This window comes from Bradyrhizobium sp. T-12, assembly GCF_058314695.1.
Window position 1 is genome coordinate 6,132,940 of sequence record NZ_CM177756.1, and the last position, 111,820, is coordinate 6,244,759.

A 111,820-nucleotide genomic window follows, 5' to 3' on the forward strand; every position below is an offset into this window, starting at 1 on the left:
CGTCAATCCCGGCACGCCGAAGACCTCGTTCCAGGCCGTCGCCACCGCGCAAGGACAGTCCGACGTCTCCAATATCGGCCAGGACACCGGCAAGGCGAACGCCGCCCCGACGCAAGCACCGGGCATTGCGACCGCCAACGCCGCCGCGCATCCGCAAGGCCCCAAGCCGCAAGCGGATGACGCAGCGACCGAGACGAAGCCGGGCGCCGCGGACCGCAGCCCCGACGCGATTCCGGCGGCACCGGCCGCCCAGGCCCATGCCAATGCGCAGGCCGCCTTCAATGCCACCGATGCGAACGCGCAGGCCGCTTCCGCCGTGCAGGCGCCGCTGACCAACACGACCTCGACCGCGTCCGCATCGACCGCGACACTGACCGCGACCGCGGCGACCGCCACGGCGGTGCCAATCAGCGGCGTGCCGGTCGAGATCGCAGCCGCGATCCGCTCCGGCAGGTCCCGCTTCGACATCAGCCTCGATCCGGCCGAGCTCGGCCGCATCGACGTGCGCATCCATGTCGACCGCGCCGGCAACGTCACCTCGCATCTCACGGTGGAGAAGCCGGAGACGCTGCAGATGCTGCGCCAGGACGCGCCGCAATTGCAGCGCGCGCTCGACGATGCCGGCCTCAAGACCGGCAGCAACGGGCTGTCCTTCAGCCTGCGCGACCAGAATTCATCGGGCCAGAATTCCGGCCAGAACAACGACAATGGCGGCAATGCCCGCCGGCTGATCATCAGCGAGGACGACACTGTCGCTGCCGCACCCGTCGGGCGCGGCTACGGCCGCATGTACGGGCCGAGCAGCGGCGTCGACATCAGAGTGTAAGGAGTATTCGACATGACAACCACGACTGGCGCCACCGCCCCTGCTGTCGTCTCCGGGACGACGGACCTGCCGAAATCCTCCTCGTCGAACTCCTTGAGCTCGACCACGGGATCGACGCTCGCCGGCAACTTCCAGACCTTCCTGACGCTGCTGACCACGCAACTGCAGAACCAGAACCCGCTGGATCCGCTCGACACCAACCAGTTCACCCAGCAGCTGGTGCAGTTCGCCGGCGTCGAGCAGCAGCTCAAGACCAACGATGCACTGTCCCAGCTCGTCACCCTGCAGCAGACCACGCAGGCGACCCAGGCGCTGGGCTTCGTCGGCAAGACCGCCCTGGTCGACGGTTCGACCGCGACCATGAAGAGCTCGTCGGCCACCTGGCATCTCAACGTGCCCACGGATTCTACCGTCGACATCACCGTCGCCAATGCCAGCGGCCAGACCGTGTTCACCGGCAAATATACCGCCGCCGCCGGCACCGACATCCCCTTCACCTGGAACGGCCAGGGCAATGACGGCACCCAATGGCCCGACGGCAAGTACACCATCACGGCCACGGGCAAAGACGTCGCGAACAACAATGTCGGCATCGCCGCGCAGGTGCAGGGCACCGTGTCGTCCGTCGACCTGACCCAGTCGCCGCCGCTGCTCACCATCGACGGCGCCAGCTACACGCTGAGCCAGGTCAAGAGCATCATCGCGACGAGCAGCAATTAGGCTCGGGCACGAGCCACATAGTCGGTGCCATCCCCGCCTCGTGCACAATTGCGCACCGGCGCGGAGATCCATAACCCCGGGGAGAAATTTGGCGAAGACTCGTAGTTAGGAAATTTTTCTTGTGCTGCCACGCGCGACCCATCGAGAGATCACGCGGTAGGAGTCCCCTGCTTTCGCAGGGACGACGGTTGAGAGAGCCCCTTGAGGGCCTCGTTCGTTAGTAAAGTATTTAAGAAGACCCCTCGACCGGCCCGGATGTCACCCGATCCGCCGGCCGACATGGCGTCGTTTCAGCATTTTCAACGAGAATTGTATTGAAGCCTTAGGCTTAGCGGATTTTTAAGCCGCCGGGCGTAGGGTTACGGATGTGAGTTCAGTGGTTGAGAGTTTGTGAGTACGCCATGACAGAACCCCATCGCCCGAGGGTAAAATACGTCATCGGGCCGGACGGCAGTCCGTTGACGATCGCGGACCTGCCTGCACCCGGCACCAAACGCTGGGTCATCCGCCGCAAGGCCGAAGTTGTCGCCGCTGTCCGTGGTGGACTTCTCTCGCTCGAGGAGGCCTGCAGCCGTTATACCCTGACGGTCGACGAATTCCTATCCTGGCAGTTTTCCATCGACCAGCATGGTCTGGCGGGTCTTCGAACCACCCGTATTCAGCAATATCGCCAGTAAGGCGATCCGGAAAACTGCGGCTTTTGACGAAAATCGGCCTCGCCCCGCGAGGCCGATTTTTTTTCATATTTGGTCTTTGGCGCTACTTTTGTCCGACCTCTTAACCTTCGTTAACCATATCGAAACCATCCCCTAGGCAATAATTGCCCAGTCGGCCTTTCCGGTGAAAGCGGCCGAATCTGTTGGGGCGGTTGCTTGCAAGGTCTTGCGGACTTTTTGAAGAGTATCGGAGCCGCCCGGTTCGCGGCGATGATCGCGGTCACCGCCGCGCTCATCGGCTTTTTCGCGTTCGTCATCATGCGCGTCACCACGCCGCAGATGACCACGCTGTTCACCGACCTCAGCGTCGAGGATTCCTCCGGCATCATCAAGGACCTGGAGCGCCAGGGCATCCAGTACGAGATCCGCAACGAGGGCTCCATCATCATGGTGCCCAAGGACAAGGTCACGCGGCTGCGGATGAAGCTCGCCGAGGGCGGCCTGCCCAAGGGCGGCGGCGTCGGCTACGAGGTGTTCGACAAGTCGGACGCGCTCGGCACCACCTCTTTCGTCCAGAACATCAATCACTTGCGTGCGCTGGAAGGCGAGCTCGCCCGCACCATCCGCGCCATCGACCGCATCCAGGCCGCCCGCGTCCATCTGGTGCTGCCCGAGCGTCCGCTGTTCGCCCGCGAGGCGCCGGAGCCGTCGGCCTCGATCGTCGTGCGGGTCCGCGGCTCGCTGGAAGCCCAGCAGATCCGCGCCATCCGCCACCTCGTCGCCTCCGCCGTCAACGGCCTCAAGCCGCAGCGGGTTTCGATCGTCGACGAGGCCGGCCAGCTGCTGGCCGACGGCGCGGCAGCCGATCCGGAGCAGGCGGTCGGCGACGAGCGCCGCATCTCCTTCGAGAAGCGGATGCGCAAGCAGGTCGAGGAGATCGTCTCCTCCGTGGTCGGCTCGGGCCGCGCCCGCGTGCAGCTCTCCGCCGATTTCGACTTCAACAAGGTCACCCAGACCTCGGACAAGTACGATCCCGAGGGCCGCGTGCTGCGCTCGAGCCAGACCCGAGAAGAGCAGAGCATGACCGCCGACAACAACGGCCAGGTCACCGTCAACAACGAGCTGCCCGGCAACCAGCAGAACAACGGCGTCGCGGCCAAGGACCAGAGCAAGAAGACCGAAGAGACCAACAATTACGAGATCTCTCGCACCACCAAGACCGAGGTGACCGAGGCCGGCCGGGTCAACCGCATCTCGGTCGCGGTGTTGGTCGACGGCATCTATTCCAAGAACGATAAGGGCGAGCTGGCCTATCAGGACCGCACCAAGGAGCAGCTCGACCGCATCGCCGCGCTGGTGCGCTCGGCCATCGGCTTCGACCAGAAGCGCGGCGACCAGGTCGAGGTCGTCAATCTGCGCTTTGCCGACGCGCCCTCCACCGCTCCGATCGGCGAGCCCGGCGGCCTGCTCGGCATGCTGCAGTTCACCAAGGACGACGTCATGTACTTCGTCGAGCTCGGCGTGATGATGCTGCTCGGCCTGATCGTGCTGTTCCTGGTGATCCGCCCGCTGGTCAGGCGCATCCTCGCCTCCGACGAAATGGCCGCCGCCATCTCCGGCGTCCTCGCCGGCCCCGCCGCCTCGGAAGAGGCCGCGCCCGCCTCGGGCCAGGCCCTCCTGCCGAGCGGCGCCGCCAGCGCGATCGACGTCGCCACCATCCAGGGCCAGGTCCACGCCCAGTCCGTTCATCGCGTCGGCGAGCTCGCCGAACGCAACCCCAACGAAACCGTCGCCATCGTCCGCCAATGGCTGAGCGAATCCGCAAAGTAATACGAGAAGTGAACTGACATGGCCGCCGCATTGCAAAACGCCAACAGCAACGACATCACCAGCGTGATCTCCACGCTCGGTCAGCGTGCCAACACAAGGGCAAAGGACGGCAAGCCGGCCGAACAATTGTCCGGACCGAAGCGCGCCGCGATCCTGATGCTCGCGCTCGGCGAGCAATATGGCGGCAAGATCTGGAGCCTGCTCGACGACGACGAAGTGCGCCAGCTCTCGCTGGAAATGTCGACGCTCGGCACCGTCGAGGTCGACACCGTAGAGGACATGCTGCTCGAATTCGTCTCGCGCATGTCGGCCTCCGGCGCGCTGATGGGCAATTTCGACGCCACCGAACGCCTGCTCCAGCAATATCTGCCGCCGGAGCGGGTCAACGGCATCATGGACGAGATCCGCGGCCCTGCCGGCCGCAACATGTGGGAGAAGCTCTCCAACGTGCAGGAAGAGGTCCTCGCGAACTACCTCAAGAACGAATATCCGCAAACCATCGCGGTGGTGCTGTCGAAGCTGAAGCCGGAACACGCCGCGCGCGTGCTCGGCATCTTCCCTGAGGACCTCGCGCTCGACGTCGTCAACCGCATGCTGAAGATGGAAGCGGTTCAGAAGGAGGTGATCGAGAGCGTGGAGAAGACGCTGCGCACCGAATTCATGTCCAATCTGTCCCAGACCCGCCGCCGCGACGCCCACGAGGTGATGGCTGAAATCTTCAACAATTTCGACCGCCAGACCGAAACCCGCTTCATCACCTCGCTGGAGGAGGACAACCGGGAATCGGCGGAGCGCATCAAGGCGCTGATGTTCACCTTCGACGACCTCGTCAAGCTGGATTCCGGATCGGCCCAGACCCTGATGCGCAACGTCGACAAGGACAAGCTAGGCGTCGCGCTCAAGAGCGCCAACGAGGACGTCCGCAACTTCTTCTTCGGCAACATGTCCTCGCGCGCGGCGAAGATGCTGCAGGACGACATGGCGGCGATGGGCCCGGTCCGCCTGCGCGACGTCGACGAGGCCCAGGCGCTTCTGGTCAACCTCGCCAAGGACCTCGCCGCCAAGGGCGAGATCATGCTGACCAAGAACCGCGCCGACGACGAACTGGTGTATTGATGGCCGCTCCGGCGAAATTCCTGTTCGATACCGACTTCGCGGCGCCCGAGCGGGCGACGCGCGAGAAGGCCGCGACCGCCGCCGAGATCGCCCAGAAGGTCGCGGAAGCCGAAGCGCGCGCCTATCAGGAAGGCTTTGCCGCCGGCCAGCACGAAGCCAAGGCCGAGAGCGACCGCCGGGTCGCGCTTGCCATGGAAGAGATCAATATCGCCGTCCGCGGCATCGCGGCCGGCATCGGCAACATCGAAACCAAGATGGAAACCGAGGCGGTCGACGTCGCGGTGGCGGTCGCGCGCAAGCTGTGCGCCGATCTCGTTGCCGCCGAGCCGCTCGGCGAGATCGTCGCGCTGGTCAAGGACTGCTTCTCGCATCTGGTCGCGACGCCGCACCTCGTCGTCCGCATCAACGATGCGCTCTACGACGCTGCCCGCGAGAAGATCGAGCGGCTCGCCAAGCAGAGCGGCTTCGAGGGCCGGCTGGTGATCCTGGCCGAGCCGGCGATTGCCACCGGCGACTGCCGGATCGAATGGGCTGATGGCGGCGTCGTGCTGGAGCGCGGCGCCATCGCGGCCAAGATCGACGAAATGGTTGGACGCTACATCGCGTCCCGCAGGGGGAGTTAACCCATGAGCGACACCGACGGACAGGTCCCGCTGCCCGATCTCAACGGCCCGATGCCGCCTGCCGGCACGGATGTCGGCTACAACGAGGACGAATATGCGGCGCGCGCCGCCGCCGACCTCGAGGCCGTGTTCGACGTTCCCGTGCAGGTCTCGGCCGTGCTCGGCCGTTCCAAGATGGACGTCAGCGAGCTGCTGAAGCTGGGACCCGGCACCGTGCTCGAGCTCGACCGCCGCGTCGGCGAAGCCATCGACATCTACGTCAACAACAAGCTGGTCGCCCGCGGCGAAGTCGTCCTGGTGGAGGACAAGCTCGGCGTGACCATGACCGAAATCATCAAGACCGAACGCACGTGATAACGCGCGAAGGCGCGACCAGACGGACAGGAGACTGACATGCGGCTTCTCATCGTTGGCACATTGAAGGGCCAGCTCACCACCGCCACCAAGATCGCGATGGACAACGGCGCCACCGTGACCCACGCCGAGGATCACGACCAGGCGATGCGCGTGCTGCGCGGCGGCAAGGGCGCCGACCTGCTGCTGGTCGACGTCGCCCTCGACATCCGCGATCTCGTGATGCGGCTGGAGGCCGAGCACATCCACGCCCCGATCGTCGCCTGCGGCATCACCAACGACGCCCGCGCCGCGGTTGCCGCGATCCATGCCGGCGCCAAGGAATACATCCCGCTGCCGCCCGACCCCGAGCTGATCGCCGCGGTGCTGGCCGCCGTCGCCAACGATTCCCGCGAGCTGATCTATCGCGACGAAGCCATGGCCAGGGTGATCAAGCTGGCGCAGCAGATCGCGGGCTCCGACGCCTCGGTGATGATCACCGGCGAGTCCGGTACCGGCAAGGAGGTGCTGGCCCGCTACGTCCACACCCGCTCGGCCCGCGCCAAGCGTCCCTTCATCTCGATCAACTGCGCCGCGATCCCCGAGCATCTCCTGGAATCCGAACTGTTCGGCCACGAGAAGGGCGCCTTCACCGGCGCGGTCGCGCGCCGCATCGGCAAGTTCGAGGAGGCCACCGGCGGCACGCTGCTGCTCGACGAAATCTCCGAGATGGACGTCCGCCTGCAATCGAAACTGCTGCGCGCGATCCAGGAGCGCGTGATCGACCGCGTCGGCGGCACCAAGCCCGTGCCCGTCGACATCCGCATCATCGCGACCTCGAACCGCAATCTGGCGGAAGCCGTGCGCGAGGGCACGTTCCGCGAGGACCTGCTGTTCCGGCTCAACGTCGTGAATCTGAAGATCCCGCCGCTGCGCGAGCGCCCCGCCGACATCTTGGAGCTCGCCCAGCATTTCGTGAAGAAATACGCCGAGGCCAACGGCGTGCCGCTGCGCCCGATTTCGGCGGAAGCGCGCCGCGTGCTCTCGGCCAACCGCTGGCAGGGCAACGTCCGCGAGCTCGAAAACACCATGCACCGTTCGGTTCTGATGGCGCAGGGCGACGAGATCGGCGCCGACGCCATCATCACGCCCGACGGCGACCGTCTCGACCTCGCCAAGACGCCCCCCGCCGTCGCGCACGCCACCATGGCCGCCGAGCAGGTGACGCGCGCGCTGGTCGGCCGCACTGTGGCCGACGTCGAGCGCGACCTGATCCTGGAGACGCTAAAGCACTGCCTCGGCAACCGGACCCATGCCGCCAACATCCTCGGCATCTCGATCCGCACGCTGCGCAACAAGCTCAACGAATATTCCGACGGCGGCATCCCGATCCCGCCGGCGGGCACACCCGGCGAATATCCGCGGATGCCGATGGTGGGAGCGTAAACGCCCCACGCAAGTTGAGACAACGAATGCCCGGGCTGGTCCCGGGCATTTCTGTTGTGGAGCAAGCTGCCAACCTCGTCATTGAGAGCGCTCGTCGCATAACGGGATCGCGCCACGCGACTAGGACGCCCGGGAGCAAAGTCCTATAACCCCGCCTGAGAACCACGCGAGGAACCACATGTCTGAAGCTCAAATCACGGATTGGCTGGCATCGCAGCGGCAGGCGATGGTCGATCTGCTGCGCGATGTCGTGAACATCGATTCCGGGTCCTACGACAAGGAGGGCGTCGATGCAGTCGGGGCGCGGTTCGAGCGGCATTTTGCCGAGCACGGCATTCCGTGCCGCCGCGAGGCCAACGCCACCTTCGGCGATGCGATCCATGCCGAGGTGGCAAAGCCCGGCAGCAACGAGAAGCCGGTGCTGTTGATGGGCCATCGCGACACCGTGTTCGGCAAGGGCGAGGCCGGGCGCCGGCCGTTCACCATCAGGGATGGCCGCGCCTACGGGCCTGGCGTCGCCGACATGAAGTCCGGTCTCGTCATGAACGTGTTCGTCGCAACCGCCTTCCACAAATTCGGCGGCAACCCGCATCCGATCAAGCTGCTGATCACCTCCGACGAGGAGATCGGCTCGCCCTCCTCCCGGCCCGTGATCGAGCGCGAAGGCCACTCCGCCCGCGCCGTGTTCAATTCCGAGCCGGGCCGCCCCACCGGCAACGTCGTCACCGGGCGCAAGGGCGGCATCTTCATGCATCTGGCCATCACCGGCAAAGCCGCGCATTCCGGCGCCAACTTCGCCGCCGGCGTCAGCGCGATCGGCGAGCTCGCGCACAAGATCGTGCAGATCCACGCGCTCACCGATCTCGACAAGGGCATCACGCTGAATGTCGGCCTCGTCTCGGGCGGGCAGTCCGTCAACACCACGGCGCCCTCCGCCGAGGGCCAGATCGACCTGCGCTATGTCGATCCGGCGGATCGTGCGCGGGTGATGGACGCGATCGAAAAAATCGTCGCGACGTCTTACGTGCCGGGCACCAGCGCAGCGCTGACGATCAAGGGCGAGTTCGTGCCGGTGGTGCAGAGTGCGGAGTCCAAGACGCTGTTCGAAGGCTATCAGGCGGCCGCGCGGCAGGTCGGCCTCACAACCCTACAAGGCGAGTTCTCCGGCGGCTGCGCGGATTCCGGCTTCACCGCCGCCGTGGGCACGCCGACCATCTGCGGTCTCGGCCCGGTCGGCGGCCTCGCGCACACGCCGGAGGAATATCTGGAGATCGACAGCATCGTGCCGCGCGCGCAGGCCCTGGCGCTGGCGATTTTGCGGGGGTAGCCACGGCCTCCGCCGTCATGCCCGCCCGCGTCTCACGAATAACTCGGGGCGTCCGGCTTGCGGAAGATGTGGATGGGATCGCCGGGGATGATCACGGGCTGGCCGGAGAACATCGCATAGGCATAGAGCGCGAGATAGGCAATCGCGAGCGCGCCGACGGCGTAGAAGGCGAAGGTCGCGATGCGCTTCATCGATCCGCTCCATGGCCATCCCGAACCGGGAGGCTCTGGCCGCTTCTAGAGCGATGAGGCGGAAAAGGCCAGCCTGCGCTTCCTCGGGCAGCGATCAAGCGCCGCGCCGGCCGTGCGCGGGAAAGCTGACTTCGGCGAGCCTTGCGGCGTCTTCGTCCTGGTCGACCGCCACATACTGGCCGTGCCAATAGGCCAGCGCCGCGGTACGCATCGAACTCTTGATGTCCCTGACACGGCCGATGACGATGCCGTGCGAGTGGCGCTCCATGATCTCCTCGACCTCGCAATCGAAGGCCGACAGCGCGCCGACCAGGAGCGGCACGCCCGAGACCGCCGTCACCCATTTGGCGCCTTTGAAACGATCGGCGCCCTTCAGCCCGCCCTTGCCGGCAAAGCGCTCGGCGACATCGAGCTGGTCGGCGTTGAGGATGTTCACGCCGAAGGCGCCGTGGCGCCGGATCAAGGGGAAGGACGAGGCATCGCGGTTGATGCTGACCAGCAGCGTCGGCGGCCCGACCGACAGCGAGGTCACCGAGGTCACCGTCATGCCGGTGATGTCCTTGCCCCTGCCGGCGGTAATGACGCTGACGCCGCCGGTGAGATGGCGCATGGCGCCGCGGAAATCGGCGGCCGAGACAGGGATTTCAGTCATGAGATCGCGGGGCACTACATTCATGGCATTGCTCCCCGAAGCGGGGTTCCCTGTATTTAGGTACGATCGTCCGCCGATAACAGGTCGCTCGCCGCTAACCGGCTCCGAGCCTAACGCACTTAAAACGATGGTGCGGTCAACCGCACTTGTCGAGATCTCTCAACGAAGAACAATGCGCATGCTGTCGCGCGCTCGACGACATGATCAATCGTTCAATCGGCGAGGCAAATGCAGGCAAATCTTTCCGCACGCAAATGTGAGGGCCGTTTGGTTGGGGCCGGACACAAAAGGCGAAAAACAACCCCATGCACAGTAGCCGGCGATAACGGAATCAATCACTTACGCGGCAGGCTATTCGGCCTCAGGCAATGTGGTTTGCTCCGTCGGGCAAAACAGGAGCATGATGGCATGATCGCGGAGTGGCGCCGCCGTGGCCTGCAGGTCTAATGCATCCACCGCACCGGCAGATTCTGCAGTCCGCGAAACGCCCAGCCGCCGATCCGCACTTCCTCGTCGTCGGCGATCTCGAGCATCTTTGCCCGTCCGAACAAGGTCGGCAGCGCGACGTCGGCGATCATGGCGCGGGAGGCGAAGGCGCCGGCGCAGAAATGCGGGCCAGCGCCGAACGCGACGCTCCTGGTCACGTCGCGACGCACGTCGAACTGATCGGCGCGGTCGAAATGCTTCTCGTCGCGATTGGCGGAGCCGAACATCAGGAACACGCGCTCGTCGGTTTCGAATGACACATCGCGGATGGACCACGGCTTTGCGATGCGGCGCGGCGACATGCCGATTGGCGAGATCCAGCGGGCATATTCCTCGAACGCCTGCAGCCAGGAGACTTCACCGCGCCTGACGAGGTCGAGCTGCTCGGGATGGGTCAAGAGCGCCCATATCGTGCCGGCGATCGCCTTGCGCGGCTCGTTCTGCCCGCCCGAGATCGCGAGCTTGACGTTGGCGCGCACGCTCTCCATCGGCATGCCCGAGGCGAGGAGAACGCCGAGGATGCTCTGGTCGGGATGCTTGCGCAGCACCGGCAGGATGTCGTCGATCGCAGCGTCGATACCCGACGTCGCGGCATGGCAGCGCGCCTCGACCGCGGGATCGCCGACATAGTTGGCGATGCCCTCGATCATGCCTTGCGACCAGGCGTCCATGTCCGCAAAGCCGATATTGGTGAGGCCGGTGATCGACTTCAGGCATTCGCCGGAGAACGGCAACGCAAAATCGCGCATCAAATCGACCCGGCCGGGCGCGATCGACGCGAGGATGCGGTCGGCATGGGCCTGGAACTGCGCGGTCCAATGCGCCTTCACCGTCTTCGGCGACACGGTCGGGAACATCGCGCGGCGCTCGACCTGATGCGCCTCGCCGTCCTTGCGCATCATGTTGTGGCCCATCAGGCGGTTCATCAGGCCGGCGGGCTGGTGCGAGGAGAACACGTCGATCTGCTTCTCGGAAATCGAGATATCGTCGCGGCAGGTCAGCAGCGTCGAGCCGAGCTGCGGCACGAAGGCAATCGGCGCTTCTTTCCGCATTTTCGCGAGCATGGGATAGGGATCGGCCCAGAATGCGGCGGGATCGATGTCGATGCGCGGCGCGGTGCTCAAGCTTCGCTCCCTTGCTGTACCCTGCCGAGACCTAGCGTATCCAGGCGCCGCCGTCTGTCCCCAGCGATTGGGACAGGCGCGTTGGGTGCAGCTTCTAGGCCGCAACCTGTCCGAATGCGACTTTGGCGATCGCATCGCTCAGCACGTCGGCGCCGGCGCCCGGCCGCGTGCCCTGCTCGGCGAGATGGCGACGGAAGGCCCGGGCGCCGGGCACGGCATGAAATGCGCCGACGAAATGCCGCGTGATCGCGTGCAGCCGCGTGCCGCGTGCGAGCTGCTGCTCGATATAGGGCATCACCGCCTCGAGCGCGGCCTGCATGGAGTCATGCGGGGGCGCTTCGCCAAAAACCTCGGAATCGACCGAGAGCAACCGCCACGGTTCCTGATAGGCGGCGCGGCCGAGCATCACGCCGTCGACATGGTCGAGATGCGCCTTCGCTTCCTCTATCCCGGGGATGCCGCCATTGATGATGATGGGTACGCCCGGCATCGCACGCTTGAGCCGATAGACGCGGTCGTAATCGAGCGGCGGGATGTCGCGATTTTCCTTCGGCGACAGACCGTTGAGCCAGGCCTTGCGGGCGTGCACGATCAGCGCATCGCAGCCGGCGGCGACCACCGCGCGCGCAAGCGCATCGAGCGCCACTTCGGGATCCTGGTCGTCGATCCCGATGCGGCATTTCACCGTGACGGGAACGGCAACCGCACCCTTCATCGCCTCGACGCACCTCGCCACCAGCTCCGGCTCAGCCATCAGGCACGCGCCGAAGCGGCCGTCCTTCACGCGGTCCGACGGGCAGCCGACGTTGAGATTGATCTCGTCATAGCCGAACGCCTCGCCGATCCGCGCAGCTTGCGCGAGGTCACGCGGATCCGACCCGCCGAGTTGAAGCGCGACCGGATGCTCGACCGCGTCGAACCCAAGCAGCCGCTCGCGGTCACCGTGAATGATGGCCCCGGTCGTCAACATCTCCGTATAGAGCAACGCCCGCCGCGTCAGATGGCGGTGGAACACCCGGCAATGCCGGTCAGTCCAATCCATCATGGGGGCTACGGAAAAGCGATAACTCTGCGATTTCAATGATTTACCTTATGCTCTCAATGGGATTCCCGGACGGATGCACTCCAAACGGGTCGAAATTACGCACGCTTGTACCTGTTTTGACCTCTCCGTACACCCGTCGACGGCTAGCACATTTCGCATGAAGCCTTTCGGTCCGGTCGGCAATTCGGAGCAGCGAGACCGACGACCAACCCAGGATGAGCTCGATGAGATCATCACATTACGGGCATGAAACTCACGATGCGTCCAAGACTTCGCAACAGCGTCTCGCTCCGGTCAGGTAGATCGCGAAGGCGCCCATCGCAGACATAGCGAGCGAGGTCGGAATTCGGGTCGGGCTGCTGCTCACCAGCGAGACAAAGGTCGGCATCATACTGCCCAACCGATGTTCCAGGCCGGTGACTGGATCGAAAACCCGCAGCGCGCGTTGCCGGGCAGCGGCATGCCGACAATGGGTATCACCCCGAAGGACGCGCGCGATATCGCCGCGTCTCTCTATACGCTGAAGCAGATCACATGACTCCCATCACCCGCTCTGCCACCTTTTTCCGCGCCGCGCCTCTGCTCGCCATCACTGTCGTGGTTGTCGTTATCATGGCATTGTGCCTCATCACAGGTGGCGCCTGGCTCGCGGTGCTTGGCGGCTCCCTCTATTATCTCAGCGCCGGCATCATGCTGCTGCTCACTGCCTGGCTGCTCGCGCGGCATCGCGCCGAGGCGCTCTGGGTGTTTGCCGCGCTGCTCCTTGGCACGATGGCGTGGGCGATCTGGGAAGTCGGATTCGACTTCTGGTCGCTGGCACCTCGTGGCGACGTGCTCGCGCCACTCGGCGTCTGGCTGCTGCTACCTTTCATCGCTCGCCCTCTGGCGCCCAATCTGTGGGTCGCAAGGTGGGCGCTCGGCCTCGTGCTGGTCGCAGCAATGGGCGTCCTCGTCCTCTCCCTGGCACGCGATCGCCATGATCTCGCCGGCACCGTCGCGGACCGCAGCACGACCGACGCTGTTGCCTCCCCTGAAACTGCCCCGTCCGCCGGCGGCGGCAACTGGACAGCCTACGGCGGTAGCAGTTTCGGCACACGTTATTCGTCGCTCAGCCAGATCACCACAGCCAATGCGAAGGACCTCAAGCTCGCCTGGGAATTTCGCACCGGCGATCACAAGGGACCCGATGACCCCGACGAGATCACCAACCAGGCGACCCCGCTCAAGATCGGCGACCTCCTCTACACCTGCTCGCCGCACCAGATCGTATTCGCGCTCGATGCGGCGACTGGAAAATTGCGCTGGAAATTTGACCCGCAGGTTCGGCACAACAAAGCCTTCCAGCACATGACCTGCCGCGGGGTGTCCTATCACGCAACGAAGCCCGGTGCGGTGACGGCCGATGGCGCACCGGCTCCCTCCGATTGCGCGGAGCGCATTTTCGTCCCGACGAATGACGGACGGATGTTCGCGCTGGACGCCCGGACCGGCACGCCCTGCGCCGGCTTCGGCAATCAGGGCCAGATCGACCTGAAGGAGGGAAGCGAGATCCAGACGCTCGGCTTCTACGAGGGCACCTCACCGCCTGTGGTGACCGACAAGATCCTGATCGTCGGCGGCGCCGTCATCGACAATTACTCCGACCGCGTGCCATCCGGCGTCATCCGCGGCTTCGACATCTATTCCGGGCGACTGATCTGGGCCTTTGACGCGGGCAACCCCGATCCGAACGAGATGCCGTCGGGCTCGCACCACTTCACGGCCGGCTCGCCGAATTCCTGGAGCATCTCGGCGGCCGACGAGAGTCTCGGGCTCGTTTATGTGCCGCTCGGCTCGAGCTCGCCGGATATATGGGGCGGGGGCCGTTCGCCGGAGAAGGAGCGCTACGATTCGGCGCTGGTCGCTCTCGAAATCGCCACCGGAAAGCTGCGCTGGTCGTTCCAGAACGTGCACCATGACCTCTGGGACATGGATATGCCCTCGCAACCGAGCTTGGTCGATCTGCGCTCGAATGGCGTCGTGACTCCGGCGATCTACATTCCGGCGAAGACCGGCGATATCTTCGTGCTCGACCGCCGCGACGGGCATCAGCTGGTGCCTGCGCTGGAAAAGCCTGTACCGCAGGGCGCCGCCCCCGGCGATCGGCTGGCTCCCACCCAGCCCTTCTCGGGACTAAGCTTCCGTCCGCCCGGCATGCTGACGGACGCCCAGATGTGGGGCACCACGATGTTCGACCAGCTCGCCTGCCGCATCAAGTTCAAGCGTCTGCGCTACGAAGGACCGTTCACCCCGCCTTCGGAGCAAGGCACGCTGGTCTTTCCCGGCGATTTCGGCATGTTCGAGTGGGGTGGCATCGCTGTCGATCCGACGCGCCAGATCGCCATCGCCAACCCGCAATCGATTCCGTTCATCTCGCGTCTCGTACCGCGAGGAAAAGACAATCCGGCCGCGCCGAATGCGGCGCATCCACCGGGCACCGAAGTCGGGGTGCAGCCGATGTATGGCGCTCCTTTCGGCGTCGATCTCGGCATCTTCCTGTCGCCGCTCGGCATACCTTGTCTGGCCCCACCCTGGGGCAACATCGCGGCCATCGACCTCAGGACTCACCAGGTTGCGTGGCAACACCGCATCGGCACGATCCGCGACCAGGCGCCGCTGCCGCTTCCATTCAAGCTCGGCGTTCCCATGCTGGGTGGACCGATCGTGACCGCAGGTGGCGTCATCTTCATCACGGGGACCATGGACGACTACATCAGGGCGTTCGACGTCCGCGATGGCAGGCAAGTGTGGCAGGATCGTCTTCCCGCCGGCGGCCAGTCCACGCCGATGACGTATGAGGCGGGCGGCAGGCAATATGTCGTGACCGTCGACGGCGGCCACGGCTCGTTCGGCACCAAGCTCGGCGATTACGTGCGGGCCTACGCGCTTCCCTAATTCCGTAGGCACGCCTCCAGATGCCGGCGGCGTCCAGTCCCAATTATCGGCGTGCACGGGCGATCGCGTCCCAGCCGGCCCGGTCGATCGACCTGCGACAGCACGCACAGCGAAGGGTCGTTCGAACGCTGTCACCGCCATATTACATTTGTCACGGCGCTCGATCATATGTATATTCGATCAAAAGAGCACGATCCGCCCAAACGATCGTCAGCAAGGGAGAGCGCCAAAAACCTCAGATCCCACGATGGCAATCACCGCCAACCCGCGCGGCGAGAAGCAGCGCGTTCGAAACGAGCGAGAGACCGCTGCGCGGTCGACGCACGGCGTGACACGCGACCCAAAGCAGAGGCGTCATGGTCCGAGTTGTTCAGATTTCCGATACGCATCTCAGCCCGAGCAAGCAGCACTTCGAGGCAAACTGGGCGCCCCTTGCGCGCTGGATCACGCAACAGAAGCCCGATCTCGTCATCCACACCGGCGACGTGACGGTCGATGCGGCCGACCAGGAGACCGACGCGGCATATTGCGCCGCCCAACTGGCCTCGCTCGGTGTCCCCGTCGTGGCGGTTCCGGGAAATCATGACGTCGGCGAAGTCGGCAATCCACACCAGCCGGTGAACGAGGAGCGGCTCGATCGCTTTCGCCGCCACTTCGGTGACGACCACTGGCTGCGCGATGTGGACGGCTGGCGCCTGATCGGGCTCAATTCGATGATCTTCGGCGGCGGCCCCGAGGAGGCGCGGCAGACCGAATGGCTCGAGGCCGCGATGGCCGATGCCGCGGGGCGTCGCATCGCCTGGTTCACGCATCGGCCGCTGTTCATCGAGTCACCGACCGAGGCCGACACCGGATACTGGTCGGTCAAGCCGGAGCCGCGTCGCGCCCTTCTCGATTTGCTGCAGCGCCATCGGGTCGAGATCGTGGCCAGCGGACATCTGCATCGCTGGCACGAAATTCGGCTGAACGGCACGCACTACGTCTGGGGGCCGGCGGCCGGCTTTCTGGTCGGCGAGAAACTGGCGCCGCCGATGGGCGGCGCCGCGCGGCTCGGAGCCGTGATCTACGACATCGACGGCGACAATATCGACGTGAGCATTCGCCCCGTGCCGGGCCTCACCGATTACTGGATCGACGACGTGGTGCACGAGGTGTATCCGCCGCGCGAAGCTGAGGCGTGATCCGCGATGGCCGGCCTCACATTGCGCGGCATCGGGAAGACTTTCGGCGACACGGCGGTCCTCAACGACATCGATCTCGATATTGCGGACGGCGAGTTTCTGACGCTGGTCGGTCCCTCCGGATGTGGCAAGTCCACGCTCCTGCGCATCATCGCCGGCTTGGAATCGCAGGATCGCGGCTCGGTGTCGATCGGCGGGACCTCGGTCGACCATTTGCGGCCTCACGAGCGCAGGATCGCCATGGTGTTCCAGAATTACGCGCTCTATCCCCACATGTCGGTGTTCGACAACATCGCGCTGCCGCTCACCATGACGCGCCTGAACCTGTTCGAGCGCTTGCCTGTGACGCGTCATCTGTCGCTGCGCCGCAGGCGCGTGATGGACGAGATCGCGCGTGAGGTGCGGGCCGTCGCGGAGCAGCTTCGCATCGACACCTTCTTTCATCGCCGTCCCGGACAGCTTTCGGGTGGGCAACGGCAGCGCGTCGCGCTCGGCCGCGCCATGGTGCGTCATCCGCAAGCTTTCCTGATGGATGAGCCATTGTCGAACCTCGACGCCAAGCTGCGTGTGCACATGCGCGGCGAGCTGACCGAGCTGCACGCGCGTCTCGGCGCCACGATGGTCTACGTGACACACGACCAGATCGAGGCGATGACGATGTCCGATCGGCTGGCCGTGATGGATCACGGCGACATCCTCCAACTCGGCACACCCGCCGAGGTCTATGAACGGCCCGCCACGACCGCGGTCGCGCAGTTCATCGGCAGTCCGGCGATCAATCTGTTTCCGGCCCGCGTGGGCCCCGACGGCCAGGTCGAGCTGCTCGGCCGGACGCTGCCGATCGATATTCGCAACGTGCCGGCTGCGGAACTGACGATCGGCGTGCGTCCGGAAGCGATGCGAATCGGGGGCGGTCCGTGCACCGTTCCGTGCAGGTTCCGGCGCCGAGAAAACCTCGGCTCGGAAAGCATCCTCCACTTCGACCTCGCGACCTCTCCGGAGGTGCCGGTACTCTGCCGGATCGACAATGACATGCCCGTTCCCGAAGGCGAGGTCACGCTCGCCTTCGAGGCGCGGGATTGTCACGTGTTCGACAACAAAGGCCGCCGTATCGAGGTGGAGAGCCGCAATGCGGCCGGCCGCGACGCACGCCGCGCGAGCGAGGCCCGATGAACGCGGTCGCGGCTCAAATCACCCCGCTCACCGCGGCGCCGCCAGCCAGCCGCCAGCGTTGGATCGAACGGTTCGCGGGCCTGGGCTTCGCAGCACCCGCCTTCATCCTGCTGGTCCTGACCAATCTGGCGCCGCTGGCGGCTCTCGCCTTTCTGAGCTTCACCAATTACGAGCTGGGCGCGCTCGACTTCGCGTTCGTGGGCCTCAAGAATTTCAGCACGGCGCTGCAGGATCCCGTGATCCGCCGCTCGGTGACCAATACGCTGCTCTATGTGGCGATTGTCGTGCCCGGCGGCGTCCTGATCTCGCTGCTCGTCGCAATCCTGATCCACCAGCGCAAGCGCACGCGCAGCCTCTATGAGGTCATCTATTTTCTTCCCGTCACCTCGACGCTCATCGCGATGGCCACGATGTGGCAGTTCCTGCTGCACCCGACCCTGGGACTGATCAATCAGACCCTCAAGGGACTGGGTTTCGCCGAGACGGCCTTCCTGAGCGAGCCGCGCCTCGTCATCCCGACGCTCGCCGCGATCGGCATCTGGCAGCTCGTCGGCTTCAACATGGTGCTGTTCCTTGCCGGTCTCTCGGCGATCCCTCGCGACCTCTATGAAGCCGTCGATATCGACGGCGCGAGCCATCCCATCGACCGCTTCCTGAAAGTGACCTGGCCGATGCTTGGTCCGACGACGATGTTCGTGACCGTGACGACGTTCATCACGGCGTTCAAGATCTTCGACACGGTTGCGGTGATGACGCGTGGCGGCCCCGGAGGCGCATCGGAGGTGCTGCTCTATGCCATCTATCTGGAGGGGTTTCAGTACTTTCACATGAGCTATGCGGCGACACTCACGCTCGTCTTCCTCGCGTTCACCCTGGTGTTCTCGGTGCTGCAGACCTTCATCCTCGACCGACGGGTGCACTATTGACGCGCATATCGGCCACGATCGCCCGCCCGCCTGCGCCGGTCGCGGTCCGGATGCGGCGCCTCGTGTCGCTTGCGTTCGTCCACGCGGTGCTGATCGGCGGCGCCGTCTTCATGCTACTGCCCTTCGTGTTCATGTTGACGAGCGCGATCAAGCCGCCGGGCGAGATCTTCGAGGCGACGTTCCGGCTCTGGCCGCGCCAGTTCTACGGATGGCAGAATTTCGAATCTGCCTTGAGCACGGCGCCGCTGCTGCGCTTCCTGCTCAACGGCCTCATCGTCTGCGGCGGCATCCTCGTCGTCCAGCTGCTGGTCGCGATCCCTTGCGCCTATGCGCTCGCCAAGCTGAGGTTTCCGGGACGGCCGATCCTGTTTTCGCTGGTCTTGCTCGGACTCTGCATTCCGGTCCAGGCGCCCTCGCTCCCGCTCTACATCGCATTCGCCGAGCTCGGCATCCTCAACACTTACCTCTCGATGATGATGCCGTTCTTCCTGTCGGTGTTCGCGATTTTCCTGTTCCGCCAGTTCTTCAAGTCCTATCCGGACGAGATCATCCAGGCCGCGCGGCTGGACGGCGTCGGCGAGTTCGAGATCGTGTGGCGCATCGTGGTGCCGAGCGCCTGGCCGGCCATCGCGGCGTTTTCGATCTTCTCAGTCGTGGCGCACTGGAACGACCTGTACTGGCCGCTCATCGTCGTCTCAGACACCAAGCTCGCGACGCCGCCGCTCGGCATGATGTATTTCGCCGATTCCGAGCTGGGCTCGAATTACGGGGCGCTCGCCGCCGGCGCCACCATCATCACGGCACCGCTCGTCATCGCCTTCCTGATCGCGCGGCGGCATTTCATTGCCGGCATCACGATGACCGGAATCAAATGACTTCAACCACTGCCAGGGGAGACACCGTCATGCTGCATCGCCGAGACCTCCTGAAGAGCGCCGCCGCCGTCGGGACGAGCGCACTTTCCAGCCCGTTCCTGACGCGCCCGGCGCAAGCGCAAGACGTGACGCTGGATGTGCTTTATGCCTTTCCCGCCTTCGCGAAATTCCATGAGCCGATCGCGCAGGAGTTCATGAAGCGGCAGTCGAGCATCAAGATCCAGTTCCGGGCGCCGGCGGCGAGCTATGACGAAGGTCATCAGACCATGCTGCGGCAGGCCGTCACCAACCAGCTGCCGGACGTCTACTATTCCGGTTACCACCTGCTCGCCGAGCTGGTGCGCACGCTGGTGAAACGCAACCAGATCACCGAGGTTGCTCCGATGCTGCAGAAGGAGGACGCCGCCTGGCGCAAGGCCAATTATTCCGACGGGATCCTGGCGCTCGGGGCGGTCGACGGCAAGATCTACGGCCTCGCGTTCAACGCCTCGCTGCCGATCATCTATTTCAACGCGCAGCTCGTGAAGGAAGCGGGCGGCGATCCCGACAAGATGCCCGACAACTGGACGGACATGATCGCCCTCGCCGTCAGCATCAAGAGCAAGGGGGCCGACGTCGCCGGCATCGCCTACAACATCCACGACTGGCCCGACGATTGGCTGTTCCGTTCGCTGATCCTGCAAGGTGGTGGCCAGATGCTCGATGCGTCGGAAACCGCAGCCGGATTCGGCAACGACGCCGGACTGAAGGCCCTGACCCATTGTCGGCGGTTCGTGGCCGATGCCAAGATGCCGCTGATCGATTGGGACTCCTCGCGTCAGCAGTTCATCGCCGGGAAGATCGGCATTTTCGCCGACACGCCGGCCCGGTTGCGCCAGGTCACCGACCTGATCGGCGACAAGTTCACCTTGCGCACCTGCACCTTCCCGATCGACGACAAGCAGAAGGGTGGGCTGCCCACCGGCGGCAACGCGGCGATCATCACGGCGAAGGATCCGGCGAAGCAGCAGGCCGCCTGGGAGTTCCTGAAATTCGTGAGCGGACCGGAAGCGCAGAAGATCGTGGTCGAGACGACGGGCTACATGCCGACCAATCTGCGCGCTTCAGGGCCCGAATTCCTGGCCCCGTTCTACGACAAGAACCCGAACTTCCGCACCGTGTCGCAGCAGATCGAGCGCGCGAAGCCGTGGCAGGGCTATCCAGGCGGACAATCCGTGAAGATCTGGCGTACGCAGCGCGAGATCATCCATGCCGTCATGCGCGGCGAAACGACCGCCGAGGCAGGGCTCGATCGCATGGTCAAGGAAAGCAACGCCTTGATGAAGAGTTCGTAGGCAGCGGACGATCGATTGCGGCAAGCGGCCTGGCGCTGGCCGCTACTGTTCCCTTCGGAGGCGGAATTTCTGTGTTCATCATTGCCCAGCTGAGCGATCTGCACGTCCGACCGCCCGGCAAGCTCGCTTACGGCGACGTCGATACCAACGCGATGTTTCACGGCGCCATCGACGCCGTGCTGAGGCTCGATCCGCGGCCCGATTGCGTCGTGGTCAGCGGCGACCTCACGGATGGCGGGCTCGAAGAGGAATATGAGATCGTCGCCGCCGGCCTGGCCAGGCTGCCGATGCCGGTGTTCGTCATTCCCGGCAACCACGACCGCCGCGAGCAGCTGATATCTTCACTACGCTCTCGTCACCGCTATCTTCCGTCCGACGGCTTCATCAATTTCGTCGTGGACGATTTTCCGGTCCGGCTGATCTTCCTCGACAGCGTCGAGGCCGGGAAGATCCACGGCACCTTCTGCGCGGCCCGGCAACAATGGCTGCGCGACGCGCTCGCGACCGGGCGCGGCAAGCCGACGGTCGTCGTGATTCATCATCCGCCGTTCCTGGTCGGGGCCGACGGGATGGACGATCTACGCCTCCTCGGGGCCGACGCGCTCGACGCAATCATCAAAGACCATCCCGAAATCGAACGCGTGCTGTGCGGTCACTATCACCGCTCGATCACGGCGCGCTATGCGGGAACCGTGGGCTATGTGGCGCCCAGCACGGCGCACCAGGTTGCGCTCGACCTGCGGCCCGGTCACGGCAATCGCTTCATCATGGAGCCGCCGGCATTTGCCTTGCACTGCTGGCGGCCGGACACGGGCATCAGCAGCCACCTCGTTCCGGTCGGAGACTACGGTCGCCCATTCGAGATCGCGGCCGGCCAAGATGATCCGGGAACGGACCGGGGCGGCGGCCTCCCGGCACTGCTGTGGCGCGCAGAGGCCGTCGTCGGCGAGGCGGCGGCCAGGCTGGTCGCGATGCAATCCACGCCGCTGCGCACGGAGCGCAAGGACCATCTCGACATCGTCACCGAGGCGGATCTCGCCTCCGAAGCGATCGTGGTCGCGGGCTTGAAGGCACTGACGCCGGATGCCGGCATCCTCGCCGAAGAGAGCGGCGCGAGCCCCGGGGACCATGCTGCGCGCTGGATCATCGATCCGCTCGACGGCACGATCAACTACGCGCGGGGGCTGCCGTGGTTTTCCGTGACGGTCGCCTACGAGGTCGACGGCGAGACGAAGCTTGGCCTGATCAACGCGCCCAAGATCGGACTGACGGCGCGCTATCTCGCGGGGGAAGGCGCGACCATCGACGGCTTGCCGGCACGCGTTTCCACGACACGTTCACTGTCGGATGCGGTGATCTCGGTGATCCTGACCTCGCATTTCTCGCCCGACGAGGTCCAGCGGACGACCCGCGTGATCGAACTGCTCGGCAAAGTGGTGCGCGGCGTGCGTATCGTCGTCTCCGGCGCCTTCGAGACGACGATGGTCGCCTCGGGTCGCCTGGACGGTTTTGTCTCCCTGAAAGCCGACATCGTTTCGCACGCGGCCGCGATGCCGATGGTGTGGGCCGGCGGCGGAAAGGTCACGACACTGACGGGGCGGCCGTGCCGCAACGACGATCTCGATAAAATCGCTTCAAACGGATTGATCCACGAGGAGTTGCTCGCCCTCCTGCGCCAGGCGCTGCAATGACGAGCAGGTCCGGACGACGAACCTTCGCTCATCGTCTGGCGCAAGCGACCTAGCGGCGGCCGCGCCCTGGGAACAGCTTGTCGCGGATGTAGCGCGAGGTCGGCGTCAGTCTGGCGCCGCGCGGCTTGCGCCAGACCGCCCGGTCGATCTCCTTCTTGTCGCCGACTTTGAGGCGCCCCGACACCTTCTTGGCCAGGAAGATCGCATCGCTCATCCGCCGGCCGGTCCGGCTCTTCCTCGCTTTGACTTCCTTCCAGAGTTTCAACGGCCCGAGCTTCAGCTTGGGAAGCTCCTCCTTGATCTCGCGACGAAGGCAGCTCCTGTCGCTCTCGCCTGCCCGCCTGCGGCCGCCGGGAAACATCCAGAGCCCGTCGCGCTTGCGTCTCACCATCAGCACGCGCCCTTTTCGGGCGACGACCAACTTCGACGATTTCGCCATCACGACCGGTCCTGCTTCTGTGCCTGCTCCACTGCACCAGGCTCTTGACGATGACGCTCCGTCTACGGGCAGATGATCGCCTTGATGATTCCATCGCGCCGCGCGACCTGCTGCTCGAATGCGGCGGGCGTCTGGTCGAGCGAGAAGCGATGCGTGGCCAGCGGCGCCAGCTTGATCTTCCCCGACTGCGTAAGGGCAATGGCCCGCGGATAGACCTCCGGCATGCGGCGTGAAAACTTGATCGACAGGCCCTTCCGGCGCGATTCCGCGCCGCTGAGGATGTACTGATTGTTCTCGGGGATGCCGACGAGAACCACCCGGCCACCGATACGGGCGCAACGCGCTGCATGCTCGAAGCCGTGCGAGGAGTCGGTCGCCTCGATCACCAAGTCGACGCCGCGGCCTTCGGTGGCCTCGCCGACCTCGGCGTAGCTGCGGCATGCCACGTCCGCACCGAGGTCGCAGGCCAGTGCGGTACGCTGCTCGACCGGGTCGATTGCGATGATCTTGCCGCTGCCTGCGAGCCGCGCCAGTTGCACCAGCAGTAGTCCCACCGGCCCGCAGCCGAGCACCGCCACACTTTCCAGCAGCCGCGGACGCGCCAGATCCATCGCATGGATCGCGACACCGAGCGTCTCCAGGATCGCTGCGCCGGCGGGATCGATGCTGTCGGGCACCAGATGCACGGCCGATTTGGGCACGCAGACGAATTCGGCCATGGCGCCGTTGTGAGGCGCGTAACCCAGGAACTTCACATTGGGGCAGAGATTGGTGTGCCCGCGGTGACACCATTCGCAACGGCCGCAGGGAATGGAAGGATCGACCGCCACCAGCGCGTCGGCCGAGAACCCCGCCTTGCGCGCCGAGTCCGGCGTGAGGACACCCGAGAATTCATGACCCAGGACGAACGGCCTGACTTGCGTCGGACCGGTTGTTCCGCCCTCGAGATAGGAGTGCAGATCACTGCCGCAGACGCCGACTGCCTTGACGCGGATGATGAGCTCGTCCTCCGCGAGCGGCTTCGGCTCGGGAATATCGAGGACGCGGATATCACGAATGTCCTGGAGCACCGCAGCGCGCATGTCGACGCCATCCTTCTGAGCAATTGTCTCCGGCATATTACATATGTAACAGCACGGTGACAAATGCTTTTGCAGGCCTTCCGGCGCACGTCGGCCGCGCGGGGACAGGGGTGCCCACGGCGGATGTCATAGAGGTGGCGGAAAGTACGGCTATTTCTGCTTGTCGATCAGCTTCAGCGCCGCGATGGCGGTGTTCTCGTCGGTCACCAGCACCTTGCCGATCCGGCCGCGCAGCACCGCAGCGATGATCGGCGCCTTGTTGAGCCCTCCGGCGATCAGCATCGACGTCGGCACGCGCGCCAGCTTGTCGAGCGGCATCGCAATGGCGCGGCTGTTGATGTTGTGATCGATGGGCCGGCCGGTCTTGTCGAGAAATTGCGCCAGGACGTCGCCGACGGCGCCCGCCGCCCGCAGATGCTCGGCGCGCACGTCCGGCGGCAGCCCATGCCGCATCAACAGCGAGCGCGGCGTCATGTCTCCCATGCTCAGAAGCGCAAGATCGATCTTTTCAACGCTGTTCAGCACCTCCTGATAGACCTCCTGGGCCAAAAAAGTGTCGCGCGAGCGCCGGCTACTGACGAAAATCGGTGCGGCCAGATAGCTGCACTGGGCGTGCAGCCGGTGCGCGAGCTCACCGGCGATCTCGAAGGTGTTGAGCTCGAGTCCGCGCGACAGGCCGCCCATCATGGAGACGATGGAGAGATCGGGATAGTCCGCAGGCGTGACGTAACGGATAGTCTCGCGCAGGGTCGCCCCCCATCCGATGCCGATAATGCGCGGACGCTTCTGCTCGAGCAATTTGGACAGATACGCGCCGGCCGCCATTCCGATCAGGCTGCCGACCTGCTCGGGATTCTCCGGGCTCGGGATGACGACGGCATCCTCGAGGCCGCATTCCCGGCGCAAGCGGTGCTCCAGCTCCGTGCAGCTCGCAAAGGCGGAGTTGAGGCGGATGTTGACGATGCCGGTCTGCCGCGCATCCGACAGCATGCGGTTGACGCGGGCGCGGGTCAGCCCGAGCCGCTCGCCGATCTCGGCCTGGGTCAGGTTCTCCATGTAGTAGAGCCAGGCGACCCGCAGGATGGTTTGATCAGTCACGGCGCAGCCCCCCGCAGCGGCCTCAAGGCACAATCAGATGTCGAAGCATTTGAGGCGATCTTTCGTTGGCCGTCAAATCTGCAGCATGCGGATGTCGTCATGCGGTCTTCGCGCCCGGCACACCATCCTCGACCACAAAGCTCGTCAGCCGGCGCACGGCGCTCGCGGCGTCCTTGACGTCGTCGAGCGCTTCGAATCCCACGGTGCAATGCCGGGTGTCGAGCTCGACGGTCGCATAGCCGCGCTTGTCGCCACGCGCATAGAGCAGATGCGGGTTCTCCGCCAGCGCCTTGCGGACGCTGGCTTCGCTCGGCCCGTCTGAGCTGATCGACGTGCCGACGAACTCGGTCGCAATGGTTGGGCCATCCGGGCGGGCGTCATCACGCTTGAGATCGGCGGTAAAGAAGGCGTGGCGGTCGCCGCCGATCACGATCGGATTGCGCCGGCGATGCGCCATAAGCGAATCAAGGAGCCGGCGGCGTGCATTGGGATAGCCGTCCCAGCCATCCATCCAGAAACGCGCGCCGTCGTCTGCTTCGCGCTTGTCCTGCGCCATCAAGGTCTGCTGCGCGACGATGGTCCAGCGGCCGCGACAGTCGCGCAGGCGCGCATCCAGCCATTGCTCCTGGTCCCGGCCCAACATCGTCCGCGCCTCGTCGGTGCGGCCTGCACAGTCCGCCACCCAGGTCGGCCGCCCATTTCCGACACAGGCAGATGCCGAGCGATATTGCCGGTCGTCGAGCAGGAGCACGTCGAGCATCTCGCCGAAACGGTAGTGCTCGTAGATCGTGGCGTTCGCGCCGCGCGGGCGCGCCGAAAGCGGCAGCGGCATGTGCTCGTAATAGGCCTGATAGGCGGCCGCGCGGATCTTCAGAAACTGACCGGCGTCGTGCACGGTGTAGGAGCGATCATTGGCATAGTCGTCCATCACCTCGTGATCGTCCCAGACCGAAAGCCAGGGAAAAGCGGCGTGCGCCGCCTGCAAGTCGGGATCGCTCTTGTAGAGCGCGTAGCGGTTGCGGAATTCCTCGAGCGTCGTCGGAATTCCGACGCCGTGCTGGCGGACGTGGCGAGATCCCCAGGACTTCTCGTAGATGTAGTCGCCGAGATGCACGACGAGATCGAGATCGCGCGCGGCCATGTCGCGATAGGCGGCAAAATAGCCCTGCTCGTATTGCTGGCAGGATGCGAAGGCAAAACGGAAAGGCCGCGACGACCCGGCGGGCGCGGTCCGGGTGCGTCCGACCGGGCTGAGCGCGGGACCGGCACGGAAGCGGTACCAGTAGACGCGATCCGGCAGCAAGCCCGTCGCCTCGGCATGCACGGAATGCGCAAGCTCGGCCGTTGCCCGCACGACGCCGCGGGAGACGATACGCGAGAAGGCCTCGTCCTCCGCAATCTGCCATTCGACGTCCACCGACGCGTCCCGCATGCCGCCGTCCTCGAGCGGCTGCGGCGCAAGGCGGGTCCACAGGACGACGCGATCCTCACGCGGACATCCGGAGGCAACACCGAGCGTGAAGGGATCTGCACGGAACGAGACCGGCGCTGCCCGGACAAAGCCGGCGGGCGCAGCCAAGGCGGCGCTCGCCAGCGATCCCACGAGAAAGCGGCGGCGGGCAATCATGGCCGCGCCGGCATCGTTTCGAGCCTGCGACGAATGCTCACGGCGAGATCCGGCCGATCGGTCGTGATCTGCCGCACCGGCTGGGCAAGCCAGTAAGCGATATCCTCGGGCTCGTTGGTCACCCATGCACCGAGACGCTCGGAGCCGAGCATCTCGAGGGCGAGCGGCAAGGCGAGCCCCAGCAGCGATTTTTCGACCGCGACGATGCAGCCGGGAATGGCGGCCAATTGCGCCAGCGCGGGCTCGATCCCGCCCATCATCTCCGCCGAACGACGGTCAAGCGAAACCAGCACCCGCGCTTCCGGCCATAGCCGGCGAACGGTCTCGATTACCCCCGGCACGAAGCAGGTAATGACCGCGCGCCGTTCCAGGTCGCGGCGCTTGATATGGTCGATCAGCCGCGCCTCGAGGCCCGAATAGGGATTGCCGAGCGCATCCGTCTTGATCTCGATATGCAGTTCGAGCGTGGTTTCGCTGTACACATCGAGCACCTCGTCGAGGGTCGGAATGCACTCATCGCCGGCATCACGCAGACGCGTTGCCGTCAATTGCCGCAGGCTGCGGCCGCCCACCGGTCCCGTCTCGAAGGTGGTGCGATCGAGCAGCGGATCATGGATCACGACAAGCCCGCCGTCCGTGCTCTGATGCACGTCGAACTCGACCGCGTCGACCCCTTCCCGGCACAGATTGCGGAAACCGGTCAGGCTGTTCTCCGGCCAAAGATTGCGTCCGCCGCGATGCCCGGCGATGAAAACCATGATCAATTCCTATTTGCTGCTGTCGACAAGACCCTTGATGAACCAGCGTTGCAACAGCAGAACGACCAGTACCGGCGGCAACATCGTGAGGAGCGCACCGCTCATGGCAATATTCCAGGCCGGCTCGCTGTCGGAGCGCGGGATCAGGCCCTTCAACGCGATGACCGCCGTTGCCATGTCCTTGTCGGTCGTGAACAGCAGCGGCCAGAGATACTGATTCCAGCCGAACAGGAACAGGATGATGGCGAGCGCCACCATGTTCGGGACGGACAGCGGCAGCAGGATGCTCCAGAAGAAGTGCAGCGGCGAGGCGCCGTCCAGCCGCGCCGCCTCGCACAGCTCCTCCGGGATGGTCAGGAAGAACTGGCGAAACAGGAACGTGGCAGTGGCCGAGGCGATCAGCGGCAGGATCAGCCCGGGATAGGTGTTGACCATGTTCCATTCGAGCGCGATCGCGACCTCATGCCCGCTGATCCAGGTCCAGATCTCCGCGACATGCAGGGTCTCCAGGAGCCATTGCAGCGGCAGCGCCGCATTGGCCACGGCTTCGAAGGTCGGCACGATCCGAACCTCGATCGGCAGCATCAGCGACATGAAGATGAGCCAGAATGCGAGCATTCGGTAGCGGAAGCGGAAGTAGGTGATGGCGAAGGCCGAGAGCAACGACACCGCGATCTTGCCGGCCGTGATGCCGAGCGCAACGATGATCGAATTGGCGAAGGTGCGGCTGAAATTGCCCTTGCTCCAGGCCAGCTGCAGATTGTCGAAGAACTGGCCTCCCGGCAGCCATGGCAACGGCACCTTTTGCACCTCGGCCACCGTGAGCGAGCCGGCGACGAACGCGAAATACAGGGGTACGCAGACCATCAGCGCGCCCGCGATCAGGATCGCGTGGCAGACCATGTTGAGGACCGGCGAGCGTTCGACCATGCGGCTAGACCCCGTAATTGACCTTGCGGTCGAAGTAGCGGAATTGCAGCAGCGTGCAGATCAGCGCAAAGCTCATCAAGAGAACCGATTGTGCTGCCGAAGAGCCGAGATCGAGATTGACGAAGCCGTCGACGAAGACCTTGTAGACCAGGATATTGGTCGCACCGGCCGGCCCGCCTTTCGTCACGGCATCGATGATGGCGAAGGTTTCGAAGAAGCCATAGATGAAGTTCATCACCGTGAGGAAGAAGATGGTGGGCCCGAGCATCGGCAGCGCGATCGAGACGAAGCGGCGGATCGGTCCCGCGCCGTCCACGGCGGCGGCCTCCATCAGCGAGACCGGCACCGCGAGCAATCCCACGACCAGGAAGATGTAGTCGTAGCAGATGTGCTTCCAGGACGCGGCGAGCGTCACCAGGATCAGCGCATCGGTCGGATTGAGGTTGGGGTCCCATGCGATGCCGAAACTGTGCAGCACCTGCGCGAGCGGGCCGACCGCCGGATTGAACAGGAAGGCCCACAGGATGCCGGCGATCGCGGGCGCTATGGCATAGGGCAACAGGATGATCGTGCGATAGGCCGAGCGGCCACGCACGATCCTGTCCGTGGCAAAGGCCAGCACGAGCGCGCTGCCCAATGTCAGCACGTTCTGCGCCACCGTGAACCAGAACGTCACCGCGATCGACTGGCGGTAGTCGCTGCTCGCAAGCAGCGCCTTGAAATTATCGAACCAGACGAACTGGACGTTATTGCCGAAGGGATCGCTGAGCAGGACGGATTGCATCAGCGCCCGCAGCGACGGAATGAAGAAGAAGAACAGCAGGATCAGCAATTGCGGCAGCAACAGCAGCGTCGGCAGGCCCGGACCATCGCCGAAATTGGCGCGCTTCAGTCCGGCCTCCTCGCGCCGCCGCGTCTTTCCCGACCTGCGCGAGCTGTCGGCGGCCGCCGCCGGCAGGGCCTTGGACCCGCCGCTCCCGTGCCTTCGCAGCACGGGCGCGCGCGCGTCACGCCACGGGATGGACAGGCGCAGCGTCATGGACGCTCGGTTTCCGGAGTCTTTCCGGCATTCAGCTTCTCGAACTGCCGCAGAATCTCGTTACCCCGCTTGACCGCGTCATCCATGGCCTGCTGCGGCTGCTTCTGGCCGGAGAACACAGCCTCGACCTCCTGGCGCTGGGCCAGCATCGTCTGCACGAAATTGCCGAATCGGAAGCCGCGCGAGTTCTCGTTCGGCGTGCCCCGCGAGAGCTGCAGCACCGCGATCTCCCTGGTCGGATGATCCTTGTAATAACCCCGCTCCCGCGCGAGCGCATAGGCGCGATTCGTCGCCGGAACATAACCGGTCGCGCCGTGCCACCAGACCTGGGTTTCCGGCTGGGCGACGAAATCCAGAAAAGCCGCGACGGCCTCGTAGCGCTCCGGCGTGTGACCCTTCATGACCCAGATGGCGCCGCCTCCGATGGTGCTGTTGAGAGGCGGATTGATGTCGCTTTCGTGCGGCAGGAACGTGGCGCTCCAGCTGATGGTCGCGTTGCGCTCGATGTTGCCGTGCGATGCGGTCGAATTGACGAAGGTCGAACACCGGCCCGACGTGAACAATTGCTCGGGACTGAAGCCTTGGCCCGCGATCTGCATCACGCCGTCATCGAGCCATTTCTTGAGCCGCGCGACTTGCGACACAACCTTCGTCTTGTTGTACACGAACTCGGTGCCGAGCCCGTCGAAGCCGTTCGCCAGCGTACCGTAGGGCTGATTGTTGATGGCGCTGTAGTTCTCGAGCAGGCTCCAGTAGAAATCGCCGGGCAGCACCGTGCCGCATTCGCTGATCCCCTTGGACTTGATGGCGTAGAGCTGCTTCTCCAGCTCCTGCCAGGTCTCGGCCGGCTTGTCGAAACCGGCCTTCTGGAAGTGATCCTTGTTGTACCAGAAGATCGGCGTCGACGAGTTGAAGGGCATCGCCGACATCCGCCCCTTGTAGCTCCAGAAGCTCGCCACGGGCTTGATGAAGTCCGAAAAGTCGATCTTGTAACCCTTCTGCTCCACCAGATCCTGCACGGGAACGATGGCCCCTGACAGCAGCATGGTCATGTAACCGCGCTCGGCGATCTGCACCATCTCCGGCGGCCGCTTGGCGCGATAGGCGGCGATCACCCCGTTGGTCACCTCGTCATAGTTGCCCTTGGCAACCGCGACGACCGTGTATTTGTCCTGCGACTTGTTGAACTTCTCGACCAGCTCATTGAGCCGGTCGCCGAGGACGCCGCTCATGGCGTGCCACCACTGGACCTCGACCCGCGCCTGCGCCGGACCAGCCAATGCCAACGCACCGAACAAGGCCGCAATGAATGCGACTTTCCTACTCATGGGCAGCCCTCCCTCGCCGGGCAAACAAGCCGGCCTATACATTTGTACTTCTATCATGACATATGTGTCGAGATGATGAAAGAGGGTCGGGCGCCCTCTTCTCCAGCAGGCATTGCCGGGTCAGACGCAAGCCGGGCCTGGCTAGCGGGTTCAGTTGGCAAAGCGGCTAAGAAGCGCTTCTCATTGCCCGACCGACTTTTTGCAGGGCCTCAAAGGCGGCGAAGCGCCGATAGGCCCAGCCTGCCAAACTGGCCTGGGGCCGATGGACGTCTCCCAAAACCGACATCGCCTGCATCGCCTCGCCGAGATCGGCATGATCGCCTGAGGCAACCGACCCAAGCATCGCGGAGCCGAGCAGGACGGCCTCCGGGGAGGCCGACGCAGCGACCGTCAGGCCCGTCATATCGGCGAGGATTTGCCGCACGAGACCGCTCTTTGCGGCGCCGCCGCTGACCACGATCGTGTCGACCGCAATGCCCTTGTCTTGCTGAGCGCGAACGATCTGGCGCGCCCCGCAACCGAGACCGCACAGCCCGGCCAGATAAAGCGCCAGCAGGCTCTCCAGATCCGAGCGCATATCGAGCCCAGCAATCAGCGCACGCGCGTCGGGATCCGCGAATGGCGCGCGATTGCCGAGAAACTCGGGGACGACATGAACCTCGCCGACCAACTGCGGAATCATTTCGGCACCGCCGCGGGATTCAGTTTCCGAGGCAAGCCAATCGGCAAGCGTCTGCTGCTTCCGGCTTGCGGCCTGGGCCGCTCGCGCGGAATGCGGATGCATCTGCAACAGATGCTCGATGGCGGCGCCGGCGGCCGACTGCCCGCCTTCATTGAGCCAAAGCCCGGGCACCATGGCGGAAAAATAGGGCCCCCAAACGCCGGGCACGAAGGATGGGTCCGGCGTGGTCGTCATGGTGCAGGCTGAGGTTCCGAACACATAGGCCATGCGCGTCAGCACCGTGCCGGCCGTACCGCGCGCGCCCACCGTGCCGACGCCGCCGGCATGCGCATCGATCAAGCCTGCGGCGACCGGCGTACCGATCGCGAGACCGAGATCGGCCGCGGCCTCCGCGGTCAGGCCCGCCGCCAGCCTTGTTCCGCCGGGCACGATCTCGGTGCCGATCCTGCGGAACTGTTCGTCGGCGAGCACGCCGAGGCCGACCTTGTGGAAGAATTTGTCATCCCAACGGTTCTCGTGACCGAGATAAGTCCACTTGCACGTCACGGTACAGATGGAGCGGGACAAGCTGCCTGTCGCGCGCCAGGTGAGGAAGTCCGTCAAGTCCATGAACTGCCACGCCCGGGAGAATGTCTCGGGCATGTTCTCGGCGAGCCACAACAGTTTCGGCATCTCCATCTCGGGTGAGATCGTGCCGCCGACATAATCGAGAACCTTCTCGCCGGTCTGGTTGATCCGGCGCGCCTGATCGGCGGCGCGGTGATCCATCCATACGATGACGTTGCGGGCAGGATCGCCCGACGGGCCAACCGGCAGCGGCGCGCCCCCCTCGCCAAGCACCACCAGCGAGCAGGTCGCGTCAAAGCCGATGCCGGCAATGCCATCCGCCGCGAGGCCGGCCTGTGCCACCGCGCTCCGCACGCTGCGGCAGACGGCACGCCAGATATCTTCGCTCGACTGCTCGACGACGTCGCCGGCCTCCCGCCACAGCGCGACAGGGGCGCTGTCACTCGCGATCAGTCTGCCGGAGCGGTCGAATACGCCGGCCCGTGCGCTACCGGTGCCAACATCGATGCCAAGGAAATGGCGGTGATCGGATTGTCTGGTCATGAAGACGCTACAGATCGTTGCTCTGCGGGAGAATGACGAGGTCGCGGATGGTCACGTTTCTCGGACGCGTCAGCATGAAGAGCACCGCCTCTGCGACCTCCACCGGCTGCATCAAGCCGCCGGCCGCCATTTCCTCCTCGATCTTCGCTTTGGGCCAATCCTTGATCAGCGCGGTCACGACCGGACCGGGCGCAACGGCTCCGACACGCAAACCGTGTTTGGCGACCTGCCGGCGCAGCGTGTGCACGAAAGCCTGCACGGCGTGCTTGGAGGCGGTGTAGATCGGCTCCCAGACGACGGGGACGAGACCTGCGATCGAACTGGTGACGATGATGTCGCCGCTTTTGCGTTCGACCATGTGCGGCAGGACCGCATGGATCGACCTGAACAGCGCATTGATGTTGAGATTGAGCATGCGGTCCCAGGCGTCGGGATCGCCGCCAAGCACCTCGCCGCCGACATAGGCGCCTGCATTGGCATGGAAGATGTCCAGCTGGCCTGCCTTCTCCAGCACCTGCGGCATCATGGCTGCCACGCTCGCGGGATCGGTGAGATCGATACGCAATGGAATCGCCTGATTGCCTAGCCTGGCGCAGGCGCTGCTCAGCGCCTCCTCCGCCCGATCGATCAGCACCACCCGCGCGCCCGCCCCGATCAATGCTCTGGCGCATTCCAGACCGATGCCCGACGCCGCGCCGGTGATCGCGGCAACTTTTCCTGCAAGTTCCTGGGCCAAGGCTTGTCCTTTTCTTGTTCGAGTTATTCAAGCTCGGCCATGAGAGAGACGCGAGCGCCGTGCCAGCGAATCAACGATGACCGCAATGGCAAGGACCGCGCCCGTAATCATGTACCGTAGCGACGAGGAGAGATCGAGCAGCGTGAGGCCGCTCGCGATGGACTGGATGACGATGACGCCGAGCAGTGCGGAATAGGCGCTGCCACGGCCACCGAACAGGCTCGTGCCGCCGATGACCGCAGCGGCAATCGCGTTGAGGTTCACATCCCCGGTCCCGGCCTGCTGGCTGGACGATGCCAGCCGCGCCGCGGCGAGAATGCCGCCGGCGGCGGCCAGCGTGGAGCACAGCACGAACGCGGACAGATAGACGCGCCGAACGTTGATGCCGGCACGGCGCGCCGCCTCGCGATTGCCGCCGACGGCAGACATCGAGCGGCCCCATTTGGTCCGCGTCAACGCGTAGTTCATGACCACGCACAAGCCGACGAACAGGCCGAACATCCAGGGAATGCCGCGCCCGAGATTGAGATAATAGACGGCGAATTCGAGCACGATGGTGACCAGCAGCGCTTTCAGCACCATGCGGCTAAGCGAACTGGCCGACAGCCCCGCCGCCCGCCGGCGCGCGGCCGTCCGATAGCCGGCCACGAACATGATCAGGCTCGCCAGCGCCGCCAGCACGTAGGACACGACCGGCGGCATGACGAGCATCTGCCCGAAATTGACCAGCGGCGATCCATACGGAAGGTTGATCGAACCGGAGGAGCCGAGCAGATAGAGCTGCAGGCCGAGCCACGCCAGCAGGCCAGCCAGCGTCGACACGAAGCTCGGCATCCCCAGGCGATTGAACAGAAACGCATAGAGCGCGCCGATGGCCGCGCCCAGCATCAGGGCCGTGACGATCGCAACGGCGACCGGCCAATCCTGGCCGACCCAGAGCACGCCGACGAGCGCCGATGCAAACCCGCTCACCGAGCCGACCGAGAGATCGATCTCGCCGACCATCAGGATGCAGACGATGCCCAGCGAGATCACGCCCACCGTCGAGCAATCGAACAGCAAATTGACCAGATTGTTCGGCGCGAGAAAAACCGGATTGAGACTCTCGAATGCCGTGCAAATGACGATGAGCCCGACGACCACCGGCAGCGAACCGAGGTCGCCCGACCGCACACGATCGACGAAGCCGCGGATCGTATTTCCAAGCGTGTCCGCGTGCTTGACCCGTTCGTCACTGCGGTCGAGCAGCCGCGCCGCCGAAACTTGTTGCGTGTCGTCGGTCATCGCCCAAGCTCCGGCGACTGATGGGCGCGGCGCCGGCTGGCGCGGCGCGAGACCGAGTTTTCGTCCGCACCGGTAATCGCCGTGACGAGATCCTGGTTGGAGACGTCGGGCTCGAATTCGCCGTTGTTGCGGCCGAGGCGCAGCACCACGATCCGGTCGGCGACCGCGCGGACGTCCTCCATGTTGTGGCTGATCATGATGACACCGAGGCCGCGGGCGCGAACGCGCTCGACGAGGTCGAGCACCTCGGCGGTCTGGGCGACGCCAAGCGCGGCGGTTGGCTCGTCGAGCAGGATGAGCTTCGGCTCGGTGAGCAGTGAACGCGCGATCGCAACCGTCTGGCGCTGCCCGCCGGACAGTGACGCGACGGGCTCGCGCACGCTCGGGATCCGCGCCGACAATTCGTTGAGCAAGGTCCAGGCACGAAGCTCCATGGAGACCTCGTCGAGCCGCAGCGGATTGAGCTCGCGACCGAGGAAGATATTCGCGACCACATCGAGATTCTCGCAGAGCGCCAGATCCTGGAAAACGGTTGCGATGCCGAGGCCGAGCGCGGTGGAGGGATCGGACAGGACGACATGCTCGCCGCCGAAAGCGATCGTGCCGGAGGTCGGCTGGTGCACGCCGGCAAGGATCTTCACCAGCGTGGATTTTCCTGCACCATTGTCACCCACGAGCGCCACGACCTCGCCGGCATGCACGTCGAGATCAACATTGGTCAGGGCGGACACGGCGCCGAAATGCTTGGAAATTCCGCGAAGACTCAGGACCGGCTGACGCGGTCCGCCCTGCACGTGCTCGACATCCGGGATCGCAGTCATTTGTCAGTCCGCCCTCTCGACGTTCGTCCCGGCCGCCCGAGCGGCCGGGACGAACACAGTTTACTGCGTGATGCCGAGCTTCTTGCAACCCGCGGCATATCGGCCCGTGCAGAGCTGGTCTGCCGTCTGGATCTTCTTGTCGATGATCTCCGCCTTCAGGTTCTCCTGCGTGACGACCGCCGGCACGAACAGCTTCGACGGCGCATTGAAAAGCGTGGTTTCAGCCTTGGGCGTCTCGCCGGAGAGGAATTTCACCGCCGCCTGGGCCGCCGCAGCAGCCACGATCTCGCTGGGCTTTGAGATCGTGTTGTACTGATCGCCGGCGATGACGAGCTGAAGCGCGGCAATCGTCGCATCGTTGCCCGTGACCGGCGGCACCGGATCGATGCCTGCGGCCTTGAAAGCGGCAATTGCGCCGCCGCCCGTGCCGTCATTGGCGGCCACGACGCCGAGGATCTTCTTGCCGAAGCGGGTGACCTGGCCGCTCGCCCATTGCTGCGCCTTCGGCGGCGCCCAGTCCGGCGTGTCGTATTCGGCGAGAATGGGATAGCCGCTCTTATCAAGGCCCTCATGGATACCCTTCTTGATGAGTCCCGCAGCGGCATCGGTCGGCGATCCGTTGATTTCAAGTACGCCCTCGCCCTCCTTCGCCGAGACATTGGCGGCCTTGAGATGCTTGACGAGCGATTCGGAGATGGCCTTGCCGATGGCTTGATTGTCGAAGGACACGTAGAAATCGACCTTGGCGTCGGGGACCGGCCGGTCATAGGCAATGACCTTGATGCCCTGCGATTGTGCCATCTTGACCAGCGAGGCCGCGGCGGTGGAGTCGACGGGATCGAGCACGATCACCTTGGCGCCCTGCGAGATCACCGAGTTGAACTGCTGCTGCTGCCGCGCCGCATCCGCGCTGGCGTTCTGGTAGATCACCTTGCAGCTCTCGCAGAGTTTCTTCATCTCCGCGGCGAACCCCGGATAATCGTGTTGTTCGTAACGGGTGGAGGCTTGGTCCGGCATCAGGAAGGCAACGGTGGCGTCCTTCACCTCGGCGGCCTGCGAGAGCATGGCCGTCGTGCCGAGCAGCGACAGGGCCAGAGCAAGTGTGCCCGTATATTTCGGGGAGAGGCTTTTCATTCGGACTTTCCTTTCCAGAACTGGAGTGCGTGGTTGATCCCTAACGATGAGCAATCGCTGCTTCCCTTGCCGGCGGAGACAAGTGCTGGCGCTGCGAAGCCGCGCGAAACTCCTGGACAAGCGATTCCTGTCGCGGGCTGCCATCGACATGCCCACGTTCTTCTTCCCGTTGGTCGTCCTCCTTTGCTTTTCGCCGCCTAGGCAGCGCGCGCCGTATCGCTGTTTTGCGCGAGCAATCGCCTGAAGCGCGAAGGCGGCATGCCTTTCTCGGCCAAGAACTGCCGGTTGAAATTGGAGAGATTGTTGAAGCCGACCTCGAAGCAGATGTCCGTGATGGACGCCTCCTCGTCGCTCATCAGGATCTGGCAGGCGAGATTGATGCGCAGGCGCTTGACGTATTGCACCAGTGACATGCCGGTGTGCCGGCGGAAGGAGCGCGAAAACGCGCTCTGCGACTGACCGGCGATGGCCGCGAGCTCGGCTTCACCGAAAGGCTGCGTCAGGTTCTGCCGGATGAACGCGAGCGCCTTGTTCATGCCCGCAGACATGTATCCGGACGGGTCGGGCAGATAATTCGGGCTGGAAAGCGGGCGCGAATTTCGGGCGCGGCTGAGCGTTCCCAGGATCATCAGGAACAGCTCGATCCGGCGCACGCCGTTCGCCGTCACGATCTCTTCCATCAGCGGGGCGAGCTTGTCGCTGGTCGAGCGGGTGAAGAGCGCGCCGCGGCGGGAGAATTCCAGCAGCGTGCCGAGGCCCGACAGTTCGGGCATGACCTTCATCATGTCACCGATGAACTCTTCGCTGAATTGGAGGATGCGCCCGCGCAGCGGAATCGTGCCCCCCGCCGGCAGATCGCTCACCCAATTGTGCGGCAGATTGGGACCGGTGAGCACGAGATTGCCCGGCTCGAACTCGCCAATGAAGTCGCCGACGAAATAGCGACCGCTGGTCGCCACGACCTGATGAAGCTCGTATTCGGGATGAAAATGCCAGCGGACCGTGTGGAATGGGTAGCCGTGCGACCACGCCTTGAACGACTCGCCGCGCCGTATCTGGACAACTTCCAGGTCCGGTTCCATATCCGCTCCCTTCAGGCCGGTGCGGTTTGCAATGACCGCCCCTGTTCCCTATCGGCTGAATTTGCTCAGCGCTTCCTCTCCCGGCGAGAGTAACGACCGGTACCCCCGCACGCCACCACGATTTGAAGGTGCAACTGATACTTTTTTGACAGGCGGAAGCAGACGTCGCCGACGTCGAGGGCGTGCCTCAGTTCAGGCTGCGCGTCAGCATCTGCAGCACGATCGCAAACAGCTCGCCCTGCGAGGAAATGCCGAGCCGCTGATAGGCGCGCTTGCGGTAGGTCAGCGTCGAATGCACGCTGATGCCGAGTCCCTGCGAGATCGCCTCGGAGCTGAAACCCGCGAGGATACGCCGGCAGACCTCCTGCTCGCGCGGCGTGAGAGAAGCGAGCGGCGCACGGGTCGCGAACAATGTGGCGAGAGACTGTTCGGGCGTCGCCTTCTGCTGAAAATGGCGCGCAACGCTTGCGCCGACCGCCGGTGCAATCGCCTGAAGCCGTTCGCGCTGCGCGGCGGTGAAGCGGCCCTGGGCCGCGATGCGATAGAAGTTGACGTAGAAGCAGGTGTCGCCGGCCCAGATCGCGGTGGCGCATTTGTCGACGATGCCGGAATCGTGGAAGAAGATCTTCCGGTAGCGCGCGCCATACATCCGCGGCGCGAATGCCGGCAGCATGATCGGCCCGCCGCCCTCGCCTTCGAACAGCGCGTCGCGATTGGGATCGGATTCGTGGAACTGGCCGGCATAGGCCGCGCCGAGGTCGCCGCCGATCGGGATGTTGCCGGCATCGAGCAGGCAGGACGCGGCCCCGGCGCGATCCAGCGCGAACACCATGCAATGGCCGACATCGGCGTGGCGGCGCAGCGTGTCGATGAGGACGTTCGGAAAGTCGGGGCGACCGATGGCGAGTACCGTCGGCGTGACGTCGCCGGCCGCCAGATTCGAGGCCATCCCTTCGGGCCGCATTGGTTTCCTCCGCCAGACGTTCTCTTGCGCGAGGATAGCAGTGATGGGATTTGACTAAAAGTCGGACGCGCCTACCACTTCTCGGTCCCGGCTCTGCGCGGTTGCGCTACGCGCTGCGGCGCGTCCGGGACACGTGCCCCACTGTCGGTCTCGTGCCCCGGACGCAGCGCAGCGCCATTTCGGCGGTGCGCTGCTGAGCCGGGGCCCATCGGAGGCGCACAGCCCCCTACCCCGCTGCCGCCTTCGCCGGGGCGACGTTGATGGCGAGCTTGCCGTAGCGGTCGGTGAAGGCTTCCGTATCGATCTCCTCCAGCTCGATCTCGCCGCTCATCACGCCCTGCTTCCACTCGGCTTGCGCCGGATCGTTCTGGAACTCCGGCATCACCTCGCGGCCGAACAGCTCGAGCGATTCACAGATGTGCTCGTGGCTGTTCTTGCCGGCCTGGTTGAGCAGGATGACCTGGTCGATATGCGAGGACTGGAAGCGCTTCAGCTTCTTGCGGATGGTTTCGGGCGAGCCGATCAGGCCGCCGCGCAGCGCCGCCTCCTGCGCCTCGGGATTGTCGCGCTTCCACTTGTTGTACTCGTCCCACATGTTGACGGTGTAGGGCGCGGGCCGCTGGCGGTTCTGCGAAGCGCCGTAGAAGCGCAGCGCGAACTGGAAGAAGGTGGCACCGTCCGCGCGCGCCCGCGCTTCCTCGTCGGTCTTGGCGCACATGAAGAACGAGACCAGCGCCATGTTGGGGTTGATCTCGTAGTCGGCGAGCTTGTGCAGCCGCTTGGTCATGGCGTTGTAATAGGCGTGCACCCAGGCGTGCGCGGCGTCGGCGCTGACGAACTGGAAGCCGAGCGCGCCAAAGCCGTGACGGCCGGCACGCTCGATGGTCGGCAGCTGCGAGCACGCCATCCACAGCGGCGGATGCGGCTTCTGCACCGGTTTCGGCACGACGTTGCGCAAGGGGATATCGAAATACTTGCCGTGATGCTCGCTGCCAGCGTCCCTGAACATCGGGAAGATCGCGGCGACCGCCTCCTCGAACACCTCCTTCTTGGTCTCCATGTCGCGGCCGAACGGCGTCAGCTCGGTGATGGACGCACTCTCGCCCATGCCGAACTCGCAGCGGCCGTTCGAAAGCAGATCGAGCACCGCGACACGCTCGGCGACGCGCGCCGGATGGTTGGTGGTGAGCTGGAGGATGCCGTGGCCGAGCCGGATGGTCTTCGTGCGCTGGCTGGCCGCCGCGAGGAAGGATTCGGGCGAGGGCGAGTGCGAATATTCCTCGAGGAAGTGATGCTCGACGACCCAGGCATGGTCGTAGCCGAGCTTGTCGGCGAGCTCCATCTGCGAGAGCGCGTTCTGATAGAGGGCGAGCTCGTCGCCGGCCACCCAGGGCCGCGGCAGTTGCAGCTCGTAGAAGATGCCGAACTTCATGGCGTCGCTCTCCCGCTACTGTCTTGTTGTTGCGGGCATTGTATTGAGCGAGGCGATCCTGTCCACCACGACGTCATTCCGCGACGTGGAAGAACAGGGATCGCGGGCCGGCGCGCAGACTCAGACCATTTGCAGATGCTCGCTGCCGAGCGGATGCTGACCGAGCAGAGCTGCAAGCGCCGCGATCGCGTCGTGGTGCGGCTCTGCCGTCACCTCGACCGTCCTGAAATACTCGCCGCAGAAATCCGTCCAGGCCTTGAGGTTGCCGCTGGGAACGCCGATCACGAGGCTCTTGCCGGACTCGATGCAATGGGCGATCAGGTCGCGCAAGCCCCCGCCTTCCGCCTCGGCTTTGCCGAACTTGTTGAGAAAGACGATCTCGGCGTCGGCGAGCTGGGCCTCGACAAGTTGCGCCGCCTCGAGCAGGCGCGGCGTCGACAGACGGCAGGAGGTCGCGCCCGCGCCGAGGTCCTCGGAGATCGACATCGACCGGCCGGTGGCGAGCTCGTGCAGAACCATGTCGCAGCGTGTGCGACCGGGCTGGGGCACATCCTCCTGGATCAGGCCGGCCAGGCTCTTGTCGGAGCGGCGGAGCTCGGTGACGAGACCTGAGAACCACCGGTTCACGGCGGGGCCCGAATCATAGACCAAGGCAACGCTGATGGCGGCGGAAGGCCTTGCGGCGCTATCCGCCGTATCGCGAGATTGCTGGAGCATGTCCATCACCTCGCCGCCTTTGCCTTGGCGACGTCGGCATCCTGCAGGAAGTCGATCATGCGCTGCACGGGGCCGACCTCGTCGATATGGTCGAGCATGTCGCGATATCCCTCCTGCGCCTTGGGCGGCAGCTTGTGCGCGATGCCCTGATGGCAATCGATGCAGGTCTTGCCTTGCGCGAACGCAGTCTGGTGCAGCTTGGAGGCGCGCGGCTCCTGCACCGCATACTCCATGTGGTCGAACTTGTGGCAGTTGCGGCATTCGCGCGAATCCGTCGTCTTCATGCCGCGCCACACGCTCTTGGCAAGGTCGATACGGTGCGCGTTGAACTTCTCCGGCGTGCCGATGGTCCCGAGGATCTTGTGCAGCACCTCGTTGGAGGCCTGGATCTTGCGGACGACCTTGTGTCCCCATTCCTTCGGCACGTGGCAATCCGGACAGCTCGCGCGAACGCCGGTGCGGTTCGAATAGTGAACCGTGTTGCGATATTCGAGATAGACGTTCTCCTTCATCTCGTGACAGGAGATGCAGAACTGCTCGTTGTTCGTCATCTCCATCGCCCAGTTGAAGCCGCCCCAGAACAGGACGCCGGCGGCGAACGCGACGACGACGATCAGTCCCCAGGCATAGCGCGCCGTCGGCGAGAAGAACCATCGCCACAGCCGCTTCAGGCGTCCCGGCCGTGCGGCGGCTATTGCGGCAGAAGTGCTGGAGTCCTGCATGTCAGCCTCACTTCGCCTGCGTCGCGTTCTGGAAGATGTTGCCGACCAGCGGCTTCGCATCGGCCTGCGGCACGTGGCATTGCTGGCAGAAGTAGCGCGTGCCGGCGACCTTATCGAGCCGCACGCCCTGGCGGTCGACGTAATGCGTCTCCGAGATCTTCGGCGCGTTGACCCGCGTATTGCCGGGCCAGTCGTGGCAGCCCATGCACGCGTTGTTCTGCGTGGTGATCTGGTAGCCGTCGACCTTGTGAGGGATCAGCGGCGGCTGCTGGCGATAGGCGCGCTCGAAGCCGCTCGCCGGCACGGACTGCTTGGTCACGTCGGGCGGCGCCGACATTTCGGTCAGCGGGGCCTCGCGCAACGCCTTGACCGGCTTGGCTTCTTGCGCAAGCGGGCCCGACGCCGCGAACGGAATTGCAAGCGCGACGGTCACGGCCGCCACCGCAATCAACGGAATCAGTCGAACAAACGTCATGGAAGGTCCCTTTCAAGGACGGCCGGCTGGGAAGTGACGACGCGCGCCGCTGGCGATGGCGCGGTCATGGAGGGGTCAGGGCGCACCGCATTGCGGCCGCGCAGACCGAGATGGAAGACCTGCTTGGAGCAGACGTCGATACAGGCGCCGCAGACCGTACAGTCGCCCGCGGTGATGACAGGCGTGGCGCCGGTGCGCTCGCCCCTGAGCGCGGGGCTGATGACGTGCGGCTCCGGACAGACGGCAAAGCAATCCATGCAGTCGTTGCAGGCCGCACGGTTGTCGGCCGTAACGCGCAGCAGCGCGACCTTGCCGATCTGACCGTAGAAGGCGCCGACGGGACAGAGATGACCGCACCAGCCGTGTTTGGCGACGAGCAGATCGAACACGAAGATCGCCGCCGTTCCGCCAGCGCCGAACCAGAGCCCGAACACCAGCGCGCGATGCAGCGCCGTCACCGGGTTGATCAACTCCCAGGCGATCGACCCTGACAGCGCCGAGGCCGCGAGCACTGCGCCGACGAAATAGAGCCTGAGGTCCGGGCGGATCTTGGCCGTGAAGGTGATGCCTAGCCGCCGCCTCAACCAGCCGGCCAGATCGGTCACCGGATTGATCGGGCAGACCCAGGAGCAATAGGTCCGGCCGCCGAGCAGGAGATAGCCAGCGAGCACGATGGCCGCGCCGATCACCGAGAGGCCCTCGGGCCAATGGCGCGCCGCGAGCGACTGCAGGAAGACGAAAGGATCGGTCAGCGGCAGCGTGCCGAGGGTCATGGACGAGGCCAGCGTGCCCTTGGCGATCCAGACGCCGAGAAGCGGTCCCGACAGGAACAATGCGAGGAAGACCAGCTGGCTGGTCCGGCGCAGCACGAGAAACCGCGAGGCGGCCCAAAGCCCTTTCTGCGCGCGCGCTTCGACATAGGGTCTGGCATTCGCCGTCATGGCACGCCTCCCTCGGGTCTGCGCACCGGCAGCTTGAGCGGCGCATCGACGAGGGCTCCGCCGGCCTTGGTCTTCTCTTCCCAGCCGCGCTTGTAGTGCTCGTCCTGCTTCAGCGCGGCGAGCTCGATCGGCAGCACCTTGATCGCGGACTCGGTCAGCACGCAGGACTTCTCGCACTTGCCGCAACCGGTGCAATATTCGGCGTGAACGACGGGCTCGAAGATCGCGTGCTTGGTCGTGCGCGCGTTGTGCGAAACTTCGAGCGTGATCGCCTTGTCGATGGCCGGACAGACCCGATAGCAGACGTCGCAGCGCAAACCCTGCAGATTGAGGCAGGTCTCGCGGCTCGTGATCAGGGCGACGCCCATCTTGGCCTTGGCGATGTCCGTCAGCGCATGCTGGAGGGCGCCGGTCGGGCAGGCCTTGACGCAGGGAATGGTGTCGCACATCTCGCAAGGGACGTTGCGCGCCTGGAAGAACGGCGTGCCCAATGCGGGACCGTCAGCCCAGTCCGCGAGCTTCAGAGTGTCGTAGGGGCAGTCGCGGACGCAAAGGCCGCAACGGACGCAGGCCGCCAGGAAATCCTTCTCGGGCAACGCGCCCGGAGGCCGCAGCGCCTGCGCAGGTCTGGCCCGCGAGGACACGCCGAATCCCGTCAGCATCGTCGCGGCGACGGCTGCGCCGCCGCCGAAACGCGTCATATCCTGCAGCGCCTTGCGGCGGCGCGGATCGCGCGGGATGCCTGAGCTGGAATCCGACATGGCTCGTCCATCGAGGGGTTTAGGTTGACGTCACGCGGCAGGCGCACTTCTTGAAGTCGGTCTCCTTCGAGATCGGGCAGGTCGCATCGAGCGTGAGCTGGTTTGCGAGCTGGCTTTCGTCGAAGAACGGGAAGTAGACGAGGCCACGCGGCGGCTTGTTGCGTCCCTTGGTCTCGACCCGCGTGACCACTTCGCCGCGGCGCGTCTGGATCTTGACCGGCTGGCCGCGCAGCAGCTTGCGCTCGGCCGCGTCATCCGGATGCATGAACAGCGTCGCGGCCGGCACGGCACGGTGCAGCTCGGGCACGCGGCGCGTCATGGAGCCGGAATGCCAGTGCTCCAGCACGCGGCCGGTGCACAGCCACAGATCGAACTCCTTGTCGGGCGTTTCGGCCGCCGGCTCGAACGGACAGAAGATGATACGCGCCTTCTTGTCCGGCTTGCCGTAGAACGACACGCCTTCGCCCGGCTTGACGTAGGGATCATAGCCCTCGCGGAAGCGCCACAGCGTCTCCTTGTTGTTGACGACGGGCCAGCGCAGGCCGCGCGCCTGGTGATATTGCTCGAAATCCGCGAGATCGTGGCCGTGGCCGCGGCCGAACTTCGCGTACTCCTCGAACAGGCCCTTCTGCACGTAAAAGCCGAATGCAGCACTCTCCGAATTCTCGAAGCCCTTTTGGCATTCGGTGATCGGAAACTTGTTCACCTCGCTGTTGGCATAGAGCACGTCGAACAGCGTCTTGCCGCGCACTTCCGGTTTCTTGGCGATCAATTCCTCCGGCCAGACCTCCTCGATCTTGAAGTACTTGGAGAACTCCATCACCTGCCAGAGATCCGAGCGCGCCTCGCCCGGCGCCTTCACCTGCTGGCGCCAGAACTGGGTGCGCCGCTCGGCATTGCCATAGGCGCCCTCCTTCTCCATCCACATCGCCGTCGGCAGGATGAGGTCCGCGGCCAGCGTGGTCACGGTCGGATAGGGATCGGAAACGACGACGAAGGCCGCCGGATTGCGATAACCGGGATAGCCCTCCTCATTCATGTTCGGGGCCGTCTGCATGTTGTTGTTGCACTGAACCCAATAGGCGTTCAGCTTGCCGTCCTTCAGCATCCGGTTCTGCAGCACGGCGTGGTAGCCGATGTTGCCCGGGATGGTGCCCTCGGGAAGCTGCCACACCTTCTCGGCCGTCTCGCGGTGCTTCGGGTTGGTGACGACCAGGTCGGCGGGCAGGCGATGCGCGAAGGTGCCGACCTCGCGCGCGGTGCCGCAGGCAGATGGCTGGCCGGTCAGCGAGAACGGGCCGTTGCCGGGCTCGGAAATCTTACCGACCAGCAAGTGCACGTTGTAGATCATGTTATTGACCCACGTGCCGCGCGCATGCTGGTTGAAGCCCATCGTCCAGTAGGAGATGACCTTCTTCTTGGGATCGGCGTAGAGTTTTGCGAGCCGCTCGAGATTCTCCTTCGGAACGCCCGACATCTTGTGGGCGTAGTCGAGCGTATAGGGCTCAAGCAGCCTCTTGTACTCCTCGAACCCGATCTTGTCCTTGAAGCCGGCCGGATCGAGCGCACCGTCCTTGCCGGCCTTGTGCGAGGCGTTGACCGCCTTCACCTCGAGCGCGTGGGTCGGACGCAGCCCGTAGCCAATGTCGGTCACGGTGGATGCGAACTCGACGTGCTTCTCGACGAAATCCTTGTTCACCGCGCCGGAATTGACGATGTAGTTCTGGATGTAGTTGAGGATCGCCATGTCGCTCTGCGGCGTGAACACGAGCGGATTGTCGGCGAGCTCGAACGAGCGGTGCTCGAAGGTCGAGAGCACGTGGACCTCGCAGCCTTCATGGGTCAGCCGGCGGTCGGTGAGGCGCGACCACAGGATCGGGTGCATCTCCGCCATGTTCGAGCCCCAGAGCACGAACGCATCGGCATGCTCGATATCGTCATAGCAGCCCATCGGCTCGTCGATGCCGAAGGTGCGCATGAAGCCGGTGACGGCCGAGGCCATGCAGTGACGCGCGTTCGGATCGAGGTTGTTGCTGCGGAAGCCGGCCTTGTACAGCTTGGCGGCGGCATAGCCTTCCCAGATCGTCCACTGGCCCGAGCCGAACATTCCGACGGTCGACGGACCGCCCGCCTTCAACGCCGTCTTCCACTTCTCGGCCATGAGCGTGAAGGCCGCGTCCCAGGAGATCGGGGTAAAGTCGCCGTTCTTGTCGAACTTGCCGTTCTTCATGCGCAGCATCGGCTGGGTGAGCCGATCCTCGCCGTACATGATCTTGGACAGGAAGTAGCCCTTGATGCAGTTGAGGCCGCGATTGACCGGCGCATCGGGATCGCCCTGCGTCGCCACGACCTTGCCGCTCTTGGTGCCGACGATCACGCCGCAGCCGGTGCCGCAGAAGCGGCACACGCCCTTGTCCCAGCGGATGCCGTCGGTCTTGCCCGGCTGGGCGGTCGCCGCTTCCGGCAGCGTGACCCCGATCGTCGAGGCGGCAGCAACCGCTGCAGCTGCCTTCAGCGCATCGCGGCGCGTCGCCGTGGCTTCATTTCCGTTCGTCAGTTTCGTAACCATCGTCGGTCTCTCCGGCTCAACGAATCTCAAATTGCGGAAGCGCGCGCATGCGCGCCGGAATTCTGGCAGGTGCCGCCGCAGCACGCGGACGGCTCGGTCTCGACGGCGCTCTCGTCATCGGCCGTATCGAATGCGTGAAAGATCAGCGAGGCGCTGACGACGCCGGGCAGGCGATGCATGGCGGCGATCTGGTCGATCGCCAGCGAGGCCGGCGTGTCGATCACGGTCAGCGCGAGCCGGCTTTCGCCGGATGCAGCCTCCAGCTCGACGCCGGGCAGCGCCAGGATTCGGTCCGTCAGATCGCGCTCCGCATTCGGTGCGAGATAGACGGCAACGCCGCAGATGTTGGTGGCTTCAGCCATTGTGCACGACCAGGTTTGCAAGTTCGGATACGAGCGCGATGCGGTCCCGCGGCGCGAGCGCGATGGCTTCGACCGGGCAGACCGGGATGCAGTCGCCGCAGCCGGTGCAGGCCGCAGCATCGATCACCGCGCCCAGCTTCTCGCGCGCGAGAATGCGGATGGCGGAATGCTCACAGGCTTCGACGCAACGGCGACAGACCACGCCATGTCTTTCGACGCAGGCGCTCGCGCTGGAGACCGTCGCCACCTGTTCGGGGCGCGTCTCTTCCAGCTGCGGCGCATGTGCGTCGCGGCCGGATGCGAACGGCAGAACGGCAGAAAACAGCGAGCGTCGTGACATTGGTCTCGGCATATCCGAATCCCCACGGGCAGCCCCGTGTTCAGGAATTTTCCAGGAGAATGCGCCCCATCGGGCACACCTCGGTCGACGCCATTGTCACCGCTGCGGACCATAGGTTCGTGCTGTCCAGATCGCATTGCGCTAGATCAAGAGCGCATCGTCATTGCGCGCAACGAACGATTAACCCGCGCGTCCAATGCGGTGTGAAATTGCGCCAATCGATCAAGGCGTTTACCCGGCTTTCATGTTTGAGCCGACGAAGCCGGTTCACGCGCCGAGAAGGCACGACCAGGAAGCGCTGCCGGCCTCGATTCCCGGGGCCGCATCCGCCTTGAAAGGACGGGTCGAATGGTTACCTTGGAGAGCGGCGAATCGCCGCGCGTCGCCCCTTTCTCAAGACAACAATGGCAAGCTTCACCCCGCATCAAGATGCCGCGCTCAAGGCCGTCGGCGACTGGCTCAAGGCCAAGCCCGGCCGTAACGGCACGCCGCCGGTGTTTCGTCTGTTCGGCTTCGCCGGGACCGGCAAGACGACGCTGGCCCGGCACATCGCGGAAGGCGTCGATGGCGAGGTGAGATTCGCCGCCTTCACCGGCAAGGCCGCCCTCGTCATGCGCAACAAGGGCTGCGACGACGCCTCCACCATCCACTCGCTGATCTATCGCGCCCGCGAATCCGGCGAGGAGCAGCCGAGCTTCGAGCTGTGGGACGACGCGCCGGCTTCGAAGGCGAAGCTGATCGTGATCGACGAATGCTCGATGGTCGACGCCGAATTGGGGCGCGACCTGATGTCGTTCGACTGCCCGCTGCTGGTGCTGGGCGATCCCGCGCAGCTGCCGCCGATCCAGGGCGGCGGCTTCTTCACCAACACCGAACCCGATGCGATGCTGACCGAGGTGCACCGCCAGGCGCAGGACGATCCGATCGTGCGGATGTCGATGGACGTCCGCGAAGGCCGCGAGCTCGACATCGGCCGCTACGGCGAGAGCGAGGTGGTCTCGCGCAAGGAGCTCGATCCTGACCGGGTCATGGGTGCGGACCAAGTCCTGGTCGGCCGCAACAACACCCGCCGCGCCTACAACATGCGGGTGCGGCAGCGCCAGAACATCGAGGACGCCTTTCCGGTCGCCGGCGACAAGCTGGTGTGCCTGCGCAACAACCGCAAGAAGGGCCTGTTCAACGGCGGTCTGTGGCGGGTGAAGTCGCGCAACACCTCGCGCTCGAAGTCCCGCATTCTCTCGATGCGGCTGTCGCCGGACGAGGATTTCGGCCACAAGGTGACCAAGGTCTCGGTGCGCGCCGATTGCTTCGAAGGCGGCATCGAGCAGATCGCCTGGGAGCAGCGCAAGCCGTACGACGAGTTCGACTACGGCTACGTGCTCACCGTGCACAAGTCGCAGGGCTCGCAATGGGACGACGTCGTGCTGTTCGACGAGAGCTTTGCGTTCCAGGATTCGCGGGCGCGGTGGCTATACACGGGCATCACGCGGGCGGCGAAACGATTGAGTATCGTGGTGTAAAGCCACTGCGTCATTTCCCCGCCACGAAGTAAAAATCCTCGCGTCCCGGCGGCGAGCCGTAGGTGAAGGGCTGCTGCTCGTGCTTGGTCGCGGCCCAGACGTCGTCGCGGATGATGTCGAACAGCTTTCTGATCTCGACGCGGGGCTGCTTGATCTCGCGGGCCAGCGCAGTAGCGAACGGGCTGTTGGCGGCACCGTCGCCGTCCATCGCGGTCTCGCCGTGCTTGGCGGCGTAGACAACCATGAAGCCGGCACCGGGCTCGATGTTGGAAAAGCCCTTGTCGACCAGCTTCAGCGACAGCGTGCGCTGCATGGTCGGCGCGAACGGATTGTCGCGGCAGGCGTCGAGAACCACCAAGCGCATCTTTCGCGCGGCGCCGACCGCGGCGATGACCTGCTCGAGGGCGACCGCCTGCGCCTCGGCGTCCTTGTCGGCGGCGAGCTTGGCGTCGACGGGAACGAGATAGTTCACCCCGCCGATCTCGAAGCCGTGGCCGGCGTAATAGACCACGGCCCAGTCGGCCTTCTCCGCTTCCTCCGCGAAGGCCTTCAACGCGTCGAAGAACTTGTCGCGGGTGAGGTCACTGACGGACATCACTGTCTGGAAGCCGACGTCGCGCAGCACGCTCGCGATCAGCCTGGAATCGCGCGGCGGATTGGGCAAAGCATGGACGTTCTTGTAGGCGCCGTTGCCGATCACCAGCGCGACGCGGCGGCCGGTGGGTGCGCTCCCCGGCGTCAGCGCGGCGAGCCGCTCCTGCGCGATGGCGCGGGCGCGCGCAACTTCGGTGTCGTCGAACTTCGTCAGCGAATAGGCCGCGGCGCGATAGTCGGCGCGGGCTTGCGCCAGGTCCTTCCGGCGCTCGTAGATCTGGCCGCGGCCGGAATGGGCGCGGACATTGTTCGGGTTGATCTGGAGGGCCGCGTTGTAGTCCTTCAGGGCGGCATCGAAGTCGCCCTTCATCATGCTGACATCGGCGCGATTGTTGATCACGAACACGTTCGTCGGCTGCTTCTCGATCAGGCGGTTGCAGTCGGCAAAGGCCTGATCGAACTGCCTCATCATGCCGTAGGTGACGCAGCGGTTGCCGGCGATCTGCGGGGCGGCCGGGTCGATCTTCTCGGCCTCGGCGAAGTCGGCGATCGCGCCGTCGAAATCCTTGAGCAGCGTCCGCGCGCGGGCGCGGTTGGTCCAGGCCAGCAGGAATTTCGGCGTGTACTTGATCGACAGGCTGAAATCGTCGATCGCGCTTTGCAGCGCGCCGCGGCGTGCGTGAATGACGCCGCGGTTGTTGTAGGGAACGCCATAGGCCGGGCGCTTCTGAAGCGCGAGATTGTAGTCCGCCATGGCGAGGTCGTCCTGGCCCTTGCGCTCATAAGCGAGGCCGCGCAGGTTGAGGGCGATGACGTAGTCCGGATCGAGATCGAGCGCGATGGACAGGGTCTCGATCGCGTGGTCGTAGTCGCGCTTGTTGAGCTGCGTGGTGCCGCGCACGGAGAGCGCGATCGCCTTGTCCTTGCCACTGACCTTGTCGGCCTTCAGCAGATTTTCGCAGGCGCTCGCGCGGGCCTGGGCCTCTGCCTGGCGGTCACGGCAGATGGTGAGGTCGTCGGCCTGCGGGTCGGCCGCCGCGCCCGGCACGCCGGCGGCCAGGAGGACGAGGGTCAGGGAAACGGCGCGCAGCATGGTGTCAGGCCTGCTCCAGCCAGCAAAGTCTTCTTGAGTCGATGATCGATCGCCCGGGTTCATCTAACGCGGAGTTCCCGGCCTCGCCAAGGTCGCGCTGGCCCCCCGCGCGGCTCACGTCACGGAGTCGTGTCCGTCCCGTCGTAACAATCGGCGGCTGCGTCCGTACCTCGGATGATGCGAAAGGGGCCGGACAACTGTTCGTCCGGCCCCGACCGTCCTAGACTGTCAGACCTTCCGAAAGAGGATCCGCCATGCGCCGACCTGCCCTCGCCTCCCTGCTGGCCGCAACCACTGCCCTCTCGCTCACCTTTGCGGCGCCGTCCCGGGCCGCCGAGGAGGCGGTCGTGATTCCCGCCCCCGCCATGGATGCGGCCCCCGCGAGCGGGATCCAGACCGCCGTGGTCGCTGGCGGCTGCTTCTGGGGCGTGCAGGGCGTCTTCCAGCACACCGCGGGCGTCGTCAACGCGGTCTCCGGCTATGCCGGCGGCACCAAGGCCACCGCCGACTACCAGACCGTCTCGAGCGGCCGGACCGGCCATGCCGAATCGGTCGAGATCAAGTACGACCCGAAGAAGATCTCCTACGGCAAGATCCTCCAGATCTACTTCTCGGTGGTGCACGACCCGACCCAGCTCAACCGCCAGGGCCCCGACGTCGGCCCGCAATATCGCTCGGCCGTCTTCACCACCTCGGACGAGCAGAAGAAAGTGGCGGAGGCCTATATCGCCCAGCTCAACGGCGCCAAGGTCTTCAGCAAGCCGATCGTGACCAAGGTCGGCGCGCTGGAGGCGTTCTACCCGGCGGAGGCCTACCACCAGGATTATCTGACCCTGCACCCGAACCAGCCCTACATCGCCTATAACGACCTGCCCAAGGTCGAGAACCTGAAAAAGCTGTTCGCGGATAACTACATCGAAAAACCGACGCTGGTGAGTGCCAGCAAGGCCACCAACTGATCGCAAGATCACTTCAAGAACGGGAGACCCATGCCCGACACCAAGACGAAGACCACCGACGACAAGGTCATCAAGAGCGAGGAGCAGTGGCGGCGCGAATTGTCGCCGATGCAGTACGCGGTGCTGCGCGAGAAGGCGACCGAGCGCCCCTTCTCGGGCGAATATGAGCACGATCACCGCGCCGGCACCTATGTCTGCGCCGGCTGCGGCAATGTGCTGTTCGAGTCAGACGCCAAGTTCGATTCCGGCTGCGGCTGGCCGAGTTTCACCGCGCCTGCCGTCGAGAGCCATATCGACGAGGAGCGGGATGCCAGCCACGGCATGATCCGCACCGAGGTGCTCTGCTCCAAATGCAGCGGCCATCTCGGCCATGTCTTTCCCGACGGCCCGGGGCCGACCGGCCTGCGCTACTGCATCAACTCGGCGGCGCTGAAGCTGGAGCCGAAATAATCGGTCTGTACGGTCGGGTTCCTTCATGGAACCCGACCGCCCGATGTGCTTTTCTTCTCTGGCGGTGCGGCCGATCATCGCATCTTGGCGGCCGCCAGGGAGGAAGCCATGCTCGGAACCATCCTAATCATCCTGGTGATCATTTATCTGCTCGGGGGCCTGTCCGGCCGCATGGGCGGTTATGGCTATGGCCTCGGCCATTCCGGCATGGGGATCGGGGGCGTCGTGCTCGTGGTGCTGGTCGTCCTGCTGCTTCTTGGAAAATTATAAATCATATAAAATATTGAAATTGCTACATTTATTGCGGCTGCGGGGCTGCCATGCGTGGATTCATCATCTCCCATCGCAGGGGTCGCATTTTTGTCAAAACGGCCTATATTAGAGGGCGAAAATGGCATGTGCGGCGGGCCCGCTCGATTGCGGCCCTGCCCTCCCAAACCCCACGCGCTTAAAGCCCCAGAGAAGATCACGAGGTCTTTGACCATGCGTCCACTGCGTCCGTTCAACTTCAACACCTCCGCCGAACTCTTCCCCGCCGCGATCCGCAAGAAGAAGCGTGCGGGCTTCACCTATCGCCGGTTCGGCACCGCGGCCGAAGCCGTGCAGTTCGCGATGGAGCAGTTGCCGACGGATTCGCTGAACGGCGCCTATCTCCAGGTCGAGGAAGCGCGCTTCGACCAGAACGGCATCCGCTCGCTCTATGAGAGCGAAGCCTTCCCGCTGCCCCGCCGCCCCAAGCCGGCGCAGACGGCAGAGACCGACGCCGACGCGGCGTAAGTTTTCGCAAGCCTCCGATGTGCGCAGAAGGCGCGACGGCCGAAAGGTTGTCGCGCTTTTTGCGTTTTTGAACGCGGCGTTTCCGCGCCCCTCGGCGTTTCCGCGCCCCTCATGGCCAGGGACAAGCCAGGGCATGACGACCATTCGGACATGTTCGATTGCGGAGAACGACGCTCTTAAATCCGCGGCTGCTTGTCGAGCCAGCGGCGGAGCAGACGCACGTTGCGCATGTTGGCGCGGAACATGACGTCGAAAGCGTCGCCCGCGAACGGCACCATGCCGACCACGCCATCGAGCGCGACGTTGCCGAGCATGCGCGCGGTGAGGTACCAGGGCGCGCCCAGCGTGCGGGCCTCGCGCACCAGCCACAGCGAGATCGCCGTGGTGATGATGTCGCCGACCACGGGGATCAGACCGATCAGGCCGTCGATGCCGTAGCGGATGTTGGTGCCGGGCAGGATGAAGGCGACGTCGAGCAGCTTTGCAATCGCCTCGAGCCGCGCGATCCGTTGCTCGCGCGTCAGATTGCCGAATGGATTGCCTTGCCCGAGATCGAAGCGAAACTCGCGAAATCCCTGCTCAAGCGTTTCGGGGCGGATCTCATGGCCCTCCTGGTCGATGATCGGGCCGCGCGCCGCCTTGCCTGAGGCCGCATGCGAACCGCTCCCTGAACGGGACCTGCGCGGAGCGATGATATCGTCGTCGGACATGGTCATGGCCTTCAAGAACGCACCGGCGCGGCGGAAGTTGCTGCGCCGCGCCCGAACGTCGCGCGCTCAGGTCGGCGCCGCCACCGCCTGCGGCTCCTTGATGTATTTATGCACGAGCCAGGACGAAATCACCGCCGGTACAAACCCGACGAGGCCGTACAGGATGAACTGCACCGCACCCGAATCCGGCCCGCGCGAGCTGTAGGTGAGCGAGGCCAGCACGAACGCGAACAGGCCGACCAGCAGCATCCGCAAGCCCGGGCCGATCCGCCTGATATGGACCAGGATGTCGTCGACCGCGCCGATCATCAGCGAGGGCAGGACGCCGAACAGGTAGCTGTATTGCAGGGTCTTGAAGAACACCGCGAACAGCTTGCCGACCTCGCCGAGACTGGTCTGGGCCCAATAGCCGGACTGATACGTCGTCGTCAGCAGCAGCAGGAACCCGCCGACGAACGGGCCAACCAGCGCAAACACCAGATAGCGTTTCATCAAACCCTCACACTTGTCCCGTGATTATAGCAGCGCCACGGGAACCTTGAATAGCGGGGCGGGCTCTGCCTTTGGGGGAACAAGTGACAAGGCGACGAGTTCAGACAGGACCTGAATCATCCCTGGCAGACTGGAGCCGCCGATGGCCCGCAAATTTCTACTGGCGACAATCACGCTGGCGGCCCTGAGCGGCCTGCCGAACGCATCTGCTCTCGCGCAAGGCCACATGGGCTCGCCGCAGGAGCAGCAGGCCTGCTCGCGGGACGCATCGCGCTTCTGTCGCAAGGACCTCGGCAATGACGGCGCGGTGCAGGGCTGCCTGCAGGCCAACCGGGCCAAGCTGTCGAAGTCGTGCAGCAAGGTCTTTCAGAGCCACGGCATGTGAGGACCCCAGTCCCCGGCGAATGGAGAGTGAAGCCATGTTGCGCGACGAACAGCTCTCGATCCTGCGGGACATCAGCCAGTCCGTTGCCTTCGCCGACGACCGGCAAGGCAAGATGGGGCAATTGATCGCCGATGGCTATGTGATGAAGGACGGTGACCTGTTCGAGCTCACCGCCAAAGGCGTCACCGCCGTCGAGGAACACGCCGCCGCGCTCGGTGCGAGCGACATGGAACAAGCGGCGCGTACTCCGATCGGCTGATCCGATCGCGCGCGCACGCCTTCTGCGTGACGTTCACGCAACAACTGCAATTTCATTCATGCCGACCATTGCGGTCGCGCGGCAATGGCGCATACTTCGCTCGGGCGGCGCAGCACTTTTCGATTCGAACAATCAAGAGATCGAGCGACCACATGCGGGACCAGAGTTCCCGGCGTGAAGGCTGTGACATGCGGCAAATCAAGTCGCGTGCGGCGCCCCAAAAACCAAGTGGCTCAAGCCCAGGGATATCGGGGACCCATTCTGCATGACACGCACTCAGACCATCGCTTCGCTGTTGAAGACCACCGCTTCGCTGTTGGCCGTCGCAACCACCGCCATCGCGCTCCAGACCTCACCCGGCCTCGCCTTCTCGTCCGAAGCGCAGCAGATGTGCACGGGCGATGCGATGCGGCTGTGCTCCAGTGAAATCCCTGATATCCCGCGGGTCAGAGCCTGCATGGTGCGGAACAAGGCGCAGGTCAGCCCCGGCTGCCGCGCCGTGATGGACCGCGAAGCGGCTGCCGGCACCGCATCGCGCAAGCGGGAAGCGGCGGCGCAGTAGCTGCACTCGTCATTCCGGGGCGACGCGTCAGCGTCGAGCCCGGAATCCATCGTGCTGCACGGTATTCGTGGAAATGGATTCTCAGGTGCGCAATTGCGCACCTGACCTAATCGCCCCACTGCGCGAAGGCGTCGTTGAAGGCGCGCTCGCCGGGGGCGCCCTTCTCGATGGCGATGATGGCGCGGCGCTGGTTGGCGTAGACCAGCGGCACGTCGAACCACGAGCGCTCCTTCAGGAGCTGGACGTTGCGGGCGCGGTCGGCATCGACGTTGGACAGGCCGACCAGGAAGAAGCCGTCGGTCACCTTCACCGCGAGGCCTGCGAGCGGCGTGCCGCGCGCCTGCTCGTTCGACTTCATCAGGATGCCCGGCACGTTGGAGACGCTGCCGCCCGGAAAGTCCGGCGGCAGGATGAAGGTCAGCTCCGCCGTGTGGCTCGCCGGCAGCGAGGAATCGGTGTTGCGGCGGAACGACATCGTCATCTTGAACTTGCGATCGGGAATCTCGATGTCGGCGCGCACGGCGACGTCGGCCTTCTGGGCGCCCGAGGCCTTGATCGGCTCCAGCCGCCACACCACCGAGCCGACATATTGCTTGCCCTTCGGATCGGACGGATCCTCGTCGTAGAGCACGACCTTCTGCGCCACCGGCGCGACCGGCTGGTCGCTGGCCGAAGGCTGACCGACCCGATCGGGGATCTTCGGCTTGCTCTGCGGCTGCGCGGGATTGTTCGGCGCCTCCACCACCTGGGTCGGCGAGGACTTGATCAGGTTGGTCGCGATCTGGAGCAGCGGCTTGCCCCAGAGGATGCCGGCGCCGACCAGGATCAGCACGATGCCGACGGCGATCGCGCTCTTGAACGGGAAGGCGGAGCCGGTACGGACGCGCTTCTTGGCGTCGCGCTCGGGCGCGATGCGCGGACGCGGCGAAGGCGGTTGCGGCGCGTAGCGCTCCGCCTCCTCGATCGACTCGTCGTAGGAATAGGGTGCGTCCTGCTCGCCGGCGCGGTTTTCCAGGCTCGGCTCGAGCCGGTCGAATTCCGGCGAGGGCGAAGGCACGTTGGCGTAGGTACGGCGCGCGGCGCGGCTGGCCTGCGCGGCCGCGCCGCCGAGATCATTGGCATCGGCCGTGATGTCCCGGAAGCCGCGCACGCCCGGTGCCGGCGGCAGCGATGGCGGAGGTCCCATATCAGGAGGACGGCGCCCACCGGCGCGATCGCGTCCGGCCGCCGGCGGCTCCGGCATCGGTGGCGGCGCAGACGGTGCCGGTTGGCGCGAAGCGTCAAAGCGGGGCGCGCGCGGCGGACGCTGGGTATCGCCCTGGTCGTCGACATTGAAGGACGGACGGTCGGCCCGCGGCGGCGGCGGCGCCGGACGCGCCCGGGGCTGGGGCGGCGCGGCTGCAGCCGCATTGCCTTCGGTTGCTCTTGTGCTGGCGCGGCGAAACGCATCGCCGCTGCCGCCGCTGCGCCCGCCGCCACCGGGGCGCGAGGCCTCGCGGGCGCGCTGGGCCGCCTCCGATTCGACCTTGCGGACGGCCTCCTCCAGCGACAACCTCTCGCGGGTGATCTCGGATTCGGACAGCGGCGGCTGCACGCTGCGCAACTGCGCGATCAGGGCCGTGCGCGCCCGCTCATAAAGCGCGCGACGGCTCTCGCCGGGAGCGTTGGGGTCCAGGGCGGCAATAGCGCGGGCGATCAGCGGATAGTAATCAGCCATTTCAACTCAACTATACCCGCGTCCTGGTAAGAGATCGTTAAGCCTCAAACGGGTTTTGCACCAGGATAGTATCCTCGCGTTCGGGGCTGGTGGAAAGCAGTGCGACCGGGCACCCCACCAATTCCTCGATCCGCCGGACATATTTGATGGCCTGGGCCGGCAGGTCGGCCCAGGACCGCGCACTGGCGGTCGGCTCCTTCCAGCCCTCGATGGTCTCGTAGATCGGCTCGACCCGGGCCTGGGCGCCCTCGCCGGCCGGGAAATGGTCGATCTCCTTGCCGTCGAGCTTATAGCCGGTGCAAACCTCGATCGTGTCGAAGCCGTCGAGGATGTCGAGTTTTGTGAGCGCCAGCCCGTTGATGCCGCAAGTCCGGACGGCCTGGCGGACCAGCACCGCGTCGAACCACCCGCAGCGGCGGGGACGGCCAGTGTTGGTGCCGAACTCGCGGCCACGCTCGCCGATCTTGCGGCCGGTCTCGTTGTCCTGCTCGGTCGGGAACGGGCCCTGGCCGACGCGGGTCGTGTAGGCCTTGCACAGGCCGAGCACGTAGCCGACCGCGCCCGGCCCGAGGCCGGCACCGGTCGCGGCCTGCGCCGCCACCGTGTTGGACGAGGTGACGTAGGGATAGGTGCCGTGGTCGACGTCGAGCAGCGCGCCTTGCGCGCCCTCGAACAGCATGCGCTTGCCTTCGCGGCGCTTGATGTCGAGCAGCCGCCACACGGTCTCGGCATAAGGAAGAAGCTGAGGCGCCAGCCCGGTCAGTTCCTTCAGGATATCCTTGCCGTCGAACTCCGGCAGGTTGAGCCCGCGGCGCAGCGCATTGTGGTGGGCCAGCAGCCGGTCGATCTTGTGCGGGAGCGTGTCGAGGTCGGCGAGGTCCATCAGGCGGATGGCGCGGCGGCCGACCTTGTCCTCATAAGCCGGGCCGATGCCGCGGCGGGTGGTGCCGATCGCCGTCGCCGCATTGGCGGATTCGCGGTGCGCATCGAGCTCGCGGTGCAGCGGCAGGATCAGGGTGACGTTCTCCGCCACGCGCAGATTGTCCGGAGAGACCGCGACACCCTGGGAGCGCAACTTGGTGACCTCGTCGAGGAAGGCGGCGGGATCGAACACCACGCCATTGCCGATCACCGACAGCTTGCCTTCGCGCAGCACGCCGGAGGGCAGCAGCGCAAGCTTGTAAGTCTTGCCGTTGATCACCAGCGTATGGCCGGCGTTATGACCGCCCTGGAAGCGGACGACGATGTCCGCCTGCTCCGACAACCAGTCGACGATCTTGCCCTTCCCCTCGTCGCCCCACTGGGCGCCGACGACGACAACATTGGCCATTCGCGGGTAATCCTTCGAAGATTTTAGATGCGCCAGCCCAGCTGACGGCCGGGAAGCCGTTCGCACGCAAGGCAGCCAACCGGATAAAGGAAGCGGCCGCTCTAGGCAAGCAAGAACGGGGGTTTTTCGGGGCTCAAGAGGCAGTTTAAGCCTTTGATATCCCCGGAAAATCCAGAAACGTTCCAGGGCGGCTCGGCAGGCTTCGACCAAAGCGTGAGACCGATTTGACCCGCTGCATGGTCGCGATGCGTCCGCCCCCCGTTGATGCAGCCCCGATTTCCGTGTCTTTGGGTATCGCCGGGCGATCAGCCGGCCCGGATCCCGCCGGGCCGGAAGCCCCGGTGCACGCGGGGCCATATCAATCACAATGTCCGCCACCGGTCAGACCACGAGCGCGGAAACATCCGGTCCGAGCTGGATCACCAACCAGCCATACCTGCTGCTGAGCATCACTGCACTGTGCTGGGCCGGCAACGCCATCGTCGGGCGGCTCGCCGCCGGCCACATCCCGCCGGTCACCCTATCGTTCCTGCGCTGGTTCTTCGCCTTCCTGCTGGTGCTGCCGTTCGCCTGGAAGCATCTCGCCCAGGACTGGCCGGCGATCCGAAGCAAGCTCGGCCTGATGGTCACGCTCTCGATCACCGGCATCGGCGCCTTCAACACGCTGCAATATTGGGCGCTCGAGCATACCCAGGCCCTCAACACGCTGTTGCTGCAATCAGCTGCGCCCCTGGTCGTGGCGCTGTGGTCGCTGGCCATCCTCGGCATCCGCCTCACCGCGGGGCAGGCGTTCGGCGTGCTGCTGTCGATGTGCGGCGTGCTCACGATCCTGCTGCATGGCGATTTCACCACGCTGTCGAACATCGAATTCAACAAGGGCGACCTCATCTTCATCGTCGCGCTCGTCATCTTCGCGCTCTACTCGGTGCTGACCCTGAAGCGGCCGCCAATGCATGGCCTGTCGTTCCTCGCCTTCACCTTCGGGGTCGGCGCGGCCTGCCTCATTCCGCTGGAGATCTGGGAATTGTCCGCGCGTCCCGTGATGAAGCTCGACGGGCCAAACCTCCTGACGCTGTTCTACGTCGCGGTGTTCCCTTCGACGCTCGCCTATCTCTGCTTCAATCGCGGCGTGCGCCTGATCGGCGCCAACCGCGCCGCGCCGTTCTTCCACGTCGTGCCGGTGTTCGGCTCGATCATGGCGATGGCGTTCCTGGGCGAACACCCGCAGGTGTTTCACTTCGTCGGATTTGCGCTGGTGCTGTCGGGCGTGTTCGTGGCGTCACGGAAGCAGGCGAGCTGACGCCTCAATGCGAGACCTTCTTTCTGTGCGCGTATTTCGGATTGATGCCGCAGGAGGCACGCGTGCCGGACGCCGTGACCCGGCACTGCTCATAAGTATTGAAGCTGCAATTTCCCGGATAGCCCCATTGATCCCCCTGTAGGCAATAGCGCGCCGCATGGGCCGGGGTGGTCCCCGCGCCGCACGACAGGACAAGGGCGGACAGACTGACCAGGGCAAGACGATGCATGGGATTCTCCGATGGCGCGCGGGAGGCCGACCCCGATTCCTTGCTGGCAAGCGGTGACGGACCATTGATCAAGATCAAGGCCGCGAGCCGGGCGGGGTCAGCCGGCGCTGAACTTGCTGTAGGCCTCGCGCGTCGCGATGATGACGTGCTCGGCGCAGCCGTTGACGCGATGCGGATCGGCTTCACGCTCGTAGGCTTGCGACGTCATCATGTCGAGAAAGGCCGCAACGGACGGGTAATAGACCAGCGCGACGAAATCCCAGTCATGGCCCGCGTGCGGTCCTAGCGCGACAGCCTTGGCCTCGCCGGTCCAGAGCAAGGTGCCGCCGCGGGCCTTGATCATCGGCACCGTGACGGCGCTGTAGCGCAAATAGGCGTCCCAGCCGGACCCCTCACCGTCGCGCGAGCGCGCGTGGAAACGCATCAGGTTCAGCATCACCACCGGCGCCTGCGGATCGAGCTGCTCCAGGCCCTCGACGTTCAACATATTAACCGCCAATGGCACCTCCTCGGGGTTTGCCTGCATTGTAGCATTGCGACCCTGTGACTTGTGCCCCAACGCCAATCCGGCGCAAGCTCCAATCCAACGCCAATGACGATCGCTTCGCCCGCGCCAAAGGCCGCCAATCCGGCCAGTTGGCTCAACAACCAGCCTTATCTGCTGCTCAGCCTGAGCTCGCTGTTCTGGGCGGGCAACATCGTGCTCGCACGTCATGTCGGCGCGCATGTGCCGCCGCTGACGGTGACCACGATCCGCTGGTTCGGCGTATTCCTGATCCTGCTGCCGTTCGCCTGGCCGCACCTGAAGCGGGACTGGCCGGCCTTGCGGCGCAGCCTGCCCTTGATGCTGTTCCTGTCGCTGGTGGGCTTCGCCTTCAACAACGCGATCTCGTACTGGGCGATGCAATATACGGAGGCGCTGAACGCCCTGCTGATCCAGTCGGCAGGTCCCTTGTTCGTAGCGCTGTGGTCGCTGGTGCTGTTCGGCGTGCGGCTGACGGGCGCGCAATTCGCCGGCATCGCGATCTCGCTTCTCGGCGTGCTGATCATCATCCTGCGCGGCGATCTCGCCGCGCTCGCGAGCATCAGCTTCAACAGGGGCGACATCATGTTCGCCTCCTCGCTGGTGGCGTTCGGGATCTACTCCGCCTTCATCCCGCGCCGGCCGAAGATCCATCAGCTCTCCTTCCTGTCCTTCACCACCTGCTGCGGCGCGACGATGCTGCTGCCGACCGCGGTCTGGGAGGCGGCAAGCGGCCGCGTCCTGCAGCTCGACGGGATGACGCTGGCGACGCTGGGCTACATCCTGATCTTTCCGTCAACGCTGGCCTACCTCTTCTTCAACCGCGGGGTGGCGCTGATCGGGCCGAACCGGGCGGCCCCGTTCTTCCATCTGGTGCCGGTGTTCGGCTCGGCGATGGCGATCCTGCTGCTCGGCGAGAAGCTCCAGCCGTTTCACTTGACCGGCTACGTGCTGGTGCTCGCCGGCGTCGTGATCGCCTCGCGCCAGGGGTCGGCCGTGAAGTAATTCCGCGCGGCGGACACACGACGGGTGTCGGGCAGCGCATCGCTGAAGAAGCGCTGCGCTGCGTCCGGGACACGAGACCGAGTCAACTCGCGCCTTTTGATTTCTGTCCAGACAAGATAGGTTCCCCGCCAACCAAAAAGAGGGAACGTCTCAAGATGATTTCAGGGCTGATTCGAAACCTGCGCGCCGTCGCCACGGCCGCATTGTGTGTTGCCGCCGCATCCGCTGCCCAAGCCGACAATTATCCCAGCCGCAATATCACGCTGGTCTTGCCGTTCGCGGCCGGCAGCGGCACGGACACGACGACGCGGCTGATCTCGCAGCATCTGTCGCAGGCGCTCGGCGTCGGCATCGTGATCGAGAACAAGGCGGGCGCCAACGGCATGCTCGCCGCAAGCTATGTCGCGAAGGCCGCCCCCGACGGCTACACGCTGCTGGTGACCACCAACACCACGCATTCGGCCAATCCCTATCTGCTCAAGACCCTCACATACGATCCCGTCAAGGACTTCACACCGATCGCGCGCACGGGCGACCTGCCCTTCATGCTGGTCGTCAATCCGGAGGTGCCGGCCAAGACCGTCGGCGAGCTCGTCGCCTATGGCAAGGCCAATCCGGGCAAGCTGAGCTACGCCTCGGGATCATCCTCGGCGATCGTGTCGGGCGCGACCTTTGCGCACAATGCCGGGCTCGACCTCTTGCACGTGCCCTACAAGAGCTCGCCGCCGGCGCTCAACGACGTCATGGGCGGCCGCGTCTCGATGATGTTCGTCGACATCCTGACCGGCCTTCCGCACGTCAACGGCAACGCGCTGCGCGCGCTCGCCGTCACCACCAAGGAGCGCTCGCCGCTGGTGCCGCACCTGCCCTCGATGCAAGAGGCCGGCGTGCCCGATTTCGACATCACCTCGTGGCAAGGCTATTTCGGTCCGGCCGGCATGCCCAAGGAGATCGTGACGCGGCTCAACGCCGAGATCAGGAAGATCGTCGAGAAGCCGGAAATCAAGGCCCAGCTCGCCACGCTCGGCATGGACGCATTTTCCGGCACGCCGGAAGATCTCGGCAAGTTCGTCAACGAGCAGTTGGTGCTGTGGGAGAAGCTGATCACCAACGCGAAGATCGAGAAGCAGTAGGAGCGCTTGCGCGCGCTGCGCTCTCCGCATTCTCCGTCATGGCCGGGCTTGTCCCGGCCATCCACGTCCAACGGCGTGTTCGGTGTCCAAGAACGTGGATGCCCGGGACAAGCCCGGGCATGACGTCGTAGTTGATGGTAACGCTCGAGCGCCGGCTTACGCCGCGCGCACCTTGGCGAGGAAGCTGTCGACGGCGCTGCGCAGCGCGCCGGACTGGTTGTCCAGCTCGCGGGCGTTGGTCAGCACATCGCCTGCCGCCGTGCCGGTCGCTTCCGCGGCCGAGGTAACGCTGCCGATATGAGCGTTGATCTCGCTCGATCCGGCCGCGACCGACTGGATGTTGCGGGCGATCTCGCGGGTGGCCTCGCCCTGCTGCTCGATCGAGGCGGAAATGCCTGCCGTGATCTCGCTCATCTCTGCGATCGTCTGCGTGATGCCGCCGATCGCCGCCACGGCATCGCTGGTCGAGGTCTGCATCGCCGCAACCTGGGCGGAGATTTCCTCGGTGGCCTTGGCGGTCTGGTTGGCGAGCGCCTTGACCTCGGAGGCGACCACGGCGAAGCCGCGGCCGGACTCGCCAGCGCGGGCCGCCTCGATGGTGGCGTTGAGCGCGAGCAGATTGGTCTGCGCCGCGATCGAGTGGATCAGCTTGACCACCTCACCGATCTTCTCGGCACCGGTGGAGAGCTCCTGCACCGTGGCATTGGTGCGCTCGGCGTCGCTGACGGCGCGGCTCGCCACTTCCGTCGAGCGCGTCACCTGGCGGGAGATTTCCGCAACCGAGCTCGACAGCTCTTCGGCGGCCGCCGCGACCGTGCCGACATTGCCGGAAGCCTTTTGCGAGGCCGCACCGACCGTTGCCGCGCGCGACGAGGCGTCGCTGGCGGTCGCGGTCATCGACTGCGCCGTGGTCTGCATGCCGGCCGCGGCCGAAGAGACCGAGCGGACGATGCCGTTGACACTGCGTTCGAAGTCGTTGGCGATCCCCTCCATCGCGCTGCGGCGTTCCGCCGCGACGCGTTCCTTGGCATCGGCTTCGGTCTTCTCGAGGTCGCGGATGCGGACGGCATTGTCCTTGAAGATCTGGACGGTGGCTGCCATCGCGCCGACCTCGTCGCCACGACCGACGCCTGGAATATCGCCATCGAGCTTGCCGTCGGCGAGGTCTTTCATGCGGGCGCCGAGCAGCGCCAAAGGACGGCTGATGCCGCGGCCGATCAACCAGGCGACGCCGCCGGCGACGATGACGATGCCAAGCATGGCGAGGCCGAGCATCCAGTAGACCGGGCCCATCTTGGCGTCGATGTCATCGAGATAGGCGCCGGTGCCGAGATACATCTCGAGCTCGGGAACGGCTACCGCGTAGCCCATCTTCCGGATCAAGCCTTCCTGACCCGGCTTTGCGTATTCGTATGTCAGCAGGATCGAACCGTTGGCTTTCGCGCCGTTCATCAGCTCCCAGGACAGCTTGCGGCCGTTGGTCACGACCTCCATGCGGTTGGTACCGATCTGCTTGGGGTCCGGCGCCAACTGGGTGATGCCGTCGTAGGACGTACCGAACAGGTAGCCGGCACCCTTGTCATAGGTCATCGCATTGCCGTAGCGGCGAAGGTCAGCCATAGCAGCGTCCTTCGTCATCTCGCCAGCATCGATGCGCTTCTTCAGCGCCACGGCGTAATTGCGTCCCATCTCGACGATGGCCTTAGCCTGCTCGATGCGCGCATTCACCATCTCGCGCTTCATCAAATAGCCGGCGAGGACGCCGGAGATGCAAAGGCCAAACAAGGTGACGCCGACAAGGATGCCGAGCTTCGGGGCGATCTTCAGATTGCTCAACTTCACCATGGGCTCCTCGAATGGTGCGGACGCACCGCAGACCTCTTTGATTTGAATCAACCTTTAGTGGGACACCCCTTAGCAAGTTACTTACGTGCCTCCGTAGAAGCCCGGGCGCAGCCGCGAAAAACGGCGATTTATCTGCAGGCCGACAACCGGGAATTGTACGTCATCACCCCGATTTCGCGTAAAAGACGCAAAGGCCCGCCTGCGGAGACGGGTCACAACAAGAACCGACAAACCAAATCGGGAGCGAGACAATGCCGAAATACAGGGTGGTGACGCCGAAGGGCGCGAGCTTCACGGTCGCTGGCAGCGACTATTCCTACGAGCGCGAAGCGCTCGATCCGATCGATGCCGAGATCGTCGAGGCCCCCGCCGACGAGGCCGGGTTCATCGCCGCCGCAAAGAATGCCGACGCCATCTATGCCAAGGGCATCCCCATCACCAAGTCGATCATCGACAGCTTGGAGACTTGCAAGGTCATCACGCTCGGCTCGGTCGGCGTCGACAGCGTCGACGTCAAGGCCGCCACGGCCCGTGGAATCCCGGTGACCAACATCCCCGATACCTTCATCGAGGAAGTTGCTGACCACGCCATGATGCTGCTGCTTGCCGGCTTCCGCCGCCTGGTCGAGCAGGACCGCATGGTGCGCGATGGCCGCTGGGGCGAGGGCCGGCCGGCGCTGCTCAAGGTTCCCAGGTTGATGGGCCAGACGCTCGGCTTCGTTTCGTTCGGCCGTGTCGCGCGTGCGGTTGCGAAGCGTGCGGCGCCGTTCGGCCTGCGCATGATGGCCTACGATCCCTTCATCCAGGAAACGCTGATGTACGACCACGGCGTGATCCCGGCGACGCTGAACGAGGTGCTGTCGCAATCCGACTTCGTCTCGATGCATGCTCCGGCAAGGCCCGAGGTGCATCACATGCTGACCGAGAAGCACTTTCGGCAGATGAAGAAGGGCTCGATCTTCATCAACACCGGGCGCGGCGCCACCGTGGATGAGGAGAGCCTGATCAAGGCGCTGCAGGAGGGCTGGATCGCGCACGCCGCCCTCGACGTGCTGGAGAAGGAGCCGCCCTCGCACAACAATCCCCTGCTCGGCATGGAGAACGTAACGCTGACGGCCCACGTCGCCTCGGCCTCGGCACGGTTTGACGAGGCGCGCAAGCGCCGGGTGGGCTACGAATTGTCACTGGTGCTGCAGGGCATGTGGCCGGTAAGCTGCGTCAATCCGTCGGTGCTGCAGACCACCTCGCTCCGCCGCTGGCAACCCGTCAGCATGGATCGCGGGCCGAACAGCTAGGCGGCCGGCGCAAAGGCGCCTACGACCGAAACGACCCTTCACCGGCGATCAACGCCGGGAGGGGAACATCATAGGGAGGTACTGATGAGGAACGACATCACACGTCGTGATGCCTTGGCGCTGGGCCTATCCGCTGCAACGCTCGCGGCCACCGGTGCTGCAGCGCAAACGTCCACGATCAAGGCCGCCGACGTGGCGGCGCCCAAGCGCGAGATCGAGAAGGGCGCATCCTTGCGCATGCTGCGCCCGGTGCGTTTCGTCCAGGCCGACGAGGATGTGTTCCGCGCCAATGCGGCGAAGTTCACCAAGGAGACCGGCGTCGAGGTCAAGGTCGACTTCGTCGGCTGGGAGGACATCAACCAGCAGACCGCGGTCACCTCGAACTCCGGCGCGGGCCCCGATATCATCATCGGCTTCTCCGACGCTCCCCACATCTACGTCGACAAGCTGATCGAGCTCACCGACGTCGCCGACTATGTTGGCAAGCGCTATGGCGGCTGGCTGCCTCTGGCGCAGCGCTATGGCAAGAAGAACAAGAGCGACGCCTGGATCGGCTTGCCGTTCGGCGCCACCGCGGGGCCCCTGATCTACCGCAAGTCGATCCTGCAATCGGTCGGCTTCGACAAGGTGCCGGAAGACCATGCCGGAATCCTCGACCTTTGCCAGAAGCTGCACAAGGCCGGCAAGCCCGCCGGCTTCGCGCTCGGAAACGCCAGAGGCGACGGCACCGGCTTCGCCAACTGGGCGCTGTGGTCGCACAACGCGGCGCTGCTCGACGAAGACGGTAACGTCACCATCAACAGCAAGGAAACGATCGCGGCACTGAACTGGGTCAAGCAGCTCTACCCCACCTTCATCGCCGGCACGCCATCCTGGAATGATGTGTCGAACAATCGTGCCTATTCCGCGCAGGAGATCGCGCTGACGGCCAACGGCGTCTCGCTGTACTTCTCGCTGAAGAACGACCCCGCGACCAAGGCGATCGCGGATGATAGCGAGCATCAACTGCTGCCCAAAGGCCTCGCCAAGGTCTCACCGATGGATGGGCTCACGCTCAACGCCATGGTGTTCAAACACAGTCCCTATCCCAACGCCGCCAAGGCCTTCCTGCAATACATGCTGGAAAAGGACCAGTACGAGCCGTGGCTCAACGCCAATTCCGGCTACTGGTCGCAGCCGCTCGCGGCGTATGCCGATGCCGCGGTGTGGTCGCAGGACCCCAAGGTGACGATCTTCAAGAACACCATGAACAGCACGTATTACAGCGGTTACAAGGGACCGATCTCGACCGCGAGCGGAGCAGTCACCGCCGACTACGTACTGATACAGATGTGCGCATCTGTCGCCACCGGCGCGGCCACGCCCGAGGCCGCGGCCGCGGAAGCCGAGCAGCGCTGCAAGCGATACTTCCGGCGGCAGAAGTAGCGCCGGATAGAAGCGTCGTCATTGCGAGCGCAGCGAAGCAATCCAAGGTCCCCTCCGCGGAGATGGTCCGGATTGCTTCGTCGCACCAGTGCAAAATTGCTCCGCAATTTTGTCACGGGCTCTTCGCAATGACGGCCGTGGTGGTCTTCAAAGACGGGACAACACACTGATGTCCGTGACGACACTCTCCTCCACCGCCCTGGCGCATCGGCAGCCCTCTTGGCTGGTGCGATTGTTCGACTACAAGCCGTTCCTTATCGTGATGTGCCTGGCGCCCGCGATCGGGCTGCTCTCGGTATTCCTCACCTATCCACTTGGCCTCGGCATCTGGCTCGCCTTCACCGACACCACGATCGGCCGGCGCGGCATTTTCGTCGGTTTCGAGAACTTCCAGTATCTGCTCACCGATCCCTTGTGGTGGAACGCGGTGTTCTACAGCGTGGTCTATACGGGAATCGCGACCTTCGGGAAGTTCGCGCTCGGCTTCTGGCTCGCGCTGCTGCTCAACAACCATTTTCCGTTCAAGAGCCTATTGCGTGCCATCATCCTCCTGCCCTGGATCGTGCCGACGGTCCTTTCGGCGCTGGCGTTCTGGTGGATCTACGACCCGCAGTTCTCGATCATCTCCTATCTGCTCGTCGACGTGCTGCACTGGCGGTCGAGCAATGTCGACTTCCTCGGCTCGCCCTGGCCGGCGCGCTTCTCACTGATCGCGGCGAACGTCTGGCGCGGCATTCCCTTCGTCGCGATCTCGCTGCTGGCGGGCCTGCAGACCATCTCGCCCTCGCTCTACGAGGCCGCGATGCTCGATGGCGCCAGCGCCTGGCAGCGCTTCCGCTACATCACCTTCCCGATGATGATGCCGATCCTCGCCATCGTCATGACCTTCTCGATCATCTTCACCTTCACCGACTTCCAGCTGGTCTACGCCATCACACGCGGCGGGCCCGTCAACTCGACCCACCTGCTGGCGACGCTGGCATTTCAGCGCGGCATCGCCGGCGGCGAGCTCGGCGAAGGTGCGGCGATCGCGGTGTCGATGATCCCGTTCCTGGTGTTCGCGACGCTGTTCTCTTATTTCGGCCTGGCGCGCCGCAAATGGCAGCAGGGAGAGGCCAATGACTGATACCGTCGCGCAAACCGGCGTCGCGGACGCCAAGGCCGCACCCGACACCATGGCCTGGGATTCCGGGCTGCGGCGGCTGATGATGATCTACCTGCCGCTCGGCTGCTTCGTGCTGATCCTGCTGTTTCCGTTCTACTGGATGGCGATCACCTCGTTCAAGCCGAACGCGGAGCTGATGAACTACCGGGATCACAACCCGTTCTGGATCTCCTCGCCGACGCTCGCCCATATCAAGCATCTGTTGTTCGATACCTCCTATCCGCGCTGGCTGAAGACGACGATGCTGGTCGCGATCGGCTCGACCACGCTGTCCCTGGTCGCCTCGACGCTCGCCGCCTATGCCATCGAACGCCTGCGCTTTCGCGGCAGCCCCTATGTCGGCCTCGGCATCTATCTCGCCTATCTCGTGCCGCCGTCGATCCTGTTCATCCCGCTCGCCACTGTCGTGGTGCAGTTCGGCCTGTTCGACTCGCCGCTGGCGCTGATCTTGGTCTACCCGACCTTCCTGGTGCCGTTCTGCACCTGGCTCCTGATCGGCTATTTCAAGTCGATCCCCTACGAGCTCGAGGAATGCGCGCTGGTCGACGGCGCGACGCGCCTGCAGATCCTGCGGCGGATTACGCTGCCGCTCGCGGTGCCCGGGCTGATTTCGGCCGGCATCTTCTCCTTCACGCTGTCCTGGAACGAGTTCATTTACGCGCTCGCCTTCATCCAGAGCGGCGCCAACAAGACGGTGCCGGTCGCGATCCTGACCGAGCTCGTCACCGGCGACGTCTATCAGTGGGGGGCGCTGATGGCGGGATCGCTGCTGGGATCGCTGCCGGTCGCGGTGTTCTACTCGCTGTTCGTGGATTACTACGTGTCTTCGCTGACCGGCGCGGTGAAGGAGTAGATCGCCGCTGCGGCGTTTGGCCCGGCTTCACAAGATGGATTGGGCGGGCGGCAAGATCGAGCGGCTGGAGACCATCTTCCTGCACGACCCCGACAAGAAGGTGCCCTTCCGCATCGTGCACGAGGACACCCAGAAGCGCTATCTCACCGGCTCCGACTTCGACACCGAGGGTTTTCAGATCATCGGCGATGTCTTCTGGATCGGCGACGAGTTCGGCCCCTACATCCTGAAGGCCGACAAATCGGGCAAGATCCTCGGCGTGTTCGAGACCGTCGCCGACGGCAAGCCGGTGCGCTCGCCCGACAATTGGGCGGTGGCAACGCCGGGCGCGCCGGGCGCGACCTACACCAACGTCAATCTCCGCCGCTCCAAGGGTTATGAAGGCTTTGCGTCCTCCAAGGATGGCAAATTCCTCTACGGCCTGCTCGAGGGTCCGCTTTGGGACGCCGAGAAGAAGGACTGGGAGAAGGTCGACGGCAAGGAAGCCTCGCGCATCCTCGAATTCGACGTCGCCGCAGAGAAATTCACCGGCCGCTATTGGCACTATGTGTTCGAGCAGAACGGCAATGCCATCGGCGACTTCAACATGATCGACCCGGCCTCCGGCCTCGTCATCGAGCGCGACAACGGCGAAGGCACCGCCGACAAGGCTTGCCCGCAAGGTACCCGCGGCGAGAACTGCTTCCCGGATCTCGCCAAGTTCAAGCGCGTCTACAAGATCGAGCTGACCGACGCCAATGCCGGCAAGCCCGCGCGCAAGATCGGCTATATCGACCTCATGAAGATCCGGGATCCCGACAAGAAAGCACGGAAGCCGCTGAACGACGGCGTCTACACCTTCCCGTTCTTCACCATCGAGAACGTCGATCGGGTCGACGACACCCACATCATCGTCGGCAACGACAACAACCTGCCGTTCTCCTCCAGCCGCGATCCCAACAAGGCCGACGACGACGAGTTCGTGCTGCTGGAGGTCGCGGATTTTCTGAAGGCGAAGTAGCAGAGCGATTCTCTTCGGCCGCCACACACTCCACTGTCGTCCCGAACGTAGGGGCCCATAACCCCAAACCGGAGTCGTGGCACGAGATGGCGATGACGAGCCTTCGTCAAACTCGATCCTGTGGTTATGGGTCCCGGACCTGCGCTTGCGCTGGTCCGGGACGACGGCCGGAGTTTGTGAAAACGCGCCCCCTCACCTCACCGTAAATTCCACAGGAATCGTAAAACTCATCGTGTCGTTCTTGATCTCGTCGGGTATGGGGGGAAACGGCGAGGCCTGGCGGACCATCGACGTAGCCTGGGCGTCGAAGACAACAACGCCGGATGAACCGGCGAGGCGGCTGGACGTCACTTGCCCGCTGCGGCTGACGGTGAAGCTCAGCCTGGCGACGCCGCGCTGGCCGCCACCACCGGCAGGATAGGAGTGAAAGCGCATCAGATGCGCACGGACGCGTTGGTTGTACGACGCGATCGCGGCGGCCACCGCCCCGGCGCTCTGGGCCGATGCCATCGGCGCCTCTCGCTCGGCGCGCGGAGCTGCGCTGGTGCGCGGCGCAGGCGTCGCCTCCGACGGCTTTTTCGCCTCGCGGCGAACCACCTTCGGCTTTGCGGGTGCCGGCTTTTCGACCGGCACGATCCTCGCGGGTTCCGGCTTGGCCGGTGTCAGCTCGAGCTTTTGCTCCGGCGGCGCCACGACGTCAGGCTTGTCCTGAGGCGGCGTCGGCGCGATCGCCTCCTCGACGGCCTGCTGCTGCACGGGCTCCGGGGGCGAGGCATCGGCTTGCTGCATCACCGGCCCAGGTGCGATGTCATCCTGCGTCGACTGCGGCGCCGAGGTCAGCGGCGCCATATCGACCATGATCGCCGGCAGGCTGACGCCCTGCTCCGGCTGCGACCTGTGCCAATTGATCGCGAGCAGCGCGGCAGCCACATGGAGCATCACGATCGCTCCTGCCGACATGCCCCAACGCGCCGCTTCCCGCTCGCCGAGCGGATCGTGCAGGGCGAAGGCGTTAGCGGCCATCACCTGCGTCCGTCGAGGCCGACCAGCGCGACCTTGAGATAGCCGGCATTGCGCAAGGCGTTCATCACCTCCATCAGGTCGCCATAGGAGACCGCCTTGTCGGCGCGCAGATAGATGCGGTCGTCCTTGCGGCCCTTGGTGGCGGCATCGAGCGAGGTGCCGAGCGCATCGCGGGGTACGACGTCTTCGCCGACTGCGACGGAAAGGTCCGGCTTGACGGTGAGAAAGACCGGCTTGTCCGGTCTCGGCGCCGGCTCGGCCGCAGTTGCCGGCAGCTCGACGCCGATGTCGACGGTGGCGAGCGGGGCAGCTACCATGAAGATGATCAGCAGCACCAGGATCACGTCGATGAACGGCGTGACGTTGATCTCATGGGTGACGTCGAGATCGCCCTGGTCGCCGCGCTTGAGCGGCGATCCGGAGTGCGTACCGAGCTTTGCGGCCATGGCTCTACTCCGCCGCCCGCGCCAGACGGAATTCCCTGTGGTCGCGTTGGCGGCTGACCAGCAACATCAGCTGCGCCGAGGCGTCGCCGAGCAGGGCGCGGTAATTGGCAATGCTGCGAACGAGATGATTGTAGATCACGACCGCCGGGATCGCCGCGACGAGGCCAAGCGCGGTGGCAAGCAGCGCCTCCGCGATACCAGGTGCGACCACCGCGAGGCTGGTGGTGTGGCTCTCCGAAATGCCGACGAAGGAGTTCATGATACCCCAGACGGTACCGAACAGCCCGACAAACGGCGCGGTCGCACCGATGGTCGCGAGCACGCCGGTGCCGCGCGCGATCTGCCGAGACATTGCCGCCTCGACCCGCTCGAGCCGCAGCGCGACACGTTCCTGAAGGCCTTCGTCGAGCACGCCGCCGGAGAGCTCGGCCTCCCTGGCGCAGGACTGGATGAGTTGGGCAACCGCGTCGTGGACGTCGCCGGCCCGTGCGGATGCCTCGGCCAGCGTCATATTGCCTTCCAGCGCGCGCGTCCGTTCGAGGGCGAGCGCGCCCTCGCGGCGCAGCTCGATGGTCTTGGCGAGCCACACCGTCCAGGTCACCAGCGAGGCGACGGCGAGTCCGACCATCACCGTCTTCACCACGACGTCGGCGCCGAGGAACATGCCCCAGGGCGACAGATTGCGCGGCAGCAGCGCCGCGTCGATCGCGAAGGCCGGTGCCGGCGCGAGCGCCAGCGCGATGGTTAGGATCATATGCCGAAGCCTGGAATTGCTCTGCATCCTGAGCTCCCGAGGTTGAAGCGAACTACACTGCGGCCACGATCCGATCTGCAAGCTGCCGGAACCGCACCAGCTGATCCGCCCGCAACGCCCTTGTCTCGTCGCGCCCGATGAACACCTTGAACATGATGCCGCCGTCGGCATTGACGAAAGCCACGAAGGCGGAGGTCTTGCCCATGAAGGGCCGCTCGACGAAGGCAACGGCCGCGCAGCGCTCGTGGCGCAGATGGCCGTGCAGGCCCTTCGGCTGCATCAGGTTGAAATAGCCGCGGCCGATCTCGCCGGCGGGAATGGCGCCGGTGAATTCGAAGATCGCATCATCGGTGTGAACGATCAGCGTGACCTCACCCCACGCCGCGATGTCCTGCATGGCGGCGGCAAAGTGCTCGCCGCCACCGAGACGCACCATGGAGGATGGCAGCGCCTCGATCACCGCGCGCGGGGTGACGTTGCGCTCGCGCGCCACATCCTCGATCACCGCGCCAGGGTTGTCGGCCATATAGGCCCTGAGATCGGCGAGATCGGTGCTCAACATGTCCGGCTCCTCCAGTGCGTCATTGCCTCAAGCTGCCGCGGCCTTGCGCTCGCTCTGGATCACCTCAAAGCCCTCGAACTTGGGATGGCCGAGATAGAGGCTCTCGCCGGTTCTGTTGTCGGCACGGGCATGGGCGCGGCGGAATTCCTCGGAGCGCGTCCAGGCCTCGAACGCCGCCTTGTCGACCCAGCTGGTGTGCGACGAGTAGAGCGTGTGGTCCTCGGCCTCCGGGCCCTTCAACAGATGAAACTCGACGAAACCCGGCATGCTGCCGAGATAGGATTCGCGCGTGGCCCAGACGGTCTCGAACGCGGTCTCCGCGCCCTTCTTCACCTGGAAACGATTCATGGCGATGAACATCAAAGTTTCTCCTTCTGATCAAAACGAAACGCACCGAAGCCGCGCTGGAGCATCAGCGCGGCCCGGCGGAGGTTTGTGGTGTTGCTGTGTGCGTTACGCACCTCCAAAGTGAATCTTCATGCCGGCCTTGTAGACCCGACCCGGTCCCGGGCTCGACCACAGCACGTCGTTCTGCGTGGTGCCGTCGGTCGACGTGCCGGGAATGGCGTAAGGCCGGTAGTACTGGTTCAAGAGATTGTCGATCGAGGCCGAGAACACGATGTCCTTGGTCGCGTTGTACGTCATGTACAGATTGACAAGCTCGTAGCCGGTCGCCGGCAGATAACCGGCGGGGACATCGTTGTTGGCGCCGAACGAGGCCCACTGCGCCGACAGAATCAGCGTGCGGTCGAGCAGGCGGACACCACCTGTCGTGACGACCTTGCGCGGGGTGATGGTCGCAAGCCCGACATTGGTGACGGCGTTCTTGCCCTGGATGTAGTGGCCGGCGACGCCGACGAACCAGTCGCCGGCATCGTACATGGTCTCCACTTCGAAACCCTGGATGCGGGCCTGCGCGATGTTCTGGTACTGGTAGAACTGAGCGAACGAGCCAACGCCCGGGAAGGTGACGAACCCGAACGGAACGAGGTCGATATAATCGCTGACGTCGTTCCGGAACAGATTGATCTTGCCGCGGAACGAGTCGGACGCAGTGAAGATGTTGTCGTATTTCAGGTTGATGCCGACTTCCTTGTTCTTGCCGACTTCGGGACGAAGGCTCGGGTTAGGCAGGAAGCAGAAGATGCCGCCGGTCCCGTTGGGGCAGACAAAGAATGCCGGGCCGCCACCGGTCGCGTGCGCGCCGGAAATCACCGTCTCGGTGATCGATGGGGCGCGATAGCCTTCGGCGTAGCTCACATAGGGCTGGAAGCCCGGAACCGGCGTGACGCCGAGGGTGATCTTCGGCGAGAAGCGGTCGCCGCTGCCATTGGTCCTGCCCGATTCCAGATCGTAGCGGTCGTAGCGGATCGCGCTCACCGCCTCGAACCAGGTGCTGTAGTTCTGCTTCAACTGCAGGAAACCACCCGACACGGTACGGATGCCGCTCGGCGTCGTGATGTTGGAATTGCCGCGGCTGTCGGTCGTGATCACGTCGTCCTGGAACGCGTCGAAGCCCACGGTGAGCGCATTACGCCAGTCGCCGACGTTGAAGCGCGTGGTGTTGTTGGCGTCGATGCCGTAGGTATTGAGGACATAGCCGCGCTTGTCGCCAACACAGCCCGAAACGTTGTTGCCGAAGCCGCCGTTGCAATAGGCCGACGGCGTGGTGCCGTAATGATAGGTCTTGGTCTGGTCGTTGTCGGTGCGATTGCCGTAGACCGACATGTGCCAGTCAAACAGATTGTCGCTCGGCAACGCATAATTCCAGGTGATTGTGCCGGTGTAGTTCTTGGCATCGGATGCATAAACCGACGAACCGCGATTCAACGCAATCAACGCGGGTGTCGTCGTCGGGCCCCTGTTGAACTGGCCGATATCATATTGGTAGTCCTGGAACATCGCGCCGAACTTGACCTCATGGCCGAGCGCGGGACGGACCGTGAGCTTCATCAGGCCGCTCTCGACCTGGTTGCCTGTGTTGCCGATCTCGGTGCCGTTGCCGTCCTTGTAATTGCCTTGCGTACGGTAGACCGCCCCGCCGAAGATATCGACGTCGGGCGTGGCGCGGACGCCGCCGAACACCGAGCCAAGGCCGCGATTGTTGTTGGAGCCATAGGAGCCGGAGAGATCGACGCCCCAGCGCTCGCCGGGGCGCAGCACGTCCTCGATGTCCTTGGTGCGAAATGAGACGAGGCCGCCGATCGCGCCGGAGCCATAGATATTGGCAGTCGGACCGCGCACGACATCGATACCCCCGACCAGCTCGGGATCAAGGAAGAAGGAGCCGCTCGCATTGTGGCCGGTGCGCTGGTAGTTCTGGCGCGCCCCGTCGACGACCACCGCAACGCGGCCGAACTCCTGCAAGCCGCGGATGTTGACGACGGTCGCGGGATCATCGCCGCGCTCCTGGAATGACACGCCGGGAACGGCGTAGAGCACATCCGACAGCCGGTTTGGTTGAAGGCCCTGGATCTGCTCGAGCGACACGGAGCTGACGGGCGCGAGCGAGTCGATCGCGCGCTCCCTGGTCTTCGTCGCTGCGACCGTGATGGTGTCGAGCGTCTGCATCGGCGCAGCGCCGGACTGCGCTCTGGCGTTCAGCGCCTCAGGCGTTGCCTGCTGCGCCATTTGTGGCTTGGGCGGCTTGCGCCCGGCCTGCTTGGGCCGCTCAGAGGACGCGTTTTCGGCTAGCGGCGATGCAGTCTGCGCGAGACCACTCTCCGTCATCATTGCCGCGATTGAAACCACCGACGCGCCCAAAATCAGGGCGCGCGAATACCTAGCCCCGTCAGCCATATCAGCCCCAGCCTGCACTTCACTCTAGTTTTTGGAGTCTTCTGGCTGGCGTGCGCTCGCAACGCGAACGACTGGCTGGCTGATGTCTCAAGTCGCGGGCATGTTCCCCGTTGCCATAATTGGTTACGTGGCAACACTCTGACGGTCAATGACATCAGGTTGCAGTTTATATCGATTGTAAATTGCAGCCGTTGGAATGCACCCCGTGCCGCTTATACAAACAAGCAGCACTCCAAGGATTTCGAAGGCGCATCACATTTCACATGTCAGCAACGTCCGCAGACAACGACGGCGACGCGGCGGGATCGGCAGGAAGCTCTCCTGCGACAACGAGAACCTTGACCATGCGTGGAAGCCGGATCGACAGCCGCGAGCTGTTCGCAGCCGCCCGCGAGATCATCATTGCGCATGGCGAAGACAGCTACCGGCTTCGCCTGACCTCGCAGAACAAGCTGATCCTGACGAAGTAACCCGCAATGGCATTTTGTCGCACCTTCGCCAGTCTCCTGCTCTCCATCACAATCGTGCTGGCGCCGGCCGCGCACGCCGCCGGCATCACCGTGCATGACGCGCGTAATCGCGAGGTCACCGTCGCCGACTTCGCGCGCACGGTCTCGATCGGCGGCGCCATCACCGAAATCCTTTACGCGCTCGGGCTCGAGAGCCGGCTGGTCGGCGTCGACACCACGAGCCTTTATCCGGCGGCGGCGCTGCACGACAAACCCAATGTCGGCTATATGCGCCAGATCTCCGCCGAAGGCGTGCTGGGGCTCAATCCCACCCTGATCCTCGCGATCCAGGGCTCGGGCCCGCGCGAGACCATGGACATCCTGGAAGCGGCGAAAGTGCCGTTGGTGCTGGTGCCCGACACCTTCACCGAAGCCGGCCTGATCGAGAAGATAAAACTGGTCGGTCACGCCATGGGCGTCGACGCGCGCGCCGCGTGCCTGAGCGCCGCGGTCAGCGCCGATCTTGCGCAGCTCCGCGTCCTGCGTGCCAGGGTGACCAAGCCGGTGCGCGTGATGTTCGTGATGTCGCTGCAGAACGGGCGAGCGCTGGTGGCCGGTCGCGAGACGGCGGCCGAGGAGATCATTCGGCTCGCCGGCGCCGCCAACGCCATTGACGATTTCGACGGCTACAAGATCATCGGCGACGAGGCGATCGCAGCGGCAAGACCCGACGTCGCGCTGTCGATCGAACGCGGCAAGGACTCGCTTCCTGCCGAGGCGATCTATGCCCACCCCGGCTTTGCACTGACGCCGGTCGCGACGAACAAGAGCTTCATCACCATGGACGGGCTCTATCTGCTCGGCTTCGGGCCGCGCACGGCCGCGGCGGCGCGCGATCTTTCCGCAAGGCTTTATCCGGCTTTGGCTGAAGGGAGCGATGGGTTCACGTCGGCCTTGTCGGCGGCAAATTGCCGGCAATGAGCGTGGCGATCGGAACTGGAGCGCGCAGCCCGGAACGCAGCGCCAGCGCCAGGCGATGGTCCGCATCGCTCGCGATCCCGCTCCTGGTCGCGGTGCTCGCGGTCACCGCGATCGTCGCGCTGACCGTCGGCGCCGCCGGCATCCCCCTCTTCCGCCTGCCCGCCGCACTCGGAATATCAGCCGAAAGCACGGCCATGACAGCCCGCGACCAGCTCGTGCTGTGGTCGATCCGCGTGCCCCGGATCGCGGCGGCCGCGATGATCGGCGGCCTGCTCGCGGCGGCTGGCGCGATCATGCAAGGCCTGTTTCGCAATCCCCTTGCCGATCCCGCGCTGGTCGGCGTCTCCAGTGGCGGCGCGCTCGCAGCCGCAAGCGCGATCGTCTTCACCGATTCGCGCTTCGGCGAGTCGCTGCGCTTCCTGCAGACCGAACTGCTGCCGCTCGCGGCATGCGCGGGATCGCTGGCCACGACCGCCCTCCTCTACGGGATCTCGAGCCGCTCGGGGCGCACCTCGATCGCGATCTTCCTGCTCGCCGGCGTCGCCATCACTGCCATCGCCAATGCCGGCATCGGGCTTCTGGTCTTCATCGCCGATGACCGCCAGCTTCGCGACATCACGTTCTGGATGCTGGGCTCGATGAGCGGCGTGACCTGGACCAAAGCGGTCGTGCTCGCGCCGGTCCTCGTCATCGGGCTCGGCGCCTGCAGCTTCATCACACGCGGCCTCGATCTCCTGGTGCTCGGCGAGGCCGACGCCTTTCACGGCGGTGTCGATGTCGAGCGCCTGAAGCGGATCTCGATCGTCATGGTCTCCGCCATGACCGGCGTCGCGGTGTCGATCAGCGGCGTCATCGGTTTCGTCGGCATCGTCGTGCCGCATCTGCTCCGGCTCGTCATTGGCCCCGCGCATCGCCTGCTGTTGCCGGCCTCGGTGCTATCAGGCGCGATCCTGATGGTCGGCGCCGATACGCTGGCGCGCACGATCGTGGCGCCGGCGGAGATGCCGATCGGCATCCTGACCGCAGCCGTCGGCGCGCCGCTCTTCCTCTTCATCCTGCTGCGCCAGCGCGGGCTCGCCTCGCTATGAGTGCCGTGATCGAGGCGCGGTCCCTCAGCAAGCGTGCCGGCCGCGCGACGCTGCTCGACGGCGTCGGCCTTGAGGTCAATGCCGGCGAGATGGTCGCGATCATCGGCCCGAACGGCGCCGGCAAATCGACATTGCTGCGGCTGCTCTCCGGTGATCTCCGGCCGAACGCGGGCGAGGTGCGCCTGAAGCAGCGCGACATCAGCAGCTTCACGCCGCGCGAGCTCGCCGCGCGCCGCACGATGTTGTCCCAGCACATCAGCGTCACCTTCCCCTTCACCGTCCAGGAGATCGTGCTGATGGGCGCGGGTGAGCGCAACGCGCGTGACGCAGGCCGGCTCGTCGATGCGGCCCTCGACGAGGTCGGCCTTGCGCATTTCCGCGACCGGCAATTGCCGACGCTATCGGGCGGCGAGCAGCAGCGCGCCCATTTCGCCCGCGTGCTGGTGCAGCTAGCCTGCGGCGAGGCCGAGCATGGCCCGGGACTTCTGCTGCTGGACGAGCCGACCTCGAGCCTCGATCTGCGTCACCAGATCGACCTGGTCGAAGCCGCCCGCCGCCGCGCTGGCGGCGGCACGGCTGTGATCGCGATCCTGCACGACCTCAATCTCGCGATCCGCTTCGCCGACCGGCTCGTCGTGCTGGCGGGTGGCAAGCTCGCCGCCGATGGCCCGCGCGCGGACATTGTCACGAGCGAGATCATCCGCGATATTTTCGAGATCGACGCCGTGGTGCATCAGGCCGACGGCGTGCCGTACGTGCTGCCGCAATCGATGCGGGCGGCGGTGCCGCCGCGGTGAAGGTGCGCTCCCTCGCCCCGCAAGCGGGGCGAGGTGAAGGGTGCCGCCTACCCCGCCGGAACGATCACCATGCTCTTGTCCTTCGGCCAGCGGATCCGCCAGGCGAAATTGATGTCGCGGACCTCGCCCGGCTTGGCATCGAACGACCATTCCAGCACGCCGCGCTTGTCGTGGATATCCTTTGCTGTGGGCGGCGTGGTCGCGGGCAGCATTTCGACAACGATGTCCTCGCTCTCGCTGACCGGCAACTGATCCTCGATCGCGACCTTGATCGGGAAATCATGACCGTTGCGGATCGTGGTCTTGAACGAACGCTCGTCGGTCTTGGACGTCGTGACCAGCAGGCCTGCCGAGCCCTCGTTACGCTTGAGCACGGCACGCTCGATCTTCACCTTGTCGTCGGCGCCGAAGCCGAGCCGCACGATGTCGTCCTTGGCGGAAGCCGAGATCTTGCCGCGGCCGACAAAGACGCCGTCGCGGTAGATCGCGACCTTTCCCGGCAGCAGCGTCGTGTCGTCGCTCTGCTTGAAGCTGGCTTCGAGGAAGGCGGTCGGGTCCAGCACCGGCGCAGCGCGCACCGCAAGGTCGGCGGGCACGCTCATGGCTGCGATACGGATGCTCTTGGCTCCCTCCTGGGCGCCGAGGCTGACGCGGCCGGGAATCTTGAACGTTGCTTGGAAGCCGCCGATCTCGGCGACCGCCTGCTGCTCGTCCGCGCGTTCGCGCGGCTCGGCCGCCTCCGCGATCTTGGCCATCGCCGGCGATTGTGCCTGGCGGGTCATGGGTGCAGGCCGCGCCAGGTCCGATGCCGTACCGAGGGCCAGCGGCTTCGGCAGCTGCGGATATTGCGCCACCAGCGAGCTCAGCTCCGGGGCGCTGCCGCCGCGGCCGATGCGCACCGTGGAGACGCCGAGCGCGACGTTCGACCAATCCTCGCCGGTTGACTGCGTGATCTCGGCGCGACGCACGAGTTCGAGCTGCGGCTTGCGGTCCTTGGCGCCGGTGTCGAGCCGGGCGTCGTAGAGCGGCACCCAGCGCGCGTTGCGCACGGCATAGGTCACCCGCAGCGTCGCCTTGGTCGCGGCGGCCGAGGCGACGTCGATCCGCACTTCCAGCTTGCTCGGCGGCTTGGCCGAGCGCTCGGCCTCGAGCTGTGCGATCTGGCGGTCGATCTCGCGCTGCTTGCGCGTGGCGTCGCGGATCGCCGTGTCGGCGGTCGCGATCTCCTCGCCGACCGCAGCAAAGGCCGTGCGCCATTCGGTGATCGGCCGGGCCTCGCCCTTGTCCCCGAGGCCTGTGGGCGAGGCCTCGGCAAAGTGCTGCGCGAATTTGCGTCTTGCGTTGGCCGAGTCGATCGCGCCTTGCAGGTCGGCCCGCTGATCCTTCAGCGCTTCGATGCGCTTGTCGAGCTCGGACAGGTTGACGGGCGGCGTGGTCCGCGGTGGCCGCGCATCGATCGTGCCGATGGTGAGCTTGGCGCCTGCTTCGCCTTCGACGCGGAGGGAGGACGGATCGAGCGAGAGCGGAAAATCCCTGGCGACCAGCGTGCTGTCACCGGAAGCAAGGTCCAGCGAAATGATCCGGGTCACGGTCGCGCCATCGGGATAGACGGTGACGGTGTCGATCGCCGAATTGGTGTCCAATTCGGCGGCCCATGACGGCACCGCGAGCGCCGTGGTCACCAGGACCAGGCTCGTCGTTGCCAGACATTTTGCGGTGATGCGCATGAAATTCCTCCCTGCCGATATCGACGCGTCGCCAGCCGGACGCGCGAAAGATGCCTCGCCAACAAGGCCGCGGAACGTCTTGCAGTCCCGCGGCAATCCTCACACCTGGGTCGGCGAGCCCTGGCCGAAGATGCGCCGGAGCAGATCGGTCACGTTCTTCGCGCCGGCCTTCTTCAAAATGCCGGCGCGGTAGCCTTCGACCGTCCGCGCGCTCAGATGCATGCGGCGGGCGATCTCCTTGTTGGTCAGGCCGGCGGCAAGGTGCCCGAGCACGTCGACTTCGCGCGCGGTCAGTGGCTCGCAACCGGGAAGCCAGCCCTGTCGGCTCGTGCCGGGCTGGGCGAATTCGTCGATGGCGGCATCGATCCGATCGACGAGATCATGGGTGCGGAACGGCTTTTCGATGAAGTCGGTCGCGCCGCTCTTGATGGCGTCGACAGCCATGGCAATGCTGCCATTCGCCGAGGTCACCAGCACCGGCGCCATGCAGTTTTCCTCGCGCAGCCGCCTGAGCATGTCGAGGCCGGAGCGATCCGGCGGCAGCTCCATCAGCACGCAGGCCGGCATCCGCGCCTTCGCCTCGGACAACAGAGACGCACCGTCGGCGAAGCAGATCACGTCATAGGCGCTCTGTTGGAGCGCGGTCGAAAGTTGTTCGCGGGAGGCAGCGTCGGTGTCGATGACGAATACCTCACCCTTGGAAAGCATGTTTCCCGGCATAAGCCCGATCCAGCAATGTCTTGGTCAAATGGTCCGAAACGGAAGGCGGGCCCCATCGCCGCGCCGCGCCGTCATGAGCACGGCATTCACGCCAGTGCTTCGGTTTCCCTTATGTATGCGGCGCCCGGTTCCCGGATTTGACGGATCGAGACAGAAACTTTACATTTCGGGACATCTGCGGGAATGGCTGGCAGGAACGGTTCGCATGACCGACCTCGTTCGCAGCGCAGGCTTGAGCTATTACCCGGAAATCGCCCGGTCGGTGGGGCTCGATCCCAAACAGATGATGCGCAAGGCCAGGCTGCCGCTGGCCTGTCTCGACAAACCCGATACCCCCATTGCCGTCGCCGGCCTGCGCCGCCTGCTCGAATTGTCGGCAAAGGCGTCCGGTGCCGAAGATTTCGGCTTGCGTCTCGCCGAGCGCGGCGGCCTGACCAATTTCGGCGCGGTCGGCCTGATCGTGCGCGAGCAGGCGACCGTCGGCGAAGCCATCGAAGCGTTCTCGCGCTTCATCCATATCCACCATGAGGGCATGCGGCTGGACGTCACGCGCGGCAAGCAGACCGTGGCCGTCACGCTGCATCTGCGCGGCCGTCGGCCGATGGCGCCGCGCCAGTCGATCGACATGGCGCTGGGCAGCATCCACCGCATCATCCAGTCGCTGTACGGCCACGATTGGCGACCGCAGGAGGTGCATCTGCATTATCCGCCGCCGAAGGACCGCAAGCGCTATCGCGATTTCTTCGGCTGCCGCGTGACTTTCAACGCCGAGGACGATGCGATCCTGCTGTCGGCGCATGACATGGAGCGCCGGATCCCGAGCGCGCATCCCCTGATCGCGGCTTATCTGCGCAAGCGGATCGAGGCCATCGAGACCCGGCCGGCAAGCTGGGAAGGGAAGGTCGACGAGGTCGTGCGGACCCTGCTCGCGACCGGCGACTGCACCGTCGAACGCGTCGCCGAGCATCTTGCCTGCACCCGCCGTACCATCCACCGCCATCTCGCAGCGTCAGGCACCAGCTTCTCGGCCATCCTGGATGCGCAACGCGCCGATCTCGTCATCCAGTTGATTGACGATCCCGACCGACCGCTGGCTGACATCGCGGTGCAGCTTGGCTTCTCCGCGCAGAGCGCCATGGCGCGCTGGTTTCGCGGCCGCTTCGGCTGCACCATCACCGACTGGCGCAAAGGCGTGCGGCCTCCGGCAGCGCCGGCCGATACGCCGTCGGCGACCGCAGCTTGAGCTCAACGCGCCGGCGCAGGCACGCCCATGATCGCGAGAGCACGCCGCCGGCTGCCGGCGAGCAGCGGGCCGAACGCGACGGCAAATCCTGGGAATGCGACGAGCCAACCGCAGGCAGCGATGTGCAGCAGCACCTCGCTCTGCGCGGGAAATACCACCGCCGCGACCCTGGCCAGAGCCGCGATGACGACCGCGGCATAGATGACCTGGATCGCCGGCGAAGCGGTTAGCGCCTGACCGGTATGGCCGAGGCTCGCGCGCGTCATCACGGCGAGCGTCATGGTTCCCGCGGCACCCGTCATCCAGGCGTGGATGCCGGCGCTTGGCGGCAGCGCTCCGAACACTGCAATGGCGTGCAGGATGAAGCCGAGCGGCACGAAGACATAACCAATATGGAGGATCACCAGCAGCCGCTCGTGGAAGGTTCGGTCGCCGGCCCAGCGCGCAAGCCGCAGCAGATGCAGCCCGCCGACCAGCGCCATCAAAACACCGGTGACGGCATTCAGCGGCGCGACGACCCAGACGATGAGCGCGAGCGCGCTGCATCCGATCACTGCGCCGTCAAAGCGTCCGAACGGCACCGGCAGGCGGCCGGGATTGAACTTGACCAGCCAGTTGCGGGTGAAGCTCGGAATGATGCGTCCACCGATCAGCGCGATCAGCAGCATGACCACGCCGATGCCGACGCGGATGGTGATATCGGCCGCGCCCTGGTAATGCGCCTCGAGATGGAAAGCGACGTTGCCGGCGAGCAGAACGGACACCAGCCCCACCACCGGAAGGTTGCGCCAATTGCCGCCTGCGACGATCTCGCGCGCCGCGGCGGCGACGACCAGCGCCAGGAAGGCCGCATCGACGACGAGCGCGAACGCCCAGCCGGTATCGGCCGACAACGTGACCACCGCACGCCCGGCAAGCCAGACCATCACCAGAGCCCCAAGCGAGGTGCCTTGGATCGGCAGCCGGCCGGTCCAGTTCGGAATGGCCGTGAACAGGAACCCGGTGATGACAGCCGGCAGGAAGCCATAGAGCATCTCGTGGACGTGCCAGTCGCGCGGCGCGAAGGCGGAACTCACCGACAATTCGCCATAGAACATCGGCAGCCAGGCCAGGATCGACAGCCCCGCCTGGATCGCGGCGAGCAGGAAAAACGGCCGAAAACTGTTCGCAAACAGCGGCCAGCCCTCATATTTTCGGGATCGGGCGCCAGCCATGGGGTCAACTCCAATAAATCTCAGTTCGTTGCCTGGAAAAATACTGCCAGCCCGCCGTCCCGTTTTGCGCTATCGCAAACTGTCGGACGATTGCAGGTGCCATCACACTCCCAGTGCCAAGGAGGCAGAATGGCCAAGGTCGACACATCGCTGGTTGCGCATTTGCCGCTGTTTGCCGGGGTCACGCCGGAAGCTCTGGACGAGATCCTGCGCGAGGCCCGTTCGGCGCGATATCCCAAGAACAGCGCCATCTTCGAGCAGGGCGCGGACGCACAGTCCTTTTTCCTGCTGTTGCACGGCCACGTTCGCGCGGCCAAGACCACGCCGACCGGCGAGCAGATCGTGGTGCGCTACGTCGCGCCCGGCGAAACCTTCGGGCTCGCCATGGCGATCGGGGCCGCGCGATATCCGGCGACCGCGATCGCGGTCGACGACAGCGTCGTGCTGATCTGGCCGACCTCGGCCTGGCCGCGGCTGGTCGAGCGATTTCCCTCGCTGGCCGCCAATACGCTCCAGACCGTCGGCACGCGCCTCCAGGAGAGCCACACCCGCATCCTGGAAATGTCGACGCAGCAGGTCGAGCAGCGCGTCGCGCATGCGCTGCTGCGCCTCGCCAAGCAATCCGGCAAGAAGCTCGACCACGGCATCGAGATCGATTTCCCGATCAGCCGCCAGGACATCGCGCAGATGACCGGCACCACGCTGCACACCGTCAGTCGCATCCTGAGTGGCTGGGAGAGCCAAGGCCTCGTCGAGAGCGGCCGCCAGCGCATCATCCTGCGCGACCCGCACGGGATCGTCGTGTTGGCGGAACGGAACGCAGACAGCGGGGCGGTGTGACGGCCGCACCAAGGCGCCTCCGTCCAGGATAGGGGTGGGGCGCTTCCGCTTACGGCGAAAGCCGCCCCTCACCCGAGAATCCGCGCGCGCCCGCGCGAATTCCAGACCATTTCACGCCGGCACGCAATCAACCAGCGCGGCGAGGAATTTTTCGCGGTCGATGCCATGCTCGCGGCAGGCATCATCCACCGTGTGGAAGGTTGCGATCGGGCAACCGACACAGGCCAGTTTGAAGGCCAGAAACACGCGGATCGTGTGCGGCGCCGCGCGCATGATGTCATCGACCAGATCGTCGGATCCAAAGGACATGGACAACTCCGTTCCGATACGACGATAGCGGAAGGGCGCGGAGTTTCTTTGTGGAAGCGCAAGCTGGCGCTGCTTCTCTCCATCGTCATTCCAGGTGCGACCAAGTCGCGAATCCGGAATGGCGGAGAGAGGGTTACACAGCCCGGCTGTGCAGTTGCTTTGCAGGATTGAGATGCGCGTCGAACGCGGCGGCGACGCTGCGGACCAGGAAGCGCGAGTCTTTTGCGACTGCGAGGCGATTGCCCTCCAGCCTTACGACGCCGTCGGAGATCAGCGGCTTCAAACGCGCCGCCGAGTTCAGCATCGCCCCGGCCTCGGCGCCATGGCGCGCGCAGATGTCGCCGAGGTCGGCGCTGAACTCGCACATGATGCGTTCGATGATGTCGGCGCGCAGCCGGTCGTCGTCGGTGAGCCCGTAGCCCTTCGCGGTGGCGGGACGGCCGGCGGCGATGCTCTGCGCATAGGCGCCGATCTGCACCTCGTTCTGAACGTAACCTTGCGGCAAATGGCCGATCGCGCTCGCGCCGAAACCGAGCAGGACTTCACCCTTGTCGGTGGTGTAGCCCTGAAAGTTGCGCCGCAACGTCCGCTCCTCGAAGGCCACCGCCATGGAATCGTCGGGCCGCGCGAAATGATCGAGCCCGATCTGCACGTAGCCCGCCTCCTTCAGCGCATTGGCGATCGCGCAGGCCTGGTCGTGGCGCGCGAGGCCGTCAGGCAGCACGCCCTCGTTGATCATGCGCTGGTGCTTCTTGAATTCGGGCACATGGGCGTAACCGAACACGGAGAAGCGGTCGGGTGCGAGGCTGAGGCTGCGCCGAACCGTATCCAGGCACGATGCGACGGTCTGGTGCGGCAAGCCGTAGATCAGGTCAAAATTGATTCCGACGATGCCGGCGTGCCGAAGCTGCTCGACTACGGACGCCGTCTGCTCGAAGCTTTGCACCCTATTGATCGCCCGTTGCACCACGGGATCGAAGCTCTGCACGCCAAGGCTCGCGCGGTTGACGCCGGAGAGCCGCATCGCCTCGACCATGTCGGCGGTCAATGTGCGGGGATCGATCTCGACCGCGACCTCGGCCGAAGGCAGCACGAAGAACTTCTGGCGCATCGTCGCCATCAACTCGGCGAAAGCCTCCGGCATCATGATCGTTGGCGTGCCCCCGCCGAAATGGATGTGCTCCACCTTGATGCGGCGGCCGATGGTTTCGGCGACCTGCACGATCTCGTTGCGCAGGGTCCGCTGATAGCCGGCGATGAGCTCGTCGCGGCGGACGATCTGGGTGTGACAACCGCAATACCAGCACATCTCACGGCAGAACGGGACGTGGAGATAGAGCGAGGCGCTGGCGCTCGCCGGCAGCTCGGCCAGCCACCGGCCGTAGGTGTCCGGACCGATCGCTTTTGAGAAATGCGGAGCGGTCGGGTAGCTCGTATAGCGTGGCAATCGTTCTTCGCCGTAGCTCGCCGCGAGATCAGCTCTCATATCTTACCCATTCGTAAATTTCGGCCGTGTACAGACGTCACGGCAAATCACGGAATGCACTCCACTAACCCGGATCCGAAGGGGCGACCTTGCGCTCGCGCAAAGTCGGCCCGGGAGGAGGCGCGCCCCGGAGGTTGCGCTCGCGCAAAGCGCAGCGGCCGGTTCCGGGCCATGATCATTGCAATTGGCACGACATCCGGAGCATTTGCCCATGAGGCTTCTCGTCCTCGAACTGATTTTCTCCCTGCTCGACGTCCGCGGCCATATCCCGCGTTTCGACGACTTCCGGCCGGCCCCGGTCGCACCGGCTCCGGCCGGCACCGCGCGCGCTCTGGCCGCCGTCATCGCTGTCCTCGCCGTGCTGTCGCTGGCGATCTGGGCGGTGGTCTGGCTTGCCACACATCTCTTCTAGTCACGTCCTGTCCAGGGCCCCGATCATGATCTCATCCAAGCGCGCGGTCGCCTGCGCAGTCATCCTGACATGCCTTGTCGGGTCGCCTGCCCGCGCCGCCGACACGACCAGCGGCGATCTCGTCATCACCAAGGCGTGGAGCCGGGCAACGCCCGGCGGAGCCAAGGTCGCTGGCGGCTATCTGACGATCGAGAACAGGGGCAACACGCCGGAGCGGCTGCAGGCTGCATCGGCCATCCATGCGCTTCGAACCGAGATCCACGAGATGACCGTCAACGACGGCATCATGACCATGCGCCCGCTCGACAAGGGGCTTGTCATCGCACCCGGACAAGTCATCACGCTGGCGCCCGGCGGCGGACACCTGATGTTCATCGGCCTCGACGTGCCGCTGCATGCCGGCGACCAGATGCCGGTGAAGCTGTCGTTCGAGCGCGCCGGAGACGTGAACGTGACGCTGGATGTGCAGGCCATGGGCGCACAGGCGCCCGCAAGCACGCAGAGCACTGCTGCGACGGAGCCTGCGCATCGCGCGGAGCAGGCGACGGCGGTCCCACCCGCGGCGACATCCGACGCAGACGAAAGCTTCTTCACGCATCTCCATGCTGAAAAGGCCATGGCCAACGTCACGGTCTCTCCCGGACGCGCCGGCCCGGTGGAGATCGCAATCCAGCTCGAAGATGCCAACGAACTGCCCCTGAGTGCGGATGCGGTTGCGGTCACGCTCGGCAATCCCGAGCATGGCGTGGCGCCGATCACCGCAAATGCCGAGCGCATCAGTCATGATCAGTGGCGAGTCAGGATGTCGGCACCACTGTCCGGCCGCTGGTCGCTCGGCCTCGACATCCGCATCACGCCATTGGATGCGGTTAACGTGGTGTCACCGATCCTGCTCCGTTAAGACACCTACGTACTGTTGCGGAACCGAATCCGGCAAAACCTTGTCGCAGCGCAAACACTCTTGCCACGGTTGGCGCACAGTGCATCCCGTCATCAAAACCTTTCCAGATGAAGGATGCTTACGATGTTCACCCGCAGAGTCGCATTGATCGGCGCCGCAGCGACCGCTCTGATGCTGGCGACCCCCGCCTTGGCTGCCGACGATCTCAAGCTGCCGCGCCAGAAGGTCGAGCTGGTTGCTCCGCCCTTCGTGCATGCGCATGAGCAGGCGACCAAGCAAGGCCCCAAGATCATCGAGTTCAAGCTCACGATTGAGGAGAAGAAGGTCGTCATCGACGAGAAGGGCACCACTTTCCAGGCGATGACCTTCAACGGCTCGATGCCGGGCCCGCTGATGGTCGTGCATGAGGGCGACTACGTCGAGACGACGCTGGTCAATCCCGCGACCAACACCATGCCGCACAACATCGACTTCCATTCCGCGACCGGCGCGCTCGGCGGCGGCGCGCTCACCCTGATCAATCCCGGCGAGCAGGTCGTGCTGCGCTGGAAGGCGACCAAGACCGGCGTGTTCGTCTATCACTGCGCCCCGGGTGGCCCGATGATCCCCTGGCACGTCGTCTCCGGCATGAACGGCGCTGTGATGGTGCTGCCGCGCGAGGGCCTGAACGACGGCAAGGGCCACGCGCTGAAGTACGACAAGGTCTACTACATCGGCGAGCAGGACATGTACGTGCCACGCGACGAGAAGGGCAACTTCAAGTCCTACGACTCGCCGGGTGAAGCCTTCACCGACACTGAAGAGGTGATGAAGAAGCTGATCCCGACCCACGTCGTGTTCAACGGCAAGGCCGGCGCGCTCACCGGCAAGAACGCCCTGACCGCCAATGTCGGCGAGAACGTGCTGATCGTGCATTCCCAGGCCAATCGCGACAGCCGTCCGCATCTGATCGGCGGTCATGGCGACTATGTCTGGGAGACCGGCAAGTTCGGCAATGCACCTGAGGTCGGGCTCGAGACCTGGTTCATCCGCGGCGGCTCGGCAGGAGCTGCGCTGTACAAGTTCCAGCAGCCCGGCATCTACGCCTATGTCACGCACAATCTGATCGAAGCCGCAGACCTCGGTGCCACCGCGCACTTCAAGGTCGAAGGCAAGTGGAACGACGATCTGATGACCCAGGTGAAGGCACCTGCCGAAATACCGGCTCCCAAGACCAACTAAACGCGACAAGGGGCCGGTCATCACCGGCCCCTTCTTCTTCAGGGAATGACCATGCTGATCGCATTCAAGCTCAAAATGGCCCTCGCCTGCGTCGCCGGACTCGCGGGGCCGATCGCGATGGCGCCGCTGGTTTCGACCATGGCGGTCCGCGGCACGGCCAGGGAGCCTGCGATCGTCAGCGTCGCGCCGGGCAGCCTGTCCTATCGCGAGGCCGGCGACTTCACGCGCGCCGGACAGCAGGCGGAAGCACCGCTGCGCGCGATACGCGTCGACCGACCGCTGCACATCATGCGAAACCAGGTCTCGTCATCCGATTATCAGCTCTGCGTGCAGGACGGCGCCTGCCGCGCGCTCGATCGCGACGTGGCGGTTGCCCCCGATCGCCCCGCGGTGCAGGTGAACTGGCATGACGCCGAGGCCTATGCGGGCTGGCTGTCGCGCAAGACCGGCCGCCATTACCGCTTGCCCAGCGATGCCGAATGGGCCTTTGCCGCCGGTTCCAGATTCAAGGACGATGGCGTAGCAGTCGATGCGAACGATCCTTCGAAGCGCTGGATCAGCCGCTATGAGCGCGAATCCGAACGCGACCTCTCCGACACCACGGCCTATCCGTTCGGTAAGTTCGGCCCGAACGAGCACGGCGTTGAAGATCTCGCCGGCAACGTCTGGGAGTGGACCTCGACCTGCTTCGTGCGCTCGCGCGTCGACGAAGCAGGCAATGCCGGTCGCCCCACCGTGAATTGCGGCGTGCGCGTCGCCGAGGGCGCGCACCGCGCCTATGTCACCGATTTCATCCGCGACGCCCGCGCCGGCGGCTGCGCCCAAGGGGTGCCGCCAGCCAATCTCGGCTTCCGCCTGGTGCGCGAAGAGACTTCGTGGGTCGCGAGCGTGTCGGCGCGCTGGAGCAAGGTATGGTCGGCGAGGTCGTAGTCTATTAGCGCGCTATCTTCCGCACCACGGCTTCTCAAATCGTCCGCGCGAACATGCGAAAGCCGGGCGCGCCGATGATCGTCTCGAAAGCGGGATCGTGCTTTTCCTCCGCGAAGGCAAAGCCCGCCTTCGCGTAGGCGCGTTCGGCCGGCTCGTTGCCGATCAGGAACGAGATCGTGGCCCGCCCAAATCCGGCCGCGCGGCCCTTGTCGAGCGCATGCGCAATCAACGCCGGCACCAGACCACGGCCACGATAGGCGGGGTCGGTCGCGACATGCTCGATCATCCAGTCGCCCTCGCCGCCCTGGACCCAGCAGGCCCGCGTATAGGCGCCGCGTCGGCGGATCGCATCCAGCTCCGTCTCAGACAGCCCGGTTGCAGCCCCGACTTCCGCGATCGCGCTCCAGGCTGCAGGTCCGGTACCGGCTGCGGGCAGCGCGCACAGCGCCACGGCCGGCTTGCCATCGACCTCGGCGATCAGGAATTGCGAGACGTGCCACATCGACACGGCATGCGCGACCGCTATGCGCGCGATGAAGTCGCGGCATTGCGCTTCGGGCCAGCCGAGCGCGACGTCGAACCAACCGCGCGGCCGGTAGCCGCGCTGCGACGACAGGATGGTTCGAGCGATGAATCCGGCGTCTTCGGGACGCGCCGACCGTACCGTCATGCGCGCCCCCTTTGCGAAGACCTCAGGTGTTCTTCAGCGCGACGCGGAATTCGGCTTCGGTCTTGGACTTGACCTCGTCGAGCGTGACGCCGTCGGCGAGCTCGATCAGGGCCATGCCGCCGTCGCCGTGCTTGTCGATGGTGAAGACGGCGAGATCCGTGACGACCATGTCGACCACACGCTCGCCGGTCAGCGGCAGATTACATTTCTTCAGGAGCTTCGGGCCGTCCTTGGCCGAGTGCTCCATCACCACGACGACGCGCTTGACGCCCGCGACGAGGTCCATCGCGCCGCCCATGCCCTTGACCATCTTGCCGGGAATCATCCAGTTGGCGAGATCGCCGTTCTGGGCCACCTGCATGGCGCCGAGGATAGACAGATCCATGTGGCCGCCGCGGATCATGCCGAAGGAATCCGCGCTCGAGAAATACGAGGTCGACGGCAGTTCGCTCACCGTCTGCTTGCCGGCATTGATGAGATCGGCATCCACCTCGTCCTCATAGGGGAAGGGTCCCATGCCGAGCATGCCGTTCTCGCTCTGCAGGCTGACGTCGACACCATCCGGAATGTAGTTCGAGACCAGCGTCGGGATGCCGATGCCGAGATTGACGTAATAGCCGTCGCGCAATTCCTTCGCGGCGCGCGCGGCCATCTGTTCACGGGTCCAGGCCATCTTCGTCTCCTGATCTCAAGCTGCCGTGCGCGGGCGGGTGTTGCGGAATTCGATGCGCTTCTTGGCCGTGCCGACCTCGACGATGCGCTTCACGAAGATGCCGGGCGTGTGGATGTGGTCGGGGTTGAGTTCACCGGCCGGAACCAGATGCTCGACCTCGGCCACCGTGATCTTGGCGGCGGTCGCCATCATCGGGTTAAAGTTGCGCGCGGTCTTGCGGTAGATGAGGTTGCCGGCCGTGTCGCCCTTCCAGGCATGCACGATGGCGAGGTCGGCGAACAGGCCGCGTTCCATCAGATACTTCTCGCCGTCGAATTCCTTCACTTCCTTGCCTTCGGCGATCAGCGTGCCGACGCCGGTCTTGGTGTAGAAGGCCGGAATGCCGGCGCCGCCGGCGCGGATGCGCTCGGCGAGCGTGCCCTGCGGATTGAATTCGAGTTCCAGCTCGCCGGCGAGGAATTGCTGGGCGAACAGCTTGTTCTCGCCGACATAGGACGAGATCATCTTCTTGATCTGCCGGGTTTCCAACAGGCGGCTGAGGCCGATGCCGTCGACGCCGGCATTGTTGGAGACCACCGTCAGACCCTTGACGCCGGACTCGCGGATTGCATCCGACAGCTCCTCGGCGATGCCGCAGAGGCCGAAACCTCCCGACATGATCATCATGTTGTCTTTCAAAATGCCTGACAGAGCCGACTTGGCGTCGGGATAGACCTTGTTCATGCAAATAACCTTCGACTGAACCTGCGGCTTGGAGGCGTCGCGCCCTATTGGCGGCGATTATTAGGCGAAATCCTCCAAAGCCGTCAATGATACGGGGTTCTCCGCACCGCGCCCGGGTGATAGAAGCTGCCCACGCCGTGGGCAGAACCGTCCGCGGCCTTGAAAGCGACAAGAAAACCCATCAAGTTGCGGGACTTAACATCATAGGGCTTGGGCGTGGGCACGCAGGTTTCCCGACCCGCCCTTCTGGCTCCAACGACCAACCCGATCAGGACATGCCATTGACCATGGCCCAAGGAATGAAGCGCCTCGGGACGCCGATCGCGGCGCTGCTCGGCGTGGCGCTGATCGCCCTGATCGCGACCTCCTGGCTCATCAACCGTGACGCGCTGCGCAAGGCGGTCGAAGCGCAGATCCGCGACGTTACCGGCCTCGAGCTCAATGTCGCGGGCAGCATCGACATCTCGGTGCTGCCGGCGAGCTACATCTCCTTCCACGACGTCGGCCTCAAGGGCGGCGGCACCAGCGATTCCGCGCTCCATGTCGACGTGCTCACCGCCAATCTGCGGCTGCTGCCGCTCTTGCTGCAACGGTTCGAGATCGCCGACCTGACGCTGCTGCGGCCGCGTATCCATGTCAGCCTGAGGCCGGGCGGCGAGAGCAACTGGACGCCCTTCATCCAGACCATCGCGCGCACCATGAAGCCCGGGGCCGAGAACCAGGTCTCGTTCTCCGAAATCCGGATCCAGGACGGCGTGCTCGAATACGAGGACGCCGCCACCCACGCCACCGAGCAATTCGACGACATCGACCTGTCGCTGGCCTGGCCCTCGATCTCGCGCTCCTTTGCCGCGACGGGACAGTTCGACTGGCGCGGCGAGCGCGTCGACGGCTCGATCAGCTTTTCCGATTTCGTCGCCGCTTTGTCCGGCGAGCGCTCGGGGTTGAAGGCACGGATCGCCAGTGCGCCGCTCAAGCTCGCCTTCGACGGCAGCGTCGCCAACCGCACCAGCCCGATGATGGAAGGCACGCTGACGATCGACAGCCCCTCCTTGCGCAACGCGCTGCGCTGGGCCGGGCAGCCGCAGCCCGCCAGCGGCGGCTTCGGCCGTTTTGCGCTGAAGGCCCGCGCCAACGTCGTCGGCCCCTCGATCGCGCTTACCAACGTCAATGTCGAGCTCGACGGCAACGCCGCCGAGGGCGTCATGACCTACGCCAATAACGGCCGGCAGACGCTGCAGGCGACGCTCGCCGCCGACGCGCTCGACTTCACGCCTTACATCTCCACCTTCCGCCTGCTCGCGAGCGGGGCGCGCGACTGGAACAGGCAGCTGTTCGATCTCCAGGGATTGTCGACCACCGACCTCGACATGCGCCTGTCGGCAGCCAAGCTGACGGTCGGGCCGACCAAGCTCGGCCGTACCGCGATCGGCGCCAATTTGCGCAACGGGACGCTGGCGCTCTCGGTCGGCGAGGCCCAGGTCTATGGCGGGATCGCCAAGGGCTCGTTCGGCATCGCGCGCACCGACGCCGTCGCCGACATCAAGGCGCAATTCCAGTTCACCGACGTCGATCTCCAGGCCTGCGCCACCGAATTGTTCGGCCTCAACAAGCTGTCCGGTCGCGGCAACATCAACGTGTCGCTGTTCGCCTCGGGCTCGAGCCCGTTTGGCCTCGTGCAGTCGCTCGACGGCAGCGCCACCGTCACCGGGCACGACGGCGCGATCTCGGGCTTCAATGCCGAGCAGCTCCTGAAGCGCCTGGAGCGGCGGCCGCTGTCAGGCGGCGGCAATTTCCGCAACGGGTCGACGCCGTACAACAATCTCACCATCGCGGTGAAATTCTCCGATGGCATCGCCACCGCCGAGGACATCCGCATTGAAGGGCCGTCGGCAAAGATCACGCTGACCGGCACCGCCTCGGTGCCGACACGCGAATACGACATGAAAGGCGTGGCAAGCCTCAATACGACGTCCGGCTTTCAATTGCCCTTCATGGTGCAGGGCCCCTGGGACGATCCGCTGATCTTCCCCGACCCTGAGAGCCTGATCCGGCAATCGCCCGCGGCGTCCCCCTTCCTCGATCTGCTGAAGCAGCGCATTACCGGTGGCGGAAAGCGTCCCGAGGGATCGCCGACGGCCGAGAATGCCAAGGAAAACGCCAAGTCCAACTGATCCATGATCTGGACAGTGCGCGCCAGCTCTCCGAAAAGATCGTGTCCAAACGACATCTGAAGCGCGATGACGTTTCATCGTCATCGCGCTTAGGAAAGATGACATCGCTCTCTCGGCTTGGCGGCCTCAAGCGGCCGATTGCGTCGTCGAAATCCAGCCTTTGTCCTCCCGCACCAGCGGGGCGGCAGCGATCCTCGGTGCGGTCGCGATCGCAGGCGTGCTGCCCTGGCCCAGTTCGCGGTCCAAGACCTCTCGGTCACAGGCGTTCTCCCAAAGCGAAATCGTGATGGACGCGACGCAATTGCTGATCATGCTGGTCAGCGCCCGCGCCTCCGACATGAAGCGGTCGATGCCGACGAGCAGCGCCACGCCGGTCACAGGCAGATCCGGCATCACCGAAAGCGTCGCGACCAGCGCAACGAAGCCGCTGCCGGTGACGCCAGCCGCTCCCTTGGAGGTCAGCAGCATCAATCCGAGCATCGCCGCGATCTGGCCCCAGGACAGATGGATGTCGCAGGCCTGCGCGATGAACAGAGACGCCAGGGTGAGATAGATGGCGCTGCCGTCCAGATTGAAGGAATAGCCCATCGGCAGCACCAGGCCCGAGACCCCCTTGCGACACCCGAGCTGCTCCAGCTTGCGCAGCGCGCCAGGGAGCGCTGGCTCCGAGGATGACGTGCCGAGCACGATCAGCAATTCTTCCTTGAAGTAGCGGATGGTCTTCCACAGGCTGAAGCCGTTCAGCCGCGCCAGCGTGCCCAGCACGACCACCACGAACACGGAGCAGGCGATATAGAAGGTCAGGATCAATAGTCCGAGCGAGCCGATCGAACGGATGCCGTAGCGGCCCACCGTGAACGCCATGGCACCGAAGGCACCGAGCGGCGCGAGCTTCATGATGAAGCCGAACGACACGAACAGCACGTGAGAGAACGAGGCGACTGCCTTTGTCACCACGACACCCCCATCGCCGGCACGGCTGAGGCCAAAAGCGATCAGGATGGAGATCAGCAGGACCGGCAGCACTTCACCATCGGCGAACGCGCCAAAGAACGAATGCGGGATGATGTGCAGCATGAAGTCCGCAAATCCGGTCGCACCGGCCTGCTTGGTGAACTTCGCGGCCACCGACGGATCCAGCGTGCTGACGGAGACATGCATGCCAGCGCCGGGCTGGATCAGCGACACGGCGACGAGCCCGGCCAACAGCGCGAGCACGGTCAGCAGATAGAACAGCGCCATGGATTTCACGAGCGTGCGGCCGACCTCGCGCGAATCGCTGATGCTGGTGATGCCGCTGACGATGGTGCAGAACACGATCGGCGCGATCATCATCTTGACCAGCTTGACGAAGCCGTCTCCGAACGGCTTGAGCGCGGCGCCGAATTCGGGCCAGAAATGGCCCGTGAGGACACCCAGTACGAGGCCAATGAGCACCTGGACGTAGAGAATCCGGTAGAAGGGTTTCCGAGCCTCGGTGCTCGCATGCCCGGCCAGCGCTTCCTTGTGCATCCTCTTGTCTCCCATGGCTCTGTTTTCTTTGATGGCTTCGCGCGGGCGTCAGGCCGCCAGCACGGAATGAGGCACTTGTGACCGGCGGGCGAAGACGTGGCCCTCGAAGATCCGCCGGGCTGTCCGCAACACCCGGGCAACCGGGCCGGGCTCGAGCTTCACCACGAGCTGGCCGGAGGGATGGGCGAGCGTGATCGGCACCGGCGGTGCCAGCGGTCCGACCATCTCTGCAGCGATCGTTCCTGATGTGACGCACGCCGTGGCGATCGCGACCGCGCCGGTCACCGCGAGCGCGCTATGGCAGTCGTGCGGCATGAAGTACCTGACGTTCAACGTCGCCCCGCTCGCGGGCGCAATCAGAACCGGTTTCGGGATCACCATGTTCGCGGGATTGGGAAACCCCATCCGGCGTCCCGCTTCGATCCGCAGGTCTTCGAGACGCGCGCGGAAGCTGCTGTCGGCAAAATCGGAAGGCGCCTCGCGGCCGCTGCATCCCAGATCCGCCGCACGGACCAGCATGACCGGCATCGCCGCATCGAGGCAGGTCACGTCGATTCCGTGGATGCGATCGACCGCTCGTCCCGTCGGCAGCAGACGGCCGGTGCGTGCGCCGGCCGCGTTGGGGAACGACAATTCGATGGGCGCGGCCGTTCCCGGCACGCCGTCGATCCGCGCCTCGCCCTCGTAAGTCACCCGCCCTCCCGGCGTGGCAATCGTCGCGTCGATCAGCTTGCCGGTGTTGACGTTGTGGATGCGTACATGCGTGCGATCCGCGGTGGCGGCGACCAGACCGACTTCGATTGCGAACGGCCCCACCGCCGCCAGCATGTTTCCGCAATTCGGCGAGGTATCCACGATGCCTTCCCGAACACGCACCTGGGCAAACAGATAATCGACATCGGCGCCGGGCACCGATGCCGGTCCGACGATCGCGACCTTGTTGATGACGGCATTGCCGCCGCCGATCCCGTCGATTCCGAGATCGTGTCCGCCTCCCATCACGGACAACAGGACCGCGTCGCGTGACGCCGGGTCGGCCGGAAGGTCGCTGGCCAGGAAGAACGGTCCGCGCGAGGTACCTCCGCGCATGACCACACAGGGAATGGCAATCTGATCGTTCATGGAGCTGTTCCGTTGGCGACAATCTCGCGCAGGCCGGAGCATCCCTCGGCAGAACTCTTTTGTGAAATGCAAATATCTGAGGTATTATTTCGGATATCGGTATAATGGGGAGGCCGTCATGAATGCGGAATTGCTCGACCTCAAGGCGTTCATCACCGTGGCGGAGACGGGAAGCTTCGTCCGCACCGCCAAGGCGCTGAACCTGTCGCAACCCGCGCTCAGCCGGCGCATTCAGAAGCTCGAGGAAAGTCTCGGCGCGCCCCTGCTCGAACGGTCGACCCGCCACGTCAATCTCACCATGACCGGCCGTGACTTCCTGCCGAAGGTGCGCCGCCTCATCGACGAGTTCGAGACCTCGGTGCTCGCCATCCAGGACATCGGCGCGCGAAGCTCAGGCTTGGTCTCGGTGGCGGCCGTGCCGACAGCGGTGTTCTATTTCCTGCCGCGTGCGATCGGCCGGTTTGCGGAAGCGTATCCGCGCATTCGCATCCGCATTCTGGACATCGGCGCCAATGAGGGATTGGAAGCGGTCGCGCGCGGAGAAGTTGATTTCGGCATCAATTTCATCGGCGCCTCGCATGCCGAGATCGAATTCGAGAAGCTCGTCGAGGATCCTTTCGTGCTGGCATGCCGTCATGACCATCCGTTGGCGTCGCGCAAGCAGGTCAGTTGGCCGGAGATCGTGCCGCACCGGGTCATCACCGTCGGTCGCAACAGCGGCAATCGCGCGCTGATCGACAATGCACTGGCGCGACATGGGCTGCAGCTGAACTGGTCTTATGAAGTCGCCCACCTCTCCGGTTCGCTTGGCCTGGTCGAGGCGGGTCTCGGCATCGCCGTGCTCCCGAAGCTCGCGACGCCCGCGGCCGGCCATCCGATCATTCACACCATTCGCCTGATCGAGCCGGAAGTGTCGCGGACGATCGGCATCGTGCGCAGGCGCGGGGCGACCCTGTCCCCTCATGCCAGCCAGTTTCTGAAGATGCTGCTGGAGGCATGGCGCTCGCCTGCCCGGACCAGCGGGCAAGGCAGGCCGCGCTCCCGATCTGCCGACACGAGCGCGAATGTCGCTGCGACCGTGCCTCGCGGGAAACGCTGACAAGGCCAGACACCGCGAGGCGAATTGATTGGCATGTATTGATGCGGCCTTTGGATCGATGCGCGAATCCGCAGCCCCACAGCCTCTCTTCAACCGCGACATAGGTCTGACAAGAAGCCGCTAGATCGGATGACGGCCATGCGCTAGTGTTTTATACGACCGGTTAAAAACACCGGCCGTTTGAGGGAGAAAAACGTGAAATCCAAGGTTATTGGCGCAGTATCACTGGCGGTCGCTGCGGCCGGGCTGTTTGCAGCCGCTGCACCCGCATTTGCGCAGCAGAAGACGATCACGGTCTGGTGGGGCAAGGGCTTCTACCGCTCCGAAGACGACGCGTTGATCGAGACGATCAAGAAATTCGAAGCCAAGACCGGCATCAAGGTCGAATTGTCGCAGTATGCGATTCAGGACATGATTCCGAAGACGGTCGCCGCTCTCGATGCCGGCACCGTGCCCGATGTCGCCTATTCCGATTCCTATGACGTCCAGGCGCAGGGCAAGTGGGCCTATGAGGGCAAGCTCGAGGATCTCTCCGACGTCATGGAGCCGATCAAGGGCCGCTTCGTGCAGAACACGCTCGATGCGTCGATCCTCTACAACGACGTCACCAAGAAGAAAGCCTATTACGGCTTTCCGCTGAAACAGCAGAGCATGCACGTCCAGATTTGGAACGACATGCTGGAGAAGGCCGGCTTCAAGCTGAGCGACATTCCGAACGACTGGAGCGGTTACTGGACCTTCTGGTGCGACAAGGTGCAGCCCGCGATCCGCAAGGCGACCGGCCAGCGCATCTATGCCGTCGGCCAGCCGATGGGCGTGGAATCCACCGACGCCTTCCAGTCCTTCTACACCTTCATGGACGCCTACCACGTCAAGCTGGTCGACGATGACGGCAAGCTCACCGTCGACGATCCCAAGGTTCGCGAGAACCTGATCAAGGCGATGAAGGATTACACCGACACCTACATCAAGGGCTGCACGCCGCCGTCCTCCACGACCTGGAAGGATCCCGACAACAACGTCGCCTTCCACAACAAGACCATCGTGATGACCCACAACTTCACGATCTCGATCGCGGCGAAGTGGTTTGAGGATTCCACGAACCAGGCGCTGACGCCCGAGCAGCGCGAGGCCGGCAAGAAGGCCTATGAGCAAGACATCATCACGGCCTCCTTCCCCAAGGCACCGGATGGTTCGACCATCCGCTACCGCTCCGACGTCAAGACCGGACTGGTGTTCACCGCGGCCAAGAACAAGGCCGAGGCCAAGCAGTTCATCAGCTTCCTGCTCCAGGAAGAGAACGTCCGTCCCTACATCGAGGGCGCGCTCGGCCGCTGGTTCCCGGTGACGAAGGAAAGCCAGGAAAGCCCGTTTTGGCAGGCTGACAAGCACCGCAAGGCCGTCTACACCCAGTTCAAGGGCGGCACCGCGGCGTTCGACTTCACCAAGAACTGGAAGTTCACGATTCTCAACAACGAGAACGTGTGGGCGAAGGCGATGAACCGCGTCGTCAGCGAGAAGGTTCCGGTCGACAAAGCCGTCGACGAACTGATCGCCCGCATCAAGCAGGTCGCGGGTTAATTCATCCGCCCCTCTCCCCGCATTGCGGGGAGAGGTGTAAGAACAACACCGGCCGCGTTTCGCGGCCGGCTTCTCTTTGAAGAGTCCAAAAAGAATGGCGATCACGCTCTCAGGCGATCAGGCAGTCCCCGGCCCGCCCCTGTCGTCTCGGCTGACCCCGGCGCAGGTCTGGGGCATCGTGCTGCTCGCGCCCTATCTGCTCGTTTTCCTCGCCTTCGTGGTCTATCCCGTCTGCTACGGTCTCTGGCTGGCGCGGGCCCCCTCGAACTATGTCGCGCTCTATAACGACCCGATCTTCGCGCGCGCTGCGGTCAACACGCTGATCTTCCTGGTCATCGGCATCAACATCAAGATGCTGATCGCGCTGTTCCTGTCCGGCTTCTTCGCCCAGCAGCGCCCCTGGATCAAATGGCTCTCGGTGATCTTCATCCTGCCCTGGGCCGTGCCTTCGATCCCGACCATCCTGTCGGTGCGCTTCATGCTCAATCCCGAATGGGGCATGATCAACCATTTCATCTTCTCCTTCACCGGCGATGACGGCCCGAACTGGCTGAACGATCCGACCGTGGCGCTGACCATGGCGATCGCCGTGCATATCTGGAAGTCTCTGCCGTTCTGGACGCTGATCCTGATCACCGGCCGCCTTGCGATCTCGCACGATCTGTTCGAGGCCGCCGAAGTCGACGGCGCGAGCTGGTGGCAAAAATTCCGCTACATCACCTGGCCGTCGATGCAGACGCTCTACGTCACCTGCACGCTGCTCTCGATGATCTGGACGCTCGGCGACTTCAACAGCGTCTATCTGCTCACCGGCGGCGGCCCGGCCGACCTCACGCACGTGCTGTCGACGCTCGGCATCCGCTATCTCCGGCTCGACCAGCTCTCGCTGGCGATGGCTTCCATCGTCTGCGCGATGCCGTTCGTCCTGCCGCTCGTGTACTTCATGATGAAACGGTTGTCCCGATGAAGCTCCCCGGCGTAAGAGAGTTTTCTTGGCGCGAAGTCGGGACCGAAGCGCGGCTCCTGCTGATCGGCATTCCCGTCTTCCTGTGGACGATGATCCCGATCTATCACATGTTCCTGTTCGCGATCTCGCCGAAGGAGGACGCGTTCTCGGGCAAGCTGTGGCCGGACCATCCGACGCTGCACAACTTCGAGATCGTGTTCAAGCAGCAGCACTACTTCCTGCGCGATTTCTACGTGCAGTTCTGGAATTCGGTGGTGATTGCGGCGTCCGTCGGCGTGCTGACGCTGTTCATCGCGACCGCGGCTGCGTTCTCGATCTCGCGGCTGAAAGTGCCGGGCGGACGCATCGTGCTGAACCTCGCGCTCTTCACCTATTTCATTCCGGCCGCGTTCCTGGCCGTGCCGATGTACCGGACCATGGGCAATTACGGCCTGCTCAACAATCACTGGTCGCTGATCCTGGCGATGGTGACGATCGCCTCGCCTTACGCCATCTGGGTGCTCAAGCAGGCGTCGGACAAGCTGCCGGTCGAGCTCGACGAGGCCGCGGTGATGGACGGCGCGACGACGCTGCAGATTTTCCGCTTGGTCTATTTGCCGCTGATGATGCCCTCGCTGGTCGCGATCGGCACCTATGCGGTGCTGCTGGCCTGGAACGAATATCTCTACGCGTTCCTGCTGCTCTCCAACGACCGCGAGATCACCCTTCCCGTCGCGCTCGGCAACTTCCTCGCCGCCGATGACTCGCCCTGGGAGCTCCTGATGACCACCGGCTTCATCTACGCGCTGCCGCCGGCCGCGGTCTACTACGCCTTCCGCCGCTACATGGTGGGCGGGCTCACGGCGGGCGCAGTGAAGTCGTAGACAGGCTGCATTCGGGTCTGATCCAAAGCACCAGATCCGGAATCTCGAGATTCTCAGGTGCGCAATTGCGCACCGTCGTAGATTCTGCGCATCGCACCGGAATGCCCCATTCCTCTACAGCGGCGCTGCGCTCTCGCCCTGCGAGCTCGACAGCTTCGAAGCGAGCGAGGCGATGACGATAACGACGGCGATCAGGGCGATCACCAGCGTGCAGATCGCGTTGATCTCCGGCTTCACCCCCAAACGCACCTCGGAATAGATGCGGATCGGCAAGGTGGCCGAGCCCGGTCCGGTAGTGAAGCTCGCGATGACGAGATCGTCGAGCGACAGCGTGAAGGCCAGCATCCAGCCGGCGACGATCGCAGGCGCGATCAGCGGCAACGTCACGGAGACGAATGCGCGGAGCGGGTTGCAGCCGAGATCCATCGCCGCTTCCTCCAGCGAGCGATCGAGCGAGCCGAGGCGGGACTGCACGACGACCGCGACGAAGCACATCGTCAGCGTGGTGTGGGCGATCGTCACGGTCCAGAAGCCGCGCTCGGCGTTGAGCGCCACGAACAGCAGCAGCAACGACAATCCGGTGATCACCTCCGGCATCACCAGCGGCGCATAGAGCATGCCGGAGAACAGCGTGCGGCCACGGAACCGCTCGCCGCGCGACAGCGCGACAGCGGCCAGCGTGCCGAGCAGCGTGGCGATGGTCGCCGAGGAGACCGCGACCCGCAGGCTCATCCAGGCCGCCTCGATCATGGCGCGGTCATTGAAGAGCTCGTGATACCAGCGCAGCGACCAGCCGCCCCACACCGTGACGAGGCGCGAGGCGTTGAAGGAATAGATCACGAGGATGAGGATCGGCAGATAGAGGAATGCCAGACCCAGCGCGAGCGAGGCGATGTTGAAGCGGGAGAGGCGAGAGACCCTGCGCATCGTCTCAGCGCCCTTGTTCCAGCTGCCGCTTCTGCAGCCGCTCATAAAGCAGCAGCGGCACCAGCAGCACGGCCAGCAACACGATGGCCGCGGCGGACGCGACCGGCCAGTCCTTGTTGGTGAAGAATTCGAGCCACAGGGTCTGGCCGATCATCAGCGAATTGGAGCCGGCCAGAAGATCTGGAATGACGAACTCGCCGACGATCGGGATGAAGCACAGCAGCACGCCGGCGCCGACGCCAGGCAGCGACAACGGAAAGGTGACGAGCCAGAACACCTGCCAGGGCGGAGCACCGAGATCGCCGGCCGCCTCCTCCAGCGCCGGCTCCATCTTGGCGAGCGTGGCGTAGAGCGGCAGGATCATGAACGGCAGATAGGAATAGACGATGCCGATATACATCGCGCTGTCGGTAGAGAGCCAGACCACGGGCTGGCTGACCAGGTGCAAAGCCAGCAGGATCTGGTTGAGCAGACCGTCGTGCTGGAGGATGTTGATCCAGGCATAGATGCGGATCAGGAACGAGGTCCAGAACGGCACGATCACCAGCACCATCGCCACCGCCTGCCAAGCCTTCGGCAGTCGCGCCATGCCATAGGCGATGGGATAGCCGATCAGCAGCAACAGGGCGGTGGCCGTCACCGCAACGGTGAGGCTGCGCATATAGGCGAACACGTAGATATCGTCGGAAGCGAGCAGCTTGAAATTATCGATCGAGAGCGTGGCAAAGGCCGCCCTGAGCGCGTCCCATCCTGCCGTCAGGTCGAACACCGGCTCATAGGGCGGCTGCGCGATCGCCGTCTGCGACAGGCTGATCTTCAGCACGAAGGCGAACGGCACCAGGAAGAACAGCACCATCCAGACATAGGGGGCGATCGCGGCGAAGCGCGCCGGGCGCGCGAAGATGCGGCGGGCGCTCATGATTGCAGCACCACGCAATCGTCGGGAGAGAACCAGGCAACGACATGCTGATTCAGGCTGTAGGCATCGACGTCGAGGCGCGCACTGTTGGCAACGGACGCCTGCACCGTTCCGCCGGCATCGAGCTTCACCTTGTAAGTGGTGGTTCCGCCGAGATAGCAGATGTCGGCGATCACGCCATCCAGGGCGTTGATCGCGTTTTCACGGCCGGCCTCGCTCACCGGGCCCCGGCGCGACAGCTTGACCTTCTCGGGACGGATCGCGATCGAGAATCGTCCCGCGCCGACCGGTTCGCGTGGTTCGGCGACCACCAACGTGCCCGCATCACGCGTGCCGACGACCAGACGATGACCGTCGCGCAATTTGGTCTCGCCGTCGAACAGATTGACGTCGCCGACGAACTCCGCGATCCAGCGCGAGCGTGGCGCCTCGTAGAGCTCGCGGGGGCTCGCGACCTGCGCCAGCTTGCCTGATTTCATCACGCCGATCCGGCTCGCCATCGTCATCGCCTCCTCCTGGTCGTGCGTGACGATGATGAAGGTCATGCCGAGCCGGCGCTGCAGCTCCATCAGCTCGCCCTGCGTGCTCTCGCGCAGCTTCTTGTCGAGCGCCGCGAGCGGCTCGTCGAGCAAAAGAAGTTGTGGCCGCCGCGCCAATGCGCGGGCGAGCGCGACGCGCTGGCGCTGGCCGCCGGAGAGCTGATCCGGCTTGCGCTTCTCCAGCCCCTCGAGCTTCACCAACGCGACCATCTCGGCCACACGGGTGGCGATCTCGGCGCGCGCCATGCCGGCACGCTTCAGTCCAAAGGCGATGTTGTCGCGCACCGACAGATGCGGAAACAACGCGTAGTTCTGAAACATCATGTTGATCGGGCGCTCGTGCGGCAGCGCCTGCGCGATGTCCTTGTCCCCGAGCAGGATGCGGCCCTCGTCCGGGGCCTCGAAGCCCGCGAGCATGCGCAGCAGAGTGGTCTTGCCACAGCCGCTCGGACCGAGCAGCGCGAAGAACTCGCCGGCCTCGATGTCGAACGACACGCCGTCGACGGCGCGGAACGTCCCGAACGTCTTGGCGACGTTCTCGATGCGCAGCAGCGGCTGGCCGACAGCAGCGTCTCCATCGACCGCATTTGTGGTGGCGCGTGTTTTGGGCAATTCGTCCGTCATGATCCCTGCCAACCCCGATTCCGCCGCACGCTAGCGGCCGATCGACCTTTGCTCAACCGGTTAGCGGTGGACATCCGCCATGAACGCTGCCAGAGCCTCACGATCCGCCGCAGCCATGGTCAGGCCGAGCTTGGAACGGCGCCACAGGACATCATCTGGAAAGCGCGCCCATTCGCGGGTCATGAGATAGCGCACTTCGGCGCCCGTTAGCTCGGGGCCGAAAGCAGGACCGAGCTCGTCGCGGGCCTTGGCCTCGCCGAGCACTGCCGAGAGCCGCGAGCCATAGGCCCCGACCAGGCGCTGGGCCTGTGTCTCCTCAAGAAAGCGCCAGCGGTCGCGCGCAAGGTCGACTTCAGTGTCGAAGCGATCCCAGGCGAAATCGCCGCCAGGCAGCACGGCGCCGGCCGTCCAGGGCGGCGACATCGGATAGAATGGCGTCAGCTTCGTCACCGCCTGCTCGGCACGCAGGCGCGAGGTGGTAACGTCGCCGCCAAACATTGTGATCAGCGGCGCCTTGCGTCGGCGGGCATGGAACAGCATCGCGCCGTCGCGTCCCCGCGCGGACACCAGCGTCAGGTTGACGCCGGAAACCGTCCGAACCACGTCGGTCGGCGAAATGCGGTCGCGGAAATAGCGGCTGGCCGCCTCGCAGAGATAGCTGACATCGGCCCCCGGCATTGCGACGATCGCGGGATCTCCGGTGAAGGCATGCGTGACCGTGCCGATCAGCGTGAACGCGCGCTCGAACGGCTGAGCGAAGATCAGTCGTCCATCGTGGTTCTGAAACACGTAGACATTCTCGGAGTCGAACAGCCTGGGCACCACGATCTGACTCATCTGCGTAGCCGCCATAGCCGGCTGCGGCTGCCGCAGCACGGTGTCGGCGACCATCGACGTCCAGCCCCCGGTCGCGTTGGCCAGCGCCCGCGCCGTGATCGTGCGGCGATGGCCGCGATCGACCACCGCGAGCCGCCAGACGTCGGCTCGATCGGCGCGGACGCAGCGCGCCCCCGTGCGGATCGCGGCGCCGCGCTCGGATGCATCCAGCGCGGTGAGCACCACCAGGCGGGAATCGTCCACCACGCAGTCCGAATATTCGAAGGCCGTACCGAACGGGCGCTTCAGCGCGTTGCCGACCGGATGATGGGTGATGTCGAGGGTCACAGATCCAGGCAGTCCGTTCCGGCTGGTGAGGCCGTCGTAGAGGAACAAGCCGGCGCGCAGCAGCCATGGCGGACGCTCGTCGGAATGCGCGGGGATCACGAAGCGCATCGGCCGCACGACATGCGGGGCGATGGAAAGCCAGATCGGGCGCTCGGCCAGTGACCGGCGCACCCGCCAGAACCCGCGCCGCTCCAGCACCGACAGATCGCCGTGGATCAGCCGCGGTGTCGCCGAGGACGCCGCGCCGCCGAGATCGCCCTGCTCGAACAGAATGACCCGCAGACCACGGCCGGCCGCATCGCGCGCGAGACTGACACCGTTCAGGCCGCCGCCGATGATCGCAAGGTCGTAATCCGCCATGAAGCCGTCGAGAAGGAGCGAAGCGCCCTCTCATCTCTAGAGCCATTTCCGTTCCCATGAAATCGGAACGGTGCTCTGGATTCATAGGCTAACGCGTTTTCTTGACGCGAACCGGCGTCCACTTCGCTCGAAAACGCTCTTAGCCGGTCTTGAGCGCAAGCTCCATGACCTCGGCGCGGCCGACGAGACCGGCATATTTGCCGATCGGCAGCGGCTTGCCGAGCAGATAGCCCTGCACGCCGTCGCAGCCCTCCTTGGCGAGGAAGGCGAGTTGCTCGACCGTTTCGACGCCCTCGGCGATGATCGACATATCGAGGCCATGGCCGAGATCGATCACCGCACGGACGATCGCAGCCGATTGCGGGTTGCGGCCGAGATTGATGATGAAGGCACGGTCGATCTTGATCTTGTCGAACGGGAACGCCTGAAGGTAGCTCAGGGAAGAGTAACCGCTGCCGAAATCGTCCATCGAGATCCGAACGCCGAGCGCCTTTAATCGGCGCAGCAGCGCGAGGCCCCGGTCGAAATCTTCGATCAGCACGCCCTCGGTGATTTCCAGCTCGAGCCGGCCGGGTGCAAGGCCGGTCTCGATCAGGATCGAATGGACGAGGCCAACCACGTCGCCGTGCATGAACTGCGCCGGCGACAGATTGACCGCGACTTGGAGCGGCTTCGGCCAGGACGCCGCCTCGCGGCAGGCCTCGCGCAGGATCCACTCGCCCATCTCGACGATCAGGCCGCTCTCCTCGGCGATCGGAATGAATTCGGCCGGCGAGACCTGGCCGCGCACCGGATGCTGCCAGCGCGCCAGTGCCTCGAAGCCGATGATCTCGCTCTCGGCGACGCTGTGGCCCGCGGCCCCCTGCGGCTGGAAGGCAAGCGAGAGCTCGCCGTTCTTGATCGCCATTGAGAGGTCCTGGTGCAGCACGCGGCGATCGCGGATCTGCTGGTCCATCTCCGGCTGGTAGAGGCTGATTGTGCCGCGGGACTTCTGCTTGGCCCGGAACAGCGCCGCACCCGCATTGGCGAGCAGCGAGGCGCCGTCAGCACCATTGTGCGGGAAGACCGCCATGCCGGTGGTGGCGCCGGCGCGGACCGCCCGGCCGTCGATCTGGAATTCCTTCGCGACGGCTTCGCCGAGGTGCCGCGCCAGCGCAAGGCCCGAATCCGGCTGCTTGCCGTCGATGATGAGGCCGAATTCGTCGCCGGAGAGGCGCGCGACCACGCCGCCGCGGGCGGAGTCCTGAAGCCGCTGGGCCACTTCGACCAGGAGCTTGTCGCCGAGTGCGTGGCCGAAGACGTCGTTGACCTCCTTGAGGCCGTCGAGGTCGACGCAGAGGACGGCGAACTCCTCGTCGGTGCCTTCGCAGGCCTCGATCATCTGGGTCAACGCCTGAAGGAAGGCGGCACGGTTCGGCAAATCGGTGAGGCCGTCGTGATAGGCCATGTGCGCCATGCGCGACTCGGTCTGCCGGCGGTCGGTGACGTCCTCGTGGGTCTTGATCAGATATTGCGGCTCGCCGGTATCGCCGAGCACGGTGGCGCGGCGGGTCAGGAACAGCCGCAGCCCGTCCTTGGTAGAGATCGGATGCTCCTCGGTGATCATCCCGCGTTTCTTGATCGCGGCCTCGTCGCGCGCGATGATCAGCTTGGCTTCCTTGGGGTTGAAGATGTCGGACGCCGTCAGGCCCGTGGCTTCCTCGCGCCTGCGATTGAGGATCGTCTCGGCGCTGCGGTTGGCGAGCAGATAGCGGCCATCCTTGACCTGCTCGACGATCAGGGCCACCGGGATGTTGTCGACCACCAGTTCGAGGAACTTCTTGGTGCTCTCCAGCTCCTTCGACAGTGAGCGGCGGTCGGTGATGTCCTCGAACACGAGCATCAGGAATTCGGGCTTGTTGCTCTCGTCGCGGACCACGATCCGGATCGAGGCGACCATGCGCCGCTCGCCGCCGCGGTCGACCTCGAATTCGTTGCGGAACTGGCCGTCCGGCGAATTGAGCGCCGCCCGGTCGGTCGCCTCGATGCTGGCAGCCGAAACCGACTCGAACAGCTCGCGCGCATTCTTGCCGACGACGTGGTCGCGCGAGAAGCCCCAGAACCGCTCATAGGCACTGTTGGCGAAGATATAGCGGCCATCCTCGATGTTCTTCGCGGCCACGCAGGCCGGGACGTTGTCCAGCACCGTTTCGAGGAACTGCTTGGTCGAGGCGAGCTGTCGCGACAGCCGCCGCTGCTCGCTGACGTCGAGATGGGTCGCCACCGAGCCGCCGTTCGGCAGCACGAAATATTTCACCAGGATCGCCCGCCCGTCCGGCAGTTCGGTGATCAGGCCGTTGGTGCTGGCCGCCTTCTCATAGAACTCGTCGTCGGAGGCCACGCCGAGCACCCCGCGCTTGCGCCGCAGCTCGAGGAGTTCATAGCCGTTCATGTTGGCCCAGATGTCCGAGCGCGTCAGGCCGTAAATCTCGAGATAGCGGTCGTTGCAGAAGATGATGCGGCGCTGCGAATCCGTCATCACCACGCCCTGATTGAGATTGTTCATCGCGGAGGAGACGAAGGCGTTGCGCCGCAGCTGCAAGCGTCTGGTTCGGCGCAGCGAGGAATGGATCCACAGCGCGATCGCGGCAAGGAAGGCGCAAACGACGATGCCCGCGATCAGGACTTCCCAGACCACGTTGGGATCGAGCTGACCAAGATAGCTCGGCGCGGCGAAGCCGTCCGACAGCGCATAGGCGCGCGCGGGCGCAACCGTGCCGGCCAGGCACACAACGGCCTGCACAGCAATCGGAAGCGTGCTGCCCTCGTGCCAGTTCTTCTCAGCCATCAGCCACCCGCGATTTCAACGTCGGATTGTCTGGCTTCACGGGTTTGGATCGGGTAAACGCCTGTACGCGCAACAGAAAAATGTGACGTGAAATACGGCAATTGCCCTGACATGATAAATTCTTCCTTAACGGAAAGCGGCCCCGCGCCATTCCTTCCGGGCCTGATGCCACCAGCGCGACCAGCGGACATGCTGCACAACCATGGATAGGGTCGATTGCGTCGTCGTCGGAGCCGGCGTTGTCGGGCTCGCGGTGGCCCGAAAGCTGGCGCAGGCCGGGCGCGAGGTCATCGTGCTCGAGGCGGCCGAGGCGATCGGCACCATCACCTCGTCGCGCAACAGCGAGGTGATCCATGCCGGCATCTACTACCGCGCCGGGAGCTGGATGGCGCGCATGTGCGTCGACGGCAAGCACGCGCTCTACCGCTACTGTGCCGAGCGCGGCATCCCGCACAAGAACTGCGGCAAGCTGATCGTCGCGACCAGCCCGCAGGAGACCGCCAAGCTGCAATCGATCAAGGCGCATGCCGAGGCCAATGGCGTGCTCGACATGCAGCTGCTCGCGGGCGAGGCGGCACGCGCGCTGGAGCCGGCGCTGGCCTGCGACGCCGCACTGCTGTCGCCCTCGACGGGCATCATCGACAGCCACGCCTACATGCTGTCGCTGCGCGGCGAAGCCGAGGCGGCAGGCGCCGCCTTCGCGTTTCACACCCCGCTGGTCCGCGCCAAGGCGGCCGGCGGCGTCATCGAGATCGAGGCCGGCGGCGAGGCGCCGATGACGCTGCAATGCGGCCTACTCGTCAACGCCGCTGGGCTCTCGGCGACGGCGGTAGCGCGCAACATCGACGGCATGCCGCTGGATCGCATTCCACCGGCCTATCTCGCCAAGGGAAATTACTTCAGCTGCAATGCCAAGGCGCCGTTCTCGCGCCTGATCTATCCGGTGCCCGAACCCGGCGGACTTGGCGTGCACCTGACGCTAGACATGGCCGGCCAGGCGCGCTTCGGCCCCGACGTCGAGTGGATCGAGACGATCGATTACGAGGTCGATCCGTCGCGTGCCGAGCGGTTCTATCCGGCGATCCGCAAATACTGGCCGACACTGCCTGACGGCGCGTTGATGCCGAGCTATTCAGGCATCCGGCCGAAGATCGTGCCGCCCGCGGTGGCCACGCAAGACTTCTTGATGCAGGGTCCGCGCGATCACGGCATCGCAGGTCTGGTCAATCTGTTCGGCATCGAATCGCCGGGTCTGACGTCGTCGCTCGCGATCGCCGATCACGTCGCCGAGCTCGCAGACGTCTAGGCTCGCAGGTCTCTAGAGCATCGAGACGAAATCCAAGAGCCGCGCAAATGGCTTTGCACGGTGCGCACCCCTTCAGCAGGGATGAGCGCAAAGCTCTCATCCCTGCTGGATAAGGGTACGATCAACTCTACGCTGTTACGGGGGTTACTAGTGGAGCGTGTCGCCGTGCTTCAGACGCTCGATCTGGTCCTTGACCATCAACTTCCGGCGCTTCAACTCAACAATTTGCAGGTCGTCTGTTGAAAGGTGCACGAGAGCTTCGTGCAATTCGTTTTCCAGAAGTTTGTGCTTCCGTTCCAATTCAACGAGATGTGCCTGAATTGTCATTCGAAACCTCCTCGGTAGGGTTGAACCTCAGGATTCGATCCGGACAATGAAGTTTACATCACCGATTCGTTCTGTCGATGGGTATCCGTCGTCGCAGCTTCATTTTTGAAAATTCATATGTAACGAAGCGTGAGTAAAGGAACCCCGCGGGAAAAATCCATGATATCAATGCGCTTGCGCGGCCCCGTCAGCGCTCCTCAGAAATTTGTTGCGGGAGATCGGCGAGGAGGGATCGCAGATCGCTTGCGATCACGCCGCGCAAGGACGATAATTTCCACAGGGCATCCACAGCCTTAGTCTCACGCCTATCGGTTTTCGGCCACCGCAGACATGACCAATGAAGACGAGCGTGAGCTCGAAGCCGAGCTCACCCGGTTGCAGCAGGAACACCGAGATCTCGATGCGGCGATCGATGCACTGCATCAATCGCCCGCCCCCGACCTGTTGCGGCTACAGCGGTTGAAGAAGCGCAAGCTGTTGTTGCGTGACCGCATCGCGTTCATCGAAGACCAGATTACCCCGGACATCATCGCCTGATCCACAGACCGCGCGCGACGAGCCTGCTGGGCATCGAATCCGCTTGACTCAAAAAGAACAAAATAAGAACATTCGGGTACCCCAACGCCCCCCAGGAACGCCCGAGGAAACGCAGATGTCGACAGCCGCCCTTCTCGACAACAGCCACTATGAACAGGCCTGCGACCAGGCCATCGCGATGTGCGACGGCAATCTGCGCAGCACCATCAAGGCGCTGATCATGGCCAACGAATATCTGGAAGCCGAACTGGAGGAATTGCAGGCGGCGATCTCCGCCGGCTGCATTCCGGACACCTCCCGCAGCAAGACGCGGAGCAAGAGCAGCGCCGCTTGAACTTCAATATTGGAGCAACGCCATGTCGGACGTGACCTATTACGTTGCAATGCCCTTTTTGATCGACGCCGACGGCTCGCCTGTCGCCGGCGCAGCGGAAGAATGCCAGAGTTCGACCTCCGCGTTGCGGCGCGCCGAGGCCTTGTCGCGCAGCACAGGCCACATCGGCGCGGTCGCATTCAGCCGCAGCGGCGATCCCATGACCGGCGAATTCGGCGACGCCACGCTGCTGCGCAAATTCGGCAACGTGCCGGAAGATCTCGCCACGCTGTAAGGGTCGTGGCTTGATCTCTTCGGAAAGCCGCTTCACGCTTTTCGCTGACGCGGCCCTTCGGGTCCGCATCATGCTCTAGCTGCTGACCAGCCTGATCCGCGGCTCATGCCGCCGGTGCGCCTTGCGCACATACATGGCGGCATCTGCCTCCTCCAGGGCGCGGCCTGCGTCGGATTGCGCTCCCAGCAGCGCGACGCCGGCGGAGGCACCCGCGGTCACGTGCTGGCCGCGAAAGACGAAGGACAATTCGTCGATCGCCTGTTCGAAGGCGGCGGCCTTCGCCTTGGCATCGGTCTCGCTCAGATTCCAGAGCAGCAGCGCGAACTCGTCGCCCCCGAGCCGGCCGACCACGTCGGAGGCACGGACCTGCCGCGTCAGCGTGGCGGCAATCGCCTTGAGCACCTCGTCGCCGGCGCCGTGACCGAACGAATCGTTGATCGGCTTCAACCGATCGACGTCGAGCACAACCAGCGCCCCACTGGCGCGATAGCGCTTCATGTAGGCGATGGCGCGCGCGAGCTCGCGCTCGAAGCCGCGCCGGTTGGGGATCTCGAGCAGGAAGTCGGTATCCGCCGCAGCTTCCAGCTCCGCGACCCGGCGCAGCGCCTCCCTGAGCTTGGTCCGCAAGCCCCGGATCGTCGCTCTCGTGGTTTCCTTGGCTCCATCATCGCCCGACGCGCCACGCCGCGGCGGCTGCGCCGGACGCCTGGTCAGCCGCTTCGGGGCGGCCTTGGAACGGCTTGCGCTGGTTTTCCGGCCCTTTTTGGCCTTCGCAGCGCTCGCCCTTTTTGGTTTCTTCATGGGCATCCTGCTCAATGAAGGCTTGCGGGGATTCACCAAGACAGGATAGTGC

110 protein-coding genes and 1 pseudogene (1 of these 111 cut by a window edge) are annotated in these 111,820 nt (G+C 64.8%); 52 read left to right on the top strand and 59 right to left on the bottom strand.

What is annotated here, in order from left to right; translation table 11 throughout:
• The 9 genes from AC0WRY_RS29255 to AC0WRY_RS29295 form a co-directional block, all read left to right on the top strand.
• On the top strand, positions 1-826 hold the 3' portion of the coding sequence (locus AC0WRY_RS29255) for a flagellar hook-length control protein FliK (RefSeq protein WP_491122101.1). The gene continues 806 nt to the left of window position 1, outside the view; the window shows 826 of its 1,632 coding nt (coding positions 807-1,632); the start codon falls outside the window, past its left edge; its stop codon occupies positions 824-826.
• A 12-nt stretch (positions 827-838) separates the two neighbouring features.
• On the top strand, positions 839-1,546 hold the full coding sequence (locus tag AC0WRY_RS29260) for a flagellar hook assembly protein FlgD (RefSeq protein WP_194404215.1): 708 nt from the start codon (positions 839-841) through the stop codon (positions 1,544-1,546).
• Positions 1,547-1,947: 401 nt separating this feature from the next.
• A complete protein-coding gene (gene sciP / locus AC0WRY_RS29265) occupies positions 1,948-2,223 on the top strand; it encodes a CtrA inhibitor SciP (protein ID WP_002714638.1) in 276 nt (91 codons plus the stop codon).
• A 195-nt stretch (positions 2,224-2,418) separates the two neighbouring features.
• On the top strand, positions 2,419-4,032 hold the full coding sequence (gene fliF, locus AC0WRY_RS29270) for a flagellar basal-body MS-ring/collar protein FliF (RefSeq protein WP_491122102.1): 1,614 nt from the start codon (positions 2,419-2,421) through the stop codon (positions 4,030-4,032).
• Positions 4,033-4,050: 18 nt separating this feature from the next.
• Positions 4,051-5,148: a flagellar motor switch protein FliG gene (fliG, locus tag AC0WRY_RS29275; protein ID WP_126254944.1), complete on the top strand. Its 1,098-nt coding sequence runs from the start codon at positions 4,051-4,053 to the stop codon at positions 5,146-5,148.
• Entirely contained in the window at positions 5,148-5,771 is a 624-nt protein-coding gene (locus AC0WRY_RS29280; protein WP_491122103.1) for a FliH/SctL family protein, read from the top strand. Before fliG ends, AC0WRY_RS29280 begins: the two co-directional genes overlap by 1 nt.
• Positions 5,772-5,774: 3 nt before the next feature.
• Complete coding sequence (fliN, locus tag AC0WRY_RS29285) at positions 5,775-6,125, top strand: flagellar motor switch protein FliN (RefSeq protein WP_018641467.1); 351 nt, start codon at positions 5,775-5,777, stop codon at positions 6,123-6,125.
• A 39-nt stretch (positions 6,126-6,164) separates the two neighbouring features.
• A complete protein-coding gene (flbD, locus tag AC0WRY_RS29290; RefSeq protein ID WP_211416061.1) occupies positions 6,165-7,550 on the top strand; it encodes a sigma-54-dependent transcriptional regulator FlbD in 1,386 nt (461 codons plus the stop codon).
• 178 nt (positions 7,551-7,728) lie between these two features.
• Positions 7,729-8,877: a M20 family metallopeptidase gene (locus AC0WRY_RS29295; protein ID WP_491122104.1), complete on the top strand. Its 1,149-nt coding sequence runs from the start codon at positions 7,729-7,731 to the stop codon at positions 8,875-8,877.
• Positions 8,878-8,909: 32 nt separating this feature from the next.
• Here AC0WRY_RS29295 and AC0WRY_RS29300 read toward each other — a convergent pair whose 3' ends face one another.
• The 4 genes from AC0WRY_RS29300 to dusA all read right to left on the bottom strand — a co-directional run bounded on the left by AC0WRY_RS29300 (position 8,910) and on the right by dusA (position 12,375).
• The gene (locus AC0WRY_RS29300; protein WP_164718287.1) at positions 8,910-9,068 is read right to left on the bottom strand and encodes a hypothetical protein; all 159 of its coding nucleotides are present in this window, start codon (positions 9,066-9,068) and stop codon (positions 8,910-8,912) included.
• A 94-nt stretch (positions 9,069-9,162) separates the two neighbouring features.
• Positions 9,163-9,744 carry a flavin reductase family protein gene (locus AC0WRY_RS29305; RefSeq protein WP_491122105.1) on the bottom strand — a complete coding sequence of 194 codons (582 nt, stop codon included), beginning with the start codon at positions 9,742-9,744 and terminating at the stop codon, positions 9,163-9,165.
• A 419-nt stretch (positions 9,745-10,163) separates the two neighbouring features.
• Entirely contained in the window at positions 10,164-11,330 is a 1,167-nt protein-coding gene (locus AC0WRY_RS29310; protein ID WP_491122106.1) for a cytochrome P450, read from the bottom strand.
• 94 nt (positions 11,331-11,424) lie between these two features.
• Entirely contained in the window at positions 11,425-12,375 is a 951-nt protein-coding gene (gene dusA / locus AC0WRY_RS29315) for a tRNA dihydrouridine(20/20a) synthase DusA (RefSeq protein ID WP_491122107.1), read from the bottom strand.
• Positions 12,376-12,778: 403 nt separating this feature from the next.
• On the opposite strand from dusA, the gene AC0WRY_RS29320 reads away from it, so the two are divergent.
• The 8 genes from AC0WRY_RS29320 to AC0WRY_RS29355 all read left to right on the top strand — a co-directional run bounded on the left by AC0WRY_RS29320 (position 12,779) and on the right by AC0WRY_RS29355 (position 22,489).
• A complete protein-coding gene (locus AC0WRY_RS29320; RefSeq protein WP_491122108.1) occupies positions 12,779-12,913 on the top strand; it encodes a hypothetical protein in 135 nt (44 codons plus the stop codon).
• Entirely contained in the window at positions 12,910-15,309 is a 2,400-nt protein-coding gene (locus AC0WRY_RS29325) for a glucose/quinate/shikimate family membrane-bound PQQ-dependent dehydrogenase (protein WP_491122109.1), read from the top strand. Before AC0WRY_RS29320 ends, AC0WRY_RS29325 begins: the two co-directional genes overlap by 4 nt.
• A 356-nt stretch (positions 15,310-15,665) precedes the next feature.
• A complete protein-coding gene (locus AC0WRY_RS29330) occupies positions 15,666-16,490 on the top strand; it encodes a metallophosphoesterase family protein (RefSeq protein WP_491122110.1) in 825 nt (274 codons plus the stop codon).
• A gap of 6 nt (positions 16,491-16,496) precedes the next feature.
• A complete protein-coding gene (locus tag AC0WRY_RS29335) occupies positions 16,497-17,663 on the top strand; it encodes an ABC transporter ATP-binding protein (RefSeq protein ID WP_491122111.1) in 1,167 nt (388 codons plus the stop codon).
• Positions 17,660-18,589, top strand: coding sequence for a carbohydrate ABC transporter permease (locus AC0WRY_RS29340; RefSeq protein ID WP_194404227.1), 930 nt, complete (start codon positions 17,660-17,662; stop codon positions 18,587-18,589). Before AC0WRY_RS29335 ends, AC0WRY_RS29340 begins: the two co-directional genes overlap by 4 nt.
• A 50-nt stretch (positions 18,590-18,639) precedes the next feature.
• Complete coding sequence (locus AC0WRY_RS29345) at positions 18,640-19,464, top strand: carbohydrate ABC transporter permease (RefSeq protein ID WP_194408443.1); 825 nt, start codon at positions 18,640-18,642, stop codon at positions 19,462-19,464.
• 29 nt (positions 19,465-19,493) lie between these two features.
• Complete coding sequence (locus AC0WRY_RS29350) at positions 19,494-20,798, top strand: ABC transporter substrate-binding protein (RefSeq protein WP_285807882.1); 1,305 nt, start codon at positions 19,494-19,496, stop codon at positions 20,796-20,798.
• 71 nt (positions 20,799-20,869) lie between these two features.
• Positions 20,870-22,489 (top strand): inositol monophosphatase family protein, encoded by a 1,620-nt coding sequence (locus tag AC0WRY_RS29355; RefSeq protein WP_491122112.1) that lies wholly within the window; start codon positions 20,870-20,872, stop codon positions 22,487-22,489.
• A gap of 49 nt (positions 22,490-22,538) precedes the next feature.
• On the opposite strand, the gene AC0WRY_RS29360 is transcribed toward AC0WRY_RS29355, so the two are convergent.
• The 24 genes from AC0WRY_RS29360 to AC0WRY_RS29475 all read right to left on the bottom strand — a co-directional run bounded on the left by AC0WRY_RS29360 (position 22,539) and on the right by AC0WRY_RS29475 (position 46,922).
• On the bottom strand, positions 22,539-22,928 hold the full coding sequence (locus AC0WRY_RS29360) for an NUDIX hydrolase (RefSeq protein WP_212067334.1): 390 nt from the start codon (positions 22,926-22,928) through the stop codon (positions 22,539-22,541).
• Between the two features lie 62 nt (positions 22,929-22,990).
• Positions 22,991-24,010 carry a zinc-dependent alcohol dehydrogenase gene (locus AC0WRY_RS29365; RefSeq protein ID WP_194404231.1) on the bottom strand — a complete coding sequence of 340 codons (1,020 nt, stop codon included), beginning with the start codon at positions 24,008-24,010 and terminating at the stop codon, positions 22,991-22,993.
• Between the two features lie 150 nt (positions 24,011-24,160).
• A complete protein-coding gene (locus tag AC0WRY_RS29370; protein WP_246918955.1) occupies positions 24,161-25,108 on the bottom strand; it encodes a sugar-binding transcriptional regulator in 948 nt (315 codons plus the stop codon).
• Between the two features lie 97 nt (positions 25,109-25,205).
• Positions 25,206-26,735 carry an alkaline phosphatase D family protein gene (locus AC0WRY_RS29375; protein WP_491122113.1) on the bottom strand — a complete coding sequence of 510 codons (1,530 nt, stop codon included), beginning with the start codon at positions 26,733-26,735 and terminating at the stop codon, positions 25,206-25,208.
• Positions 26,732-27,493, bottom strand: a complete 762-nt coding sequence (locus tag AC0WRY_RS29380) for a glycerophosphodiester phosphodiesterase family protein (RefSeq protein ID WP_259216549.1) — start codon at positions 27,491-27,493, stop codon at positions 26,732-26,734. Before AC0WRY_RS29380 ends, AC0WRY_RS29375 begins: the two co-directional genes overlap by 4 nt.
• A 9-nt stretch (positions 27,494-27,502) precedes the next feature.
• The gene (locus AC0WRY_RS29385; protein ID WP_211416045.1) at positions 27,503-28,423 is read right to left on the bottom strand and encodes an ABC transporter permease subunit; all 921 of its coding nucleotides are present in this window, start codon (positions 28,421-28,423) and stop codon (positions 27,503-27,505) included.
• A 4-nt stretch (positions 28,424-28,427) separates the two neighbouring features.
• Positions 28,428-29,462, bottom strand: a complete 1,035-nt coding sequence (locus AC0WRY_RS29390; protein ID WP_491122114.1) for an ABC transporter permease subunit — start codon at positions 29,460-29,462, stop codon at positions 28,428-28,430.
• On the bottom strand, positions 29,459-30,790 hold the full coding sequence (locus AC0WRY_RS29395) for an extracellular solute-binding protein (RefSeq protein ID WP_194404235.1): 1,332 nt from the start codon (positions 30,788-30,790) through the stop codon (positions 29,459-29,461). The genes AC0WRY_RS29390 and AC0WRY_RS29395 overlap by 4 nt, the downstream gene beginning before the upstream one ends.
• Before the next feature lie 166 nt (positions 30,791-30,956).
• Entirely contained in the window at positions 30,957-32,582 is a 1,626-nt protein-coding gene (locus AC0WRY_RS29400) for an FGGY-family carbohydrate kinase (protein ID WP_212067340.1), read from the bottom strand.
• A gap of 7 nt (positions 32,583-32,589) precedes the next feature.
• On the bottom strand, positions 32,590-33,318 hold the full coding sequence (locus AC0WRY_RS29405; protein WP_491122115.1) for an SDR family oxidoreductase: 729 nt from the start codon (positions 33,316-33,318) through the stop codon (positions 32,590-32,592).
• Positions 33,319-33,345: 27 nt separating this feature from the next.
• The gene (locus AC0WRY_RS29410; protein WP_491122116.1) at positions 33,346-34,602 is read right to left on the bottom strand and encodes a sugar ABC transporter permease; all 1,257 of its coding nucleotides are present in this window, start codon (positions 34,600-34,602) and stop codon (positions 33,346-33,348) included.
• Entirely contained in the window at positions 34,599-35,423 is an 825-nt protein-coding gene (locus AC0WRY_RS29415; RefSeq protein ID WP_491122117.1) for an ATP-binding cassette domain-containing protein, read from the bottom strand. The genes AC0WRY_RS29410 and AC0WRY_RS29415 overlap by 4 nt, the downstream gene beginning before the upstream one ends.
• A gap of 60 nt (positions 35,424-35,483) precedes the next feature.
• Entirely contained in the window at positions 35,484-36,557 is a 1,074-nt protein-coding gene (locus AC0WRY_RS29420) for an ABC transporter substrate-binding protein (protein ID WP_491122118.1), read from the bottom strand.
• Between the two features lie 197 nt (positions 36,558-36,754).
• The gene (locus AC0WRY_RS29425; protein ID WP_211416037.1) at positions 36,755-37,639 is read right to left on the bottom strand and encodes an AraC family transcriptional regulator; all 885 of its coding nucleotides are present in this window, start codon (positions 37,637-37,639) and stop codon (positions 36,755-36,757) included.
• 187 nt (positions 37,640-37,826) lie between these two features.
• Positions 37,827-38,603, bottom strand: coding sequence for a helix-turn-helix transcriptional regulator (locus AC0WRY_RS29430; RefSeq protein ID WP_491122119.1), 777 nt, complete (start codon positions 38,601-38,603; stop codon positions 37,827-37,829).
• A gap of 226 nt (positions 38,604-38,829) precedes the next feature.
• Entirely contained in the window at positions 38,830-40,035 is a 1,206-nt protein-coding gene (locus AC0WRY_RS29435) for an LLM class flavin-dependent oxidoreductase (protein WP_491122120.1), read from the bottom strand.
• 120 nt (positions 40,036-40,155) lie between these two features.
• Positions 40,156-40,752: a DUF2478 domain-containing protein gene (locus tag AC0WRY_RS29440; protein WP_285807894.1), complete on the bottom strand. Its 597-nt coding sequence runs from the start codon at positions 40,750-40,752 to the stop codon at positions 40,156-40,158.
• Between the two features lie 5 nt (positions 40,753-40,757).
• Entirely contained in the window at positions 40,758-41,474 is a 717-nt protein-coding gene (locus tag AC0WRY_RS29445; RefSeq protein ID WP_194404245.1) for a NapC/NirT family cytochrome c, read from the bottom strand.
• Between the two features lie 7 nt (positions 41,475-41,481).
• Complete coding sequence (locus AC0WRY_RS29450; RefSeq protein ID WP_194404246.1) at positions 41,482-41,949, bottom strand: nitrate reductase cytochrome c-type subunit; 468 nt, start codon at positions 41,947-41,949, stop codon at positions 41,482-41,484.
• Positions 41,946-42,890, bottom strand: a complete 945-nt coding sequence (napH, locus tag AC0WRY_RS29455) for a quinol dehydrogenase ferredoxin subunit NapH (RefSeq protein WP_491122121.1) — start codon at positions 42,888-42,890, stop codon at positions 41,946-41,948. The genes AC0WRY_RS29450 and napH overlap by 4 nt, the downstream gene beginning before the upstream one ends.
• Positions 42,887-43,651 carry a ferredoxin-type protein NapG gene (gene napG, locus AC0WRY_RS29460; RefSeq protein WP_491122122.1) on the bottom strand — a complete coding sequence of 255 codons (765 nt, stop codon included), beginning with the start codon at positions 43,649-43,651 and terminating at the stop codon, positions 42,887-42,889. Before napG ends, napH begins: the two co-directional genes overlap by 4 nt.
• Positions 43,652-43,670: 19 nt before the next feature.
• The gene (gene napA, locus AC0WRY_RS29465) at positions 43,671-46,220 is read right to left on the bottom strand and encodes a nitrate reductase catalytic subunit NapA (protein ID WP_491122123.1); all 2,550 of its coding nucleotides are present in this window, start codon (positions 46,218-46,220) and stop codon (positions 43,671-43,673) included.
• 26 nt (positions 46,221-46,246) lie between these two features.
• Entirely contained in the window at positions 46,247-46,582 is a 336-nt protein-coding gene (locus AC0WRY_RS29470; protein WP_194404250.1) for a chaperone NapD, read from the bottom strand.
• On the bottom strand, positions 46,575-46,922 hold the full coding sequence (locus tag AC0WRY_RS29475; RefSeq protein WP_491122124.1) for a 4Fe-4S dicluster domain-containing protein: 348 nt from the start codon (positions 46,920-46,922) through the stop codon (positions 46,575-46,577). The genes AC0WRY_RS29470 and AC0WRY_RS29475 overlap by 8 nt, the downstream gene beginning before the upstream one ends.
• A gap of 404 nt (positions 46,923-47,326) precedes the next feature.
• On the opposite strand from AC0WRY_RS29475, the gene AC0WRY_RS29480 reads away from it, so the two are divergent.
• Positions 47,327-48,442: an ATP-dependent DNA helicase gene (locus AC0WRY_RS29480; protein ID WP_491122125.1), complete on the top strand. Its 1,116-nt coding sequence runs from the start codon at positions 47,327-47,329 to the stop codon at positions 48,440-48,442.
• Positions 48,443-48,452: 10 nt separating this feature from the next.
• On the opposite strand, the gene AC0WRY_RS29485 is transcribed toward AC0WRY_RS29480, so the two are convergent.
• On the bottom strand, positions 48,453-50,129 hold the full coding sequence (locus AC0WRY_RS29485; protein ID WP_212067351.1) for a caspase family protein: 1,677 nt from the start codon (positions 50,127-50,129) through the stop codon (positions 48,453-48,455).
• Positions 50,130-50,383: 254 nt separating this feature from the next.
• Here AC0WRY_RS29485 and msrA point away from each other — a divergent pair, with 254 nt between their 5' ends.
• From msrA to AC0WRY_RS29505, 4 genes are all read left to right on the top strand, one after another.
• Entirely contained in the window at positions 50,384-51,088 is a 705-nt protein-coding gene (gene msrA, locus AC0WRY_RS29490; RefSeq protein ID WP_194404254.1) for a peptide-methionine (S)-S-oxide reductase MsrA, read from the top strand.
• A gap of 30 nt (positions 51,089-51,118) precedes the next feature.
• The gene (gene msrB / locus AC0WRY_RS29495) at positions 51,119-51,538 is read left to right on the top strand and encodes a peptide-methionine (R)-S-oxide reductase MsrB (RefSeq protein WP_194404255.1); all 420 of its coding nucleotides are present in this window, start codon (positions 51,119-51,121) and stop codon (positions 51,536-51,538) included.
• 108 nt (positions 51,539-51,646) lie between these two features.
• On the top strand, positions 51,647-51,808 hold the full coding sequence (locus AC0WRY_RS29500) for a DUF3309 family protein (RefSeq protein WP_194404256.1): 162 nt from the start codon (positions 51,647-51,649) through the stop codon (positions 51,806-51,808).
• 213 nt (positions 51,809-52,021) lie between these two features.
• Positions 52,022-52,315, top strand: a complete 294-nt coding sequence (locus tag AC0WRY_RS29505) for a hypothetical protein (RefSeq protein ID WP_194404257.1) — start codon at positions 52,022-52,024, stop codon at positions 52,313-52,315.
• A gap of 176 nt (positions 52,316-52,491) precedes the next feature.
• Here the strand turns inward: AC0WRY_RS29505 and AC0WRY_RS29510 are convergent, their stop codons facing one another.
• Both AC0WRY_RS29510 and AC0WRY_RS29515 read right to left on the bottom strand, forming a co-directional pair.
• Positions 52,492-53,031: a DUF4112 domain-containing protein gene (locus tag AC0WRY_RS29510; protein ID WP_491122126.1), complete on the bottom strand. Its 540-nt coding sequence runs from the start codon at positions 53,029-53,031 to the stop codon at positions 52,492-52,494.
• Positions 53,032-53,091: 60 nt separating this feature from the next.
• Complete coding sequence (locus AC0WRY_RS29515; protein WP_483071087.1) at positions 53,092-53,517, bottom strand: DUF5413 family protein; 426 nt, start codon at positions 53,515-53,517, stop codon at positions 53,092-53,094.
• Between the two features lie 142 nt (positions 53,518-53,659).
• On the opposite strand from AC0WRY_RS29515, the gene AC0WRY_RS29520 reads away from it, so the two are divergent.
• The 3 genes from AC0WRY_RS29520 to AC0WRY_RS29530 all read left to right on the top strand — a co-directional run bounded on the left by AC0WRY_RS29520 (position 53,660) and on the right by AC0WRY_RS29530 (position 54,723).
• On the top strand, positions 53,660-53,902 hold the full coding sequence (locus AC0WRY_RS29520) for a hypothetical protein (RefSeq protein ID WP_194404260.1): 243 nt from the start codon (positions 53,660-53,662) through the stop codon (positions 53,900-53,902).
• A gap of 34 nt (positions 53,903-53,936) precedes the next feature.
• On the top strand, positions 53,937-54,161 hold the full coding sequence (locus AC0WRY_RS29525) for a hypothetical protein (RefSeq protein ID WP_491122127.1): 225 nt from the start codon (positions 53,937-53,939) through the stop codon (positions 54,159-54,161).
• Positions 54,162-54,426: 265 nt separating this feature from the next.
• Positions 54,427-54,723 (top strand): hypothetical protein, encoded by a 297-nt coding sequence (locus tag AC0WRY_RS29530; protein WP_249131858.1) that lies wholly within the window; start codon positions 54,427-54,429, stop codon positions 54,721-54,723.
• Between the two features lie 106 nt (positions 54,724-54,829).
• Here AC0WRY_RS29530 and AC0WRY_RS29535 read toward each other — a convergent pair whose 3' ends face one another.
• Together AC0WRY_RS29535 and AC0WRY_RS29540 are read right to left on the bottom strand one after the other, a co-directional pair.
• A complete protein-coding gene (locus AC0WRY_RS29535; RefSeq protein ID WP_491122128.1) occupies positions 54,830-56,440 on the bottom strand; it encodes a hypothetical protein in 1,611 nt (536 codons plus the stop codon).
• 37 nt (positions 56,441-56,477) lie between these two features.
• Entirely contained in the window at positions 56,478-57,770 is a 1,293-nt protein-coding gene (locus AC0WRY_RS29540; protein WP_194404263.1) for an adenylosuccinate synthase, read from the bottom strand.
• A gap of 367 nt (positions 57,771-58,137) precedes the next feature.
• On the opposite strand from AC0WRY_RS29540, the gene AC0WRY_RS29545 reads away from it, so the two are divergent.
• Positions 58,138-59,070, top strand: coding sequence for a DMT family transporter (locus AC0WRY_RS29545; protein ID WP_194404264.1), 933 nt, complete (start codon positions 58,138-58,140; stop codon positions 59,068-59,070).
• Between the two features lie 4 nt (positions 59,071-59,074).
• Here AC0WRY_RS29545 and AC0WRY_RS29550 read toward each other — a convergent pair whose 3' ends face one another.
• Together AC0WRY_RS29550 and AC0WRY_RS29555 are read right to left on the bottom strand one after the other, a co-directional pair.
• On the bottom strand, positions 59,075-59,299 hold the full coding sequence (locus tag AC0WRY_RS29550) for a DUF3551 domain-containing protein (RefSeq protein ID WP_491122129.1): 225 nt from the start codon (positions 59,297-59,299) through the stop codon (positions 59,075-59,077).
• 97 nt (positions 59,300-59,396) lie between these two features.
• The gene (locus AC0WRY_RS29555; RefSeq protein WP_491123511.1) at positions 59,397-59,786 is read right to left on the bottom strand and encodes a DUF1330 domain-containing protein; all 390 of its coding nucleotides are present in this window, start codon (positions 59,784-59,786) and stop codon (positions 59,397-59,399) included.
• Between the two features lie 105 nt (positions 59,787-59,891).
• On the opposite strand from AC0WRY_RS29555, the gene AC0WRY_RS29560 reads away from it, so the two are divergent.
• Positions 59,892-60,827, top strand: coding sequence for a DMT family transporter (locus tag AC0WRY_RS29560; protein ID WP_194404266.1), 936 nt, complete (start codon positions 59,892-59,894; stop codon positions 60,825-60,827).
• A 155-nt stretch (positions 60,828-60,982) separates the two neighbouring features.
• On the top strand, positions 60,983-61,960 hold the full coding sequence (locus tag AC0WRY_RS29565) for a Bug family tripartite tricarboxylate transporter substrate binding protein (protein WP_211416022.1): 978 nt from the start codon (positions 60,983-60,985) through the stop codon (positions 61,958-61,960).
• A 156-nt stretch (positions 61,961-62,116) separates the two neighbouring features.
• Here AC0WRY_RS29565 and AC0WRY_RS29570 read toward each other — a convergent pair whose 3' ends face one another.
• Positions 62,117-63,802 carry a methyl-accepting chemotaxis protein gene (locus AC0WRY_RS29570; RefSeq protein ID WP_491123512.1) on the bottom strand — a complete coding sequence of 562 codons (1,686 nt, stop codon included), beginning with the start codon at positions 63,800-63,802 and terminating at the stop codon, positions 62,117-62,119.
• 254 nt (positions 63,803-64,056) lie between these two features.
• On the opposite strand from AC0WRY_RS29570, the gene AC0WRY_RS29575 reads away from it, so the two are divergent.
• The 5 genes and pseudogenes from AC0WRY_RS29575 to AC0WRY_RS29595 form a co-directional block, all read left to right on the top strand.
• Complete coding sequence (locus AC0WRY_RS29575) at positions 64,057-65,100, top strand: C-terminal binding protein (protein ID WP_491122130.1); 1,044 nt, start codon at positions 64,057-64,059, stop codon at positions 65,098-65,100.
• Positions 65,101-65,184: 84 nt separating this feature from the next.
• Positions 65,185-66,525, top strand: a complete 1,341-nt coding sequence (locus tag AC0WRY_RS29580; protein WP_491122131.1) for an ABC transporter substrate-binding protein — start codon at positions 65,185-65,187, stop codon at positions 66,523-66,525.
• A gap of 169 nt (positions 66,526-66,694) precedes the next feature.
• Positions 66,695-67,651: a carbohydrate ABC transporter permease gene (locus AC0WRY_RS29585; protein ID WP_212067357.1), complete on the top strand. Its 957-nt coding sequence runs from the start codon at positions 66,695-66,697 to the stop codon at positions 67,649-67,651.
• Positions 67,644-68,543 carry a carbohydrate ABC transporter permease gene (locus AC0WRY_RS29590; RefSeq protein ID WP_212067358.1) on the top strand — a complete coding sequence of 300 codons (900 nt, stop codon included), beginning with the start codon at positions 67,644-67,646 and terminating at the stop codon, positions 68,541-68,543. Before AC0WRY_RS29585 ends, AC0WRY_RS29590 begins: the two co-directional genes overlap by 8 nt.
• 28 nt (positions 68,544-68,571) lie before the next feature.
• Positions 68,572-69,543 (top strand): annotated as a pseudogene (locus tag AC0WRY_RS29595) (esterase-like activity of phytase family protein); the annotation flags it as partial.
• A gap of 192 nt (positions 69,544-69,735) precedes the next feature.
• Here AC0WRY_RS29595 and AC0WRY_RS29600 read toward each other — a convergent pair.
• The 6 genes from AC0WRY_RS29600 to AC0WRY_RS29625 all read right to left on the bottom strand — a co-directional run bounded on the left by AC0WRY_RS29600 (position 69,736) and on the right by AC0WRY_RS29625 (position 75,127).
• Complete coding sequence (locus AC0WRY_RS29600) at positions 69,736-70,566, bottom strand: TonB family protein (protein ID WP_491122132.1); 831 nt, start codon at positions 70,564-70,566, stop codon at positions 69,736-69,738.
• Positions 70,566-71,012, bottom strand: coding sequence for a TonB system transport protein ExbD (gene exbD / locus AC0WRY_RS29605; protein WP_491122133.1), 447 nt, complete (start codon positions 71,010-71,012; stop codon positions 70,566-70,568). The genes AC0WRY_RS29600 and exbD overlap by 1 nt, the downstream gene beginning before the upstream one ends.
• Positions 71,013-71,016: 4 nt before the next feature.
• A complete protein-coding gene (gene exbB, locus AC0WRY_RS29610) occupies positions 71,017-71,793 on the bottom strand; it encodes a tonB-system energizer ExbB (RefSeq protein ID WP_491122134.1) in 777 nt (258 codons plus the stop codon).
• Between the two features lie 25 nt (positions 71,794-71,818).
• Entirely contained in the window at positions 71,819-72,328 is a 510-nt protein-coding gene (hutX, locus tag AC0WRY_RS29615; RefSeq protein ID WP_491122135.1) for a heme utilization cystosolic carrier protein HutX, read from the bottom strand.
• Between the two features lie 27 nt (positions 72,329-72,355).
• On the bottom strand, positions 72,356-72,688 hold the full coding sequence (gene hmuQ, locus AC0WRY_RS29620) for a heme-degrading protein HmuQ (protein ID WP_027573166.1): 333 nt from the start codon (positions 72,686-72,688) through the stop codon (positions 72,356-72,358).
• A 93-nt stretch (positions 72,689-72,781) separates the two neighbouring features.
• Positions 72,782-75,127: a TonB-dependent hemoglobin/transferrin/lactoferrin family receptor gene (locus tag AC0WRY_RS29625; RefSeq protein WP_491122136.1), complete on the bottom strand. Its 2,346-nt coding sequence runs from the start codon at positions 75,125-75,127 to the stop codon at positions 72,782-72,784.
• Positions 75,128-75,390: 263 nt separating this feature from the next.
• On the opposite strand from AC0WRY_RS29625, the gene AC0WRY_RS29630 reads away from it, so the two are divergent.
• The 4 genes from AC0WRY_RS29630 to AC0WRY_RS29645 are packed head-to-tail and all read left to right on the top strand — an operon-like array spanning position 75,391 to position 78,442.
• Positions 75,391-75,597, top strand: a complete 207-nt coding sequence (locus tag AC0WRY_RS29630) for a hemin uptake protein HemP (RefSeq protein ID WP_491122137.1) — start codon at positions 75,391-75,393, stop codon at positions 75,595-75,597.
• Positions 75,598-75,603: 6 nt separating this feature from the next.
• A complete protein-coding gene (locus tag AC0WRY_RS29635; protein WP_212067365.1) occupies positions 75,604-76,557 on the top strand; it encodes a heme/hemin ABC transporter substrate-binding protein in 954 nt (317 codons plus the stop codon).
• Positions 76,554-77,645, top strand: a complete 1,092-nt coding sequence (locus AC0WRY_RS29640) for a FecCD family ABC transporter permease (protein WP_491122138.1) — start codon at positions 76,554-76,556, stop codon at positions 77,643-77,645. Before AC0WRY_RS29635 ends, AC0WRY_RS29640 begins: the two co-directional genes overlap by 4 nt.
• Positions 77,642-78,442, top strand: a complete 801-nt coding sequence (locus tag AC0WRY_RS29645) for a heme ABC transporter ATP-binding protein (protein ID WP_491122139.1) — start codon at positions 77,642-77,644, stop codon at positions 78,440-78,442. The genes AC0WRY_RS29640 and AC0WRY_RS29645 overlap by 4 nt, the downstream gene beginning before the upstream one ends.
• A 47-nt stretch (positions 78,443-78,489) precedes the next feature.
• On the opposite strand, the gene AC0WRY_RS29650 is transcribed toward AC0WRY_RS29645, so the two are convergent.
• Complete coding sequence (locus AC0WRY_RS29650; RefSeq protein WP_491122140.1) at positions 78,490-80,169, bottom strand: mucoidy inhibitor MuiA family protein; 1,680 nt, start codon at positions 80,167-80,169, stop codon at positions 78,490-78,492.
• Between the two features lie 99 nt (positions 80,170-80,268).
• Complete coding sequence (locus AC0WRY_RS29655) at positions 80,269-80,889, bottom strand: response regulator transcription factor (protein ID WP_194404284.1); 621 nt, start codon at positions 80,887-80,889, stop codon at positions 80,269-80,271.
• Between the two features lie 205 nt (positions 80,890-81,094).
• Here AC0WRY_RS29655 and AC0WRY_RS29660 point away from each other — a divergent pair, with 205 nt between their 5' ends.
• The gene (locus AC0WRY_RS29660; RefSeq protein WP_491123513.1) at positions 81,095-82,132 is read left to right on the top strand and encodes an AraC family transcriptional regulator; all 1,038 of its coding nucleotides are present in this window, start codon (positions 81,095-81,097) and stop codon (positions 82,130-82,132) included.
• A 2-nt stretch (positions 82,133-82,134) separates the two neighbouring features.
• Here AC0WRY_RS29660 and AC0WRY_RS29665 read toward each other — a convergent pair whose 3' ends face one another.
• Positions 82,135-83,346 (bottom strand): NnrS family protein, encoded by a 1,212-nt coding sequence (locus AC0WRY_RS29665; RefSeq protein ID WP_491122141.1) that lies wholly within the window; start codon positions 83,344-83,346, stop codon positions 82,135-82,137.
• Between the two features lie 129 nt (positions 83,347-83,475).
• Here AC0WRY_RS29665 and AC0WRY_RS29670 point away from each other — a divergent pair, with 129 nt between their 5' ends.
• On the top strand, positions 83,476-84,186 hold the full coding sequence (locus AC0WRY_RS29670; RefSeq protein WP_194404286.1) for a Crp/Fnr family transcriptional regulator: 711 nt from the start codon (positions 83,476-83,478) through the stop codon (positions 84,184-84,186).
• Between the two features lie 111 nt (positions 84,187-84,297).
• Here AC0WRY_RS29670 and AC0WRY_RS29675 read toward each other — a convergent pair whose 3' ends face one another.
• Positions 84,298-84,495 (bottom strand): DUF1858 domain-containing protein, encoded by a 198-nt coding sequence (locus AC0WRY_RS29675; protein WP_491122142.1) that lies wholly within the window; start codon positions 84,493-84,495, stop codon positions 84,298-84,300.
• A gap of 133 nt (positions 84,496-84,628) precedes the next feature.
• Complete coding sequence (hemN, locus tag AC0WRY_RS29680) at positions 84,629-85,981, bottom strand: oxygen-independent coproporphyrinogen III oxidase (RefSeq protein ID WP_491122143.1); 1,353 nt, start codon at positions 85,979-85,981, stop codon at positions 84,629-84,631.
• A gap of 211 nt (positions 85,982-86,192) precedes the next feature.
• Between hemN and AC0WRY_RS29685 the strand changes: the two genes are divergently transcribed.
• The 4 genes from AC0WRY_RS29685 (at position 86,193) to AC0WRY_RS29700 (ending at position 89,445) form a co-directional block, all read left to right on the top strand.
• The gene (locus AC0WRY_RS29685; RefSeq protein WP_259216432.1) at positions 86,193-86,393 is read left to right on the top strand and encodes a hypothetical protein; all 201 of its coding nucleotides are present in this window, start codon (positions 86,193-86,195) and stop codon (positions 86,391-86,393) included.
• A 25-nt stretch (positions 86,394-86,418) separates the two neighbouring features.
• A complete protein-coding gene (locus AC0WRY_RS29690) occupies positions 86,419-87,294 on the top strand; it encodes a copper chaperone PCu(A)C (protein WP_491122144.1) in 876 nt (291 codons plus the stop codon).
• Between the two features lie 123 nt (positions 87,295-87,417).
• Complete coding sequence (gene nirK, locus AC0WRY_RS29695; RefSeq protein ID WP_491122145.1) at positions 87,418-88,515, top strand: copper-containing nitrite reductase; 1,098 nt, start codon at positions 87,418-87,420, stop codon at positions 88,513-88,515.
• A gap of 51 nt (positions 88,516-88,566) precedes the next feature.
• Positions 88,567-89,445, top strand: a complete 879-nt coding sequence (locus tag AC0WRY_RS29700; RefSeq protein WP_491122146.1) for an SUMF1/EgtB/PvdO family nonheme iron enzyme — start codon at positions 88,567-88,569, stop codon at positions 89,443-89,445.
• Positions 89,446-89,479: 34 nt separating this feature from the next.
• Here AC0WRY_RS29700 and AC0WRY_RS29705 read toward each other — a convergent pair whose 3' ends face one another.
• The 3 genes from AC0WRY_RS29705 to AC0WRY_RS29715 are packed head-to-tail and all read right to left on the bottom strand — an operon-like array spanning position 89,480 to position 91,511.
• The gene (locus AC0WRY_RS29705; RefSeq protein ID WP_491122147.1) at positions 89,480-90,115 is read right to left on the bottom strand and encodes a GNAT family N-acetyltransferase; all 636 of its coding nucleotides are present in this window, start codon (positions 90,113-90,115) and stop codon (positions 89,480-89,482) included.
• A 22-nt stretch (positions 90,116-90,137) separates the two neighbouring features.
• Positions 90,138-90,788: a 3-oxoacid CoA-transferase subunit B gene (locus tag AC0WRY_RS29710; protein WP_027532494.1), complete on the bottom strand. Its 651-nt coding sequence runs from the start codon at positions 90,786-90,788 to the stop codon at positions 90,138-90,140.
• Positions 90,789-90,803: 15 nt separating this feature from the next.
• Entirely contained in the window at positions 90,804-91,511 is a 708-nt protein-coding gene (locus tag AC0WRY_RS29715; protein WP_018317833.1) for a CoA transferase subunit A, read from the bottom strand.
• Positions 91,512-91,798: 287 nt separating this feature from the next.
• Here AC0WRY_RS29715 and AC0WRY_RS29720 point away from each other — a divergent pair, with 287 nt between their 5' ends.
• Positions 91,799-93,685 (top strand): AsmA family protein, encoded by a 1,887-nt coding sequence (locus AC0WRY_RS29720; RefSeq protein ID WP_491122148.1) that lies wholly within the window; start codon positions 91,799-91,801, stop codon positions 93,683-93,685.
• Between the two features lie 126 nt (positions 93,686-93,811).
• Here AC0WRY_RS29720 and dctA read toward each other — a convergent pair whose 3' ends face one another.
• Both dctA and AC0WRY_RS29730 read right to left on the bottom strand, forming a co-directional pair.
• The gene (dctA, locus tag AC0WRY_RS29725) at positions 93,812-95,197 is read right to left on the bottom strand and encodes a C4-dicarboxylate transporter DctA (RefSeq protein ID WP_491123514.1); all 1,386 of its coding nucleotides are present in this window, start codon (positions 95,195-95,197) and stop codon (positions 93,812-93,814) included.
• 48 nt (positions 95,198-95,245) lie between these two features.
• Entirely contained in the window at positions 95,246-96,319 is a 1,074-nt protein-coding gene (locus AC0WRY_RS29730) for a 4-oxalomesaconate tautomerase (RefSeq protein ID WP_259216428.1), read from the bottom strand.
• 118 nt (positions 96,320-96,437) lie between these two features.
• Here AC0WRY_RS29730 and AC0WRY_RS29735 point away from each other — a divergent pair, with 118 nt between their 5' ends.
• The 4 genes from AC0WRY_RS29735 to AC0WRY_RS29750 all read left to right on the top strand — a co-directional run bounded on the left by AC0WRY_RS29735 (position 96,438) and on the right by AC0WRY_RS29750 (position 100,829).
• Positions 96,438-97,418 carry a LysR family transcriptional regulator gene (locus AC0WRY_RS29735; RefSeq protein WP_212067378.1) on the top strand — a complete coding sequence of 327 codons (981 nt, stop codon included), beginning with the start codon at positions 96,438-96,440 and terminating at the stop codon, positions 97,416-97,418.
• 195 nt (positions 97,419-97,613) lie between these two features.
• Entirely contained in the window at positions 97,614-98,999 is a 1,386-nt protein-coding gene (locus tag AC0WRY_RS29740) for an ABC transporter substrate-binding protein (RefSeq protein ID WP_194404295.1), read from the top strand.
• A 94-nt stretch (positions 99,000-99,093) separates the two neighbouring features.
• Positions 99,094-99,966, top strand: coding sequence for a carbohydrate ABC transporter permease (locus tag AC0WRY_RS29745; protein ID WP_194404296.1), 873 nt, complete (start codon positions 99,094-99,096; stop codon positions 99,964-99,966).
• Positions 99,963-100,829 (top strand): carbohydrate ABC transporter permease, encoded by an 867-nt coding sequence (locus AC0WRY_RS29750; RefSeq protein WP_211415996.1) that lies wholly within the window; start codon positions 99,963-99,965, stop codon positions 100,827-100,829. Before AC0WRY_RS29745 ends, AC0WRY_RS29750 begins: the two co-directional genes overlap by 4 nt.
• 114 nt (positions 100,830-100,943) lie before the next feature.
• On the opposite strand, the gene AC0WRY_RS29755 is transcribed toward AC0WRY_RS29750, so the two are convergent.
• From AC0WRY_RS29755 to AC0WRY_RS29775, 5 genes are all read right to left on the bottom strand, one after another.
• Positions 100,944-101,756 carry an ABC transporter permease gene (locus AC0WRY_RS29755; RefSeq protein WP_491122149.1) on the bottom strand — a complete coding sequence of 271 codons (813 nt, stop codon included), beginning with the start codon at positions 101,754-101,756 and terminating at the stop codon, positions 100,944-100,946.
• Positions 101,757-101,760: 4 nt separating this feature from the next.
• A complete protein-coding gene (locus AC0WRY_RS29760; RefSeq protein ID WP_491122150.1) occupies positions 101,761-102,675 on the bottom strand; it encodes an ABC transporter permease in 915 nt (304 codons plus the stop codon).
• Positions 102,672-103,838: an ABC transporter ATP-binding protein gene (locus AC0WRY_RS29765; protein ID WP_491122151.1), complete on the bottom strand. Its 1,167-nt coding sequence runs from the start codon at positions 103,836-103,838 to the stop codon at positions 102,672-102,674. The genes AC0WRY_RS29760 and AC0WRY_RS29765 overlap by 4 nt, the downstream gene beginning before the upstream one ends.
• Positions 103,839-103,898: 60 nt before the next feature.
• Positions 103,899-105,362, bottom strand: a complete 1,464-nt coding sequence (locus tag AC0WRY_RS29770) for a glycerol-3-phosphate dehydrogenase (RefSeq protein WP_491122152.1) — start codon at positions 105,360-105,362, stop codon at positions 103,899-103,901.
• 139 nt (positions 105,363-105,501) lie between these two features.
• Positions 105,502-108,189, bottom strand: coding sequence for a sensor domain-containing protein (locus AC0WRY_RS29775; protein WP_491122153.1), 2,688 nt, complete (start codon positions 108,187-108,189; stop codon positions 105,502-105,504).
• A gap of 202 nt (positions 108,190-108,391) precedes the next feature.
• On the opposite strand from AC0WRY_RS29775, the gene AC0WRY_RS29780 reads away from it, so the two are divergent.
• The gene (locus AC0WRY_RS29780; RefSeq protein ID WP_491122154.1) at positions 108,392-109,495 is read left to right on the top strand and encodes an NAD(P)/FAD-dependent oxidoreductase; all 1,104 of its coding nucleotides are present in this window, start codon (positions 108,392-108,394) and stop codon (positions 109,493-109,495) included.
• A gap of 147 nt (positions 109,496-109,642) precedes the next feature.
• Here AC0WRY_RS29780 and AC0WRY_RS29785 read toward each other — a convergent pair whose 3' ends face one another.
• Complete coding sequence (locus tag AC0WRY_RS29785) at positions 109,643-109,822, bottom strand: YdcH family protein (RefSeq protein ID WP_061880823.1); 180 nt, start codon at positions 109,820-109,822, stop codon at positions 109,643-109,645.
• Positions 109,823-110,152: 330 nt separating this feature from the next.
• Here AC0WRY_RS29785 and AC0WRY_RS29790 point away from each other — a divergent pair, with 330 nt between their 5' ends.
• The 3 genes from AC0WRY_RS29790 to AC0WRY_RS29800 all read left to right on the top strand — a co-directional run bounded on the left by AC0WRY_RS29790 (position 110,153) and on the right by AC0WRY_RS29800 (position 110,967).
• Positions 110,153-110,359 carry a YdcH family protein gene (locus AC0WRY_RS29790; protein WP_008546179.1) on the top strand — a complete coding sequence of 69 codons (207 nt, stop codon included), beginning with the start codon at positions 110,153-110,155 and terminating at the stop codon, positions 110,357-110,359.
• 115 nt (positions 110,360-110,474) lie between these two features.
• Positions 110,475-110,693 (top strand): hypothetical protein, encoded by a 219-nt coding sequence (locus tag AC0WRY_RS29795; protein WP_194404305.1) that lies wholly within the window; start codon positions 110,475-110,477, stop codon positions 110,691-110,693.
• Between the two features lie 22 nt (positions 110,694-110,715).
• Positions 110,716-110,967: a hypothetical protein gene (locus AC0WRY_RS29800; protein WP_259216420.1), complete on the top strand. Its 252-nt coding sequence runs from the start codon at positions 110,716-110,718 to the stop codon at positions 110,965-110,967.
• A gap of 75 nt (positions 110,968-111,042) precedes the next feature.
• Here AC0WRY_RS29800 and AC0WRY_RS29805 read toward each other — a convergent pair whose 3' ends face one another.
• Positions 111,043-111,768 carry a GGDEF domain-containing protein gene (locus tag AC0WRY_RS29805; protein ID WP_491122155.1) on the bottom strand — a complete coding sequence of 242 codons (726 nt, stop codon included), beginning with the start codon at positions 111,766-111,768 and terminating at the stop codon, positions 111,043-111,045.
• Between the last annotated feature and the right edge of the window lie 52 nt (positions 111,769-111,820).

Bases quoted from the DNA above. Each gene is read 5' to 3' on its own strand.
- AC0WRY_RS29260 (WP_194404215.1), top strand. From the start codon at position 839: ATGACAACCACGACTGGCGCCACCGCCCCTGCTGTCGTCTCCGGGACG.
- sciP (WP_002714638.1), top strand. From the start codon at position 1,948: ATGACAGAACCCCATCGCCCGAGGGTAAAATACGTCATCGGGCCGGAC.
- fliG (WP_126254944.1), top strand. From the start codon at position 4,051: ATGGCCGCCGCATTGCAAAACGCCAACAGCAACGACATCACCAGCGTG.
- AC0WRY_RS29280 (WP_491122103.1), top strand. From the start codon at position 5,148: ATGGCCGCTCCGGCGAAATTCCTGTTCGATACCGACTTCGCGGCGCCC.
- fliN (WP_018641467.1), top strand. From the start codon at position 5,775: ATGAGCGACACCGACGGACAGGTCCCGCTGCCCGATCTCAACGGCCCG.
- flbD (WP_211416061.1), top strand. From the start codon at position 6,165: ATGCGGCTTCTCATCGTTGGCACATTGAAGGGCCAGCTCACCACCGCC.
- AC0WRY_RS29295 (WP_491122104.1), top strand. From the start codon at position 7,729: ATGTCTGAAGCTCAAATCACGGATTGGCTGGCATCGCAGCGGCAGGCG.
- AC0WRY_RS29300 (WP_164718287.1), bottom strand. From the start codon at position 9,068: ATGAAGCGCATCGCGACCTTCGCCTTCTACGCCGTCGGCGCGCTCGCG.
- AC0WRY_RS29305 (WP_491122105.1), bottom strand. From the start codon at position 9,744: ATGAATGTAGTGCCCCGCGATCTCATGACTGAAATCCCTGTCTCGGCC.
- dusA (WP_491122107.1), bottom strand. From the start codon at position 12,375: ATGATGGATTGGACTGACCGGCATTGCCGGGTGTTCCACCGCCATCTG.
- AC0WRY_RS29320 (WP_491122108.1), top strand. From the start codon at position 12,779: ATGTTCCAGGCCGGTGACTGGATCGAAAACCCGCAGCGCGCGTTGCCG.
- AC0WRY_RS29325 (WP_491122109.1), top strand. From the start codon at position 12,910: ATGACTCCCATCACCCGCTCTGCCACCTTTTTCCGCGCCGCGCCTCTG.
- AC0WRY_RS29330 (WP_491122110.1), top strand. From the start codon at position 15,666: ATGGTCCGAGTTGTTCAGATTTCCGATACGCATCTCAGCCCGAGCAAG.
- AC0WRY_RS29335 (WP_491122111.1), top strand. From the start codon at position 16,497: ATGGCCGGCCTCACATTGCGCGGCATCGGGAAGACTTTCGGCGACACG.
- AC0WRY_RS29340 (WP_194404227.1), top strand. From the start codon at position 17,660: ATGAACGCGGTCGCGGCTCAAATCACCCCGCTCACCGCGGCGCCGCCA.
- AC0WRY_RS29345 (WP_194408443.1), top strand. From the start codon at position 18,640: ATGCGGCGCCTCGTGTCGCTTGCGTTCGTCCACGCGGTGCTGATCGGC.
- AC0WRY_RS29350 (WP_285807882.1), top strand. From the start codon at position 19,494: ATGCTGCATCGCCGAGACCTCCTGAAGAGCGCCGCCGCCGTCGGGACG.
- AC0WRY_RS29360 (WP_212067334.1), bottom strand. From the start codon at position 22,928: ATGGCGAAATCGTCGAAGTTGGTCGTCGCCCGAAAAGGGCGCGTGCTG.
- AC0WRY_RS29365 (WP_194404231.1), bottom strand. From the start codon at position 24,010: ATGCGCGCTGCGGTGCTCCAGGACATTCGTGATATCCGCGTCCTCGAT.
- AC0WRY_RS29375 (WP_491122113.1), bottom strand. From the start codon at position 26,735: ATGATTGCCCGCCGCCGCTTTCTCGTGGGATCGCTGGCGAGCGCCGCC.
- AC0WRY_RS29380 (WP_259216549.1), bottom strand. From the start codon at position 27,493: ATGGTTTTCATCGCCGGGCATCGCGGCGGACGCAATCTTTGGCCGGAG.
- AC0WRY_RS29385 (WP_211416045.1), bottom strand. From the start codon at position 28,423: ATGGTCGAACGCTCGCCGGTCCTCAACATGGTCTGCCACGCGATCCTG.
- AC0WRY_RS29390 (WP_491122114.1), bottom strand. From the start codon at position 29,462: ATGACGCTGCGCCTGTCCATCCCGTGGCGTGACGCGCGCGCGCCCGTG.
- AC0WRY_RS29395 (WP_194404235.1), bottom strand. From the start codon at position 30,790: ATGAGTAGGAAAGTCGCATTCATTGCGGCCTTGTTCGGTGCGTTGGCA.
- AC0WRY_RS29400 (WP_212067340.1), bottom strand. From the start codon at position 32,582: ATGACCAGACAATCCGATCACCGCCATTTCCTTGGCATCGATGTTGGC.
- AC0WRY_RS29410 (WP_491122116.1), bottom strand. From the start codon at position 34,602: ATGACCGACGACACGCAACAAGTTTCGGCGGCGCGGCTGCTCGACCGC.
- AC0WRY_RS29415 (WP_491122117.1), bottom strand. From the start codon at position 35,423: ATGACTGCGATCCCGGATGTCGAGCACGTGCAGGGCGGACCGCGTCAG.
- AC0WRY_RS29420 (WP_491122118.1), bottom strand. From the start codon at position 36,557: ATGAAAAGCCTCTCCCCGAAATATACGGGCACACTTGCTCTGGCCCTG.
- AC0WRY_RS29425 (WP_211416037.1), bottom strand. From the start codon at position 37,639: ATGGAACCGGACCTGGAAGTTGTCCAGATACGGCGCGGCGAGTCGTTC.
- AC0WRY_RS29430 (WP_491122119.1), bottom strand. From the start codon at position 38,603: ATGCGGCCCGAAGGGATGGCCTCGAATCTGGCGGCCGGCGACGTCACG.
- AC0WRY_RS29435 (WP_491122120.1), bottom strand. From the start codon at position 40,035: ATGAAGTTCGGCATCTTCTACGAGCTGCAACTGCCGCGGCCCTGGGTG.
- AC0WRY_RS29440 (WP_285807894.1), bottom strand. From the start codon at position 40,752: ATGCTCCAGCAATCTCGCGATACGGCGGATAGCGCCGCAAGGCCTTCC.
- AC0WRY_RS29445 (WP_194404245.1), bottom strand. From the start codon at position 41,474: ATGCAGGACTCCAGCACTTCTGCCGCAATAGCCGCCGCACGGCCGGGA.
- AC0WRY_RS29450 (WP_194404246.1), bottom strand. From the start codon at position 41,949: ATGACGTTTGTTCGACTGATTCCGTTGATTGCGGTGGCGGCCGTGACC.
- napH (WP_491122121.1), bottom strand. From the start codon at position 42,890: ATGACGGCGAATGCCAGACCCTATGTCGAAGCGCGCGCGCAGAAAGGG.
- napG (WP_491122122.1), bottom strand. From the start codon at position 43,651: ATGTCGGATTCCAGCTCAGGCATCCCGCGCGATCCGCGCCGCCGCAAG.
- napA (WP_491122123.1), bottom strand. From the start codon at position 46,220: ATGGTTACGAAACTGACGAACGGAAATGAAGCCACGGCGACGCGCCGC.
- AC0WRY_RS29470 (WP_194404250.1), bottom strand. From the start codon at position 46,582: ATGGCTGAAGCCACCAACATCTGCGGCGTTGCCGTCTATCTCGCACCG.
- AC0WRY_RS29475 (WP_491122124.1), bottom strand. From the start codon at position 46,922: ATGTCACGACGCTCGCTGTTTTCTGCCGTTCTGCCGTTCGCATCCGGC.
- AC0WRY_RS29480 (WP_491122125.1), top strand. From the start codon at position 47,327: ATGGCAAGCTTCACCCCGCATCAAGATGCCGCGCTCAAGGCCGTCGGC.
- AC0WRY_RS29485 (WP_212067351.1), bottom strand. From the start codon at position 50,129: ATGCTGCGCGCCGTTTCCCTGACCCTCGTCCTCCTGGCCGCCGGCGTG.
- msrA (WP_194404254.1), top strand. From the start codon at position 50,384: ATGCGCCGACCTGCCCTCGCCTCCCTGCTGGCCGCAACCACTGCCCTC.
- msrB (WP_194404255.1), top strand. From the start codon at position 51,119: ATGCCCGACACCAAGACGAAGACCACCGACGACAAGGTCATCAAGAGC.
- AC0WRY_RS29500 (WP_194404256.1), top strand. From the start codon at position 51,647: ATGCTCGGAACCATCCTAATCATCCTGGTGATCATTTATCTGCTCGGG.
- AC0WRY_RS29505 (WP_194404257.1), top strand. From the start codon at position 52,022: ATGCGTCCACTGCGTCCGTTCAACTTCAACACCTCCGCCGAACTCTTC.
- AC0WRY_RS29510 (WP_491122126.1), bottom strand. From the start codon at position 53,031: ATGACCATGTCCGACGACGATATCATCGCTCCGCGCAGGTCCCGTTCA.
- AC0WRY_RS29515 (WP_483071087.1), bottom strand. From the start codon at position 53,517: ATGAAACGCTATCTGGTGTTTGCGCTGGTTGGCCCGTTCGTCGGCGGG.
- AC0WRY_RS29520 (WP_194404260.1), top strand. From the start codon at position 53,660: ATGGCCCGCAAATTTCTACTGGCGACAATCACGCTGGCGGCCCTGAGC.
- AC0WRY_RS29525 (WP_491122127.1), top strand. From the start codon at position 53,937: ATGTTGCGCGACGAACAGCTCTCGATCCTGCGGGACATCAGCCAGTCC.
- AC0WRY_RS29530 (WP_249131858.1), top strand. From the start codon at position 54,427: ATGACACGCACTCAGACCATCGCTTCGCTGTTGAAGACCACCGCTTCG.
- AC0WRY_RS29535 (WP_491122128.1), bottom strand. From the start codon at position 56,440: ATGGCTGATTACTATCCGCTGATCGCCCGCGCTATTGCCGCCCTGGAC.
- AC0WRY_RS29540 (WP_194404263.1), bottom strand. From the start codon at position 57,770: ATGGCCAATGTTGTCGTCGTCGGCGCCCAGTGGGGCGACGAGGGGAAG.
- AC0WRY_RS29545 (WP_194404264.1), top strand. From the start codon at position 58,138: ATGTCCGCCACCGGTCAGACCACGAGCGCGGAAACATCCGGTCCGAGC.
- AC0WRY_RS29550 (WP_491122129.1), bottom strand. From the start codon at position 59,299: ATGCATCGTCTTGCCCTGGTCAGTCTGTCCGCCCTTGTCCTGTCGTGC.
- AC0WRY_RS29555 (WP_491123511.1), bottom strand. From the start codon at position 59,786: ATGTTGAACGTCGAGGGCCTGGAGCAGCTCGATCCGCAGGCGCCGGTG.
- AC0WRY_RS29560 (WP_194404266.1), top strand. From the start codon at position 59,892: ATGACGATCGCTTCGCCCGCGCCAAAGGCCGCCAATCCGGCCAGTTGG.
- AC0WRY_RS29565 (WP_211416022.1), top strand. From the start codon at position 60,983: ATGATTTCAGGGCTGATTCGAAACCTGCGCGCCGTCGCCACGGCCGCA.
- AC0WRY_RS29575 (WP_491122130.1), top strand. From the start codon at position 64,057: ATGCCGAAATACAGGGTGGTGACGCCGAAGGGCGCGAGCTTCACGGTC.
- AC0WRY_RS29580 (WP_491122131.1), top strand. From the start codon at position 65,185: ATGAGGAACGACATCACACGTCGTGATGCCTTGGCGCTGGGCCTATCC.
- AC0WRY_RS29585 (WP_212067357.1), top strand. From the start codon at position 66,695: ATGTCCGTGACGACACTCTCCTCCACCGCCCTGGCGCATCGGCAGCCC.
- AC0WRY_RS29590 (WP_212067358.1), top strand. From the start codon at position 67,644: ATGACTGATACCGTCGCGCAAACCGGCGTCGCGGACGCCAAGGCCGCA.
- AC0WRY_RS29600 (WP_491122132.1), bottom strand. From the start codon at position 70,566: ATGGCCGCTAACGCCTTCGCCCTGCACGATCCGCTCGGCGAGCGGGAA.
- exbD (WP_491122133.1), bottom strand. From the start codon at position 71,012: ATGGCCGCAAAGCTCGGTACGCACTCCGGATCGCCGCTCAAGCGCGGC.
- exbB (WP_491122134.1), bottom strand. From the start codon at position 71,793: ATGCAGAGCAATTCCAGGCTTCGGCATATGATCCTAACCATCGCGCTG.
- hutX (WP_491122135.1), bottom strand. From the start codon at position 72,328: ATGTTGAGCACCGATCTCGCCGATCTCAGGGCCTATATGGCCGACAAC.
- hmuQ (WP_027573166.1), bottom strand. From the start codon at position 72,688: ATGTTCATCGCCATGAATCGTTTCCAGGTGAAGAAGGGCGCGGAGACC.
- AC0WRY_RS29625 (WP_491122136.1), bottom strand. From the start codon at position 75,127: ATGGCTGACGGGGCTAGGTATTCGCGCGCCCTGATTTTGGGCGCGTCG.
- AC0WRY_RS29630 (WP_491122137.1), top strand. From the start codon at position 75,391: ATGTCAGCAACGTCCGCAGACAACGACGGCGACGCGGCGGGATCGGCA.
- AC0WRY_RS29635 (WP_212067365.1), top strand. From the start codon at position 75,604: ATGGCATTTTGTCGCACCTTCGCCAGTCTCCTGCTCTCCATCACAATC.
- AC0WRY_RS29640 (WP_491122138.1), top strand. From the start codon at position 76,554: ATGAGCGTGGCGATCGGAACTGGAGCGCGCAGCCCGGAACGCAGCGCC.
- AC0WRY_RS29645 (WP_491122139.1), top strand. From the start codon at position 77,642: ATGAGTGCCGTGATCGAGGCGCGGTCCCTCAGCAAGCGTGCCGGCCGC.
- AC0WRY_RS29650 (WP_491122140.1), bottom strand. From the start codon at position 80,169: ATGCGCATCACCGCAAAATGTCTGGCAACGACGAGCCTGGTCCTGGTG.
- AC0WRY_RS29655 (WP_194404284.1), bottom strand. From the start codon at position 80,889: ATGCCGGGAAACATGCTTTCCAAGGGTGAGGTATTCGTCATCGACACC.
- AC0WRY_RS29660 (WP_491123513.1), top strand. From the start codon at position 81,095: ATGACCGACCTCGTTCGCAGCGCAGGCTTGAGCTATTACCCGGAAATC.
- AC0WRY_RS29665 (WP_491122141.1), bottom strand. From the start codon at position 83,346: ATGGCTGGCGCCCGATCCCGAAAATATGAGGGCTGGCCGCTGTTTGCG.
- AC0WRY_RS29670 (WP_194404286.1), top strand. From the start codon at position 83,476: ATGGCCAAGGTCGACACATCGCTGGTTGCGCATTTGCCGCTGTTTGCC.
- AC0WRY_RS29675 (WP_491122142.1), bottom strand. From the start codon at position 84,495: ATGTCCTTTGGATCCGACGATCTGGTCGATGACATCATGCGCGCGGCG.
- hemN (WP_491122143.1), bottom strand. From the start codon at position 85,981: ATGAGAGCTGATCTCGCGGCGAGCTACGGCGAAGAACGATTGCCACGC.
- AC0WRY_RS29685 (WP_259216432.1), top strand. From the start codon at position 86,193: ATGAGGCTTCTCGTCCTCGAACTGATTTTCTCCCTGCTCGACGTCCGC.
- AC0WRY_RS29690 (WP_491122144.1), top strand. From the start codon at position 86,419: ATGATCTCATCCAAGCGCGCGGTCGCCTGCGCAGTCATCCTGACATGC.
- nirK (WP_491122145.1), top strand. From the start codon at position 87,418: ATGTTCACCCGCAGAGTCGCATTGATCGGCGCCGCAGCGACCGCTCTG.
- AC0WRY_RS29700 (WP_491122146.1), top strand. From the start codon at position 88,567: ATGCTGATCGCATTCAAGCTCAAAATGGCCCTCGCCTGCGTCGCCGGA.
- AC0WRY_RS29705 (WP_491122147.1), bottom strand. From the start codon at position 90,115: ATGACGGTACGGTCGGCGCGTCCCGAAGACGCCGGATTCATCGCTCGA.
- AC0WRY_RS29710 (WP_027532494.1), bottom strand. From the start codon at position 90,788: ATGGCCTGGACCCGTGAACAGATGGCCGCGCGCGCCGCGAAGGAATTG.
- AC0WRY_RS29715 (WP_018317833.1), bottom strand. From the start codon at position 91,511: ATGAACAAGGTCTATCCCGACGCCAAGTCGGCTCTGTCAGGCATTTTG.
- AC0WRY_RS29720 (WP_491122148.1), top strand. From the start codon at position 91,799: ATGGCCCAAGGAATGAAGCGCCTCGGGACGCCGATCGCGGCGCTGCTC.
- dctA (WP_491123514.1), bottom strand. From the start codon at position 95,197: ATGCACAAGGAAGCGCTGGCCGGGCATGCGAGCACCGAGGCTCGGAAA.
- AC0WRY_RS29730 (WP_259216428.1), bottom strand. From the start codon at position 96,319: ATGAACGATCAGATTGCCATTCCCTGTGTGGTCATGCGCGGAGGTACC.
- AC0WRY_RS29735 (WP_212067378.1), top strand. From the start codon at position 96,438: ATGAATGCGGAATTGCTCGACCTCAAGGCGTTCATCACCGTGGCGGAG.
- AC0WRY_RS29745 (WP_194404296.1), top strand. From the start codon at position 99,094: ATGGCGATCACGCTCTCAGGCGATCAGGCAGTCCCCGGCCCGCCCCTG.
- AC0WRY_RS29750 (WP_211415996.1), top strand. From the start codon at position 99,963: ATGAAGCTCCCCGGCGTAAGAGAGTTTTCTTGGCGCGAAGTCGGGACC.
- AC0WRY_RS29755 (WP_491122149.1), bottom strand. From the start codon at position 101,756: ATGCGCAGGGTCTCTCGCCTCTCCCGCTTCAACATCGCCTCGCTCGCG.
- AC0WRY_RS29760 (WP_491122150.1), bottom strand. From the start codon at position 102,675: ATGAGCGCCCGCCGCATCTTCGCGCGCCCGGCGCGCTTCGCCGCGATC.
- AC0WRY_RS29765 (WP_491122151.1), bottom strand. From the start codon at position 103,838: ATGACGGACGAATTGCCCAAAACACGCGCCACCACAAATGCGGTCGAT.
- AC0WRY_RS29770 (WP_491122152.1), bottom strand. From the start codon at position 105,362: ATGGCGGATTACGACCTTGCGATCATCGGCGGCGGCCTGAACGGTGTC.
- AC0WRY_RS29775 (WP_491122153.1), bottom strand. From the start codon at position 108,189: ATGGCTGAGAAGAACTGGCACGAGGGCAGCACGCTTCCGATTGCTGTG.
- AC0WRY_RS29780 (WP_491122154.1), top strand. From the start codon at position 108,392: ATGGATAGGGTCGATTGCGTCGTCGTCGGAGCCGGCGTTGTCGGGCTC.
- AC0WRY_RS29785 (WP_061880823.1), bottom strand. From the start codon at position 109,822: ATGACAATTCAGGCACATCTCGTTGAATTGGAACGGAAGCACAAACTT.
- AC0WRY_RS29790 (WP_008546179.1), top strand. From the start codon at position 110,153: ATGACCAATGAAGACGAGCGTGAGCTCGAAGCCGAGCTCACCCGGTTG.
- AC0WRY_RS29795 (WP_194404305.1), top strand. From the start codon at position 110,475: ATGTCGACAGCCGCCCTTCTCGACAACAGCCACTATGAACAGGCCTGC.
- AC0WRY_RS29800 (WP_259216420.1), top strand. From the start codon at position 110,716: ATGTCGGACGTGACCTATTACGTTGCAATGCCCTTTTTGATCGACGCC.
- AC0WRY_RS29805 (WP_491122155.1), bottom strand. From the start codon at position 111,768: ATGAAGAAACCAAAAAGGGCGAGCGCTGCGAAGGCCAAAAAGGGCCGG.